The sequence below is a fragment of the Erythrobacter colymbi genome, from assembly GCF_002155685.1.
In the GTDB taxonomy this organism is placed as follows: Bacteria; Pseudomonadota; Alphaproteobacteria; order Sphingomonadales; family Sphingomonadaceae; genus Erythrobacter; species Erythrobacter colymbi.
In genome coordinates this window covers 498,545-585,000 of the sequence record NZ_MUYK01000003.1, presented here as the reverse complement: position 1 = coordinate 585,000, position 86,456 = coordinate 498,545, and the positions used below count along the sequence as shown (strand labels likewise).

Annotated in this window: 52 protein-coding genes and 1 tRNA gene (2 of these 53 running past the window's edge); 25 read left to right on the top strand and 28 right to left on the bottom strand. The window is 67.6% G+C overall.

Features of this window, described 5'->3' with window-relative positions:
- From BZF57_RS09400 to BZF57_RS09380, 5 genes are all read left to right on the top strand, one after another.
- A tRNA-Met gene (locus tag BZF57_RS09400) sits at positions 1-15 on the top strand; it begins 62 nt to the left of the window's first position.
- A 93-nt stretch (positions 16-108) separates the two neighbouring features.
- Positions 109-693, top strand: coding sequence for an HD domain-containing protein (locus BZF57_RS09395; RefSeq protein WP_086737006.1), 585 nt, complete (start codon positions 109-111; stop codon positions 691-693).
- Positions 694-740: 47 nt separating this feature from the next.
- Positions 741-1,364 carry a hypothetical protein gene (locus BZF57_RS09390; protein ID WP_086737004.1) on the top strand — a complete coding sequence of 208 codons (624 nt, stop codon included), beginning with the start codon at positions 741-743 and terminating at the stop codon, positions 1,362-1,364.
- Between the two features lie 302 nt (positions 1,365-1,666).
- Entirely contained in the window at positions 1,667-3,865 is a 2,199-nt protein-coding gene (locus BZF57_RS09385) for a type I secretion system permease/ATPase (protein WP_086737002.1), read from the top strand.
- Complete coding sequence (locus tag BZF57_RS09380; RefSeq protein WP_086737000.1) at positions 3,862-5,358, top strand: HlyD family type I secretion periplasmic adaptor subunit; 1,497 nt, start codon at positions 3,862-3,864, stop codon at positions 5,356-5,358. Before BZF57_RS09385 ends, BZF57_RS09380 begins: the two co-directional genes overlap by 4 nt.
- A gap of 3 nt (positions 5,359-5,361) precedes the next feature.
- Here BZF57_RS09380 and BZF57_RS09375 read toward each other — a convergent pair whose 3' ends face one another.
- From BZF57_RS09375 to BZF57_RS09365, 3 genes are all read right to left on the bottom strand, one after another.
- Positions 5,362-7,890 (bottom strand): Hsp70 family protein, encoded by a 2,529-nt coding sequence (locus tag BZF57_RS09375; protein ID WP_162290979.1) that lies wholly within the window; start codon positions 7,888-7,890, stop codon positions 5,362-5,364.
- 29 nt (positions 7,891-7,919) lie between these two features.
- The gene (locus BZF57_RS09370; RefSeq protein WP_086736997.1) at positions 7,920-9,377 is read right to left on the bottom strand and encodes a hypothetical protein; all 1,458 of its coding nucleotides are present in this window, start codon (positions 9,375-9,377) and stop codon (positions 7,920-7,922) included.
- A 72-nt stretch (positions 9,378-9,449) separates the two neighbouring features.
- Positions 9,450-10,043, bottom strand: a complete 594-nt coding sequence (locus BZF57_RS09365; protein WP_086737162.1) for a toxin-activating lysine-acyltransferase — start codon at positions 10,041-10,043, stop codon at positions 9,450-9,452.
- A 436-nt stretch (positions 10,044-10,479) separates the two neighbouring features.
- Between BZF57_RS09365 and BZF57_RS09360 the strand changes: the two genes are divergently transcribed.
- Positions 10,480-10,722, top strand: a complete 243-nt coding sequence (locus BZF57_RS09360) for a hypothetical protein (RefSeq protein WP_086736995.1) — start codon at positions 10,480-10,482, stop codon at positions 10,720-10,722.
- Between the two features lie 61 nt (positions 10,723-10,783).
- Positions 10,784-11,473, top strand: coding sequence for a hypothetical protein (locus tag BZF57_RS20785; RefSeq protein WP_143738438.1), 690 nt, complete (start codon positions 10,784-10,786; stop codon positions 11,471-11,473).
- Between the two features lie 1,322 nt (positions 11,474-12,795).
- Here the strand turns inward: BZF57_RS20785 and BZF57_RS21230 are convergent.
- On the bottom strand, positions 12,796-13,086 hold the full coding sequence (locus BZF57_RS21230; protein WP_162290978.1) for a hypothetical protein: 291 nt from the start codon (positions 13,084-13,086) through the stop codon (positions 12,796-12,798).
- A 192-nt stretch (positions 13,087-13,278) separates the two neighbouring features.
- Between BZF57_RS21230 and BZF57_RS21520 the strand changes: the two genes are divergently transcribed.
- Complete coding sequence (locus BZF57_RS21520; protein WP_162290977.1) at positions 13,279-43,692, top strand: tandem-95 repeat protein; 30,414 nt, start codon at positions 13,279-13,281, stop codon at positions 43,690-43,692.
- Positions 43,693-43,769: 77 nt separating this feature from the next.
- Here BZF57_RS21520 and BZF57_RS09265 read toward each other — a convergent pair whose 3' ends face one another.
- The 9 genes from BZF57_RS09265 to BZF57_RS09225 all read right to left on the bottom strand — a co-directional run bounded on the left by BZF57_RS09265 (position 43,770) and on the right by BZF57_RS09225 (position 56,165).
- Positions 43,770-45,623 carry a methyl-accepting chemotaxis protein gene (locus BZF57_RS09265; protein WP_240505921.1) on the bottom strand — a complete coding sequence of 618 codons (1,854 nt, stop codon included), beginning with the start codon at positions 45,621-45,623 and terminating at the stop codon, positions 43,770-43,772.
- A gap of 123 nt (positions 45,624-45,746) precedes the next feature.
- Positions 45,747-47,564 carry a methyl-accepting chemotaxis protein gene (locus BZF57_RS09260; RefSeq protein ID WP_240505920.1) on the bottom strand — a complete coding sequence of 606 codons (1,818 nt, stop codon included), beginning with the start codon at positions 47,562-47,564 and terminating at the stop codon, positions 45,747-45,749.
- Entirely contained in the window at positions 47,561-49,102 is a 1,542-nt protein-coding gene (locus BZF57_RS09255) for a putative bifunctional diguanylate cyclase/phosphodiesterase (protein WP_240505919.1), read from the bottom strand. The genes BZF57_RS09260 and BZF57_RS09255 overlap by 4 nt, the downstream gene beginning before the upstream one ends.
- 124 nt (positions 49,103-49,226) lie before the next feature.
- Entirely contained in the window at positions 49,227-50,081 is an 855-nt protein-coding gene (locus BZF57_RS09250) for a CheR family methyltransferase (protein WP_086736991.1), read from the bottom strand.
- Positions 50,082-50,089: 8 nt separating this feature from the next.
- Complete coding sequence (gene cheB / locus BZF57_RS09245) at positions 50,090-51,187, bottom strand: chemotaxis-specific protein-glutamate methyltransferase CheB (protein ID WP_086736988.1); 1,098 nt, start codon at positions 51,185-51,187, stop codon at positions 50,090-50,092.
- A gap of 89 nt (positions 51,188-51,276) precedes the next feature.
- The gene (locus BZF57_RS09240) at positions 51,277-51,642 is read right to left on the bottom strand and encodes a response regulator (RefSeq protein WP_086736986.1); all 366 of its coding nucleotides are present in this window, start codon (positions 51,640-51,642) and stop codon (positions 51,277-51,279) included.
- Positions 51,643-51,787: 145 nt separating this feature from the next.
- The gene (locus tag BZF57_RS09235; protein WP_086736984.1) at positions 51,788-52,255 is read right to left on the bottom strand and encodes a chemotaxis protein CheW; all 468 of its coding nucleotides are present in this window, start codon (positions 52,253-52,255) and stop codon (positions 51,788-51,790) included.
- On the bottom strand, positions 52,252-54,729 hold the full coding sequence (locus tag BZF57_RS09230; protein ID WP_086736982.1) for a chemotaxis protein CheA: 2,478 nt from the start codon (positions 54,727-54,729) through the stop codon (positions 52,252-52,254). The genes BZF57_RS09235 and BZF57_RS09230 overlap by 4 nt, the downstream gene beginning before the upstream one ends.
- 62 nt (positions 54,730-54,791) lie before the next feature.
- Positions 54,792-56,165, bottom strand: a complete 1,374-nt coding sequence (locus tag BZF57_RS09225) for an MATE family efflux transporter (RefSeq protein ID WP_086736979.1) — start codon at positions 56,163-56,165, stop codon at positions 54,792-54,794.
- Between the two features lie 95 nt (positions 56,166-56,260).
- On the opposite strand from BZF57_RS09225, the gene BZF57_RS09220 reads away from it, so the two are divergent.
- From BZF57_RS09220 to BZF57_RS09210, 3 genes are read left to right on the top strand one after another with little or no spacing between them, the layout of a single operon-like run.
- Complete coding sequence (locus BZF57_RS09220; RefSeq protein WP_086736977.1) at positions 56,261-57,025, top strand: class II aldolase/adducin family protein; 765 nt, start codon at positions 56,261-56,263, stop codon at positions 57,023-57,025.
- A 19-nt stretch (positions 57,026-57,044) separates the two neighbouring features.
- Positions 57,045-57,602, top strand: coding sequence for a (2Fe-2S)-binding protein (locus tag BZF57_RS09215; protein WP_086736975.1), 558 nt, complete (start codon positions 57,045-57,047; stop codon positions 57,600-57,602).
- 11 nt (positions 57,603-57,613) lie between these two features.
- Complete coding sequence (locus tag BZF57_RS09210; RefSeq protein ID WP_086737152.1) at positions 57,614-57,958, top strand: arsenate reductase family protein; 345 nt, start codon at positions 57,614-57,616, stop codon at positions 57,956-57,958.
- A gap of 72 nt (positions 57,959-58,030) precedes the next feature.
- Here BZF57_RS09210 and BZF57_RS09205 read toward each other — a convergent pair whose 3' ends face one another.
- On the bottom strand, positions 58,031-59,395 hold the full coding sequence (locus BZF57_RS09205; protein ID WP_240505918.1) for an MFS transporter: 1,365 nt from the start codon (positions 59,393-59,395) through the stop codon (positions 58,031-58,033).
- Between the two features lie 8 nt (positions 59,396-59,403).
- On the bottom strand, positions 59,404-60,252 hold the full coding sequence (locus tag BZF57_RS09200) for a glycerophosphoryl diester phosphodiesterase membrane domain-containing protein (protein WP_162290976.1): 849 nt from the start codon (positions 60,250-60,252) through the stop codon (positions 59,404-59,406).
- Positions 60,253-60,357: 105 nt separating this feature from the next.
- Between BZF57_RS09200 and lipB the strand changes: the two genes are divergently transcribed.
- Together lipB and BZF57_RS09190 are read left to right on the top strand one after the other, a co-directional pair.
- Complete coding sequence (gene lipB, locus BZF57_RS09195; RefSeq protein ID WP_206073231.1) at positions 60,358-61,047, top strand: lipoyl(octanoyl) transferase LipB; 690 nt, start codon at positions 60,358-60,360, stop codon at positions 61,045-61,047.
- A complete protein-coding gene (locus BZF57_RS09190) occupies positions 61,044-61,349 on the top strand; it encodes a hypothetical protein (protein ID WP_086736971.1) in 306 nt (101 codons plus the stop codon). The genes lipB and BZF57_RS09190 overlap by 4 nt, the downstream gene beginning before the upstream one ends.
- Positions 61,350-62,588: 1,239 nt before the next feature.
- Here the strand turns inward: BZF57_RS09190 and BZF57_RS09185 are convergent.
- Complete coding sequence (locus BZF57_RS09185; protein WP_086736968.1) at positions 62,589-63,701, bottom strand: alkene reductase; 1,113 nt, start codon at positions 63,699-63,701, stop codon at positions 62,589-62,591.
- 68 nt (positions 63,702-63,769) lie between these two features.
- Between BZF57_RS09185 and BZF57_RS09180 the strand changes: the two genes are divergently transcribed.
- Entirely contained in the window at positions 63,770-64,681 is a 912-nt protein-coding gene (locus BZF57_RS09180) for a DMT family transporter (RefSeq protein WP_086736966.1), read from the top strand.
- Here BZF57_RS09180 and BZF57_RS09175 read toward each other — a convergent pair.
- The 5 genes from BZF57_RS09175 to BZF57_RS09155 form a co-directional block, all read right to left on the bottom strand.
- Positions 64,678-66,270 (bottom strand): hypothetical protein, encoded by a 1,593-nt coding sequence (locus BZF57_RS09175; RefSeq protein WP_086736964.1) that lies wholly within the window; start codon positions 66,268-66,270, stop codon positions 64,678-64,680. The genes BZF57_RS09180 and BZF57_RS09175 overlap by 4 nt on opposite strands.
- A gap of 79 nt (positions 66,271-66,349) precedes the next feature.
- Positions 66,350-66,721 (bottom strand): hypothetical protein, encoded by a 372-nt coding sequence (locus BZF57_RS09170; RefSeq protein WP_086736962.1) that lies wholly within the window; start codon positions 66,719-66,721, stop codon positions 66,350-66,352.
- 4 nt (positions 66,722-66,725) lie between these two features.
- Positions 66,726-67,727, bottom strand: a complete 1,002-nt coding sequence (gene nadA, locus BZF57_RS09165; protein ID WP_086736960.1) for a quinolinate synthase NadA — start codon at positions 67,725-67,727, stop codon at positions 66,726-66,728.
- A 68-nt stretch (positions 67,728-67,795) separates the two neighbouring features.
- Complete coding sequence (locus BZF57_RS09160) at positions 67,796-68,578, bottom strand: hypothetical protein (protein WP_240505917.1); 783 nt, start codon at positions 68,576-68,578, stop codon at positions 67,796-67,798.
- Between the two features lie 125 nt (positions 68,579-68,703).
- Positions 68,704-69,582 (bottom strand): MBL fold metallo-hydrolase, encoded by an 879-nt coding sequence (locus tag BZF57_RS09155; protein WP_086736958.1) that lies wholly within the window; start codon positions 69,580-69,582, stop codon positions 68,704-68,706.
- A gap of 202 nt (positions 69,583-69,784) precedes the next feature.
- Here BZF57_RS09155 and BZF57_RS21220 point away from each other — a divergent pair, with 202 nt between their 5' ends.
- Both BZF57_RS21220 and glpK read left to right on the top strand, forming a co-directional pair.
- Positions 69,785-70,243: an immunity 22 family protein gene (locus tag BZF57_RS21220; protein WP_162290975.1), complete on the top strand. Its 459-nt coding sequence runs from the start codon at positions 69,785-69,787 to the stop codon at positions 70,241-70,243.
- Positions 70,240-71,712 carry a glycerol kinase GlpK gene (gene glpK, locus BZF57_RS09145; protein ID WP_086736954.1) on the top strand — a complete coding sequence of 491 codons (1,473 nt, stop codon included), beginning with the start codon at positions 70,240-70,242 and terminating at the stop codon, positions 71,710-71,712. The genes BZF57_RS21220 and glpK overlap by 4 nt, the downstream gene beginning before the upstream one ends.
- Before the next feature lie 140 nt (positions 71,713-71,852).
- On the opposite strand, the gene BZF57_RS09140 is transcribed toward glpK, so the two are convergent.
- Together BZF57_RS09140 and BZF57_RS09135 are read right to left on the bottom strand one after the other, a co-directional pair.
- Complete coding sequence (locus BZF57_RS09140) at positions 71,853-72,314, bottom strand: DUF1465 family protein (RefSeq protein WP_086736952.1); 462 nt, start codon at positions 72,312-72,314, stop codon at positions 71,853-71,855.
- Between the two features lie 136 nt (positions 72,315-72,450).
- Positions 72,451-72,660, bottom strand: coding sequence for a YdcH family protein (locus tag BZF57_RS09135; protein WP_086736950.1), 210 nt, complete (start codon positions 72,658-72,660; stop codon positions 72,451-72,453).
- Positions 72,661-72,944: 284 nt separating this feature from the next.
- Between BZF57_RS09135 and BZF57_RS09130 the strand changes: the two genes are divergently transcribed.
- The 5 genes from BZF57_RS09130 (at position 72,945) to tilS (ending at position 78,790) form a co-directional block, all read left to right on the top strand.
- A complete protein-coding gene (locus BZF57_RS09130) occupies positions 72,945-73,112 on the top strand; it encodes a YdcH family protein (protein ID WP_086736948.1) in 168 nt (55 codons plus the stop codon).
- Positions 73,113-73,229: 117 nt separating this feature from the next.
- A complete protein-coding gene (gene ptsP / locus BZF57_RS09125; protein ID WP_086736946.1) occupies positions 73,230-75,500 on the top strand; it encodes a phosphoenolpyruvate--protein phosphotransferase in 2,271 nt (756 codons plus the stop codon).
- Between the two features lie 151 nt (positions 75,501-75,651).
- Positions 75,652-76,629 carry a helix-turn-helix domain-containing protein gene (locus tag BZF57_RS09120; protein WP_086736944.1) on the top strand — a complete coding sequence of 326 codons (978 nt, stop codon included), beginning with the start codon at positions 75,652-75,654 and terminating at the stop codon, positions 76,627-76,629.
- 128 nt (positions 76,630-76,757) lie between these two features.
- The gene (locus BZF57_RS09115) at positions 76,758-77,795 is read left to right on the top strand and encodes a tetratricopeptide repeat protein (RefSeq protein ID WP_086736942.1); all 1,038 of its coding nucleotides are present in this window, start codon (positions 76,758-76,760) and stop codon (positions 77,793-77,795) included.
- Positions 77,786-78,790, top strand: a complete 1,005-nt coding sequence (gene tilS / locus BZF57_RS09110) for a tRNA lysidine(34) synthetase TilS (RefSeq protein WP_086736940.1) — start codon at positions 77,786-77,788, stop codon at positions 78,788-78,790. The genes BZF57_RS09115 and tilS overlap by 10 nt, the downstream gene beginning before the upstream one ends.
- 139 nt (positions 78,791-78,929) lie before the next feature.
- On the opposite strand, the gene BZF57_RS09105 is transcribed toward tilS, so the two are convergent.
- Entirely contained in the window at positions 78,930-79,787 is an 858-nt protein-coding gene (locus tag BZF57_RS09105) for a L,D-transpeptidase family protein (protein WP_086736938.1), read from the bottom strand.
- A gap of 84 nt (positions 79,788-79,871) precedes the next feature.
- Positions 79,872-81,257 carry a 30S ribosomal protein S12 methylthiotransferase RimO gene (gene rimO / locus BZF57_RS09100; protein WP_086736936.1) on the bottom strand — a complete coding sequence of 462 codons (1,386 nt, stop codon included), beginning with the start codon at positions 81,255-81,257 and terminating at the stop codon, positions 79,872-79,874.
- A gap of 78 nt (positions 81,258-81,335) precedes the next feature.
- Here rimO and BZF57_RS09095 point away from each other — a divergent pair, with 78 nt between their 5' ends.
- Genes BZF57_RS09095 through BZF57_RS09080 form a run of 4 tightly spaced genes read left to right on the top strand, consistent with a single transcriptional unit; the run spans position 81,336 to position 84,460 of the window.
- On the top strand, positions 81,336-81,575 hold the full coding sequence (locus tag BZF57_RS09095) for a DUF6356 family protein (protein ID WP_086736934.1): 240 nt from the start codon (positions 81,336-81,338) through the stop codon (positions 81,573-81,575).
- Positions 81,576-81,630: 55 nt separating this feature from the next.
- A complete protein-coding gene (locus BZF57_RS09090) occupies positions 81,631-82,152 on the top strand; it encodes a hypothetical protein (RefSeq protein ID WP_086736932.1) in 522 nt (173 codons plus the stop codon).
- Positions 82,149-82,550, top strand: a complete 402-nt coding sequence (locus tag BZF57_RS09085; protein WP_086736930.1) for a DUF1761 domain-containing protein — start codon at positions 82,149-82,151, stop codon at positions 82,548-82,550. Before BZF57_RS09090 ends, BZF57_RS09085 begins: the two co-directional genes overlap by 4 nt.
- A gap of 53 nt (positions 82,551-82,603) precedes the next feature.
- On the top strand, positions 82,604-84,460 hold the full coding sequence (locus tag BZF57_RS09080) for an ABC-F family ATP-binding cassette domain-containing protein (RefSeq protein WP_086736928.1): 1,857 nt from the start codon (positions 82,604-82,606) through the stop codon (positions 84,458-84,460).
- Here the strand turns inward: BZF57_RS09080 and BZF57_RS09075 are convergent, their stop codons facing one another.
- The 3 genes from BZF57_RS09075 to serS form a co-directional block, all read right to left on the bottom strand.
- Positions 84,461-85,528, bottom strand: a complete 1,068-nt coding sequence (locus tag BZF57_RS09075; protein WP_086736926.1) for a potassium channel family protein — start codon at positions 85,526-85,528, stop codon at positions 84,461-84,463. It abuts the gene before it with no gap.
- A 14-nt stretch (positions 85,529-85,542) separates the two neighbouring features.
- Positions 85,543-86,304, bottom strand: coding sequence for a 5'/3'-nucleotidase SurE (gene surE, locus BZF57_RS09070; protein WP_086736924.1), 762 nt, complete (start codon positions 86,302-86,304; stop codon positions 85,543-85,545).
- 114 nt (positions 86,305-86,418) lie between these two features.
- Positions 86,419-86,456, bottom strand: the end of a protein-coding gene (gene serS / locus BZF57_RS09065) for a serine--tRNA ligase (RefSeq protein ID WP_086736922.1). 1,372 nt of this gene lie beyond the right edge of the window; only the last 38 of its 1,410 coding nucleotides appear in the window; the start codon falls outside the window, past its right edge — the gene reads right to left on this strand; the stop codon is at positions 86,419-86,421.

Sequence of the window (86,456 nt, the reverse complement as noted above, 5' to 3'; positions counted from 1 at the left end):
CAACTCCCGCAACCACCATCAAAAACCCACCACAGATCGAACATCCGACGCCCGCAGCCTCGCTGCCGGGCGCTCTTGGCGTTTGATCGGAAGACAGGAGGACACGCGATGACCGATACCCCCTTCCTCACCGACCGCTTCGACGACGCGCTGGCCTATGTCAGCCGCCTCCACCGCGCGCAGACCCGCAAAGGCTCGGGCATTCCCTATGTCTCGCACCTCCTCGCCGTCGCCGCGATCGCGCTTGAAAACGGGGCGGACGAGGATCAGGCGATCGCCGCGCTGCTGCATGATGCAGTCGAGGATCAGGGCGGGCTCGCCCAACTCGAAGCCATCCGCGCGCGCTACGGCGCCGGCGTCGCGCAGATAGTCGCCGACTGCACCGACGCCCACGAGGATCCGAAGCCCGCCTGGCACCCGCGCAAGGAGGCCTATATCGCCAGCCTCGCCCACAAGCCCGCGCGCTCCCTCGCGGTCAGCTTCGCCGACAAAACCCACAACGCCGCCGCGATCAACGCGGACCTGCGCGCGCACGGCGCCGTTGTCTGGAGCCGCTTCACCGGCGGGAAGGGCGGCACGCTGTGGTACTACCGCGCCCTCGCCACCGCCTACCGCGCCCACGCGCCGGGGGTCGCAGCCGAACGCTTCGCCCGCGAGGTGGACGAGATGAAGGAGCTGGCGGTGCGGGTGTGAGCCGTTTTCTGATTGATTTACGATGGTCAATCGGAGAGCCTCTACGCATGCTAATTCCGCTTCGATCAGCTCTGGCGGCCTTCGCGTTGATAGCCTGCTCGACTGTAGCCGATGGCTGCGAAATGCCTGCGCCCTTCGCTCTCGAAGATGTCCGCCGTGCCGATGCGGTCTTTACCGGTCACCTCGCAAACTACGCCCGTATCGAAACCGGCCCGCCCGCAGTGCCCGTAAGCTATGGCCTTCTTACCGTGAATGTAGAGGAGGTGATTAAGGGCCAAGTACCGGGCCGCGTCGAAATCGCATGGTTTAACTCGACTTTCGATATCCCCGATGAGCGGCCGACCGATGTCCCGTTGCTGATTGCGGCTTTCCGGGTCGAAGACGATATGCCGGGTCCCGTCTGGTGCGTGCTGCAAAGCCCATGTGCACCCGCTTTCGTGCTGGACGACACCCCGGAGAGCCGCGCCGATGTTCGGAATGCTCTAAGCGGCAAGCACGTTCCGCCCCGTGACTACTTCACCCTTCAACGGGCCGAGATCCTTCGCCGGCAAGCCGCAGCGGAGAACGCCCCGATAAATACGGGAACGGACTGGCCGACACTAGGCTGGCTTTCCGCAATTCTCGCAGGGCTGGTGCTGGCCGCTTGGCTGATGGTGCGGCGCAAGGGCTGACGTCTTCGCCTTACCCCGCCCGCACAGTCCGCAGGAACCCGCGCACCTGTTCGCCCAGAGGGGCGGCCTGTGCTTCCAGCTCGTTGGCGCTCAGCAGCACTCGCCAGACGCCAGGGCTCTTCGAGAGCGCCAGCGGGTGCCCGTCCTCGATGGCCCCGTCTCTGCGCTCCGCAAAGCCGTTGCTCCGTGCGAGCGGCCCGGACCGGCCATCCGGCTATTCATCGCAACGCCTTGGCCCCTCGGGATAACGATTGCCAATCGATCATTGTCGCCTAAAGATCGCGGCGGGACGCAACCTCGGCATGACAGATTCGAACGATAACCCCGCGGCGGGACCCGCCGATGCGGCGCTGGCGAGCTTCGTCTTGCTGGCGCAGTTTCTTGGTGTGCCGGCCGATGCCCAGCAGATCCACCACGATCGCGGGCAGGGCGACCTGCCTTACAGTTTCGATGACCTGATCCGCATTGCCAAGAAGCTCGGGCTGATGGCGCGCCGCAAGGAAGCGGCGGTCGCGGAACTGCCGAAGCTGCCGCTCCCCGCCCTGGTGAAGCTGTCGGGCGATGGCACGGCGATCCTGCTCAAGATCGACGATAACGGCGATACCGGCACGCGTTACATGGTGCTGCGCAGCGATAGCCAGCGCCCCGAGGTGTGGAGCGAGGCAGACGTCGCCGACCGCTTCGCGATGGAGGGCGACAAGGTCGAACTCCTTCTCATGACCAGCCGCGAGCATATCGCAGGGCAAAAGCGCGCTTTCGACATTTCGTGGTTCATCCCCGCGCTGGTCAAGTACCGCGCACCTTTGCGCGATGTGCTGATCGGCAGCTTCTTCCTTCAGCTCGTCGGCCTTGCCTCGCCGATCTTCTTCCAGCTGGTGATCGACAAGGTTCTGGTGCATCAGTCGATGACCACGCTGGAGGTGCTGGCGGTGGGCCTCACGGCGATCCTGGTCTTCGAGACGCTGCTTTCGGCGCTGCGTAACTGGCTGTTCGCGCATACCTCCAACCGGGTCGATGCTGAGCTCTCGGCGGCGCTGTTCCGCCACCTTGTCGCATTGCCGCTATCCTACTTCGAAGCCCGCCGCGTGGGCGACAGCGTGGCGCGGGTGCGCGAGCTCGAGAGCATCCGCAACTTCCTCACCTCCAACGCTGTGACGGTGGTGATCGACCTGTTCTTCACCATTGTCTTCTTCGCGGTGATGTATGTGTATTCGCCGCTGTTGACACTGATCGTGGCGCTGACGATCCCGATCTATGTCGCGATCTCGGTGCTTGTGACACCGCCTTTGCGCGCGCGGCTCGACGAGAAGTTCAAGCGCGGGGCAGAGAACCAGTCGTTCCTCGTCGAAACCGTCACCGGCATCGGCACATTGAAGGCGATGGCGGTGGAGCCGCGGATGCGCGACCGGTGGGAGAAGCAGTTCGCCGGCTACATCCAGACCGGATGGGACGTCACCGTCCTTGCCAACTGGGGCAGCCACCTGATCCAGCTGGTGTCCAAGCTGACGACCGTCGCGATCCTGTTCTTCGGCGCGAAGGCGGTGATTGCGGGCGATCTGACCGTCGGCAGCCTCGTGGCCTTTAACATGCTATCGGGCCGTGTCGCGCAGCCGATCCTGCGGCTGTCGCAGCTGTGGCAGGATTTCCAGCAGGTGCGCATCTCGGTCGACCGGTTGGGCGACATCCTCAATTCCCCCGCCGAGCCCGAGCATAACCCCAACCGCGCCACACTGCCGCCGATCAAGGGGCGGGTGGAGTTCGACAAGGTGCGCTTCCGCTACCGCCCCGATGCACCCGAGGCGCTGCGCGGCATCAGCCTCGACATCGCGCCGGGGGAGATGATCGGGATCGTCGGCCCCTCGGGATCGGGTAAGTCGACGCTGACCAAGCTGGTGCAGCGGCTCTACGTGCCCGAACAGGGGCGGGTGCTGGTCGACGGGACGGACCTTGCGCTGGTCGATCCGGCGTGGCTGCGACGTCAGGTGGGGGTGGTGCTGCAGGAGAACATCCTGTTCAACCGCACCGTTCGCGAGAATATCGCGCTCGCCAATCCGACGCTGCCGATGGATCGGGTGATCGCCGCCGCCGAATTGGCCGGGGCGCACGAATTCATCCTCGGCCTCGCGCAGGGATATGACACGATCATCGAGGAGCGCGGGTCGAACCTCTCCGGCGGCCAACGCCAGCGGCTCGCCATTGCCCGCGCGCTGATCACCGATCCGCGCATCCTCATTCTCGACGAAGCGACCAGCGCGCTGGATGCCGAGAGTGAGGAAATCATCCAGAACAACCTCGCCCGGATCGCGCAGGGGCGCACGGTGCTGATCATCGCCCACCGTCTATCGGCTGTGCGCCCGTGCCACCGGATCATCACGGTCGAGGCGGGCGAGATCACCGAGATCGGCTCGCATGACGAGCTGCTGCGCGCGGGCGGGCGCTATGCCCAGCTTCACGCCAAGCAGACCGGCTATCGCCCCGATGCCGAGGTGGTGCCGGCATGAGCCTGCTCGCCGAACGCTTCCCGACGCTCGCGCGGCATTGGCATGTGCTGCGCGAAAGCTGGCGCTGGCAGAACGAGGCAGACAAGGCCTTCAAGCCCAAGGCCGAGCACGAATTCCTGCCCGCCGCGCTCGAAATCATGGAAAAGCCGCCGAGCCCGGGCCTCAGGTGGCTGATGCTGATGACCTGCGGGCTGATGGTGCTGGCGCTGATCTGGGCGATCATCGGCCGGGTCGATGTGGTCGCGACCGCGGCGGGCAAGACGGTGCCGGGCGAGAACGTCAAGATCGTGCAGCCGATCGAGATCGGCGCGGTGCGCGCGATCCACGTCAAGAACGGGCAGTTCGTGAAGAAGGGCCAGCTTCTGATCGAGCTCGATCCCACGCTCGCCACCGCCGACGAGGCGCAGAGCACCCAGTCGCTGCGCTCCGCCCAGGTCATCAAGGCGCGCAACGATGCGCTGCTGGCGCACCTGCGCGGCAAGCCCGCCCGCTTCGTCCCGCCCCCGGGTACCTCCCCCGATATTGCTGCGACCGAGGAGGCCTTCATCCGCAATGCCGTCGCCCAGTTCGAGGCGCAGAAGGCTGCCATCGTCCAGCAGCGTGCCGAAAGTGAAGCCGAGCTGGCCGGTGCCAGCGCCGAAATCGCCAAGCTCGAAGAGGTGCTCCCCTATATCGACCGGCAGACAAGCGCGCGCGCCGAGCTTGCGGAGAAGGGCTTCTATTCGAAGCTCAAGCTCCTTGAGTACGAGCAGCTGCGCACCGAGCATCTGCGCAATATCGAAGTGCAGCGGGCCAACCGCGCGCGTGCTCTGGCGTCGATCAAGCGGCTCGATGCCGAGCTGGCCGCGCTCAGTGCCGGGTTCGGGCGCACCGCCGTTACCGACTTTGCCGAGGCCGAGAGCGAGGCGGGGCTCGCCAGCGAGCAGCTGCGCAAGGCGGCGCGGATGCGGCAATATCAGGAACTGCGCGCGCCGGTCGATGGCGTGGTGCAGCAGCTCGCCGTGACGACCGTGGGCGGCATCGTCCAGCCCGCGCAGCCGCTGATGGTGATCGTCCCCTGTTCGGGCACGGCCGCCAGCGCCGCCACCTGCAACGGCGGCATCACGGTCGAGGCGTTCGTCCAGAACAAGGACATCGGCTTCGTGCAGGTCGGCCAGCGGGTCGCCGTGAAGCTCGAGGCGTTCAACTTCACCGATTACGGCCTGATTGAGGGCAAGGTCGTCACCATCAGCCGCGATGCGATCGACCAGAGCCAGGCTCCGGCCGGGAGCGTGCGCGACGAGAATGGCCGCCCGATCCAGCCGGGGCTGGTCTACGCCGCGAAGATCGAGCTTGCCTGCGGGCGGCAGGACCCGGCACGCCACCCCCTGTGCGAACGGGTGCAGCCCGGCATGGCGGTGCAGGCCGAGATCAAGACCGGGCGCCGGCGGATCATCCAATACCTGCTCTCGCCCATCAGCCAGGCGTTGAACGAGGCAGGGCGCGAGAAGTAGCCTCTAGCGCCGCAGACCCGCCTGCGCGGTCGCATTGGCGGTCTGGCCGCCGGCGTCGATCAGGATGGCGTGGATCTGCGAGAGAACCTGCCGCAAGCGGCCCTCGTCGCCCGCCGCTACGGCGGTATCGCCGACCGCGACCAGCTGGTCGAACTTCGCCTTGTCCACCGCCGCATGGCGCTGCGTGCGGGCGTGCATGAACGCCATGGTGACAAAGCCCGGGGTCTCGACCACGGCGCGGGCGATCACCCGTTCGCCGGCCTCCAGCGCCCGCTCGCACACGCCGAACTGCTGCTGGGCGAGGGCATTGCGCGCGGTGGCGAGGTGACCGCCGACCTCGGCCAGCCCGGCCTCGCTCAGGTTGGCGAGATTGCGGCGCGCCCGCTGTTCCAGCTCGTCGATCTGGCTCTGCAACTCGAACCCGCGCGCCTTGGGCTTGTGGCGCAGGCGCGAGATTTCCTGGCGCAGCAGCCGCAGCTCCTCGGTGATCGAGCGGAAGGTATCGGCCTCCCACGCCTGCTCGATGCGGGTCTCCTGCTCGTCGATGCGGGACTGCAAGAGGCCGATCTCGCGCGCGAGCACCGCCATCGCGGTCGAGCGCAGGGCATGCAGGTCGAGCTGGACGGCCAGCAGCGCCTCGGTCGCGAACTGGCGGCCGTCTGCGCCGAAATTGATATGGGCCAGGTCATCGGCGTAGAAGCTGTGATCGGACAGGTGAAGCCCGCAGCCGGGCAGCTCGACCGATGCGCGGATCAGCTGGTTGTCGTCGACCGACCAGTGCAGCACCACCTCGTCGCCCGGCATCAGCGGGCGGGCGTGCATCGGCAGGTCGCGGCCGGTCAGGCGGAAGGCGCCGATCAGCAGGTTCGCCTCGGGCTCGGGCACGCCCTCTGCGGCCTCGTAGAGCTCGACATCGATGCAATCGTCCGAACCGGGGATGACCTTGCGCGCCGCGCGGAAGGTGCGCTGGCCCGACTTGGGCAGCACTTCGCCCTTGTCGATCAGCGGTTCGAGCACGTTGATTGCGCGTTCGCCGTCCGCTTCCTCGACCTTGACCGCGATCGTCGCGGTGCAGGGCGCGCCCGAGGCGATGGCGGTGATGCGGGTGAGCACGAGATCGCGGCTCGCACCTTCGACCGGATCGCCGGCGGCATCGGTCACGCTCATGCGCACCACGGTCTCGCCCGGGGCCAGCGCGATCGCGAAAACCGGCTTTTCGGCGACCGCGCGGGTGCCGTAATCCTCGCCGCCCGGGCCGTTCGCGCGGACCTGCCAGCCCTCGGCCTCGCCTGCCGCGACCACCCGAATGCGGGCGCGATCGCTGGTCGTGCGGGCTTCGTAGTCATAGGTGACTTCGGCCGAGGCCTCGCGGCGGCGCGCCTGCTTGCTGCCGCTCGCGGCAACCGCACCCGGCTTGGCCGCAACGGGTGCCCATTCGCGCCCCTCGGCATAGATCGCCGCGCCGCGCGCCACCGCGGTCATCGGGTCGACATCGTGATCGAAGGCAATGCCAAGCTCGCCCGGCACGCGCTCGCGCACCACCGGCATGCGCGAAGGCCCGCCGATCAGCACCACCTTGTCGACGTCGGAGGGCTGGTACCCGTGATCGGCCAGGATCTTGCGGCACAGCGCGATCGAGCGGTCGATGCGCTCGGCCACGATCCGCTCCACATCCTCGCGCCGCAGGGTCACCTCGCACCAGATCGGCTTGCCATCCAGATCGCGCGCGCCGGTTTCCTGCTCGCTGATCGCGATCATGGTTTCCGAGACGCTCGAAAGCTCCACCTTGGCGCGCTCGATATGCGCCTTGACCAGCGCCAGCAGCCGCTGCGCCTGGGGCGAGGCAGCGATGTTGGTGGGCAGGGTGAAGTTGGCCCGCAGCCACGGCTCGACGATGGTCTCGAGGATCATCCGGTCGAAATCGGTGCCGCCGAGCATGTTGATGCCCTCGTGCGCCTCGACCGTGACATTCCCGCCCAGCGCGCGCACCAGCGCGGCATCGAAGGTGCCGCCGCCAAGGTCGTAGACGAGGAACAGCCCGTCGCGCGAGGAGGGGTCTTCCATGCACGCCATCGCCGCCGCGACCGGCTCCTGCAACAGCCCGACCTGCTCCAGTCCGGCGGCGCGGGCCGCAGCGATGGTCGCCTCGTTCTGCATCTGGTTGAAGGCCGCCGGCACGGTCACGATCGCGCCCTGCACGGGCTCGTCCCCGATCCGCGCGACCGCCTGCCGCAGCAGCTCGCCGATCACCGCCGCGCTTGCCTCGACCGGGGTGATCGTGCCGCCTTCGGGACCGAACGGCAGGACCGTGCTGGTGCCGAGCAGCCGCTTGAACCGCGCCGCGATCCCGTCTGGGGCCATGCGCATCTGCTCGTAGGCGCGCCGCCCGACGCTGAGATTGCCGCTGCGGTCGCGCATCACCACGGAGGGCAACACGTCCTCGCCGGTGATGGTCTTGAACAGTTCGAGCCGCCCGGCGCGGTTGCCGACGATCACCGAGTTGGAGGTGCCGAGATCGATACCGAGATACATTGTGTGCGGGTTCCTGCTCTTGGGGGCGACTAGCGGCGCTGGTTGATGTTGCGCTGGAGCTGGCACATGTCCTGCACCAGCCGCGAATTGACGGGTTCGGGCACACGGTGATCGAGCAGCCATTCGATGATCACCAGCGCCAGCGAGGGCGCGGCGCACTTGTTATTGAGCTCGATCGCGGTGTGGCGCAGCAGGATGAAGGGTGCCTCTTCCTCGGGCGCGGCCTCGTGGAACTGCTCGAAGCAGTCGATCAGCCGCCCTGTGCGCTGCCCCCCGCCGAAGCCATGGTCGCGCACTTCAGCGGCGAAGGGATGGATGTTGCGGACCGTGTCCTCGACCAGCTTTTCAAGCTGCGCCATGCACACATTGCCGATGATCACCGGCAGATCCTTCTGGATCATCGGCTGGACGCCGGGAACGTGGACGAAGGCCTGCTTGAGCGCACGCATCAACCGCAGCGTCTCGGTCTGCAAGCCGTGCTGGTTGGCCAGATCGATGCCGATGTCGCGCAGGGTGCGGAACAGGCTCGCCGAGGCCGGATCATCAAGCCCGCGCGCCGCTTCAAGCTTCTGCAAGGGCAGGCGCAGCTGCGACCACAGGTCGAGCGTCGTGACGATCCCGGTCAGCACCGCCGGCTGCGACGCATTGGCCTTGAGGCTCGCGACGGCGTCGGTCATGCGTTGCTGGAGACCCTGCACCTGCGGATCGATGATGCGCGCATAGGCGGAAACCACGGCCTCGAGCGCGAGGCCCGATGCGCCGCCCGCCTCGATCGTCCGGGTGAGCGCCTGGCGTCCCTCGCGGGTGGCGGCAGCAGCCTCGGCGATAGCTGTGGCGATGGCGCTTTGGCGTTCGTGCAGCGCGATCTCGATATGCTCGGGATCGGCGGCGCGGACCCCGGCGGCGCTCCGGCTGGCGGCAATCGCGGCTGTGGTGGTGGCGGTGTCCCAGCGACCCATGTCGGTGAGCAGGCCCACCAGCACCGCAGGATCGCGCGGTCGCGCGGCGAGCAGGGCGCAGGCGAGGTTCAGCCGGGCGACACCGCTCGCGGCAAAGCGCAGCGCGTCGACCGCGTCGCAATCCCCCTGCCGGATCGCCGCGCAGGCGCGCGCCTGCGCGGCAGGGTCGCACCCCGGGAGCCACGCCAGCTCATGCGTCAGCCGGTCGCGCGGCGAGAGCAGCGCCGCCTGCGCGCGCGACAGCGCTTCGCTGTCGGCGTCCTCGTCGAAGGAGAGATCGTCGAAGGCGCGGCGGATGTCGGCGGCGGTCGCCTCAAGCGGAACGGCGAGGACGAGGAACGCGCAATCGGCAAAGGTCGCGGCCAGCGCGGCGGCATCGGGCGTCTGCGCCGCCGCCAGCTGCTCGCTCTCATCCCGCTGGCGCGACACCAGCCGCCCGAGGCGCTGCGAGGCCTGCGCCGCGCGCTGCTCTTCGGCTTCATCGATTGCAGGCTCGACCGGCTTTTTCGCGACCCGGTTCCAGAACATGATTTCACCCTTGTTGCCAGACGCTTAGGTCATGGCAGACAGAGGTAAATGCGTGCCTAACGCGGGATTGACCTAGTTGACGGTCTCGCCCTCGGGCACCGACTGGGGAGCCGCCGCCGCACTCCGTGTCGCGCCCATCTTCTGGAGCGTTTCGGCATCGACGAGGTTGGTGATCAGCGGGTGCAGCTTCAGCGCACCTTCCTTCACCACCTGCCGAAAATTGGCGATCACGCTGGCGACCGAGCGCTGGTCGGCGGCGATCACGTCGAGCAGCCAGTTGATGCTCCCCGAGTTCCACTCTTCGCTCTTGAGCCGCACCGGCCAAGTGCCAGCGGCGATCTGCTCGCGGATCTTGGCGTCGACCTCGTCCGAGACGCTCGCCCAGATTGCCACCCCTGCGATGTCCTGCGCCACCAGCCCCTCGCCCGCGCGCTGGGCGATGGCGATGCGGTCGCGGATCAGCGGATCGAGCACGAGATGCTGGAGATCGGCGAGGGTCTGGTGGCGATAGCGCGGCAGCATCATCATGCTCATCGCGACCTTGCCGAAACTCTCGCGCACATGCTGCCGAAGCCCCGCGATCTTGGCGAGCACCTCGTCATCGAGCTGCGGCGCTGCGGTGGTATCGGTGGTGGTATCCGGCTTGCGACCCTTGCTCTCCGCCACGTGTGTGATCCTCTTGTGATTGGTGTTGAAGGCCAGAGGGATAATGGCGCGCGGGAGGCTGTCAATCGGCTTTGCAACGCGGGTGCGCGAGCCGGCCGCAGGTGCCGCGAGGGCGCATCCGGCGGACTGACGGAATTTTGCCGGAAATATCGAATCGATCAAATTTTGCCCGTTGCATTTGGCAGCGAGGCAGGTGAGGAATAGGGCTTCAGGGTTGATTCATTGGGGTGAATCGTGGGGTCGCAGCCACTACAAAATGGAATGCACCGTTACCGTGTGCCCTTTTCTGCTCAGTCCTTGGGGCCTGGAGCGGACGCTATCGTGCATCTGTTGGCTCTGCAGAGTGCACGACCGCGAGCCTCCAGACCATACGCCAAGGCTTTTAAGGAAGGGCGATGGCCGGATCTCGATTTCGGCGAGGTTGCGGTGAAGTTTCATGCGCTCTGATATTGCGGCTGCCGTGCTGTCACTGGCGTGCTTCGGCTTTCTGGCTCTGATGGCGTGGACTGGGAAGCTGGCGGGGATCGACAGCACCAAAGTGCGACTGTTCGCGTGGATCGTCGAAGATGTCGGCGTCGGCCAATTTGGTCGCGCCGGAGCGACGGCGCTGTTCGTCGGCCTCGGGCTGGCATCGGTGCCGGCGGTGCTGTGGGTACGGCGCCGGTTCTATTTCGGGTGAGAGGGATGGCGCGGTGATCTTTGGGAAGCGGCAAAGCGGACCGACGGAGGAGAAGGCCGGAATGGCGGGGGAAAGCATGAGCGGCGGCGCGTGGATGAGCGATGTGTTCAGTCCAGCCGGCCTTGGGTACAAGCAGGGCTCGCGGACAAAGTTTTTTGGCATGGGCTGGAATCCGGCCGAATTCGATCTCCCTACACCGCCGCCTCAAGTTCTGGAAGCCCTCCGTCGCTATAAGCAAGGCTATTGCCTTGAGCGCACTGATTTTCCGGAAGCTGAAGCGGTTTGGGATGATAAGCGCTTTTCCCTGCGAAGGGATTTGTTTTTCGTTGGTCCGTTTTTCGCTGTTCAAGGAAGGCTCGCAGAAGTCCTCGCGCGTTTCGATCTTGGCGAGGGCGGACTGATCCCGTTTCCGGTCTATCAGGCCGATCTGGCGACGGCCTATCCGGGCGAATTCTTCCTGCTCAACTTCGGCTGCATCAAGAACAGCATTCTGATCGACCGGTGCGAGGATGCGCGCAAGTTCGTCGTCGACAAGGCCAGCGGGTTGCAGATCTGGCACATCAACAGGTCGAAATCCGCGGGCGAGGTCATGCTTTCGCCCCGCGCGCTTGAGGGCCCCGACCTGTGGTTCGAGGAGGTGGTGCACAACAAGCTCTTCCTGAGCGACGCACTGGGGCAGGCGCTGCTCGACATCGGCATGGGCGAGGTATTCCGGCTGACGCGATGCCGGGTTGTGGGGGCGGCGGCATGAGCGATGCAACGCGCGACCAATTGTTGCAGTGGGAAATCCAGCACATCTTTCCGTCTGAACTGAAAAACAATCCAGATGCGGCTGAAGGGCTCGCTCTGTTGAGTTCGATCGGCTTCAATCTTGAATCGCGCGGCAACAAGTTGGCATTGTTCTCCAGTGAGGAGACGCGCGATGCGATGCGAAATACCCCCCCTGCGGTTCAAGAAGCGCTAAAAAGAGCGGGGTTTGGCTGGAACACCCAAAACAGCTTTCGCAATCCAAATGCGCATCCAGAATACAATGCCTTTGTCATCGAAGCACTTAATGATCTAGCGACAGAGGCAGATCGAGCTGACTGGGATCAGCAAGCCAAGGAGCGGGCAGTTTTCGACCTGCATCGTTTCATGACTAAAATGAACTTTGATGGGGTGCCTCCCGTTCAAGGCACGCCGCAGGACGTTTTTCGAGATGCTTGGGACGCATTCCGAGATGGCCGCGATTACGCAAACCTTTCTGCCATCGAGCGTGCACAGATCGACGCTTTTCGGACCCAGTTTGATGCCACGCCGATCGACGACGGGGTCAAGGGCAATCGTCAGCTTCGCCTAGAGGTTGCGAAAAAGCTACACGCAGAAACAGAAGGCATCCTGACCGAAAAGCAGCGCGCCCATGCCTTCGACAAGCATCTTTCGAAGGCTGGCGCGGAGCTCAATAACACCGGCCAAGCAGGCGCCGCCGTCAAATCCCTGATTGCCGATCTGAACCGGCTGTCGTCGCGCCCGACCTCTGTGTCCAAGGCAACCAACGAGGTTCTAGCCGAACAGTATCTTCTCGAGCAGGACCCGACCGCGAACTCCGACGAAGATCCGCTCTTCGAAGAGGTGCTTAACAAGATCGATCAACTTGTTGAGACGATCCGCCAAGACCTCGCAAGAATCAGCGACGGTCTGTCTCGCGCGGGTGAAACCGCTGCGAGGCTTGGTGGACGCACCATTTCTGCTCTCAGCGACCCGAACGTACCTGGCCGCCGACTCGGCGAAAAGCTGGCTGATGGCGGCAAGATCGGCACAGCGGGCGATGTGGTCGGGATCGCCAATGCGCTCTATGATCCCTTCATCAAGGCCATCACCACTGGCGACACCGACGACCTCATCGAAACCGGTGTCATTGTTGGTGCAGTAACCCTCCTCTCGGGCGTTGCGGCTAGAGCGGCTGTCGGAATAGCCGCCGTTTACTTTGGCCCAGTGGCTGCGGCAGTCGTTGGCGCAGGAATTTTCGCTTACGGACTTTACGGACTTTTCAACGATAGCGACGAACTGCTCGCCAAGCTGTCCGACACTGCGTCAGATATTTCTGAGGCGCTGCGCGAGGCGATCATTGGCGACGGGTTCTTCCCGAATTCCGAAGACTCGCTTGGTATCTACAGCATCGAGCTTATTCAGAACCTCATCAAGAGTGCGGAAGTTGGGACTCTTGGCAGTGCTGTATTGCCGGGCCGGTTGGCAACCTACAAAATTACCGATCAAAACCTCGGAAAGCCGGATGCGGTAACCGGTAGCGACGCGGACGAACTCTTCACAGCGAGCGATGGCGGCCGTGTCTTTGGTGGCGCAGGCAACGACGAAATTTACCATTTCGGCTATGGTTCAGCCGATGGCGGCGAGGGGAACGACCTTGTCGTAGGCGTAACCGGGAAAGTTCTCGAGAAGGGACGCGAAACGCGTCCCGGGCTGCCAGGGTCGGAGCCCGCTGAAGAAGACATTCGACTCGTTCTCGATGGCGGCACAGGGAATGATGCTGTCCTCGCGATCCTTCGCGGCGATGGCGTGACCACCATCGGGGGCGCTGGACGTGACTGGATTTTCAATACCTCTGCCAAAGGCCTGCTCTACGGCGACACGATCGACGGTCTGACGGAAGGTCCTCTGTTTGACGAGCAGGGGGTGCCGATCCTCGATGAGGACGGCAACCAGAAGATTGGTCCGACGAAAGTCGAAGACACCCCCGAAAATTCCGACAATTTCTGGTATTGGCCGGACACCAAGATCCTCGATGCGCAGCGCAGCGATGTGCTGTCGTTCTATGGCCTGCCGCTCACGGGCGGGAATGCGTCTGGCGGGGCTATCTTTGCCGGTCTGACGTTGGGCATGAGCGTCGGGGCATTCGGTCAAGCGGCGTTCCAGAACGCGATCGATCCGGATACCGGACGATATGATCCTCGGCGCGGCATGTGGTTCGACAACCTTTTGCCGGGTATTGTCTACATAACGCTGAAGAACGCGGACGGCGGTCACGACATGTTCGTCACCGACATGTTCGTCAACGCGTTTCAGACCCTCTTCGGCGGCTTCGACGCCGGCGAGGTCTATGAGCCGATCACCGGCGGGGATGATGTCCCGGGGTGGATGCACATCCCGAACGTCAAGATCGCGGGGAGCTTCTTTGGCTCCCAGCAACTCGATCTGCGCGGCCAAGGCACCTTCGGGATGGTGTTCAAGCAGGCCAACCCGATCTTCACCATCCTGGCAATGTTGCCGCCAACCTTCATCACGCTGGCCGCCACCGGGGGCGGGCCGCTGGTCGACGAAGCGCTAACGCTCGCTGCGGCGGCCGTGCGGTTCGCCAAGCAGATCCGCTGGGCGACTGTAGCGGATCCGCTCATCATCGACCTTGACGGCGATGGCATCGAGACGCTCCCCGTCAGGGAGAACAACGTCTACTTCGACATCGACGGCGATCTCTTCGCCGAGCGGACCGGCTGGCTCAAGGGTGATGACGGCTTCCTCGTCCTCGACGCCAACGGCAATGGCCGGATCGACGATATTTCCGAGATGTTCGGCGGGGTCGGGCAGTCGGGCTTTGCGGAACTCGCCACGCTCGACAGCGATGGGGATGGCAAGATCACCATCGCCGATGTCGCCTGGAGCGAGCTCAAGGTCTGGCAGGATCGCGACCGCGACGGGGTGACCGATGCGGGCGAGTTGCGCTCGCTGGATGCGCTGGGGATCGTCAGCCTCGATGCGGTTGCGCGGCCGCTCGATGCGACGACGCCGCAGGGGGCGCGGCTCACCGGGTTTGGCGATGTGGTCTTCGCCAACGGTATCCGCCGCACGATGTTCGATGCGATCCTCGCCTCGAACGACACCGACACGCGCTATGGCGGGGAGAGCGGGAAGGCCGACTGGCAGGCGGGGCAGAGCCTCGATGCCAAGGGCTTCGGGCGCATCACCGATCTCAGCGTGGCGATGGCGAATGACATCGCGCTGCAGGAGCTGGCGACGACAACCGCGGCGGCCATGACGACGCCGAACCTGCGCACGCTGGTGGCGCAGGCGGGCGAAGTGCTGGGCAAGTGGGGCGCGGGGCTCGAGCTGACGCGCGAGCTGACGCCGGTGCTGGTCGGCACCGATGCCGACGGCAAGACTGTGCTGCTCGACCGCGGGGTCTATGTCGAGGATGCGAGCGGCGGTTACTGGACGCTCGCCAGCGGCGCGCCGGTGCGTGATGCCGGTGGCAATGCGATTGCGCGGCCAAGCCTTCAGGATGTGCTGGCGCAGGCGAGCGGGTGGCGGCTCGAACAGCAATGGTCGCCCTCCGACCGTGCGGAGCCGCTCCAGCACCGCGAGGCGGCGCCCTATCTGACGCGGATCGTGAACGGCCGTGCGGTCATCCTCGATTACGGGATCGAGCAGGCCGACGGCACGTGGAAGCTCGCCTCCGATCCGGCGACGACCTATGCCACGCGCGCCGATATCCTCGCGCTCGCCAAGCCGCAGGGGGCCGAGTGGCGGACCGAGGCGCTCGGCTTCAATCCGCTGGCCGACCTCCCGGTCGACCGGATCGGCGTGCGCTTCACTGACGGGCAGGCGGTCGACTACACCGTGCAGGTCACCGACCGCGACGGGACGTTCTATGTCTGGGCGCGCAATCTCGACCGCGCGCTCGAGCTCGAATGGAAGACAGGCGACTCCCGCGAATTCAACCTGCGCAACTATGCGATCGATTTCGACAGCCTCGACGAGGTCAATTCGACAGACGATTCCACCTTCCGCGTCGAGATCCTGACCCCTGCGCAGTTCCATTTTGCGACCTCGCTCGGCGGCATCGATTTCCGCCCCGAGATGCTCACCGCCACGCTCGACGAGGCGACCGGGCGCATCACCTATGCCGTCGGGCCGACCGGGAGGGCGAACCTGTCGGACGATCCGGCGCGCTATGTCTCGGGGATCGAGGTGATCATCGATCTGCTCGAACCGGTGATGGCGCAGTACATCAACGCCAGCCGGCGCTTTGCTGTAAGGCTTGCGCTGCAGGGCGGCTTGTCCGAGTATGGCGCCGGCATCCGCTACGATGTGGCGCAGGATGCCTATGTCCCGACCACCAACCGCCAGCTTGCGCCGCTGTTCGAGGCGATCTTCGCCGATGCGCCGCCGAGCAACGCCGATGATGCGGTCTATGACTACCTGACCCGCTGGAACGAGATCCTCTGGCAGATCTACCCCGACTATCGCCCCAGCGGCGCGGGCAATCTTGCGGGCGGCACGGTTTCGATCGACCAGGCCTTCATCTTCCAGATGCTGCTGCCCGCATTCGAGAATGCCGGGCTTGATCTCGACATCCGCGGCGTCGCGAACGCGCTCTCGATCAGCGAAGAGCGGATCATCACCCATGCCGCTTCGGCGACGGCGGTCGCAGGCACCGATGACACCGATTTCTTCTACCTGACGAGCGGCGACCAGCGCATCACCGGCGGTGAGGGCGCGGACTTCTACTTCGTCGGCAAGGATGCCGGCAACGACGTCATCTACGATCAGGATGATGGCGATGCGGACGAGCTGCGTTTTACCGATGTTCTCTCGACCCAGGTCAAGGCAATCCGCGACGGGCAGGATCTGATCCTCCAGATTGCCGGGCGCAGCAATGTCATCCGGCTCACCGACCAGTTTCTGGGCGAACTCAACCCCTTCCTGCTTAACGGCAAGCAGCTCGAATCCGGCGTCACCTCGATCGTCTTCGCCGATGGCGTGGTATGGGACCGGTTCCGCATGGCGATGGAAGTCGTCGACAAGGACCGCGCGGCGGGCAATTTCAACGACAGCCTGATCGGCTCCGGCTCGACCGACGTCCTGTGGGGCGGCAAGGGCAATGATTACATGTCCGGCGGCGCGGGGGGCGATTTCTATGTCTTCCAGGCGGGCGACGGTCAGGACGTCATCGACGATCTCGGCACCTTCTCGTTCGGTCCGGTCAAGGCGGGGATCGATTTCCTGCGGTTCCGCGGCGGGATCAGCGCCGACAATCTCAAGCTGATCCGCGACGGGGCGAGTCAGAATCTCAAGATCGTCGTGCTGGACGATGCCGGCAATCCGACGGGCGATACGCTGGAGATCGTCGGGCAGTTCGGCGGTGTGCGGGTCAACCTCGGGCTGTTCGGCGAGGCTTTGGGCAGCAGCGACGGGCTTGAATATGTCGCGCCCAATCTGATCGAGCGGTTCATTTTCGAAGACGGCACGAGCCTCGAATTCACCCAGATCGTCGAACGGGTTCTCGCCAATGCGCGCACCGCCAATGACGACGCGATCTATGGCCTGCTCAATAACAATACTCTGGATGGCGGGGCGGGGAACGATTACCTGACCGGTCGCGAGGGCGACGATACCTACGTCATCGGTCGCGGTTACGGCCGCGACGTGGTGGAAGACGCCGATTTCAGCTTCACCTTCTTCGCGCCCCCGCAGCAGGACCGGCTGCGCTTCCGCGACGACATCCGCTGGACCGATATCGAGTTCCTGCGCGAAGGCCCGTCGGATACGTTGACGCTCAAGGTGAAGGGCGAGGATACCCAGGTCACGCTGACCGAGTTCCTCAAGCAGGTGCCGATCATCGGCTTCGTCAACCTGATCGAGAACATCACCTTCGCCGATGGCACCAACTGGTCGGCGTTCAAGCTGCTCCAGCACTATGTCGACATCGCGAAGACCAGCGGCAACGACACGATCTACGGCTTCGATCCGATCTCCGACAGCATCGACGGCGGGCTGGGCGATGACCGGCTGGTCGGGTTCGGTGGCAACGATACCTATTGGGTCGGCTCCGGTCTCGGAAACGACACGATCCTTGATTCCTCGGGCGATGACCGGGTGGTGCTGCAGGGGCTGCGCAGCACCGACGTGCGGATCGAGCGGACCGCGCTCGACCTGGTCTTCGTGGTCCGGGCCACGGGCGAGCGGATCACGATCGAGAACCAGTTCGTGCGCGAGGACACGCAGGCCTTCGCGGTCGAGTTCTTCGAGTTCACCGACCGCACGGTCGCCTTCACCGAGCTGATGCCGGCCAGCATCGACATCGTCGGCACGGCTGGCGATGACGCGCTCGAGGGATCGAACTTCGGCGAGACTTTCGATGGGCGCGCCGGCAACGATGTGATGACCGGCGGGGACGGCGGGGACTTCTACAAGTTCGATGTCGGATACGGTCAGGACGTGATCGTCGACCGCCGGGTCCGCGCGCGGTGGTTCGACCGGCGCGGGGTCAATGTCGCGGTCGACGACACGGTCCAGTTCGGCGGCGGGATCACCCGCGACAGTGTCAACTTCACGAAGGACGGCAACGACCTTCTCATCACCATCACCGGCCGGACCGACACGCTTCGCATCCGCAACCAGTTCCGCTCGCCCGAGGATGAGGTCGAGCTGTTCCGCTTCTTCGACGGCACGGTGCTCAAGATCTCCGATGTCGAGGAACTGCTCCAGATCGCTGGCGGCAACCGCGGCGACAATATCATCGAAGGCGTGATCGATGCCCCCAACACGCTCGACGGGCGTCAGGGCGACGACACCCTGATCGGCGGCACCCGCGCCGACACCTATGCCTTCACCGCCGGATACGGCTTCGACCGGATCGTCGAGCGTGCCGATTCCGCCAGCGTGATCGACCGCGTGGTGTTCGGCACCTCCGTGCTGCCCGAGGATATCGGCGTTACCCGCCAGGGCAATGATCTGGTGATCGACCTCGGCAACGGGCTTGATGTGCTGACGATTGTCGGCGGGCTCGCCAACTCCCGGGTCGAGCAGTTCGAGTTTGCTGACGGCACCATTCTCGGCATCGAGCAGATCATCGACCGGATGCTGACTGGCACCGAGGCGGACGAGGCGCTGACGGGTCTCGACAATCGCGCCGATACGCTGAGCGGCGGCAAGGGCTCCGACGCGCTGGCGGGCGGGGGTGGCAACGATACCTACCGCTTCGGCATCGGCGACGGCCGAGACAGCGTGTTCGACACCAGCGGCATCGACCGCGTCGAGTTCGGTGCCGAGATCACGCCCGACCGCGTCACCTTCGCCAACATCGACGGCGATCTCGTCATCACGCTCGGCAACAATGTCGACCGGCTGGCGATCCTTGGCGGATACAAGCAGAACCCGGTCGAAAGCTTCGTCTTCGCCGACGGCAGCACGCTGACTCTGGCCGAAGTGCGCGCTGTCATCTTCGACAACCGCCCCGCCAATGCGCAGGACATCATCGATCTGCGCGACCTGCCCTCCGGGCGCGAATACCGCCCGGGCGGCGGCAACGACCTCATCACGCTGGCGCAGGATTCGCGTCTGGTGATCGCGGCGGGTGACGGGATCGATACCGTCGTCGTGCCGTCCGGCGTCACCGGCGCGGTGATCGTGTTCGAGGATCAGACCGCGAGCGCGCTCGAGGTGCGTCCGGCGGCGAACGGCTCCGCCGATCTGGTGCTGGCCTTCCCCGGCACCGGCGACCAGCTGATCCTGCGCGGCGCGCTCACGGCGAGCGTCTTGCCGGTGCTCGAATTCGGCGACGGGCAGCGCTGGGACGCGGCAACGCTGCTGCAGCGCTATGTGTCCGGTCAGTCCTCCGACGGCAACGACACGATCGAGGGCACGGGCCGCGCTGACCGGATCGTCGGTGGCCTCGGCGACGACCGCATGCGCGGCGGCGCGGGGAACGACACCTATGTCTTCACCCGCGGTGACGGGCGCGATGTCATTTCCGACAGCGCGGGCACCGATACGCTGACGATTGCGGGCTACCGGCCCGACGAGCTGCGCGTCAGCCAGCCGACGCCGGACCGCAACGAACTGGTGCTCCGCTTCGACGGCGGGGCGGACGAGATCGTGCTGTCCTACACCTCGGGCTGGGCCGGGGTGGACACGGTCACCTTCGGAGACGGCACCAGCTTCTCGCTGGCGCAGTTGCGCGCGCAGGCGGCGATCCTTGCGACCGACGGGGACGACCGCCTGACCGGCTCCGCCGCGGCCGAGCGTATTACCGGGCAGCGCGGCGACGATGTGATCGACGGCGGCGGCGGGGCGGATGTCATCGTCTTCAACCGCGGCGACGGGCATGACCGGATCGAGCGGGCCGGCACGCCCGACGGCCTTGCCACCTTGCGCTTTGGCGAGGGCATCACCCTGTCCGAGATCGCGGTATCCCGCAACGCGGCGGGCGAACTCGTTATCGATCTCCCCGCGAGCGGCGACCGCATCACTATCGCACGCCCGGTCGCCGGGGTCGCAGCGCTCGCCGGGATTGCTTTTGCCGATGGCACGACGCGCACCTATTCCGATCTCGTGCGGCTCGTGCCCGCAGGGGCTGGGGACGACGCGATCCTGCTGCCCGACACCGCAGGCCTCGAAGTCGCGGGGCTCGCCGGAAACGACACGATCGAGACCGGCGCGGGCAACGACATCCTGCGCGGCGGCACGGGCGAAGATCGCCTTGCCGGGAATGCGGGTGACGACACCTACCTGTTCAACCTCGGCGATGGCCAGGACGTGATCGCCGAGGCCGGCGTCGCAGGCCCGCAGGTGCGCGACGTCTTGCGCTTCGGCCCCGGCATCCTCCCGAGCCAGATCCGCTTCCTCCAGACCGGCCCGCGCGACATCGTGCTCGGCATTGCCGGGACGCAGGATCGCATCACGCTCCAGGACATGTTCACCGCGGCGAGCGGCGCGACCGATTACGGGATCGAGGGCGTCGAGTTTGCCGACGGCTCGTTCTGGGATCTGGCCGAACTGCTCAGCCGCGCGACCGCCGGCACGGCAGGCAACGACAATATCGACATCGGCGCGAGCCTTGCCCTGACGCTGTCGCTCGATGGCGGCGCGGGGGACGATCGCCTCGCGGGCGGGATCGGCAACACCACCTATTTCTTTGGCCGCGGATATGGCCGCGACACCATCGTCGAGGGTTCGTGGAACGGCTCGATCGACACCGTGCGGCTGCGCAGCGGCGTCGCGCCCGGCGATGTCGTGGTGGTGCACAGCGGCGACGACATCACGCTGCGCATTCTCGGGACCGGCGATCAGCTGGTGCTGGTCAATCAGGCGCTTTCGGAAACCCATGCGCGGATCGACAGCGTGGTCTTCGCCGACGGCACCAGCTGGACCAAGGCGCAGATGCTGGCGCTGGCGATCACGCCGGCGGCGGCCGAGGCGCTGTTCGCGCCTGCCGAAAGCGATCCCTTCGCCAACCCGGTCTTCGCGCTCCAGCCGCTTGGCAGCAGCACGGGCGGTGATGGTGCCCCCGTGGGCGGGACTGAGACTGGCGGCGGCGAAACGGGCGGCGGAGACACCGGCGGCGGTGAGACTGGCGGCGGCGAAACCGGTGGCGGCGGTGAAACCGGCGGTGGCGAGGAGCCCTTGCCCGGCGGCGGGATCAATTGGACGGGCACCGATGGCCCCGACGTCTATGTCGGCACTGATGGTGACGACAGTCTGGTCGGCGCGGGCGGCGACGATGATCTCTCGGGCGGCCTCGGGGATGACAGCCTCGAAGGCGGCGATGGCAACGACCGCCTCGATGGCGGCAGCGGCCGCGACTGGCTGTCGGGCGACGCGGGCGACGATACGCTGATCGGCGATGATGCCGAAGACATCCCGGAACCGCCGCTCGGACCGGTGTTCGATCCGGCCATCGCGGCCTATTTCGGCACGCTCGACAACAGCCTGGTCACCGGCCTTGGCGGCGACGCTGGCTTTGGCGAGGACGAGCTTTTCCCCGGGGCGCAGAGGAACTTCCAGTTCATCTCGCTCGCCGAGACCTTCGGCAGCCGCGAACTGACCCTTGCCGGAGAGCCGGTGAACGCGATCTACATCTCTCCCGATGGCAAGGTCCAGATCGGCGGGATGGAGATCGGGGTCTTCCCGCACAACCAGACCTTCGGCCAGCCCAACAGCGAAGAGCCGACGCCCGATTTCACGGGCCGGGTGTGGTACGATCTCGATGTCGAGACGCAGACCATCACCGTCACCTGGCAGGACGTGGGCGACACGGGTGACGAGCCGCCGCACAATTTCCAGCTCCAGATGAAGCTGCTTGGCTCGGATGAGCTGGATATCGTCATCCGCTACGCCAACACCAGCTTCTCGGGGCCCGGCTTCGTGTCGCCCCCCTACATTACCGGCAGCACCAGCAGCTATTCGCTCTATTCGCCGAACGGCGAACTCGACGAGGACCCGGGCAATCTGGGCCAGACCGGCGTCTGGGCGCTCCAGTATCGCGGAGACGCGCTGCTCGGTCTGCCGACCTATCCGGCCGATCCTGAGATAGACGTGCTCGAAGGCGGTGCCGGCAACGATACCCTCATCGGCGGCAAGGGCGCGGACGAGCTCTACGGCGGAGATGGTAACGACATCCTGCGCGGCGGCAGCGGGGATGACACTATCGAGGGCGGCGCAGGCAATGACACTGTCGAGGCCGGCTCTGGCAATGATTACGTCTATGTGGCCGAGGGCAGCGACACGGTTTCGGGCGGCGACGGCGACGATTACATTTATGTCAGCCGCGACGCCCTGCCGGGCGATGCGAACACCATCGATGCCGGGGCAGGCGACGATTATGTGAGCCTCGAAATCGGGCCCGCAGCCAATCTCGTCACGCTGGGTGCAGGGATCGACACGGTCGAGCTCAACCTCGGCTCGGCCTTCAATCCGGCGGTTCCGGGCAGCAATCGTGTGCTTGATTTCGTGGCCGGGGAAGGCGGCGATGTGATCCGGCTCAACCAGCCCTGGGCGAACGATCCGGTCACCGCGCCGCTTCCTTATCAGCTGTACCTCGCGCAGGACGGCGATGACACGGTCATCAACTTCGTCAGGATCGGCACCGAGGGGCCGGAGCATACCGAATATCTGCGCCTCGTTGGTGTGGCGCTGGAGAATCTGACCGCGGCGAATTTCGCCGGTTTCGACACCTGGGCCGATTTCGGGGCCACGCCGTTCGAAGGCTATGCCACCGAGGGCGACGACCAGCTGTTCGGCGGCGATGGCGATGATCTGATCTTCGGTGGCGGGGGCAATGATCTGCTCACCACTGGCAGAGCCGGCATCGACGCCCTGTTCGGCGGCGAGGGTGACGATGTGCTGCGCGTGGCCGAGCGGGGCTACCGCTTCGGAGACCAGATACGGCCGGGTGACCCGGCAAGTCTGACCGGCGGCGCCGGGGTTGACCGGTTCGAGATCGTCCCGGCCTATGCCCCGGTCGTCATCACCGATTTCGACGCGCTGTCGGGCGAGGTGCTCGCGATCCTTCCGCCGTGGTGGAGCACGGGCTGGGTCATGGTCGCCGAGCAGGATGGCAACGACACGGTCATTTCGGCGGCAAGCAACAATCAGGAACTGCGCGAACTCGCCCGGCTGATCGGCGTCGACGCCACGACTCTGACGGCCGCGAACTTCGAGAACGCCACCTTCGTCAACCCCGCCGAGCTGATGATCGACGGCACCGACGGCGATGATGAGCTGCAAGGCACCCCGTTCGGCGACACCATCCGGGGGAACTTCGGCTCCGACACGATCTATGGCGGGGCGGGCAATGACACGCTGATCGGCGACGAGGGCCAACCCTATGAGGGCTCGGCCGCGCTCAAGGCCTATTTCGCGGGCGTCACCAACGCGCTCGTCAACGGGCTTGGCGGGCCTGCGGGCTTCGGCGAGGCGGCCTTGCCGCCGGCGGACAATCAGGACCTCACGATTACCCTGCCGGCGGATTTCGCGGGCGGTGCGATCGAGCTCGACGGGACGGTCATCAACCAGATCACCATCGACGATGACGGGGTGGTGTCGATCGGCAGTCTGCGGCTCGGGATCTTCCCCGATCTGGTGGATACCGATACCGGCGCGATGACCCCCAGTGCGGGCGGCAACAGCACCGGCAGCAACCGCATCTGGTACGATTTCGATGCCGCCACCCAGACGATCACCGTCACCTGGGACGACGTCGGGTCGTTTAACAACGGCCGCGTGCCCAATGCCTTCCAGCTGCAGATCAGGGTCAACGGGGCCGACGATCTCGACATTATCTACCGCTATGAGTCGATCGAGTGGCTTTATTACGGCTTCCGCCCCTACCTCGAGTCCGGCAGCTTCTATTACTCCTTCGATGGCGAGCGCTCTTCGAGCCTGCTCGATACCGATCCCGGCAACCTGCGCACCACCGGGGTCTGGGCCTTCCAGCTGCGCGGCCGCGACCTGATCGGGTTCGATCCGCAGAACGACGATGTGATCTTCGGCGGCTCGGGCAATGACACGATCCGCGGCGGCATCGGGTTTGACCAGCTGTTCGGCGAGGACGGCAACGATCTCCTCGAAGGCGGAACGGATCAGGACTATCTGTCGGGCGGGGGCGGCAACGACACGCTACGCGGCGGGGACGGTCAGGACAGCCTCTACGGCGATGAGGGCGATGACCTGCTCGAGGGCGAGAGCGGTTTCGACGATCTCTACGGCGGCGACGGCAACGACACGCTGCGTGGCGGGGCGGACGGCGACTGGCTTGATGGCGGTCTCGGCAACGACCGTCTCGAAGGCGGTGACGGCAACGATTTCCTGTTCGACAATGCAGGTGCCAACCAGTTCGATGGCGGCGCGGGCAACGATGTCCTGAGCGGGTTCACCGCGAACGACGGCATCGATATCCTCACCGGCGGGGACGGAGCAGACATCTTCCTGATCGGGACGGGTTACCTGTCCCCCGGCGGCGGCACCCCGGAAGTGGGCTTTGCCCCGGGCGACGTGCAGAACGGGCCGACGTTCCCGGCGGGGACGCGTCCGGTCGACATCATCACCGACTTCGATCTTGAAGGCGGCGACCAGATTCAGTTCCCTTCGGGCGTTTCGGGCGCGCTCGCTCCGGACGGGGCGGATACCCTCGTTTATCTCGATTTCGGCGACGGCGCGGGCTTCGTCCCGGCGCTGCGCCTGACGGGGATCGCGGTGGGCGCTTTGCAGCCGCGCCATTTCGGCGGCCTCCAGCTGCCGCGCTTCGATGCGCAGATCATCACCGGAACCGCTGCGGACGAGGTCTTCATCGGCAGCATTTCGGGCGACGTCATCGACGGCGCGCAGGGCAATGACATCATCCGCGGCGATCGCGGTGACGATCACCTGATCGGCGACCGCGGCGATGTCGAGACCCTCAACGATCTGGCCACCTATTTCGGTCCGCTCGGCAAGGCGCTTGTCAACAACCTCGGCGGTGCGCGCGGCTTCGGCGAGGCGGCCACGCCCTTGCGCGACGAAGGCACGGACTTCGTGGCCCTTCCGGCCACCTTCAACAACGGGTCGATTGCCGTCGGCGGCAGTTCGGTCTCCGGCATCACCATCGACAACAACGGGCTCGTCCGGATCGGCTCGCTGCGGTTGGGTCTATTCGAACACGACGTGGACACGCGCGCCGGCGAGTTGACGCCTAGCGCCGGGGGCAACAGCACCGGATCGAACCGCGTCTGGTACGATTTCGACGAAGCCACCAAGACCATCACCGTCACCTGGGATGACGTCGGACGCTGGTCGCGGGGCCAGACCCCCAATGCCTTCCAGGTGCAGATCCGGATCCTCGGGCCGGACAGCTTCGATGTGATCTATCGGTACGAGGATATCCGCTGGTCGGCCCCGTTCCCGAGCCTCAGGCCCTATGTGACGATCGGCACGACCCGCTACGAATTCCCCGTCGCGGACGATGATGCCACTCTGCTCGATACGACGCCCGGCAACATCGGCGCGGATGGCGTGCTGGTGGCCACGGTGCGCAACGGCGTCATTTCGGCCGACTGGATGGTCAACGACACCATCGATGGCGGCGCGGGCAATGATCTCATCGAAGGCGGCTCGGGCAATGACCTGCTGAATGGCGGGGACGGCGACGACGAGCTGCGCGGCGGCACCGGTGCGGACCGCATGTTCGGCGACGCGGGCAATGATCGCCTGCTGGGCGAGGAGGGCGGCGACTTCCTCAGCGCCGGCGAAGGCGATGACACGCTGGTTGGCGGCGAGGGCGCGGACCGCCTGATCGCGGGGGCCGGTCGCGATACGCTCGACGGCGGCGCGGATGCCGACCTGCTCGAAGGGCTGGCCGACGATGCTGCGGTCGATATCTTCACCGGCGGCGCGGGCCGCGATACCTTCGGCACGCTCGATCTTGCCCTGCTTGCCAACTTCTCCGGTCCGGCGGACATCATTACCGATTTTCAGGGCGGCGCGAGCGGCGATGTGCTGCGCATCATGGGCGCGGACGGGCGGAATCCGTTCACCGATGGCGTGCTGGTGATCGGCGAGGACGGCTCCGACACCACCATCAGCTATCGCACCGCCGACGAAACCTTGCGCGAAGTGGTGCGCCTGCGCGGCACCAATCCGCGCACGCTCGTGCCCGAGAACATGAGCGGCTTTGCCTTCCCGCTGCTGGTCGCGGTCGAGATCAACGACGACGACAACGGCAATGTGATCGTCGGCGGGCAGACAGACGACCGCATCGCGGGCAATGGCGGTGACGACACGATCAGCGGCTTTGGCGGCGCGGACCGCCTGCGCGGCGGCACCGGCAACGACCGGATCGACGGCGGCGAAGGCGAAGACCGGCTGGCGGGCGAGGACGGCGACGACGTGCTCGTCGGCGGGCCCGGCAACGACTGGCTGTCGGGCGGGCGCGGCAATGACGTGCTCTACGGCGGCTCTCCCGAGAACCCCGGCGCGGACAGCGATGTCTTCACCGGCGGCGCGGGCGCGGACCGCATGTTTGGTGGCACGGGCGCGGACCTCTACTACTTCGCGCGCGGCGATGGCCGTGACGAGATCTCCGACCTCGGCGGTGCCGACGCGATCGTGTTCGGGGCCGGCATCACGCTTTCCCAGCTGACCGTCCGGCAGGTTGACGGACGCCATGTCGAGCTCGCGATCGCGGGCACCGAGGACGCCCTCGTCATCCGCGACGCAATCCTGTGGGGCAATACCGCGATCGAAACCCTTCGCTTCGCCGACGGCAGCGAGATCGCGTGGGCCGACATTGTCGCCCGCGCGACCGTGCCTACCGCAGGCGACGACACGATCTTCGCGATAGCGCCGGCAGTGGGCGCCAATCTCGTCGTCAACGGCAGTTTCGAAATCTTTTCGGGCGGAGCGCTGGCCTGGTGGGGCTTCGGTCAGGTTGTCGACGTTCCGGGCTGGGTTGACGAATTCGGCACACCCTTCGAACTGGTCATCAGCGGGGCTGAAGGTGTGGCAGCCAGCGATGGCCGCTACTGGCTCGACCTTGAAGAATCCTTCCGCAACATGCGCGTCTCGCAGACCATTTCGGGTCTTGCGGCGGGCGATCAACTGATCCTCACCTTCGATCACGCCAACCGCGTCGAGCCTGCGTCAGGCTCCTTCGAGGTGCGCTGGAACGGCCAGACCGTGGCGAGCTTCGCCGAAAGCGGCCTTGCGATGCGCACGTCCACGATCGCGCTCACGGCATTGGCGGGGAACAACCAGCTTACCTTCGTCTCCACCGGCTATGGTGACGGGCGGGGCGCGTCGCTCGACAATGTGCAACTGCGCAAGGTCGATCCGCTTGCCCCGGGCGTCATCGTCGAAGGCGCGGGCGGCAACGACCGCCTAGTCGGGTCAGTCGCGGGCGACACGCTTGTCGGCGGCATCGGCAACGACCGGCTCGAAGGTGGGCTGGGCGATGACCGCTACGTCTTCGCGCGCGGCGACGGGCAGGATGTCATCGACGACCGCGCGGGCATCAACCGCATTGCCTTTGAAGCAGGCATCGCGCCCGAGGATATCCGCTTCGTCGTTCTGGCCGACCGGATTTCGGTCCGGATCGCCGGAAGCGACGACCGCATCGATGTGCTCACTGGCGGCTCCTTCGAGGCGAGTCTGCCCGAAATCGCCTTCGCCGACGGCACGCTGTGGGATCGCGCGGGCCTGGCCCAGCGGCTGCGCAGCGCGAGCGACGGGGACGATCTGCTGCTCGGCTCGGCGGGAGCCGACAGCTTGCGCGGCGGCGCGGGCGATGACGTGCTGATCGGCTTCGACGGCAGCGACGATATCGACGGCGAGGCCGGGCACGACCGCCTCGAAGGCGGGCTCGGCAACGACACCTATCGCTTCGCACGCGGCGGCGGGCATGACCGGATCGTCGATACCGGCGGCCTTAACGACCGGCTGGTGTTCGCCGCCGACATTGTCCCTGCGGACATTGCCGTCACCCAGAGCGCCGACGGCGCAGCCTTCGTGCTTGCCTTGCGCGGGACCAATGATCGCATCCGGATCGAGAATGCGCTGGGCGGCGGCGCGATCGAGCGGATCGAGTTCGCCGATGGCACTGTCTGGTCGACGACCGACCTGATCGCCCGCAGCGGCACCTTCGGCGACGACACGATCACCGGCAACGCCGGCGACAACGTGCTGACCGGGGGCCTCGGCAATGATCGCCTCTCGGGCGGTCAGGGCGGTGACACCTATGTCTTCGCCCGCGGCGATGGCAGCGACGTCATCGATGATGGCCACATCCGGCCGTTCCCCGGTTCGACCGACGCCGCGCGCGACGTGCTGGCGATTTCGGGCTACACCGCGCAGGAGCTGCAATTCTCCGCGCGCAGCGCGGGGAGCGCCGATCTGGTGATCCGCTTTGCCGGAACCAATGACCAGATCGTGGTCATCGGTGGCCTCGGCACCAATGATGAAGGGGTGGAATCCGTCCGCCTCGACGATGGCACGATCATCGGTCTCGACGATATCCGCACCCGCGCACTGGCGGCCTCTGCCAGCGACCGGGACGACTTCATTGTCGGCACCGGCAACGACGACACGATCGGCGGCGGCCTTGGCGATGACCTGACTGCGGGCGTGGGCGGCAACGATACCTACGTCTACCGCCGCGGCGACGGGGACGACCGGGTCGACGCGCTGGGCGCGGGCACCGATGTGCTGAGCCTTGCCGACTATCTGCCCGGCGACGTGATCTCGGCCGTGCGGGCCAACCCGACCAGCACCGATCTCGTGCTGACCCTCGCGCAGAGCGGCGACCGGGTGACGCTGGTGGGCGCGCTTGCGGCAGGCAACGCGGGCAATGAAACCATCACGATCGAATTCGCCGACGGCTCCCGCTGGAGCCGCGACGCGATGCGCGCACGCTCGCTCGAGTTCATCGACGGTGCGGGCGATGATGCGGTCTACGGCTATGACGGCGCGGACCTGTTCCGCGCGCGGGCCGGCAACGACACGCTGATCGGCGATGCAGGGGACGACACCTACCAGTTCGCGCGCGGATCGGGGAACGACAGGATCGAGGAGTTCGGCAATTCGGCGGACGACACGGTCACCTTCCTCGATATCGCTTCGAGCCTCGTGTCGGTCGAACGCATCTTCCGCGGCAGCGAGACGGTGCTGTTCCGGATCGGGGGCAGCACGGCCGACAGTCTGACGGTGGTCGACGCGCTCGCCAGCGGAGCGCGCGGGGTCGAACGCTACACGTTTGCCGACGGCGTGGTGTGGGACAAGGCGGCGCTGCTCCAGAAGCTCGACAACCTCGCGCCCACGGCCAACGCCGACGGGTTCTTCTCGGTCACCGCCGGCCAGCAACTGGTGCTCGCGGCGAGCACGATCCTGCGCAACGACTTCGATGCCGACAACGACCCGCTGTCGATCATTGCGGTGAACGCGGGCACATTTGGCACGGCGAGCCTCGATGCCGACGGCAATATCCGCTTCACTGCCGCGGCTGGGTTCTTCGGCCCGGCGACGCTGACCTACACGATCAGCGACGGACGCAACGGATTCGCCACCTCGCAGATCGACCTGCGCGTGCGGCCGGTCGCGACCGCCTTCGACGACACCGGCTTTGCGGTCGCCGAGGATACCGCGCTGGTCATCCGCGCCGAGCGGCTGCTGTCCAACGACCGCGATGGCGACAGGATGATCATCGGGCAGGTGTTTGGCGCGATCGGCGGCACCGTGGCGCTGGCGAGCGACGGCAACATCACCTTCACCCCCGCCGCCAATTTCAACGGGCAGGCACAGTTCCGCTATATCGGCAACACCCCCGAAGGCGGGCGGGCCGAAGCGCGGGTGTTCATAACCGTCACCCCGGTCAACGACGCACCGATCGCGCGCGACGATACCGCGCCGACCGTCGTCGAGGGCACCAGCTTCACGGTCGACCCGCGCACGCTGCTGGCCAATGACAGCGATCCGGATGGCGATTCTGTCAGGCTGCTGTCGGTCAGCGACAACGCCAACGTCCGGGTTTCGATCGGCGAGGACGGGCTGATCACCGTCACGCCGCGCGAATACTACTGGGGCCCGGCCTATTTCGATTACACCATCACAGACGGCAAGGGCGGCACCGCGACGGCGCGGCTCGACTTCGTGCTCTCGCCGGTCAACGATGCGCCCGAAGCGCAGGACGACCGGATCACGCTGACGCAGGCCGGCGAGCCGATTCTCGAAGACAACCCTTATGTCATCGCCGCGGCCCAGCTGCTCGGCAACGATATCGAGCGTGATGGTGATACCGTCACGATCACCGCCGTGCGGCAGGGCCAGGGCGGGCGCGCCCGGCTGCTCGACAACGCGACGATCCTGTTCGAGCCCAATGCCAACTTCAACGGCGATGCCTGGTTCGAATACCAGATCGACGATGGTCAGGGCGGCGCCGACTGGGCGCGCGCGACGCTGGCCTATCAGGCGGTCAATGATCGCCCGGATGCCCGCAACGACAGCTACACCGACGACAGGCTGCCGATCCTGCGCGGTCTCGAGGATGTTGCGATCGAGATCCCGATTCTTGAGCTGCTCAAGAACGATTTCGACGTCGAAGGCTTTGCCGTGCGATTCGAAAGCGCGGGCAATGCCGTCAACGGCGACATCACGATCACCGATCGCGGCACGATCATCTTCACGCCCGACGCCGACTTCTGGGGCGAGGCGACCTTCAGCTACCTGATCAGCGACCCCGAAGGGCTGGTCGATGGCGGGATCGTCACGCTCTATTTCGAGAATGTCGGCGATGGCCCGCCGGTCGCCGGGCGCGACACCATCGTTGTGTTCGAGGATGTCCCGACCGTCATCCCCATCGCCGCGCTGTTGGCGAACGACACCGATATCGACCGCGATCCGCTGACCTTCCTCAACTGGTTCCGGTCGATCAGCGACGGGCCGCTCAACGGCACGCTCGAATTCAATGCCGATGGCGATCTGCTGTTCACCCCGTTCCGCGACGCGACCCGTTCGGGCGGCTTCCGTTATCGGGTGACCGACAACGCCGACGGCATCGGCGAGGGCAAGGTCGATATCGTCATCGTGCCGTCGAACGACGATCCGACCGTGGGCGAGGACCTCGGCTTCGTTACCCAGCGCGATGTGCCGCTGGTGATCCGGGTGACCGACCTGCTCGCCAACGACTTCGATATCGAAGCGCTCGACATTGACGGCGATGGTCGCCGCGACATCGATCTCGACAATCCCAATCGCCCCTTCCCGACCTTCGTCGGGGTCGATGCGATCTACGACGCCGCCCGCCTGCAACTGGGCGAGCGCGTGCCGGTCGGCAGCTTCGAGGTGGTGAACTGGGGCGGCGAGAGCTTCGTGGTCGCGCGCTTCCAGCCGGGCTTCACCGGCGATTTCGTGATCGAATACCGCATCGCCGACGATCAGGGCGCCGAGGATGTCGGCTTTGCCCACGCTACGGTGGCCGACATCTACACCGGCCTCATCAACGGCTCGCCGCGCGTCGATTACATCGAGGGCACGGCGGCAGCGGACGAGGTGCGCGGCGGCAATCGCGATGACCGCATTCTCACCTTCGCCGGCAACGACCTGATCCTTGCCGGCGGCGGCGACGATTTCGTCGAGGCGGGCGAGGGCGACGACCTCATCGACGGCGGCGACGGAGCCGACCGCATCGATGGCGGCGCGGGCTTCGATACCGTCACCTTCGCGGGCTCGACCGTCGGTCTGCGCGCCGATCTCGAATCGCGCGTCGGCCAGGGCGGCTTTGCGCAGGGCGATGTCTACATCGCGATCGAGGCGCTGATCGGTTCGGACTGGAACGACCAGCTGTTCGGCAATGCCTTCGCCAACCGGCTCGAAGGCGGGGCGGGCAACGACATTCTCGACGGGCGCGACGGCGACGACACGCTGACCGGCGGCGACGGGAACGACACCATCACCGGCGGCTCGGGCGGCGACATCATCGCGGGCGGCGCGGGTAATGACACCGCCAGTTACGCCCTCGAAGCCGTGGGCGTTGCGATCTCGCTTGCCGCGGGCACCGCGACCGGCGGCAATGCCACGGGCGACGTGCTGACCGGCATCGAGAACCTCACCGGCACCGATGCCGACGATACCCTCGAAGGCGATGCGGGCGCGAACATCCTGCGCGGCGGGCGCGGGAACGACCTGCTTCTGGGCGGCGCGGGCGACGACCGGCTGAGCGGCGGGCAGGGCGCGGACCACGTGGACGGCGGCGAAGGCATCGACGTTGCCGACTATGCGCAGTCGGCCAGCGGCGTCACCATCGACCTGGCGGACAGCACCGCCGGGGGCGGCGATGCGCTGGGCGACACCTTCGCCAATATCGAAATCGTCGAGGGCAGCTTCCACGACGACATCATCCGCGGCGATGATGGCGACAACCGCCTGCGCGGCGGGCGCGGAGCGGACCTGATCGACGGGCGCGGCGGGTTCGACACTGCCGATTACGCAAGCGCCGACGAAGGCGTGCATGTCGACCTCGCGCAAGGCCTCGGCCTGTCGGGCGAAGCGCTCGGCGATGTGCTCGCCGGGATCGAGAAGCTGATTGGCTCGAACTACGACGACCGCTTCGTCGGCAGCGCGGGCAATGACGTCTTCGACGGCGGCGCGGGCGCTGACCGTCTTGAGGGCGGCGCGGGCTCGGATACCTACCTGTTCGGCAAGGACAGCGGCGCGGACACCATCATCGAACTCGGCAATGCCGCCGATACCGACCGTCTGGTGCTGGCCGCCGGCATCGGTGCCAAGGACGTCTCGGTCCTGCGGCTCGGCGATGACCTGTTCCTCGAATTCGAGCGCGGCGACGGGTTCCTGATCGATACCGTGCGCGTGACCGGTCACTTCCTCGGCCGGGAAACCGGGATCGAGGAGGTGGTGTTCGCCAACGGCACGGTCTGGGACCGCGACATTCTCGAAGCGCTCCAGCGGATCGGCCGCTTCAATGCCGAGGACGATCTGGTGCACTTCGCCCGCGAGGACGAGGTCATCCTGATCGATCCCGCGCGCCTCATCGAAAACGACGCCGAGGATGTGACCGGCCTTGCCCTGGTGGGGATCGCCGGCGCCCAGAACGGCACCGCACGGGTGCGCGAAGACGGGATGATCGAATTCCTCGGCGCGCCCAATTTCAACGGCGATGCCTTTTTCAGCTACATCGTGCGCGACGCGTACGGGCGCGAGAGCACGGCGCGGGTCGAGGTCAATATCGCACCGGTCAATGATGCCCCCACGGCGGTGAACGACCCGCTGGTCTTCGCGGTCGAAGACAACATCCTGCGCATCCGGATCGACAGCCTGCTCGCCAATGATTTCGATATCGACGGCGATGCGCTGGCCGAGTTGCTGACCATTTCGGCGCTCGCTCCGCTGACCAATCAGGCGGGCGAGGGGATCGATCCGTTCAAGGACCGGGACTATTCCTTCTCCGGCTCGAACATGAGCGGCAGCATCAAGGGCGACTATCTCGAGTTCAAGCTGCGCCCCGATTTCTTCGGCGCGGCAGGCTTCACCTACACGCTGCGCGATGCCGACGGCGCGACCTCGACCGCGGCGGTCGAGGTGTTCGTCACGCCGGTCAATGATGCACCGCGGGCGAAGGACGACGTCCGCCGCCTCCGCCTGAGCCAGGGCGCGACGATCACCGTCGCCGATCTGCTCGCCAACAGCTACGACATCGAAGGCGACGCGGTCACCTTCGTCGGCCTGTTCGGCGGCGCGGACGCGAACCCGGCGAGCAGCGGCAGCATCCTGCGTGACGATGCCACGGGCAACTTCGTGTTCACCGCCGGGGGTCTCGGCGCGGCCTTCATCGAATACGAGGTGATCGACGCGCGCGGCGCTTCGAGCGTGCTGCGCTACAATCTGTTCGTGCGGCCCGACAACGATCCCCCGCGCGCCTTCAACGACTACGGGCTGCGCACGCTCGAAGACCGGGTGCTGGTGATCGATCCGGCGACCCTGCTCGCGAACGACCGCGACGAGAACGGCGATGTCCTCGTCATCGAAAGCCTGTCGCGCTTTGCCGAGAACGGCAAGGTCCGGTTCAACGCTGCCGGCATGATCGAGTTCGCTCCGCGCGCCGATTTCAACGGCTCGGCGGGCTTCAGCTACACCGTCAGCGACGGGCGCGGGGGCACCGCCACCGCCTATGTCTCGATCACCGTCCTGCCGCGCAACGAAGGCGCGATCCTGCGCAACGATCTGGTCGCGGGTCTGGAAGACGGCGCGCTGTTCGTCATCCCGGCCGAAGCCTTCGGCAACGATGTCGAGCCCGAAGGTGACGTGCTGTTCTTCAAGAGCGCAGGCATCGCCGGCGCGCTCGCCTATCGCTTCCTGTCGGCGGGCTTCACCGTCGATGCCGAGGTGCCCGAGGGGCTGACCTTCGATCCGGCCACGATGCGCTTCAGCGGCACGCTGCCCGATGGCGCGCAGAGCACCACCGTGCGGGTGTGGGTCAGCGATCCGGCCAACGGCAGCACCTTCCACCGCGACATCACCGTGCGCGGGACGGATCTCGCCGACCAGCGCAGCCTGCGCGACGTGATCCTCGATGGCTACCGCGTGCGCGAAGACCATGCGACCCGCTTCGAACTCGCGGGAAGCGATCTCGACGCGGCGACCACCGTCACCGCCCGGTTGGCCGACGGTTCGGCGCTCCCGGCATGGCTGGTGTTCGATCCCGCCGCCCTGACCTTTACCGGCACCCCGCCGGCGGGGACGAGCGACCCGATCGGCATCGCGCTGACCTTCACCCGCGCGGGTGCGGGCGGGCAGGCGCTCGGCTGGTCCGATACCGTGACGCTCGATCCCGCCGCGCTCGCGGCCGGACCGGTCGCCTATGACAGCGACCTTGCGCTGTTCGACCTTGCCGGGATGCGCGTGACCGCCCAGATCAATGGCGGGCGCGAGCTGCCCGACTGGCTGACTTTCGACGCGGCGACCCGCACGGTCGCGCTCTCGGGCTTCGCGCCCGACGCCGGAGCGCCGCCGGTGCGGCTCCAGATCGTGATCACCCCCGCGCCGCGCAGCACGCCTGCGGGCACCGTGGCGGCGAGCGACCGCGGCTTCACGCTCGAATTCGTCATCGATCCGACAGCCGGCATCGACCCGGCGATCAACGCACTGCTGGCGGGCGATCCCTTCTGGGCGGGTCTCGGCAAGTTCGCGCTCGACCTCGGCGGTGCGGGCGCGCTGACCGCGACCCGCGAGAGCGGTGCGCCGCTCTCTTCTTGGCTGACCTTCGATCCCGAGACCCTGACCTTCGCCGGCACCCCGCCGCCCGAGTGGGTCGGCGCGGTTCCGGTGCGGATCAACGTCGCGGGCAATGGTTCGACCATCCCGGCGATGTCGGTCATCACCGAAGTGACGGTCGACGATGTGGCCGAGCTGACCGGGTTCGGTGGATCGCTCACCGTGCGCGACCAGCGCCTGACGCTCAACGCGCCCACGGACTTCAACGGCACCGTGGTGCTCAACTACACCACCACCGACGAGAAGGGCGGCGTTTCGGCCCAGCCCGCGCTGATCTTCTTCAACGTGCGCCCGACGCGCGAGCGGCCCGATGCCGTGACCGACGTGCTCGCGCTGAACGAGGACACGTCGCTGCGCTTCGCGGTCAGGGACCTGCTCGCCAACGACCTCGACCGGGATCGGGATGCGATACGCCTCACCGCCATCGCCGCGCCCGGCGCTGGCCGGGTGGTGATCGAGCTCGGCCGCGTGTCCATCGCGCCTCCGGCGTCGCTGGCGCAGGCCGAGGGCGCGGTGTGGTCCGCGACCCTGGCGAACGGGGCCGCGCTGCCGGCATGGCTCGCCATCGACGCCGCGACCGGCACGATCAGCGGCGAGGTGCCGCTCGACGTGCTCGCCGATCTGTCGATCACCGTCACCCGCACGCTCGGCGGCGAAACCGCGAGCGCGACCCTGACCCAGCGGTTCGACGGCAATGCGGGTGCCTTCGTCACCTACACGCCGGACGCGGGCTTCTCGGGCGAGGACAGCCTCGTCTACACGATTACCGACGACCGCGAGGGCGCTTCGACCGGCCGGCTCGTGTTCGACGTCCTGCCGCAGTTCGATCCCCCGACGCTGCGCACCGATCGTCTCGCCGCGGTCGAGGAGACCCCGCTCCTCGTCGATCCGGCGACCCTGCTCGCCAACGACTTCGATGTCGACGGCGATCCGATCCGCTTCCTCGGCGTTGCCAACGCGGTGGGCGGCACGGTGAGCTATGACGGCACCGTCATCACCTTCACCCCGGGCGCGAATTTCTCGGGCCGGGCGACGTTCGAATACTCGGTCACCGATGATCGCCACGGGGTGAGCACCGGCCTGGTCGAGCTCGACGTCGCTTCGACCAACCAGGCTCCGGTGGCCGCGACCGACCGTATTGCCACGGTCGAGGATACGCCCTTCATCTTCACCGCCGCCGATCTGCTCGCCAACGACAGCGACCCCGATGGCGACACCTTCCGCTTCCAGTCGATCAGCCGCACCGCAACCGGAGGCCGTATCCTCGAGCTGCCCGGCGGCCGCTGGCAGTTCGTGTCCGAGGAGAACCTCACCGGGCCGGTCAGCTTCTCCTATGTCATCAGCGACGGGCGCCGTTCCACCACCGGCGCGATCATCTTCGAGATCGCGCCTGTCAACGACGCGCCGATCGCCAATGACGACAGCGGCTTCACCACCGATGCCGACACCCCGCTGGTGATCGATTTCGCCGCGCTGATCGCAAACGACCGCGATGTCGAGGGCGATGCCTTCCAGATCGTCGAAGTGTTCGACGGCGATCAGGGCAGCGTGGTGCGCAGCGGCAACACCGCCGTCTTCACCCCCGATGCGGGCTATTTCGGCGACGCGGGCTTCCACTACCGCGTCACCGATGCGAACGGCGCGAGCAGCGTCGGCTATGTCAACATCACCGTCTTCCCCGACTTCCCGCTCCCCATCGCCTCGTCCGACACCGGGCTCGAGATGCTCGAGGATACGTCGCTCGTCATCGATCCGGCGCTGCTGATGGCCAACGACACCGCCCCCGAAGGATCGACGCTCGAATTCGTCGACCTGTTCGGCGCGGTGCGGCAGGATGACGGCACTTACCGCTTCACTCCCGCTCCTGACTTCTTCGGCAGCGTGGTGCTGCGCTATGCGATCAGGAACGAGCAGAACTTCCCGGTCTATTCGACCGTGACGATCAACGTCCTTCCGGTGGAAGACGCGCCGGTCGCCAATGATGACAGCCTGACGATGGTCGAGGATGTCACGCTGACGATCTTCAAGAGCGCGCTGACGATCAATGATGTGGATGTCGACCGGCAGGCAATCGTGATCCAGTCGATCGGCGAGACTTCGGGTGTCACGGTGCGCGATCTGGGCAATGGCCAGCTCGAGATCGTGCCTGCCGCGAACCTCAACGGGCCGGCGTGGTTCGATTACACGCTGACCGACAGCACCGGGCGCACCGATACCGCACGGGTCAACCTCACCCTTGTGCCTGCCAATGACGCGCCGGTGCTGGCCGCGATCCCCGTGCTGCGCGGGCGCGAGGATACGCGCTTCGAAGCGGCCTTCCCCTCGGGCCTCGCCACGGACGCCGATGGAGACATCCTGCTGCTCACCCTGCGCGGCAAGGGCGGGGCGGAGGTTCCGGCGTGGCTGGTCTTCGACGCGGCCACCCGCACGCTTTCGGGCGATCCGCCGGCGAACTTCAAAGGCACCATCGCGCTCGAACTCGCCGCCTCGGACGGGATCGTCGAGGCGATCCGCGACGTGATCGTCTCGATCGAGCCGGTCAATGATGCGCCGACGGTGCTGGGCGGGATCGACGATTTCGCGACCTCCGAGGACACGCCTGCCAGCTTCGCGCTGCGCAGCGATGCCTTCGCCGATGTCGATGGCGATGCGCTCACGCTGTCGCTGCGGCTCGCCGACGGCAGCCCTGCGCCGGCCTGGATCCGGCTGACGGGCGGGGTCATCTCGGTCAACCCGCCGCGCGACTACAACGGCGTCATCGCCTTGCAGGTCATCGCGAGCGACGGCGCGCTGAGCGTCGCCGAGCCCTTCACCCTCACCATCGCGCCGGTCAATGACGCGCCGGTCGTGGCGGCACCGCTCGCCGATGTGGTGGTGGACGAGGACAGCGCGATCGATCTCCTGCTGCCCGCAGGCACCTTCGCCGATGTCGATGGCGACAGCCTCGTGCTGTCCGCGACCCTCGCCGATGGCACAGCGCTGCCCGCATGGCTGGCGTTCGACGGTGCGCGCTTCACCGGCACGCCGCCCGCCGACTTCAACGGCGAGGTGCTGCTGGCAGTTGCCGCCACCGATGGCACCGCCACGGCAAGCAGCAGCTTCGCGCTGCGCATCCGCGCGGTGAACGATGCGCCCGCGGTGCTGGTGCCGCTCGCGGACATCGCCGCCACCGAGGACACCGCGATCTCGGTCGCTCTGCCGCTCGACGGGATCGCCGATGTCGATGGCGACGCGCTCGCCTTCAGCCTCGTGCAGGCCGATGGCAGCGCCCTGCCGGCGTGGCTGCGGTTCGAAGCCGGTCGCCTCGAAGGCACGCCGCCGGCCGACTTCAACGGCATCATCAACCTGCGCCTCGTGGCGAGCGACGGTTCAGCGAGCGTGTCGGACGCCTTCGACCTGGTGATCGCCGCCGTCAACGATGCGCCCGTGGTCGGCATCGCACAGCCCAACCGCCGCGCGATCGAGGACCGTGCCTTCGCCTTCGGGATCGATCCGGCAAGCTTCGCCGATGTCGACGGCGACGGGCTGACGCTCACCGCGACGCTCGCCGATGGCAGTCCGCTGCCGGGATGGATCGCTTTCGACGGCACGGCCCTCACCGGCACGCCGCCCGCCAACTTCAACGGCGCGCTGTCGCTGGCGATCACGGCGAGCGACGGAAGCCTTTCGGCGACCTCGTCCTTCGTGCTGGTGGTCGATCCGGTGAACGATGCCCCGGTGCTGCTCCAGCCGCTGGCCGACCGGGCGAGCCCCGAGGACACCGCCTTCGCCTTCACGTTGCCTGCCGGAACCTTCGGCGATGTCGACGGCGATGCGTTGACGCTCACCGCAACCCTCGCCAACGGCGACGCTCTGCCGACATGGCTGGCGTTCGACGGAGCGATCTTCAGCGGCACGCCGCCGCAGGACTTCAACGGGGCGCTCACGCTGCGGGTCACCGCCAGCGACGGGGCGATGAGCGTGGCGGATGATTTCGTCCTCGCCATCACCCCGGTGAACGACGCGCCGGTGTTCCGCACCGCGCTGGCGGGCCGCCGCTTCGCCGAGGACACGCAGGTCGAGGTCGCCATCGATCCGGCGAGCGCCTTCGATGCCGATGGCGATGCGCTGACCTACGCGGTCACGCTGGCGAACGGCGCGCCGCTGCCGGAATGGCTGTCGTTCGACGGCACCCGCCTGATCGGCCTGCCGCCCCGCAACTTCAACGGCGCGCTCGACCTGCTCGTCACCGCGAGCGACGGCAGCCTATCGGCAAGCGCGCCGTTCCGGCTGACGATCGATCCGGTCAATGATGCGCCCGCAGTGTTGGCGCCGCTGCCCGACGTGGTCAGCCCGGAAGATACGAGCTTCTCGGTCGCGATCCCGACAGGCACCTTCGGCGACGTCGACGGCGACAATCTGACGCTCAGCGCGAAGCTGGCGAGCGGGGCCGACCTGTTCGACTGGCTGCGGCTCGAAGGCGGCGCGATCACCGGCACCCCGCCGCGCGACTTCACCGGATCGGTCGACATCGTCATCACCGCGAGCGACGGGCTCCTCGCCGCGTCCGACACCTTCCGCCTTACCATTGCCCCGGTCAACGATGCGCCGGTGGTGCTGGTGCCGCTGCCCGATTACACCTTCGCCGAGGACCAGTCCTTCACCGTCGATGGCCTCAGCGCCGGTATCGCGGATGTCGACGGCGATGCGCTGACCTTCACCCTGACGGGTACCAATGGCGCGGCGCTGCCGACGTGGCTGAGCCTCGCCAACGGCCGTCTGGTCGGGGCCCCGCCGGCCAACCTCAACGGCGTGTTCGATCTCGAGCTGCGCGCGTCCGACGGCACCTTCAGCGTGGTCGATGCCTTCCGGCTCACCCTGACGCCGGTGAACGACGCCCCGGTGGTGGTCGCGCCGCTGCCCAACGTCTCGGCGAACGAGAACCAGGCCTTTGCCTTCGCGATCAACCGCACCGCCTTTGCCGATCCGGACGGCGATGCGCTAACGCTGACGGCGCGGCTGGTGGGCGGAGCGGCGCTGCCGAGCTGGCTCGCCTTCGACGGGACGACCCTCTCGGGCCGCTCGCCGGTCAATTACAGCGGCACGCTCAATATCGAGATCCGGGCGAGCGACGGCCAGGCGAGCGTGGGCAATGCCTTCGCGCTCGCGATCCTTGCCGTCAACGAGGCCCCCGTGGTCGCGCAGCCGCTGGTCGATCAGACCGCGACCGGCAACGGGCAGGTGGCGATCACCATCCCGGCGGGCGCCTTCACCGATCCCGACGGCGACACCCTCGCCTACACCGCGCGTCTCGCCGACGGCTCGGCGCTGCCGCAGTGGCTGGTGTTCAACGCGGCCAACCGGACCTTCACCGGCACCGCGCCCAATGCCAACGCCGCGCTCAACATCCGCGTCACCACGAGCGACGGGGCGCTCAGCGTCTCGGACGACTTCCTGCTGACGGTCACCGCGCAGCCGACCAGCGGCGGCGGCAGCAGCACCACGGGCTTCCGGCAGGTGAACGTCAACAGCTGGTACAATCCCTCGTGGGGCGGCGGCTACATCGCCACCTTCGAATACGAGGTGCAGCCCGAGGCGATCGTCGACGGGCGCCTGAAGGCATGGGATATCCTCGCGGCCTATTCGGGTCCCGGCACCATCACCGGCGGCTGGATCAGCGGCTTCCCGGGGACGACGACCTTCGCGGTCACGCCGCAGGGTGCGCTGTTCACCAACACCGGTCAGTCCTATCAGCCGAACCTTGCCGAAGGCACCCGCTTCCAGATCTCGGTGCAGATCGACGGTGCGGCCTATAATGCGAGCCATTTCGGCCTCACCATCTTCGACCGCGACCCGGCCTTCAACCTCGCCGACGCGCAGGACACCGAGCTGACCCTCGCCCCCACCAGCGTCTGGACGGGCGGCCTCAGCCAGAACCTGACGCTGCGCAACACCGGCAGCGCCGCGCTCGATGACTGGCAGGTGGTGCTCGACGTGCCGGACGGCGTGGCGATGACCATCACCAGCGTGTGGGGCGCGACCGCCACCACGCTCGCGAATGGCGACATCATGTTCCGGGCGGTAAGCTCGAACGAGAGCCTCGCGGCCGGCGCGCAGACCAGCTTCGGCTTCAACGCCAGCTACACCGGCGTTGCCACCCTGCCGCTCAACCGCAGCCAGTTCAGCTTCACCGATGGCGACACCCGCCAGTTCGATGCGGTGATCGCCACGATGACCGGCACCGGCCTGACGAGCAACTGGCGCTACGGGACGAGCGCGAGCGACACGCTCACGGTCACCACCACCGCCGCGACCCGCCTGTTCGGCGGGCTGGGCGCCGATACGCTCACCGGCAACAGCGGGGCCGACTGGATCGCGGGCGGATCGGGCGACGACGTGCTCACCGGCAATGGCGGCAACGACCTGTTCTGGGGCGGGGCCGGCAACGACCTGCTCTATGGCGGCACCGGCACCGATACGGCCTATCTGTTCGGCCTGCGCAGCAGCTATGCGCTGGTGACCCAGTCGGGCGCGCTCGGCCTGCGGGTGTCCGACCTTGCCGCCATCGCGCACGGCGACGACGGGATTGACCAGCTCTCCTCGATCGAGCGGCTGGTGTTCCGCGGGGGCGAGACGATCAGCATCGCCTCGCCGATCATCCTCGATCTCGATGGCGACGGCGTGAAGACCCTGACCGCCGCCCAGAGCGAGTCGCGCTTCGACCTCGACGGCGACGGGCTGGCCGACGATACCAGCTGGATCAGCGCGGGCGACGCCTTCCTCTACCTCGACCGCGACCGCAACGGCACGATGTCGGGTTACGAGGAAATCAGCTTCGTCGACGATGTGCCCAACGCCCGCACCGACCTCGCCGGCCTCGCTGCCTTCGACAGCAACAACGACCGCGTGCTCGACGCGCGCGACGCCCGCTTTGCCGAGTTCGGCGTGTGGCGCGATGCCGATGGCGACGGCGCGGTCGACGAGGGCGAGACCGCGAGCCTCGCGGCGGTCGGCATCCGTTCGATCAGCCTTGTCGGCACCGCGGTCAACCGCGTCACCGCGTTCGGCGAGGTGGCGATTGCCAACACGGGCACCTTCACGCTCACCAACGGCACCACCCGCAGCTTTGCCGACGCGGCGCTGACCTACTTCTCGGCGGCGACCAACCTGCCGTCGCTCGAGACCACCACCTACGACTTCGACCGCAAGGCGAAGAAGTTCCGCCTGAGCGCCGCCGGCGGCGCGCTCACCGTCACCCCGCGCCGCGCGCAGGAGGGCCGCGATCCGCTGGCCGGGCAGCTCGGCGCCAACACCGTGATGACCTTCGGCAGCACGACCTACGGGATGTTCGCGCCGGTCGTGCTCGATCTCGATGGTGACGGGGTCGAGCTGGTCAGCCGCAAGAAATCGCGCGCGGCCTTCGACTATGCGGATGATGGCGGCGCGGACGACACCGGCTGGATCGGCGGCGACGACGGCTTCCTCGTGATCGACCGCAACAATGACGGCCTCATCACCGAAGCCTCCGAACTGTCGCTGGCGAGCGAGGGCGAGGAGGCCCGCAGCGGCCTTCAGGGCCTCGCGCGGCTCGACAGCAACGGCGACCGCGTGGTCGACAGCAAGGATGCGCGCTTCGGCGAGCTGCGCGTGTGGCAGGACCGCAATGGCAACGGCCAGACCGATGCGGGCGAGCTGCTGACGCTCGAGCAGGCCGGGATCGTCGCGATCCGTCTGACCGGGATCACCCCGAGCCAGGCTACCGTGAAGCTGGATCGCAACCTCGTGGTCGCCACCACCAGCTTCGTGCGCACCAACGGCACCACCAGCACCGCTGCGGATGTCTCGCTGGCCTACCGCCCGGTGTCGGGCGCGGCGGCGGCGACTCTGACGTCGGAGAGCATCAGCGCGCGGACGGCGCTGTCCGCGCCCGACCTGTTCCTGTCACGCTGGCCGGGCACCCCGGCCCGCGACACGGCCCTTCCGGCGCTCGGCGATCTGGCCGCGCTGCTCGGCAGCGCCGACGACATGGCCGTCACCGCGCTGTTCGACCGCGTCGCGGCGGCCGACCGGCAGGGCCTGACGGGCGCGGGCGACGATGCCGTGTTCCCCGACATCGCGGACGAACAGCTGCGGTTGCCGCAGCGCGTGTTCGATCCGGCGTCGCTCTACTTCACCATGTTCGACCGGCACCGCCTGCAGGCCGTCCCGCAATGGGAGGCCGGCGCGCCCGGGATCGAGTCCGTGATCGACCGCCTGTCGCAAACCGATGCGGTGGACAGCATCGCAGAGGCGCTGGGCGAGATCTCCGGCAACGGCACCAACGCCGGGGCAGCCCAGCCCGACGCGGAGATCGCGCGCAAGCTGGCGATGATCCGGCAGGACATGGGAAGCTTCGGCGCGGTCGCGGGCCTCGAGAACGGCAGGATCCACCAGAGGGAGGCCGAGTACCTCCAGCTCCACGCCTGATCGCCGCCGCTGGCGGCCCCCGGGCGGGGCCTGCTGGCGGCGGGATCGCGCCGCAGGAGGAAGGTGTGGGGGGCTCTCTACCCCATCCGCACCGTACGAAGGAACCCGCGCACCTGATCGCCCAGATGGGCCGCCTGCGCCTCCAGCTCGTTGGCGCTCGAGAGCACCTGCGAAGCCGCCGCGCCCGTCGAGAGCGACAGCTGGCGCACGTCCTCGATGTGGCCGGAGACCTTCTCGGTCCCGCGTGCGGCGAGGTCGATGCTCTGGGCGAGATCGCGGCCTGCGACGGATTGCTGGTCGACCGCGGTGGCGATCGAGACGGCGGTGGATTCGAGGTCCTTCACCTGCCCCGCAATCGCCCGCAGCGCCTTGACGCTCGCGCCGGTGGTGGACTGCATTGCGCGGATCTGCTCGGCAACCTTTTCGGTCGCGCGGCTGGTCTGCATTGCGAGTTCCTTGACCTCGCTGGCGACCACAGCGAAGCCCCGGCCCGCTTCGCCCCCGCGCGCCGCCTCGATCGAGGCGTTCAATGCGAGCAGGTTGGTGCGCTGGGCGATGGTCTGGATCAGCTCGACGATCTGGCCGACTTCGTCCGCCGAAGCGGCGAGGGCCGAGATCGTCTCGTCGGCTTCGCCAGTGGCGACCGAAGCGAGGCGCGCGAGTTCGCTCGAAGACGCCGCCTGACGGCTGATTTCGCTGATCGAGAGCGCGAATTCGTCGCTCGCGGCAGCAGCCGCTGTGGCACCCGCGTTGGCTTCCTCCATCGAGGCGGCGACTTCGCCGGTCCGGCGGCTCGCTTCCTCGGCGCTCTGGGCCATGCGGGTGGCGGTGGTGTGGAGCTGGCTGGATGCAGCCGCGACACCGCTCACCACATCGCCCACGGTGCGTTCGAACTGGCGGGCGACATCATCGAGCAGCGCGGCACGCTTGGCCTCGGCCTCGATCCGCTCGCGCTCACGCTCCTGCTGGAGCTGCAATTCCTGCTCGGCCTTTTCCGAGCGTTCGCGCGCCCACATCTCGAGCCGCTTGCTGGCGCGCTTGAACAGCTCGAGCGCGCGGACCATCGCGCCGATCTCGTCCTGACGGTCGGCACCGGCGATGTCGAATTTGCGGTCGCCCTCGGCCAGACGGCTCATCGCGTCGGTGATTTCCTTGATCTTGCGCGAGAAATCCCGCGAGAGATAGGTGAGGCCGAGCAGCAGCACGCCCCCGCCTAGCACCGCGAGCACGCCGCAGATCAGGATCATGTTGAAGAAATAGGTGATGCCGCGCGCTTCCTGTGCATCGCCGCGCGCGCCGATATCGGCGGCGAGCTGCGCGGTGGCGGCCATCACGGCATCGCCCTGGCGCGAGACTTCGGCGGCGGCGGCATTGGCATCGCCCCCGCCGCGCACGCGCTCGGCAGCGGCATCGAAGGTGGTCTCGAACCGGGCGACTTCGGAGCGCACCGTGCCCGCACGCGGGCTCAGTTCGGGGGCTTCGCTCGCGAGGCGGGTCTCGATCGCGGTGACCTGCTTGATCAGATCGCCGGCATGGCTGCGCTGCGCCTCGCGCAGGGCGCTGCTGCGATCATAGAGCACGCGCACCGAATGGTAGCGCAGCTCGCCTGCGGTTGCCTGCATCTGCCCGGCCGCAACCAGCGTTTCCTGCACGCGGGCCGAGGCGTTGTAGCGGTTCCACAGCTCGGTGAGGCCGAAGCCCAGCACCAGCACCATCAGCACGCCGACCCCGAGGAAGGTGCCGAACACCGCGTTGATCTTGCGCGCCAGCGGCAGGTTGCGGAACCAGGTAATGCGTTCGAGCAGGGTGCCGTTTTCGGGCACCGCGGAGGCGACGTCGTAAGTCACGCCGTCACGCTCGTCCTCGGCGCGCATCTGCAGCACGAAATCGGGAACGGCCTGTTCCTCGCGGCGCTCCTGCAGGCTCATCATGTTCACGCGGCAATCCCCCGGGCTCTGGTTTCAAGCATTGATGAAGGAAAATGATTTCCAAATGCTTGATCGAGGGGGATTACGTAGCGTCGGGCGCGCGGCCTGTCGCGCCCCGCGATAACCTCAGCTGGCGCGCACCCGGGCGAGGAAGCTTTGCACCTGCGTGCGCAGCGTGGCGGCCTGGGTTTCGAGGCTGGTGGCGCTGGAGAGCACCTGCGAAGCGGCCGAGCCGGTCGAGAGCGAGAGCGCGCGCACGGTCTCGACATGGCCCGCAACCTTCTCGGTCCCGCGCGCGGCGAGATCGATGCTGCGCGCCAGATCATGGCCCGCGACCGATTGCTGGTCGACCGCAGTGGCGATCGAGACGGCGGTGGTCTCGAGGCTTTCGATCTGCGCGGCGATCGAGCGGAGCGCGCTGACGCTGGCGCCGGTGGTCGATTGCATCGCGCGGATCTGCTCGGCGACCTGTTCGGTCGCGCGGCTGGTCTGGTTGGCGAGTTCCTTGACCTCGCTCGCCACCACCGCAAAGCCGCGCCCCGCCTCGCCGCCGCGGGCGGCTTCGATGCTGGCATTGAGGGCGAGGAGGTTGGTGCGCTGGGCGATGGTCTGGATCAGCTCGACGATCTGGCCGACTTCCTGCGCCGAGGAAGCGAGCGCGCCGATGGTGCTGTCGGCCTCGCGGGCAGACAGGCTCGCTTCGCGCGCAAGCTGGGCGGAGGAGGCGGCCTGACGGCTGATCTCGCCGATCGACATGGCGAATTCGTCGCTTGCGGCAGCGGCGGCAGTGGCGCCGATATTGGCCTCGTGCATCGCGGCAGAGGCTTCGTTGGTGCGCAGGGAGGCGTCCTCGGCGGTGGCGGCCATCATGGTGGCGGTCGATTGCAGCTGGCTGGAGGCGGCGACCACCCCGGTGACGACTTCGCCCACGGTGCGTTCGAACTGGTCGGCGATGCCCACCAGCACGCGCTCGCGTTCGAGCCGCGCTTCCTCGGCCACGACCTGCTGGCGGGCCTGTTCGTCAAGCTCGGCCTTGGCGCGTTCGGCACGTTCGCGGCTGAGCTTTTCGAGCCGCAGCCCGGCGCGCAGGAAAACTTCCGAGGCGCGCGCCATCTCGCCGATCTCGTCATGGCGGTCCTTGCCGCTGATCGCGACATTGCGGTCGCCCGCGGCAATCGCTGTCATCTGTCCCGCCATCGCCTTGAGCGTCGCGCCCACGGTGCGGTTGAAATAGCGCTGGGCGAAGAGGGTGATGAGCGTGAGCACGGTCGCAAGCGCGATCCACATCATCAGCAGGCGCGAGATCAGCGCCGCGCCGCGATCGGCCATGGCATCGGCCTGCTGGCCGAGCGCGCCGGTGAGGCCCTGCGCGGCTTCGAGCACCGTGTCGCTGGTCGCGCCGATGGCGGCAGACTGGCGGCGGCGCGCGGCGGCATCGGTGGCGGTGTCGGCGTCGAAGCTGTCGACCTGCCGTTCGAGATCGCCGATCCCGTCGCGGATTTGCGCGATTCGCTTATCCCCGGCGAGTTCCGAGGCGGCAGCCTGATCGGCGAGGGCGGCGGCGCTGGCAGCCGCACGGCCCAGCGCCTCGCGCGCGGCGCGGGCGCGGGTGGCATCGCCGGTGGTGACCAGCATTTCGGCGTGGCGCTGGCCCTCGCTCAGCTGCACCAGCAGGCGCTCGGCCTGAAGCGCGGCCTCGTGGGTGGCGCGGATGCGATCGGCGCGCTGGCCGAGCTGGACATAGCCCGCCACCACGAACAGCCCCGCGAGCAGCGCGAAGCCCAAGTTGGCGGTGAAGAACAGCGTGATCTTGCCGCCGATGGGCAGGCGCGCGAACCATGCCTGCGCGCGGGCGATGCGGCCCGCGGGCGGGCCACCTGCGGGCGGAAGCTGCCCGGCGGTCTCGGCATCGAGATTGAGGGCAATATCCTGAAGCGCGCTCATGCCGCCTGTCCGTCCTTGGTGTGGTGCGGCCCTGCGACCTGGGCGAGGTTGGAATTCTGTTCGGCGATCAGCCGGTCGATGGCCTCTGCGGGCACGGCGCGGTGATAGAGCCAGCCCTGGATCTGGTCACAGCCGGCAAGGCGCACCAGTTCGGCCTGTTCCTCGGTCTCCACGCCCTCGGCCGTCACGCCCATGTCGAGCGCGCGGGCGAGCGCGATCGAGGAGAGCATCATCGCGCGGCTGCCGTCATCGACGCCCGCGAGTTCGACAAGGCTGCGGTCGAGCTTCAGCTTCTCGAAGCGGAAGCGCCGCAGGAAGCCGATCGAGGCGTAGCCGGTGCCGAAATCGTCGAGCACGATGCGCACGCCGAAGCTGCGGATCACGTCGAGCGTGCGCTCGGCCACCACGGGGTCGAGCACGAGGCAGGTCTCGGTGACTTCGAGTTCAAGGCGGTGCGGCGGGAAGCCGGTTTCCTCCAGCACCTCGCCCAGCTTGATCGGGAATTCGGCGTTGCGCAGCTGCGCGGCGGAGATGTTGACCGACAGGGTGATGTCGCCCCAGCGGCCCGCATCGCACACCGCCTGACGCAGCACCCACAGGCCAAGCGGGTTGATGAGGCCCGAATCCTCGGCCACCGGAATGAAGATGTTGGGGCCGAGCGGATCGCGCTCCGTGCCGCGGTTCCAGCGCAGCAGCGCCTCGACCGCGACGATGCGCTTGTCGTCGGCGCTGACGAGCGGCTGGTAGGCGAGGTGGAATTCCCCGCCCGCGATCCCGGTGCGGATCTCGTCCTCGATCTCTCGCACGCGCTCGCGGCGGCGGTTGAAGCTTTCGTTAAACCAGGTGCAGCGCATCTTCCCGCCGCGCTTGGACATGTCCATCGCCACGTCCGCGCGGCGCAGCATCTCCGAGGAGGGGACGCGCAGGTCCGCGGTCGAGCGGGCTAGGCCGATGCTCGCCCCCACCGCAATGTGGTGGTGGCCGAGGGTGAGCGGCGTGCCGAGCCTCTCGAGCAGGGTGCGGCAGATACCTTCGAGGATGGTGCCCGCGACCTTGCCCGACATGACCGCGGCGAACTCGTCCCCGCCGAGGCGGTAGCAGCGCGCTTCCTTGCCGCAGACCTCGCGGATCAGATCGGCGCACAGCTCGATCAGCTGGTCGCCGACGGCGTGGCCATAGTGGTCGTTGACCTGCTTGAAGCTGTCGAGATCGATCATCGCCAGCGCCACTTCCTCGTCCCCGCGCGAGAGGAACTGGACGTCCTCGTGCAGCGCGTGGCGATTGGGCAGGCCGGTCAGCGGATCGACATTGGCGCGCAGCTCCAGACCCTTGATCTTGGCGACCCCGCTGCGGCCGAGGAAGAACAGCGTGGCGGCATAGATCAGCACGGCGATGATCAGCAGCGCGCTGTTCACCTGCAGGCCGCCGCGCCCGTTGAGGCCGACCATGAAGGCCAGCGCACCGGTCAGCACGCTGGCCACCCCGATGGGGATCAGCGCCAGGCCAACCGAGGTCAGGTGCACAGGTTGCTTCACCATCGACACAAATCAGGGTTCCCGTGTGGCGTGCGCAGGCAGGGGCGCACGCTTGCCTGATCGTGCTAAAGAGAAGCGGCTAAGGAAGGGTAAAGCCGCGCCTTCGCCTCGCCGCAAAATCGCGCGATTATGCGATCTTCGCGAGGGTGCCGGTGGTTGCGGCGGTCGCCGGCTCGAAGAAGCTCGCGCGGCGCGAAATGGGCATGAAGCGGTCGGTCTGGCCGACAACGGTCTCGCCCGCGCCCAGCATGAGGAAGCCATCGGGCATGACCGCGCCCGACAGGCGGGCGAAGGCGTCGGTACGGGTGGGCCGGTCGAAATAGAGCAGGACGTTGCGGCACAGCACCAGATCGAAGGGGATGCGCCCGGGGTGCTGGCCGCTGAGCAGATTGTGCTGCTGGAAGCGCACCATGCGGCGCACCTCGTCGCGCACCTGCCAGCCGCCCGGGGTTTCCTCGAAATGGCGCAGCATCTGCGTGACGCCGAGCCCGCGCTGCACCTCGAACTGGCTGTAGATGCCGCCGCGTGCTGCCTGGATCGCACGGTGCGAGACATCGGTGCCGATGATGTCGATCGTCCAGCCCTGCCAGCGCTCGGCCTGTTCGGCGAAGAGCATGGCGAGCGAATAGACCTCCTGCCCGGTCGAGCAGCCCGCCGACCAGATCGACAGGCGGCGCGCGGTGTGGCGGCGTTCGGCTAGCTCGGGCAGGATCTCGCCCGGCAGCTGGTCGAAGGTCGGCTTGTCGCGGAAGAAATAGGTCTCGTTGTTGAGCAGCGCCTCGACCACCTCCTGCGCCAGATCCCCGGCCTGCGGGTCGGCGAGCAGACAGACGAGCTGGTCGACATTGCTGATGCCGTGCTGGCGGAAGATCCCTGCGAGCGCGGAGTTGACGCGCCAGCGACGGCTCTCGGTCAGGTGCTGACCGGTGCGCGCTTCGAGCAGATCGGCGATGATCTGGTGGGAGGCTTCACTCGCTTCCATAGGGGCGCTTACCGCTGCGCCGGAGTGGCGGATGCGGTGGCGGCAGGGGCGCTGGCCTGGGCGGCGATGGCCTCGCCCAGCCGTTCGGGCGGGGCGATCATGCTGGCGAGGCCTGCGCGGGCGACGGCGCCGGGCATGCCCCACACCGCGCTGGTATCGGCGTCCTGCGCGTAGATCGTGCCGCCGGCATCGACCAGCGCCTGCGCACCGATCACGCCGTCGCGGCCCATGCCTGACAGGATCACGCCCAGCGCGCGGCCCTCGCAGACCTCGGCGAGGCTGGCGAGCATCGGGTCGACCGAGGGCGTGCAGCCGCTGGCGGCGGGTTCGGTGCTGATGCGGGTGACGAGGCAGCCCGATGCGGCCCCGCGGCGCACCACGATATGGCCGTGGCCGGGGGCGATGACGATCCGTCCGGGGGTCAGCATCAGTCCATCGGCGGCGATATCGGCCGGGCGGCCGCAGGCGCTTTCGATCTGGCGCGCGAAGACCGGCATGAAGCTGGAAGGCAGGTGCTGGGTGATGAGCAGCGGCACATCGAAATCGTGGCCGAGTCGCCGCAGCATCAGGCCAAGCGCATGGATGCCGCCGGTCGATGCGCCGATCGCGATCACCTCGGGGCGGCGCATCCGGCGCGAGAGGCCCGGACGCGCGAAGCTCGGCGCATCGGGTGCGGGCGCGGCGGGCGCGGGGGCCGCCGCTTCGATCTCGAGCGCGGCTTCACCCGGGCGGGTGCCGAGCGCGCGGATCTTGCGCAGCAGCGCGGCGCGGTAATCCTCGGTAAAGCCGCCCGGCCGCGGCTTGAGCAGCGTATCGGCCGCACCCATTTCCAGCGCGGCCAGCGTGTGTTCGGCCCCGTCGACCGTCAGCGAGGAGACGACCAGCACCTGCGGCTGGGCAGGCGTGGCGAGAATCGCGGGGAGCGCATCGAGCCCGCCGATCCCGGGCATCTCCAGATCGAGCAGCACCACATCGGCCGGCGTCTGGCCGAGCTGCGCGATCGCACCCTCGGCGCTCGATGCGGTTCCCACGATCACCAGCGCCGGATCGCTTTCGACCATGCGCTTGAAGATCGTGCGGACCGTCAGCGAATCATCGACGATCATCACCCGGATCGCGGCTGCCGCGCCGGCGTGGGCAAAGGGGCGCGCCCCGTTATTGACTCGGAGCGGGCGGGAAAGGGGAAGGGGACGCGTCACGCAAACCCGACGAGCTGCAGCTTGATCTGCAACGTCTCGTGATCGAAGGGCTTCATCACATATTCGTCCGCTCCGGCCTGGATCGCCTGGCGGATATGGGCGACGTCGTTCTCGGTGGTGCAGAACACGACCTTGGGCTTGTCGCCGCCCGGACGCTGGCGCAGCGCGACGAGGAATTCGATTCCCGTCATCACCGGCATGTTCCAGTCGAGCAGCACGACATCGGGCATGGCCGCATCGCAGGCATCGAGCGCGAGCCTGCCGTTCTCGGCTTCCTCGACGGCGAATCCGAGCGTTTCGAGGATATGCCTCGAAACCTTCCGGATGACGCGGGAATCATCGACGATGAGACACGTTTTCATGGAGCTGTCCTGCGATTGCACCCGGCAACCTAGGGCGCATTTGGTAAGGAATGGATTAAGGCGCGCGGCAATCTGTCCCGTTTTCCGGCCCATATGCGACCGGCCGCTGCCGCTCCGCCGCAATGCGGCGCGGGGCGGGCGCGGATCAGGCCGCGGCCTCAATCTCGCGGGCGGCGCTCTCGGGCCCGGTGAGCAGCGCGGCGAGATCGACCAGCAGCGCCGGGCCGGCCATCGTCTCGATCATGCCGATCGCGATGCGCGACCATTCGGGGCCGAACCCGCCCGGCACCTGCCCGGCCTCGCCCGCGGCGGTGGTGATGTCCTCGATCCCGTCGACGCGCAGGGCATAGGCATGGCCGCCCTCGGCGACGACGATGGCGCGGTGGTCGGTCGGCCAGTCGGCACCGGTGGCGCTGGCGGCGAGCCCGATCGCGTGGCGGCAGTCGATCACGGTAAGCGCCTGGCTGCGCAGCGCGGTGATCCCGGCGATCCATGCGGGGGCGCGGGGAATCGGGGTCACGGTGCCGATCTCGATCACCGACTTCACGTCGAGCGCCGAGAGCGCGCAGCGGCGTCCGGCGATCTGGGCGACGACGAGCAGGTCTCCGGTCATGCGGCTTCTCCTGCGGCATAGGCGTTGCGGGGCGCGGCGGCTGCGGCTGCGGCTTCGGCGAGCGCGGCGAGCAGGCCCTCGCGGTCATAGCGGTAGATCGTCGGGCTGCCGGCGGGGGCTTCGGGCTGATCGCGCAGGCGGATGACGCGCGCGGGCAGCGGGCGGCCGAGTGCCTCGGCGACTTCGTAGACGTCCTCGAACAGGATGCCGATCGCGCCCGGTTCGGCGGCGGCGGGATCGCCTTCGGACAGGATGTCGTATCCTGCCGCGGTGACCAGCGGGGCGAGGATCGCGCGCGCCCATTCGCCGGCGGGCAGCACGCAGCGCGGGCGCGCGGCGGCGACCGGCGGCTCGCCGTAGCGGGCGAAGAGCTCGTGCGCGTCGATCAGCGTGGCGGGCTTGCCGCCGATCAGCGTGATCGCCTCGACCAGCGGGTCTTCGGGCACGGGGGCGAGCGGGTGGGTCAGTTCGACCGCATCCTCGACCTCGCGCACGGCCTGGAGCACCTCGCAGGCCCCGTCCGACAGGCGCAGCAGGCGCACGCGGTGCTGGGTGAGCGGGGTATCGGGCAGGCCGATCAGCGGCAGGATCATCCCGTCGATCACCACGCGCGGGCGCGCGGCGGAGCGGTCGATCGCGGTGACGGGCGCGGTCTCGATCCGCTGCACCAGTTCGAGCCGCACGGCCGAGCGGCGTCCGGCGAAATCGGTGAACAGCATCGCGCGCTCGGCCGCCTCGGCGGCCTCGTCGGCGGTCTCCTCGATCGCGCCGATCACCCGCGCGCGGGCATCGGAGACGAGGTGGTGCTGCGCGGCGATATTGGCGACGTCGAGCAGCAGCACCGGGGTGCCGTCGTCGAGCAGGGTCGATCCGGCATAGAGTCCGGACTTCATCACCGCCGGCGCAAGCGGCTTGACCACCAGATCGCCGTGATTGTGGATGCCCTCGACCGCGAGCGCGAACAGATCGCCGCTGGCAAGGCGCAGCATCACCAGCGTCGGCTCGCGCCCCGTTCCGTCGGCAAGGCCGAGCACCTCGCCCAGCATCAGGCACGGCACGCGCACCCCGCGGAAGGTGACGAGCGCGGTTTCGCCCATACGGGTGAAGTCGAGTGCGCGGCTGGAGGCCTGGACGATTTCCTCGACATAGGATTGCGGGATGGCGAAGCGCTGGCCGCCCGCGTCCACCGTCAACCCGGCGATGATGCTGAGCGTGAGCGGGATCTGGAGCGTGAAGGTGGTGCCTTCGCCCGGCACGCTGCCGACCTTGATCGAGCCGCCGACCTTCTCGAGGTTCTGGCGCACCACATCGAGGCCGACGCCGCGGCCCGAGACATTGCTGACCGTCTCGGCGGTCGAGAAGCCGGGTTCGAAGATCAGGTTGAGGATCTTGTCGCGGGTCAGCCCCGCGCGCTCGGCTGCACCGACGAGGCCGGTGGCCACGCCCTTGGCGAGGATGCGTTCCTCGTCGAGCCCGCGCCCGTCGTCGGAGATGACGATGGAGATGGTGTTGCCCGATTGCCGCGCGGCGATGGCGAGCAGGCCGATCTCGCGCTTGCCCTGGGCAAGGCGGGCCGAGGGCGATTCGATCCCGTGGTCGATGGCGTTGCGGATGATGTGGGTGAGCGGATCGCGGATCGTCTCGATCATCTCGCGGTCGAGCTCGACATCGCCCCCGTCGAGATCGACCATCACCTGCTTGCCGAGTTCGGCGGAAAGGTCGCGCACGAGGCGGGGGAGGGCGCCGAACAGGGTCTCGATCCGCTGCATCCGCATCCGCGTGATCGCGTCGCGCACGTCGGAGAGGATGGTGGTGAGGCGCTCGAACGGGCCGTCGATGGTCGGCTGGGTGCCGGCCTGGCGCAGGCGGTGGGCGAGGTCGTTGCGGGCGAGCACCATGTCCGAGACGCCGCTCATCACGCGGTCGAGCAGTTCGACCGGCAGGCGGATGGTGCGCTGGGCGGCGGCGGGATCGGCGCGGCGGCCGTTCGGGACGATGGTGGCGGCAGGGTCGTCGCTGGCGGGGCCTAGCGCGGGTTCAGCGGCGCCTTGACCCCCGTCAGACCCCCTCTCGACCCCCTCCAGACCCTCGCCGGTGGGTGTTTCATGTGAAACATCGAGCGCCGCGATAAGGGCCTCGTCGCCGCCTTCGGGAAAGGGTTCGCCCGCTTCGATCGCGTCGATCATCTGGGCGATGCGGTCGATGATGGCGAGCACCCCGGTGACAAGGTGCCGGTCAGGATCGCGCCGCCCCGCGCGGCAATCAGCGAGTGCATCCTCGGCGGCGTGGGAGAGATTGGCGAGGCGCGGGAAATCGAAGAAGCCGCAATTGCCCTTCACCGTGTGGACGAAGCGGAAGATCGCATCGAGGCGCGCGCGGTCGGCCGGATCCGCCTCCCAGGCGACGAGTTCGCCACCGGAAGCTTCCAGCATCTCGCGGGTCTCGGCGATGAAATCCGCCAGCAGATCGTCCATGCGTGTGCGCGCCCTCTTTCGCTGTGCGGGAGGGCTATGCGGCAGGGTTGGTTAACAAGCGCCTAGCGCGCGGCTCCCAAAGCGGGAGTGCGGCGGGTGAGGATATAGCGCACCAGCACCACTGCGGACGCCGCGCCGAACAGGTTGGCGCACAGCTCGGCGGTGTAGATCGCCGACGAGCCCATCGAGGGCTGAAGCACGAGTGCCACCGGCAGCATCACCAGAAACACCCGCGCGATCGACTGGCCGAGGGCAAAGCCCGCCTTGTCGACCGCATTCATGATCCCGTTGCCGACGATCAGCAGCCCGAAGCCGGCATAGCCCCAGGCGGCGATCTTGAGGTAGAGATCGAACTCGCGGACCACCGCCGCATCGTCGGTGAACACCCGTCCGAAGGTCGCGCCCGCGGCCATCATGGCGAAGGCGACGGCAAGGCCCCAGGCGATGCAGAAGCCGAAGGCATAGCGCACCGCCTCGCGCGCGCGGTCGATCCGGCCTGCACCCCAGTTCTGCCCGACGATCGCGCCGATTGCGCCCGACAGGCCGAGCAGCGGCACCAGCACGAGGCTCTGGAGCCGCCCTGCCGCGCCGAAGCCCGCCACCGCCGCCTCGCCCTCGAGCGCGATGCGCGAGGTCAGGACGGCAAGACCCAAGGGATTGATCGCATTGGAGAAAGCTGCGGGCAGCCCGACCCTGATGATCGCCTTGGCGTTGTCCAGCAGGTCGCAGTTCTTCAGCAAGCCGAGATTGAGCGGCAGCGGCGTGCCCCGCAGCAGCCACAGCGCGCAGGCGACCCCCATCGCCCAGCCGATCCCCGTCGCATAGGCCGAGCCCGCGATGCCGTAGCCCTCGAACCCGAAGGCGCCGGTGATCAGGATCGGGTTCAATACCCAGTTGGCGGCGGCAAAGGTGATCGAGACCGTGCTGGTGCGCTTGGCCTCCCCCTGACCGCGCAGCACCCCGTTGAAGCCCATGATTGCAAGGCTCAGCGGGAAGATCATCGCATAGGGCGCCATATAGGCGCGGATCAGCGGCATGAGGTGCGCGGGCGCGTTCATCAGCGCGAAGATCGGGTCGATCAGCAGCCAGAGGGACAGGCCCATCACCAGCCCGCACAGGCAGGCGAACACGATCCCGAAATTGGCGCGCCGCGCGGCCTTGGCGAAGTCGCCTTCGCCCAGCGCGCGGGCGACCACCGAATTGATCCCCACCATCACCCCGACCCCCAGCGAGGTGCACGCGACCGAGACGGGGAAGATGAAGCTGATCGCGGCGAGCGGCGCGCTGCCGAGCTGGCCGACGAAATAGGCGTCGATGATCCCTACCGACATGATCGCAGCCACCCCGATCACCGCCGGAAGCGTCTGGCTGACCAGATGGCCGGGGATGCTGCCTGTGACCAGCTTGGCGGTGGAGGAAGATACAGGCGACGTCATGCGTTCAAGCGGCCTAGCGGGGCCGGCTGCGGCTTGCAAAGCATTCCCTCGCCATGCGATAGCGGGGCCAAGCGAAGACGGAGAGGAACCGCGTCATGGCAACCCAGCTCAAACCGACCATCGAATGCAGCCCGGAAGAGTGGCAGGCGCGGCTCGATCTTGCCGCCTGCTATCGCATCTTCGATCACCTCGGTTGGTCGGAATCGATCTACAACCACATCTCGGTGAAGGTGCCGGGCGAGAAGGACACCTTCCTCATCAACCCCTTCGGGCTGCTCTATTCGGAAGTCACCGCCAGCAACCTCGTCAAGATCGATGTCGAGGGCAACAATGTCGGCGGATCGCCCTACATGGTGAACAAGGCGGGCTTCACCCAGCACGCCTATTTCCACAAGCACCTCGGCGGCCGCGCGGATGCGATCTGCCACGTCCACACCACCGCGACCATGGCCGTGGCGAGCCACAAGGACGGGCTGCTCCCGATCAATTTCTACGCCTGCAATTTCCAGGGCCAGATCGGCTATCACGACTTCGAGGGCGTCACCGTGCGCCCCGAGGAAGGCGAGCGGCTGGTCAAGAACCTCGGCAACCACACCATCCTGATGCTGCGCAACCACGGCCCTGTCGTGATGGACCGCACGATTCCCGGCATGTTCGTCAAGATGTGGGCCTTGCAGCGCGCCTGCGAGATCCAGGTCGCCGCGCTCAGCATGGGCGATCCGATCCTCGTGCCGCAGGAGGTGGTCGACGTCCACCAGCGCGACCTTTCGGTGATGCAGGGTCAGGGCGGAGCAGGGCTGTTCGATTTCGAGGCGTGGAAGCGCAAGATCGACAAGATCGACGACAGCTGGCGCCAGTAAGCATCTGCAAGAGCACGCCATGTCGCGCATGACCGTCAACGAGCGGCCGGTCGAGTTCGACCTCGATCCGCGCATGCCGCTGCTCTACGCGCTGCGCGAGGCGATGAACCTCACCGGCACCAAGGCCTGCGGCGGGGGCGGGGCGCAGTGCAACGGGGCGTGCATGGTGCTGGTCGACGGGGTGGCGCTGCGTTCCTGCGCGATCACGCTGGCCGAGGCCGAGGGGCGGCTGATCACCACGATCGAGGGGCTGAGCCGCGACCGCTCGCACCCCGTGCAGCAGGCGATGGTGGCGCAGGGCGCGATCCAGTGCGGATATTGCACGCCCGGCCTTGTCATCTCGCTCGCCGCGCTGATCCAGCGCAATGCCGCGCCGACGGCGGAGGACATCGAGGGGGCGGTGCCCAATATCTGCCGCTGCGGGGTCTATCCGCGGCTGGCGAAGGTGATCGAACAGGCGGTGCGCGTGGCGCAGCGGCAGGAGCGCGTCAGCGCCGCCCCCGCGCCTGGCATCAGCAGCGCGGATGCAGCCAAGGCGGTGCCCGCGCTGCGGGTTCCGGAGGCGGAGGGGCAATAGCGATGGCGAAAATGAAGGCGACGATCTGGCACAACCCGGCCTGCGGCACCTCGAGGAAGACGCTCGCGATCCTCGAGAGCCTTTCGGGTGTCGAATTGACGGTGGTCGAATATCTCAAGGAGCCCCCCACCGCGCGCAAGCTCGCGCAGCTCTACCGCGACGCCGGGATCACCCCGCAACAGGGCCTGCGCCTGCGCGGCACGGATGCAGCGGAGCGCGGGCTGCCCGATGCGGACGATGCGACAGTGCTCGCTGCGATGGCCGAACAGCCGATCCTGATCGAGCGACCCTTGGTGGAGACCGAGAAGGGCGTGAGGCTTTGCCGGCCGCAGGATATCGTTCTCGAAATTCTCTAACCTTCCGTTCGTGTCGAGCGTAGTCGAGACACCTTGCGAAGGCCTCTCGACTACGCTCGAGGCGAACGGGCGTTATGTTCGGTCCTTCGTAAGATCCCGGTCGGCCTGAAGCTTGAACCACCCGTGCGCGAGCACGATCACGCACAGCGCCACGATCAGCCCGAAGCCCAGCCAGTCCGAATGGCCATAGAGCCACACGCCCAGTGCCGGGGCGTAGATGTAGCTCGCCCCCGCGATGCTTGCGACGATGCCGCTTGCCTGCCCCTGCTCGGCGCGGGTCACGGCGAGCGAGGTGCCGGCGGTCGTCCCCGGGCGGAACAGGCCGAAGCCGAGCGAGGCGATGGCATAGCCCAGTGCGATCAGGTGCAGGTCGCCCGCTACGGCGAGGATCATCGTGCCCAGCGCTGCGGCGGCAATGCCCCACAGGCTCGCGGCGCGCGGGCCGAGGTCGAAGCGCGGGATCAGGCCCCACTGCGCGAGCAGGGTGGCGATCGCGCCCGCCATCAGCACGATGCCGACCGGCCCCGCACCCGCATCGGGCGTCTCGCGCAGGCCCAGCCGGTCGAGCACGAGGAAGCCCGAGATGCCCTGCACCATCGCCTGCGCATGGCCGCCGACGAGGCCCGCGAAGACCCACGGCCGCAGGCGCGGATCGCGCCACGAGAGGCGCGGGGTCTCTTCCTCCTCCGGCCCCTCCTGCGCGGGCTGCGGATCGACCGGCGCGCCCGAGGCGCTGGCATAGGGTGCCGCCTGGCCCCGCGCGGCGAATTGCGGCGTGTCGTTTGGCAGGCGCAGCCGCAGCAGCACCAGCGCGACGAGGCCGATCGCGGCAAAGCACAGGAACGGCCCCGTCAGCCCCAGTCCGAGGAACGGCACCACCATCAGCGGCGCGAGCGCGGGGCCGATCACCGTGCCGAGGCCGAAGCTCGATGCGATCAGCGAGAGCGCCTGCGTCCGCTCGGCGCGCGGTGTCCTCGAGGCGACATAGGCCTGCACCGCCGGCGGGGCGGCACTGCCGAAGCCGCCGTAGAGGCTCCGTGCCAGCGCGAAGGCGATCAGCGTCCAGAACGCCGTCAGCCAGCCCGAAAGCCCCGCCCACAGCGCCGCACCGCACAGCACGAAGCTGGTGATGAAGCCCGAAAGCCCCAGCGCCATCATCGCCTTGCGGCCCCGCTTGTCCGAGCGCCTTGCCCAGAACGGCGCGCACACCACCCACAGCAGCGCCGACCAGCTGTAAGCGAGGCTGATCCACACATCCTCGACCTTCAGCGCCGTGCCGATCGAGGGCATCACCGATTGCATCGCGGTGTTGCCCGCCGCGGTCACCAGCATCACCATGAACAGCAGCGCCATGCGCGCAGGCGGGATCGCGCCCGGCGACGGGGCGGGCGGCGCGGCGTGGTTTGCGCGGCTCAGATCGGGGTCGGTCTCCGCCACGGCCCGCCTTATTCGAAGGTCTCCGCCAGCGCCCCGGTCGAGGGGCCGGCGAGCTGACGGTGGATCGCGGCGGTCACCACGAGGAAGATCACGGTCACCACCGCGTTGACGATCCCCGCCACGATGTCGATGCCGATGCTCGCCACCGGCTCCCCGAAGGCGGTGAGGATCAGGCCGAGAATGCCCGAAACCAGCGCGGCAATGATCCCGATGGTGAACATCAGCAGGAACAGGAACAGCAGGATCCGCACGCTGTTACCCTTGGTCAGCCGCCACGAGCGCGCCAGAGCGGCGAAGGGATTGAGCACGCCCTCGATCGCGATCACCGGCGCGGTCAGGCTCAGGCGGATGAACAGCCAGAGCGCCACCACGACCAGCGCCAGCCCCACCAGCGCCACGACCGCAGGCGGCGCGACCACCCCCAGCAGCCCGATCACGACGCCGAACACCACCGCGACCCCGATCCCGCTGACGAGCTGCGCGGCGACATAGGACGGGATGCTCTTCAGCCCCGTCGCCAGCGCCTCGCCCACGGTCGGATTGCCGCGGTCGGTCAGCAGCGCGAACAGCGCCATCGAGCCGATGAACTGGACCACCGAAAGGAGGATCATCAGCGGCCAGAACTCGGCATAGAGCGCGCTCACCCCGTCGATCAGCGCACGGAAGGCGACCTGCGGATCGGCGCCCGAGGAGCTCGCCGCAGCCGGGGGCGTGAGCTCGGGAATGAACACCCCGCCCGCGAAGGAGGGCAGGAAGAAGAACAGCCCCGCAATCGCTGTGATCGTCTCGCGGTTGGTGCCGATAAGGCCGGTCGCCTGCGTCCAGGCCTTGCCCATGTCGAGTTTGCGGTTGGTCATGTGGTGCGGTTCCGATCCCTGGAGTGCGCCGGGCGCCGCACCGGGAGGCTTCCCGCTGCGCATTCGCCTCTTGATCTCGGCGTTCAATGCCCCCACCGGTGCGCCATGGCAAGCACTGCACCAGCCGCTGGCGGCGCATTTCCCATCGAATGGCGGTGCGAGACCGCGCAGGTGCCCTATGCCGCCGCTCTGGCGGAGATGGAGGCGCGGAACACCGCCGTGTTCGAAGGGCGCGCGGCCGAGCTCGTCTGGCTGCTCGAACATCCCCCCGTCTACACCGCCGGCACCAGCGCCGACCCCGCCGAACTGGTCGATCCGCGCTTCGAGGTGGTCGAAGCCGGGCGCGGCGGGCGCTACACCTATCACGGCCCCGGCCAGCGGATCGGCTATCTGGTGCTGAACCTCGCCGAGCGCGGCAAGGACGTGCGCTGCTTCGTCCACGCGATCGAAGGCTGGGTGATCGCGACGCTCAAGACGTTCGGCGTCGAGAGCTGGCGGGCCGAGGGCCGCGTCGGCATCTGGACGCGCGACATCGACGGCTCCGAGGCCAAGATCGGCGCGATCGGCGTGCGCGTGCGGCGCTGGGTGACGATGCACGGCTTCTCGGTCAACCTCGACCCTGACCTTTCGCACTTCGGCGGGATCGTCCCCTGCGGCATCGCCGAATACGGCGTCACCAGCCTCGCACGGCTTGGCCTCACGGTCTCTGCCGAGGAATGGGACGAGGCGCTGATCGCGGCCGCTCCGGATTTCCTTGACGCCTTGGACGCAGCGGCGAAAAGAGCCTGCCGATGAAACGCGCTCTTGCCCTTTTCCTGCCGCTTGCGCTCGCTGCCTGCGACCAGCAGGCCGCCGCGCCTGCCGAACAGGGCGGCGCGGCCTCGGGCGAGGTGCTGCCGGCAACGGTCAGCGACGCGATGATCCCCTTGGAGCAGCTCGACTCGCAAGCCCCCCTCGCGCCCCGACAGGTGCAGGCCGATGGCGAGAACATCGACGCCGAACAGCCCGAGGTGACCCCGGTGGAAGGCATCGATGCCGCGCCTGCGCCGGGCGAGGCACCAGCCGCGCCTGCACCCGCCGCGCCGCCCGCACAGTAAGAACACCCGCCGGGGCTGGCCCCGCGCATGGCCTCACGCGATGACAGCTTTCGGGCGTCAGGCCGGGCGGCTTCGATGGCGGGAAGTGGGTGGGAAGTTGCCGTTTGCTCAGTGTTCCGAGGGTCGCAGAGCTCAGAAAATGAAAACGGGTGCCCGATCACCGACCGGACACCCGCCTCAGCATTCTCGAACCTTTATGGGCAGCAGCTCATAGCTGCATCACAGCAAGCGAGGACAAGGTCGCAGCAAGACATAGCCAGACTGGCAACCTGATCAGGCGCTGCGGCAAACGCTGCAGAGCTGGAACCAAGCAGCACGGCTGCAACAATGATGTATTTTTTCATGATAACAACTCCGTTGAAATGAGAATGAATCCATCATTGGGCTATTCGAGGAGGCGGGGGATCGGGACCTCCCGACGAAATTTTCAGACATGCCGGCTCATGAGGATGACGATCGGCGGAAGCTTTCCCGCGCGCTTCGACTTCTTGGATGGGAGATGCGGGGAAAGACTGGCACAAAGCTATGCAACAGGCTCGACATTGCTGGTGCTCGCCAGCGATGCAGTCGCCACAGTCTCCCTTGTGGTCATCCATCGCCGCCAATGGAGCACAGCCGTCCACGGCATACGCGGTTTCCAGCGGAAGTAGCGCCGCCAGTACAAGCGCAAGATATACGACGAGATGGCGGGGCATTGGCATAGCGATACACTGATATTCGCCAGCCTCAAGTTAATGGTTACAAGCTCATGACGACAACGGGGTCGATAGCTGAACGTCAGGTTATGGCCGGAGCAAGGCCTAAGCCGCCATCCTCCCCTCTCGTCGCCCCGTGCTTGACACGGGGTGAGGCTTTTCTTCCTTGCTCTCCGAAGGAGATGCAGCCAAGCCCCGTGTCCCCGACGTTCAACCTTCGGTTGTGCTTCGCAACCGCCGGGGCAGGCAAGCACAGCGCGACGAGGGGAGATTTTCCTACACGCCCGCCAGCCGCTACGATGCGACCGGCTCTTTCCCATCGTTCTGCCCGGCCTGCGAGGCCGTTTGCCGTCTGGGGCGCGTTTTCCGCCTGTGTCCCCGTGTCCGTCCGCTTGAGCTGAGCGGCTGTTACTTACTGTAAATTAAAGGAAAATAGCGCGGTCGCAAAGCGGACACCGTGTCCGCTTTGTCCGCTTTGTGCCGCTCTATGACACTGTCGCTTGAAGCCCGGCAGCGCCCGCTATCGAGCGCTGCCGGGGCACAATCACTCCGCCGCTTCGGCCTGTTCCTCGGCGAGGGTCGGGTAGTCGGTGTAGCCTTGGGGAATCGGGAAGTACCAGCTCTTGGGCACGTCCTTGTTGGGGTTCCAGTGCGCGCCCGCCGCGATCCGCTTTTCGAGATCGGGGTTCGAGATGTAGGGGCGGCCGAAGCTCACCGCGTCGCACTTGCCGCTTACCACATCGGCCTCGGCCTGTTCGGCGGTGTAGTCCGAGTTGAGGATCAGCTTGCCGGTGTAGATCTGGCGGATCAGCGGGCTCTGCTTGGGCACGTCGGTCTGGCCGAAAGTGCCGTCCGGCCCGGGCTCGCGCAGTTCGACGAAGGCGAGGCCGAGTTCCTCGCACACCTTGGCCGCGGCGCCGAAGGTCGCGGGCGGGTTGCTGTCATCGGTCCCTTGCGAATCGCCATTGGGCGAGAGGCGGATGCCGACGCGGTCCGCGCCCCACACGTCCACCAGCGCTTCGAGCACCTCGCGCATGAAGCGGGTGCGGTTCTCCGGCGAGCCGCCGTAGCTGTCGGTGCGCAGGTTGGTCTTGTCGCGCAGGAACTGGTCGACGAGGTAGCCATTCGCGCCGTGGAGCTGCACCCCGTCGAAGCCCGCCTTCTTGGCGTTCTCGGCGGCGCGGCGATAGTCGGCGATGGTGCGCTTGATGTCCTCGAGGGTCATCTCGCGGGCCTGAGCATAGGGCTGCTTGCCGGTCGGCGTATGGGCCTCGCCCGGCGCGGTGGTGGCGCTGGCGGAGAAGGGCGGCTCGCCACCCAGGAAATAGGGGTGGACGATGCGGCCCATGTGCCACAGCTGCATGACGATGAGGCCGCCCTCTTCGTGCACGGCCTTGGTGGTGGCCTTCCAGGCTTCGGTCTGCTCGTCGCTCCAGATGCCCGGCGCGCTCGGCCAGCCGAGGCCTTCGCGGCTGATGCCGGTCGCTTCGGTGAGGATCATGCCCGCGCCCGCACGCTGGCGGTAATAGAGCGCCATCAGCTCGTTGGGGACGAACATCGGCTCGGCCGCGCGGCCGCGGGTGAGCGGGGCCATGTGGATGCGGTTCTTGGCGTGGAGCGCGCCCATCTGGAGCGGCTGGAACAGGGCATCATGCATCGGGGAAAACCTCCTGTTGGTTATGCTTTGGGTTAGGCACTTGGGGCCCGCGAGGCTAGGGCGCAAGCATGGAAAATGAGGGTGTGACCCAAGAAGAAGTTGCTGGCACCCGCCCCGATGCCGGCGCGCATCCCGCCCGCTGGCTGCTGCTGGTGGCGCTGTTCGGGGGGAACGTGGCGCTGGCGATCGGCCCGTGGTTCGTACGGATCGCCGACACCGGCCCGGTCGCGGCGGGGTTCTGGCGGCTGTTTCTGGCGCTGCCCTTCATGGTGGTGCTCGCCCGCGCGAACGGCCAGCGGCTGACGGGGATCCCGGCGCGGACACTGGCGCTGGTGGCGCTGGGCGCGGTGACCTTCGCGCTCGATCTCGCCAGCTGGCACATCGGCATCGCCATGACCCGCATCGGCAATGCGACGCTGTTCGGCAATGCCGGGTCGATCGTGCTCCTGTTCTGGGGCTTTCTGGTGGCGCGCACCCTGCCCGGACGGCTTGAGGCGTTGGCGATCGTCTTCGCGCTCACCGGCGCGGCGATCCTGATGGGACGCAGTCTCGAGATCAGTCACGAGACGTTGGTGGGCGACCTGTTCTCGGTCGCGGCGGGGCTGCTTTATGCGGTCTACCTGCTGACGCTCCAGAACGCGCGCGGCGCTTTCGGGTCGTGGAGCCTGCTTGTCTGGGTGAGCATCTTCGGCGCGCCGGTGCTGCTGGGGATCGCGCTGCTGCTGGGCGAGCCGGTCTGGCCGCAGGCGTGGGGGCCGGTGATCGGACTGTTCGTCCTCAGCCAGCTGGTGGGGCAGGGGCTGATGGTCTTCGCGCTCAGGTATTTCCCGCCGCTGGTGGTGGGCCTTGCCCTGCTGACCCAGCCCGCGGTCGCCTCGATCTACGGCTGGCTGGCGTTCGGCGAGGTGCTCTCGCCGCTCGACATCGTCGGGATGCTGCTGGTGGGCGCGGCGCTGGCGGTGAGCCGGGCGAAAAGCTAGCCCTGTCCGCCGGGCCGCTCGGGCGCAGGGTCGGCATCACCGGCGTCCGCTTCCAGAGCCTCGTCCGCTGGCGTGTTGGCGGGGACGTCCTCCGTCTGAGCATCGGCCTCCGCCTCCGCCGCATTGGGATCGACCGGATCGGGATCGGCCTGCACCGCGGCCGCCGGAGGTGCTGCTTGCACCTGGCCGGTCTTACCCGCGTTCGAGAAGATGTTCCCCGCGATCGATTCCAGCCACATGTTGACCCGTTCGGAGAACATCCCCGAAAGGAAGCCGAAGGCGGCGAAGGAGGAATAGTTCGCCGAGCTGGCGCTGCCCGTGCCGCCCGCCTGAAACACGGCGAGCCCGCCGAACAGGATCAGGAACACCGACAGGCCCGCAAAGGAACCCGAGAACGCGGTCGGTACGAAAGCCGCCTGCCGCCCGCCGACCACCCGGCGGCGGGTCTCGGCGAGCCCGGGCGTATTGAACCGGCCGAGCGCATAGCGGCTGGTGCCGCCGACCGCTCCCGCGATCGAGGTCAGCAGGCCGAGCACCAGTTCGGGCTGGAGCTTGAGACCGCGCCCGAGCACGGTGAAGTTCAGGAAATCGCTGATCTCGGGAAACAGGTTGCGCAGTTGGAGCGGGCTGAGCCCGACTGGCCGCGCGGGTTCGGCGGCGTTTTCGGCGACATCCTCGCCCTGCGCCGCTTCCTGCGCCTCGGGGGAGGCGGTGCTCTCTTCGCTCACCCCGTCGATCTCGTCTTCGAGCTGCTTGATGTCGGATTGCAGCAGGTCGATCTTCGATTGCAGTTCGATGCCCTTCTTCCAGGCCACCGCGTTGCTTTCGGTGACCTTCTGCGCCTCGCTCTGCGCCTTGACCAGTTTCTCGACCAGCGCGTCGGAGATGGTCTGGCGGTCGCGTCCGCTCAGGCACAGCTGCACCACGTCCGATATTTCCGCCGCCGGGATGTTCTGGTTGTACTCGGCATACTGGTTGTAGAGCTTCGCCGCGCCCGGACACACCGAGGCACTGCCTGCGCTTGGCGTGGCGGTAGCGGCCGGTGTCGCCGCGGCGGCGGGAGAGCCGGCAGGGGCAGGCGCTGCGGAGGTGGCTGCGGCCTCGTCCACGTCGCCCCCGCCACCTTCGGCCCGCGGCGCGGCCGGCACATCATTGACCGACTTCAGGCTGACCGCCTCGCCGACCAGCGCCTTGTTGTAGGTGTTGGACGCGGCAAGATCGGTGCGGCCCGAATTGATCAGGAATTCGGTGAAGATCTCGCGGTAGACCTCGTTGAGGCGCAGATGCGCGGTCGAGATTTCCGGATCATCGATGATGTTCTTCGAATTCTCGATCTCGACCTGGCTGAGCTCCTGCTTCTTGGCCTTGATGGTCGCCAGCGCCGCGTCGACCTTCTCGACCGTGGCAATCAGCGAGAAGAGCGAGTGGCCGCTGAAGTCGGTATCCTCGAGACGCTTGATAGTCGTGTTCTGAAGCGCCGCGATCGAGAACGTGTACCAGAACACGACCAGCAAGCAGAGCACGACGACCACGCGCCAGATGATTGTCAGTTCGCCCTGCTCGGACGCCGAATCGCGCTTGGTGTTCATCGCTTTTACCCCCCCCGCATCGCAGTATAGGGCAAAAGCCATTGCTTAAAAGCGGCTTTTCCGCTGGCCAATCAAGGGGTCAGGCGCGCTTTGCCGACCGTGTCGGGCAGACCGGCAGGCCCGCGATCTGCTGTGCCACGGCCGCCTGCCGCTCCCGGGCAGAGAAGCCCGCATGAGCACCGACATAGGCGACCAGCCCGTGGGCGTGCCATGCGCTCGACCGGCCTCTCTCGCCGGCAATATGCGCCTGGATGCCGCGTACGAAGGCGCGGTCGGCGAGGGCTTCGCGGCGGGCAGCATGGGCGGGGGCGAGGCACGACCACACCGGCCGAGCAAGAGCGCCTTCGTCTACCGCCGCGCGCACCTTGAGGCTCGCCCACAGCGCGAAGAAGAGCGCGGCGAGCACCAGCCCGCCCGCGACCCATCCGGTCAGCCGCAACGCGCGCGCCACCGGCTCAATCCCCGCTGAACCGCACCTTGCCGAGGTCGCCCATGCCCACGGTGCCGCTCGCCATATCGAGCATGCGGTCGAGGCTGCGCTTCGCCTTGAGGCGGATGCCTTCCTCGATCTCGATCTGCGGCGAGAGATCGCGCAGCGCCACGTAGAGCTTCTCCATCGTGTTCAGCGCCATGTAGGGGCAGATGTTGCACGAGCAGTTCCCGTCCGCACCCGGCGCGCCGATGAAGGTCTTGTCGGGCAGGGCCTTCTGCATCTGGTGGATGATGTGCGGCTCGGTCGCCACGATCAGCGTGTCGCCGGGGAAGGTCTTGGCGAAGGAGAGGATGCCGCTGGTCGAGCCCACGTAATCCGCGTGGTCGATGATCGTCGGCGGGCATTCGGGGTGCGCGGCAATCGGCGCGCCGGGGTATTGCTCCTTGAGCTTCAACAGCTCGGTCTCGGAGAAGGCCTCGTGGACGATGCACACCCCGGGCCACAGCAGCATCTCGCGATTGAACTTGCGCGCGAGATAGCCGCCGAGGTGCCGGTCGGGGCCGAAGATGATCTTCTGCTCGGGCGGGATCTGGGCGAGGATCGTCTCGGCGCTGGAGCTGGTGACGATCACGTCCGAGAGCGCTTTCACTTCCGTGGAGCAGTTGATGTAGGTCAGCGCGATGTGATCGGGGTGCGCCTCGCGGAAGGCGCGGAATTTCTCGGGCGGGCAGCTATCCTCCAACGAGCACCCGGCGTCCATGTCGGGCAGGATCACGGTCTTCTGGGGCGAGAGGATCTTGGCGGTGTCGGCCATGAACTTGACCCCGCAGAAGGCGATCACGTCCGCGTCCGTCGCCGCCGCCTTGCGCGAGAGCTCGAGCGAATCCCCCACGAAGTCGGCGATGTCCTGGATGTCGGGCGTCTGGTAGTAATGCGCGAGGATCACCGCGTTGCGCTCCTTGCGCAAGCGGTCGATCTCGGCGAGCAGGTCGGCGCCGGTGGGGTTGCGGGTCAGCAGGCTCATCGGTCAGTCCCCATGCAATCAGGAACGGCCGATATAGGCGCTGGCGAGCGATTATCGAGCGAAAACCGTCACCCGCCGAAGCCCGGCGGCAGGAACGGCGCCATCGGCCGCCCGGCCCCCGGGGTGCCTGCGATCAGCCATTCGGTGAAGGCATAGCCAACGGGCGAATAGGCGATCAGCATCGAGACCGCGAACACGCCGACATTGATCCCCATGCCCCACCAGTACGCCGGATGCACCCGGCCATGCCGCCGCCAGTCGGTCCACATCCCGATCAGCGGCCAGATCCAGGTGATCACGATCGAGACCGGCCAGGCATAGGGGATCAGCAGCGGCGCGGGGATGATCCGCCCGAGGCCGGGGCCGGTGAGGATGCTCATCGCCACCAGCATCAGCCGCCGGTGCCAGCCCTGATGCCGCCGCACCCGCAAGGCCCACAAGGCCAGCCCCCCGAAGCAGTAGAGCCCCATCGCATTGCTGATCACGAATTCGTTGACCGCGAAGAAGAACGGCCCCCCGCGCGCCTGCGCCGAGTGCACCATCACAGCCGTGCCCGCCACCATCATCACCGGAATGACGACATAGGCCGCGCGCCCCAGCTGGCGGTGCAGCGCGACATTGCCGCTCGCGATGCTGATCGCCTGCGCCGCATAGAGCCCGAGCCACGCCATGAAGATGATGCCGTGCGCGTGGACCGTCGCCGGCTCGGCAAAGCTCGACCGGCCCAGCGCGAGATTGAGCACGAAGCCCGAAACGGTCGCGGCGCACATGACCAGCGCCATGATGGTGAAGAAGCGCGTGTCGGATCGCCCGGCAGCCGGACGCGGCGTGTCAGTGGAAAGTGTGGCCATGGTTCCCCCCATCGGCATGCGGACGCGACCCCGCGTGTATTATTGGCCTAATACGCGGAGTGCCGGAGAATGGGAAGCGCGATTGATCCGGCCCGCATCGACGCTTCGTCGATGGCCGCGGCGGATCACACCACGCGCCAGACCTCGCCGTCGCGCCCCGCCATCCCCCGCTTCTCCAGATCGAGCAGATGCGCCGTCACGCTCATCTCGGCGGCCCCGATCAGGCGCGGGTCGAGACCCTTGTACATTTCGGGGATGAAGCCGCTGACGGGGCGCGATTGCTCGGCCAGCAGGCGCAGGATCTGCGCCTCGCGCTGGCGGCGGTGGCCGATCATGCCGCGCACCAGTTGCTTCGGCTTCTCGATCGCCGCGCCGTGGGCGGAGTGGTAACGCACATCCTCGCGCGCCATCAGCTTCTCGAGGCTCGCCATGTAATCGCCCATATCGCCGTCGGGCGGGATGACGACGCTGGTCGACCAGCCCATCACGTGATCGCCGGTGAACAGCGCACCGCTCTCCTCCAGCGCGAAGCACAGGTGGTTCGAGGTGTGCCCCGGCGTGGCGACGGCGGTGAGGGTCCAGCCGGTGCCGCGCATCCCCTCGCCGTCCACAAGCACGCGGTCGGGGGCATAGGTCGGGTCGAAAGCCTCGTCCGAGCGCGGCCCGTCGACCGCCAGCACCAGCGGCGCGCAGCCGACGATGGGCGCGCCGGTCTGCGCGGCGAGCGGCGCGGCGGCGGGCGAGTGGTCGCGGTGCGTGTGGGTGCACATGATCGCGAGGATTGTGCGGCTGCCCACAGCGGCGAGGATCGCGGCGATGTGATCGGCCTCGTCCGGCCCCGGATCGATCACCGCGCAGTCCGGCCCGTCCGCCATCCCCACCACATAGGTCTGGGTGCCGGTGAAGGTATAGGGCGAGGGGTTGGGGGCGAGCACACGCTTGACCAGCGGCTCGATGTCCTCGGCAAGGCCGGTGGGCCAGGGCTTTTCGGGGATGGTGACCATGCGCCCCATTTGGGCCTGTGCCGCCTTATCGGCAACCCCCGCTCCGGACTTGATCCGGGGCCCCGCTGCCTTTCCGGATGGGGAAAGCTGGAAGATAGCTGGGTCCCGGGTCAGGCCCGGGACGGGGAAGGGCTGCAAATGGTGTCTCGACTTCGCTCGATCCAAACGGATATGGCAATCGCGAGAGAGGAAGTCGGCGCCTATGGCCTCGCAAGCGGCACAACCAACGAGATCTTGGCTTAGTCAATTCTGGGCTGGCCATTTCCAGAGCGACGCCGCTTTTGAGGCATTCGTGAAGGAGGATCACGAAACCTTCTATTCCGACGCGAATGACGAAGGCGACGGTCCGTTGCCACTGTCGCAATTTGCCGGGTCGCAAGGTGAACGCCGGTACGATCACGACTTCATGGAAGTCGGCAAAGTCGACACGAGCACTGTGCCGACCGAGGCGATTTGCGCCTCCTATAGCGAGCAATGGGCTGAGGAATTTGTTCGCCGCGCCACCGCTGCCGCTATGATCCTGACCCACTTCATCATGGTTGTTGTTGACCGCTCGGCTGACGGGCAGGAGCGACGACAATTTCCACACCCGACCTCCTTCTCTGGCCCGGATTTTGCGCTGATTTATCTCGGCGAAATTGAATACAAGGACCACCAATGAGCGACTACATCCTCGTGCTCGACGAAGGCACGACCTCCACCCGCGCGATGCTGTTCGCCTCGGACGGCGTGCTGGTCGCCTCCGCGCAGGAGCAGCTGACGCAGCACTATCCGCAGGCGGGCTGGGTCGAGCATGATCCGCGCGAAATCTGGGACAAGACGCTCGCCTGTGCGCAGGCCATCATGCCCAAGGCGGGCGGGGCGGCGATGATTGCCTGCATCGGCATCACCAACCAGCGCGAGACCGTGGTGGCGTGGGACCGCCAGACCGGTGAGCCGCTGACCAACGCCATCGTCTGGCAGGATCGCCGCACCGAGCCCTTCTGCGCCGAGCTGCGCGCGGGCGGCCACGAAGCGGGGGTGCAGGAGCGCACCGGACTGCTGCTCGACCCCTATTTCTCGGGCACCAAGATGCGCTGGATGCTCGACAACGTCGCCGAGGTGCGCGCGGCGGCGGAGAAGGGCACGCTCGCTTTCGGGACGATCGAGAGCTGGCTGGTGTTCAAGCTCACCGGCGGGGCGGCACACATCACGGACGCGAGCAACGCCAGCCGCACACTGTTGATGGGGCTGGAGGACGGCCAGTTCGACGAGGGGCTGTGCGACCTGTTCGGCGTGCCGCGCGCGGCATTGCCGGGGGTGGTCGATACCTGCGGCCCGCTCGCCATGACCGCGACCGACCTGTTCGGACGCAGCATCCCGATCACCGGCCTCGCGGGCGACCAGCAGGCCGCGACCGTGGGGCAGGGCTGCCTCGCGCCCGGCCAGACCAAGGCGACCTATGGCACGGGGGCCTTCGTGCTCACCTGTCAGGGCGGGCGCATTCCGCGCTCGAAGAACCGCCTGCTCGGCACGGTGCTGACCCAGCTCGATGGGCAGCGCACCTATGCCATCGAAGGCTCGGTCTTCGTCGCCGGGAGCCTGGTGCAGTGGCTCAGGGATTCGCTCGGCATCGTCGAAGTGGCCTCCGAGACCGAGGCGCTCGCGCGCTCGATCCCCGACAGCGGCGGCGTGGTGATCGTGCCCGCGCTGGCGGGGCTCGGCGCACCGCACTGGCGGGCCGAGGCGCGCGGCGTGATCGCGGGGCTCTCCTTCGCGAGCGGCAAGGCGCAGCTCGCGCGCGCGGCGCTGGAGGCGATGGCGCACCAGACCCACGACCTCGCCACAGCCTTCGCTGCCGATGGCGCGCCTTGGGCCAGCTTGCGGATCGATGGCGGGATGTCGGCCAACGACTGGATGGCGCAGGATCTGGCCGACGTGCTCGGCATCACGGTCGAGCGGCCCGGTTTCGTCGAGACCACGGCGCTTGGCGCGGCGATGCTGGCGGCGGCGGGGGCGGGGCTCTATCCCGATCTCGCGAGCGCCTGCCAGACGATGCGCGGGCGGCTCTCGACCTTCGAACCGACGATGGCGGATGAGGTCAGGGACGCGCGGCTGGCGGCATGGCGCAAGGCGCTGGCGGCGGCGTGAGCCAGAGGGTGCTCATCGCGGCTTCGCGCGGACCCAGCGCGGGCTAGCACCCCTCCAGACCCCTTCCAGACCCCCTCTAGCCTCGTCCAGACCCCCGCTTTTCGCGATGTTTCGCGTGAAACATTGCCGGGGTGGGGGTGCTAGCCGAGCCGGCCGAGTTCGCGTCCGATCCGGTCCTGAAAGACCCGCACCGGCGAGGTCATCTCGAAATGCTGGCGCCACGCCTCGTCCAGCCGGGCGATGCGCTGGTGGAGCTTCTCGGTATCGGCGATCAGCGCCCGGGTCTCGGGCTCGAGCAGGGCCAGCTGGCCAGCGTCCGACCCGCGATCGGGCGGCAGCGCGCCGTGAAGCCGAACCTGGTTCTCGGACAATTCGCCTGAAAAAAGAGCGCGTTGGTTAAGAAGCCACGCGAGCACGTGCATCATGCGGGTGGTGGTCTTGAGACCCTCGGTCGAGAGCGCGAGGCGCACGAAGGCGTCCTCCCCCGCGATCGGCTCGCGCACCCCGGCGGCAAACACCGCGCGCACTTCGTCTGCCAGAACAAGCGCTTCGGTGTAGAGCGCCTCGATGATCGGGCGCGAAAGATTGGTGGTGCGAGCCATGGGCGGGGAGAATACGCCTGCCGGAGGCGGCTCGCCACTATGGTATGGTTACTTTCCAAGCAATTTTCACATCCGTCCCTTCCGGGAACAGATTTAGGATTCTGGTAAGGATGAAGGGCGCGGGCGGGGCGGTTCCCTACGCGATGATGTCCGGCAGCAGTGTGTCCTCGATGATCGCGATCTGGTCCTTCAGGCGCAGCTTGCGTTTCTTGAGGCGGGCGATCTGGAGCATGTCGGCGGTCGCAGAACCACGCGCCGCCTCGGTCAGGGCGGTGATCGCGGCGTCGAGGTCGCGATGCTCGGTCTTGAGCAATTCGAGCTTTTTCCTGAGCTCCTGCTCGGTCATGCCAGCCCCTGATTCCTTACTCCGGCCTCTGTCAGCCGTCCCAATGCCGCGTGTCGCTACGCGTTCCCGCAAGGATTGGGTAGAGCCTCGACGCGTTTTTGCGCCGCTGCGGAGCGAATGCCGGCCCACCGCTCGTCGCACGCCGCTGCGGATGCGCCGCTTAAGGAATGATCAGGGCTTTGCAACCTAGCCTTGCTGTGGTTCTTTCGAACCTGCGGCCCGGCCGCATGTCGGCCGAGTCGCCTGCCCGGGGGCATCCCCCCGCTTAGACAGGAGAACGCCCTATGGCATCGACCGCAGTGTCCTCGCATCTCAACGCCCTCCAGACCAAGCACGCCGGCCTCGAAGCCCGCATCCGCGAAGAACTGGCCCGGCCCGTGCCCGACACCGCGACGATCCAGTCTCTCAAGAAGCAGAAACTGCGACTGAAGGAAGAAATCGCCGGCGTCTGACCGGCGCGGATCGCTGCGACCCGGCCCTGAAGGGGGCCGGGCGGGCGGCGCGATGTTGCCCTTTGGGCGATCAGGGGTTTTGCATTTGCCGCGCGGAATGAATACACCCGCGGGGACATGACCGCTGCCGCCGCCGCCCGCCAGATCCTGACCCGCCTGACCGAGGTGATGGCCTCGCGCCTCCACGCGCAGGGCAAGCTCGACCAGGTGGTCGAGATTATCGGCGAATGCCTGTCGAGCGAGGTCTGCTCGATCTATCTGCTGCGCGAAGGGATGCTCGAACTCTTCGCCACCCGCGGCCTCAACCAGAGCGCGGTGCACGTCACCCGCATGGCGATCGGCGAGGGGCTGACGGGCGCGATCGCCAAGAAGGTCGAGACGCTCAACCTCGCCGAGGCCAAGGCGCACCCCGACTTCCAGTACCGCCCCGAAACGGGCGAGGAAAAGTTCCACTCCTTTGCGGGCGTTCCCATCGTCTACCGCGAGCGCGCGGTGGGCGTGCTGTGCGTCCAGCACGTCGAGCCGCGCCGTTACGAAGAGGTCGAGATCGAGGCGCTTCAGACCACCGCCATGGTGCTGTCCGAACTGATCGCCAATGCCGAGCTGATCGACGAGGAACAGGCGCTCGGCCTCACCGCCGAGATGACCGGGCCGCAGACGCTTTCGGGCCTGACGCTGGTAAAGGGTCTCGGCGCGGGCCACGCGGTCTACCACCAGCCGCGCGTCGAGATCACGCAGGTCATGGCCGAGGACATCGAGGCCGAACGCCAGCGCGTCTACCGCGCCTTCGACAAGATGCGCGAGCAGATCGATACCCTCGCCAGCCAGGCGGAGTTCGGCATCGGGGGCGAGCACGAGGAGGTGCTCGAGACCTACAAGATGTTCGCCTATGACGAGGGCTGGTCGCGGCGCATCAACGAGGCAATCGACAGCGGTCTCACCGCCGAGGCCGCGATCGAGCGCGTGCAGCAACACACCCGGATGCGGATGCGCGAGATCGACGATCCGCTGCTCGCCGACCGGATGCACGACCTCGAAGACCTCGCGAACCGCCTGCTGCGGATCGTGGCGGGGCAGGTCGGGACCGCGGCCAGCCAAGGCCTGCGCCGCGACACGATCCTGATCGCGCGCAACCTCGGCCCCGCCGAGCTGCTCGAATACGACAAGCGGCGGCTGAAGGGGGTGATCCTCGAGGAAGGCTCGCTCACCGCCCACGTGGTGATTGTCGCGCGCGCGATGAACGTCCCCGTGATCGGCCGGGCCAAGGGCGTGCGCACCACGATCCGCGAGGGCGACGAGATCCTGCTCGATGCGAGCGCGGGCAGCGCCATCGTCCGCCCGCTGCCGCAGGTCGCCGATGCCTTCCAGACGCGCTTCGCCAAGAGCCGCGAGAAGCAGGCGCAATATGCGGCATTGAAGGACGTCGAGCCCTTCACCCGCTGCGGCACCCGCATTCAGGTGATGATGAATGCCGGCCTGCGCGACGACATGACCGCGCTGGCGCTGACCGGCGCGGACGGCGTCGGCCTGTTCCGCACCGAATTCCAGTTCCTCGTTTCGGCCACCCTGCCGCAGCGCGAGCGCCAGACGCGGCTCTACCGCGACGTGCTAGATGCGGCGGGCGACAAGCCGGTGATCTTCCGCACGGTCGATATCGGCGGGGACAAGTCGGTGCCTTACCTCGCCTCCGAGATCGCCGCGCAGGACGAGAACCCGGCGATGGGCTGGCGCGCGCTGCGGCTTGCGCTCGAACGCGAGGGTCTGATGAAGATCCAGGCGCGCTCCCTGCTGGAAGCCGCCGCCGGACGCTCGCTCTATGTCATGTTCCCGATGGTCTCCGAGCCGTGGGAGTTCGACGCCGCCAAGCAGGTGTTCGACGAACAGCTGGCCTTCCTGCGCGCGCAGAAGAAGCTGCTGCCCGAACGCATCCATTTCGGCGCGATGCTGGAAGTGCCCGCGCTCGCCGAAGTGCTCGACATGCTGCTGCCGCGCCTCAGCTTCCTGTCGATCGGGACCAACGACCTCACCCAGTTCCTGTTCGCCGCCGATCGCGCCAACCCCAAACTGGCCGAGCGCTACGACTGGCTCAGCCCCTCGATCCTGCGCTTCCTGCGCCGTGTGATCCAGAACAGCATCGGCAGCGGCGTGGACATCGGCGTGTGCGGCGAGATGGGCGGTCGCAGGCTCGAGGCGCTGGCGCTGTTGGGGATCGGCTACCGCCGCCTCTCGATCACGCCTGCCGCCGTCGGCCCGATCAAGGAACTGGTGCGCAAGGTTGACCTTGCCGAGCTCACCGCCGCGATGAACGGCTGGCTCGCCAATCCGGGGCCGAACCTGCGCGAACAGCTATCGGCCTGGGCCGACGCGCGCGACATCGAATATGATTAAGGCCGCCTTGCGGAGAAGCGTGCGGCGGGCGCGACAGCATGCTAAGCCAACGCTTGACAGGAAGCGGCCCAAGGGTGACTTCCGCATTCAAGCGTAATTCACGCAGCCACTCTCACTGACCGCCTCGAAAGAAGGCGCGGGGACCCGGGTCATGGACAGCGACGATACCAACAGCGCAGATGCTGCGCCCCTCTCCGATGTTGCCGGCCCCGGCGCAACCTTGCGCAAGGCGCGCGAGGCGCGGCGCCTGGAGCTGTCGCATATCGCGGCCGAAACGCGCATTCCGCTGCGCCATCTCGAAGCGATCGAGGCAGGCGATTTCGAGAGCCTGCCGTCCCGCGCCTATGCGATCGGCTTCTCGCGCACCTATGCCAAGGCAGTGGGGCTCGACGATGTCGCGATTACCGAGGCCGTCCGCGCAGAGCTGGCCGACGGATCGATGCGGCGCACCGTGCCGTCATCGGCGATGGAGCCGGGCGATCCGGCGCGGTTGCCCTCGTCCGGCCTCGCCTGGGCGGCGGCGGGCGCGGTGCTGATCCTCGCGATCGGAATCTTCGCCTTCTACAACACCTATTTCGGCGCCGGAACCGAGCCGGGCTCGCTGCTGACGCCCGAGCCCGAGGCGACCGCCACGGCTCCCGCGCCTGCCCCCGCCGCTACGACCACGCCCGCGCTCGCCGGCCCGGTGGTGTTCACCGCGCTGGAGGACGGCATCTGGGTGCGGCTCTACGAGGAAGGCGGCGAGCGCCTGACCGAGCGCACGCTCAAGAAGGGCGAGACGCTCGAAGTGCCGACGGCCGCGCGCGATCCGCGGATCAACACCGGACGGCCCGATGCGCTGGCGGTCACGGTCGGCGGGCAGAGCGTCGCCAAGCTGGCCGAAACGCCGCAGACGATCTCCGGCGTTGCGGTCTCGGCAGCCGCGCTGGCGGCGCGGGCGGCGACTCCCGTGCCCGCGACCGCGGCGACCCCGGCGGCTGGCGAGATCGTGCCGCTTTCGGCACCCCGTCCGCCGCGCCGCCGCACCTCGACACCCGCAGCGTCGGGCGAGGCTGTACCGGCAACCACGACCGCTCCGGCGAGCGAGCCTGCACCGGCTCCCGCAGCCCCCGCCGCCGCCACGCGTTAACTGTTTTCCGGTTGATTAGGGGGCTTGCCGCTCTCGACTTGCGCGCGCGTGCAAGGCAGGAATTCCGCAACCGTTCATGTCGCGCGCCGCACCACCCGCGCGTTGTATGCCAGGGAGCCTGACGAGCCATGACCACCCGCCTGAAGAACATCACCCTGCGCCTTGCCGGTGCATCGCTGATGGTCGCGACCGCGGCGACTGTCGCCACGGCGCCCGTCCCGGCAATCGCGCAGGACAGCGCCGCCGAGGCGCGGCTCAAGAAGATCGAGGCCGAAGTGCGGGCGCTCCAGCGCAAGGTCTTCCCGGGCGGTGACGGCAAGTTCTTCGAGCCGCAGATCGCGCCCGGCACGCAGGGCACCGCCACGGCGACCCCGACCATCAACAGCGGCGTGCCCGCGACCACCGCGGTGACTGACATCCTCGTGCGGCTCGATGCGCTCGAAGCGCAGCTGCAATCACTGACCGCGCGCTCGGAAGAGCAGGCCAATGCGCTGGCGCAGATGGAAGCGCGCCTCGCCGCGCTGGAGACAGCCGCCAACGCCCCGCTCGCTGCGGTTCCGGCGACGACCGCGCCTGCGCTGCCGACGCCGCAGCCCGCCGCAACCGTGGCCGCCGCGACCACGCCTGCCCCCAAGCCGGCGGTGACGACCCCCGCATCCGCGCCTACGCTCACCCCCGCGCCCAAGCCCGCGCCGGCGACTACTCCGCCGCCCGCGGCCACGCCGAGCGCCGCGCGCCTTGCCGCGGTACAGGCGATCGCCAAGCCGCAGACCGCCGATGCGGGCGACGACGAGTATTCCTACGGCTTCCGCCTGTGGAGCGCAGGCTTCTTCCCCGAAGCGCGCCAGCAGCTCACCAAGTTCGTCGAGCAGTACCCCAACCACACGCGCATCAGCTTCGGCCGCAACCTGCTCGGCCGCGCGTTCCTCGACGACAAGATGCCCAAGGAGGCCGCGCAGTGGTTCCTCAAGAACTACCAGGCCAACAAGGCCGGCGATCGCGCGCCTGACAGCCTGCTTTATCTCGGCGCATCGATGATCGCGATGAACGACACCAAGCGTGCCTGCATCGCGCTGGCCGAGTTTGCCGACACCTATCCGCTGATCGCTTCCGGGCGGCTCGCGAACGAGTTTCAGGCGACCCGTGCGAAGGTGAAGTGCAGCTAGAGCCTGCCGCCGCGCGCTTTGCGGCGGATCTGGTGGCGCTGTGGCCTGAGGACGAGCGAGAGGGGCGTCCGCTTGGGCTCGCCGTATCGGGTGGGCCGGACAGCCTCGCGCTGCTGCTGCTTGCACATGAGGCGCTGCCCGGGCGCATCGCGGTCGCCAGCGTCGATCATGGCCTCAGGCCCGAAGCGGCGGGCGAGGTCGCGCTGGTCGCGCGCCTTGCCGCCGCGCGCGGCATTCCCTTCACGCCCCTCGCGGTGACGCTCGCCCCCGGCAATGTCCCGGCACAGGCACGCGCGGCGCGCTATGCGGCGCTGGCGCGCTGGGCGCAGGACGCGGGCCTCGGCGCCGTCGCCACCGCGCACCATGCCGATGATCAGGCCGAGACCCTGCTGATGCGTTTGAACCGCGGGAGCGGCCTCGCGGGCCTCGCCGGGGTGCGTCCGCGCGGGCGGATCGAGGAGAGCGATGTCCTGCTGCTGCGTCCGCTGCTGGGGTGGCGCAAGGCCGAGCTGGCGGCGGTGGTGGCGGCGTCGGGGATCACGCCCGCGCAAGACCCGACAAACACCGATCCCGCCTTCGACCGCGCCCGCCTGCGCGCGGCGCTCGCGAGCGCCGACTGGCTCGACCCCGTGCAGATCGCCGTCAGCGCCGTGCATATCGCGGAAGGATGGCAGGCGCTCGAATGGTATGCCGAGCTCGACTGGCACGAGATGGTGATGCGCGAGGACAGCGACACCGGCACGCCCGGCTTCAGCTATTGCGCCAACGTGCCGCGTATCATTGCGATCGAGACGATCCTCAGGATCATCCGCGAGCTGGGGGGGCACGCCACCCGCAGCGAGGCGGCGCGGGCGTGGGAGCGGCTATGGGCGGGCGAGAACGCTTCGCTCGGTGGGGTGCTGGCGGTGCCGGGGGTGGAGAAGGTCGAGAAGGTCGGCGTTGCCATGCGCGTCTGGCGCTTCCGGCCGGAACCTGCGCGGGGGCGTGTGAATTGATATTTGTTTGCGGTTTCGCTGGCGCGAAACGCAGACCTCCCGCCCCGCCTTTCCACCCGGCCACCATAGCCTATGGTATCATTGGTGGCCGGGTGGAAAGGCGGGGCGGGAGGTCTGCGCCACCAAAGGTGGCCGAAAATCAGAGAATCTTGTCGCCCACGCCGACCATCTTGCCACGGGTGATGATCACCTTGTCCCCGCGCTTGGCGGCCGCGAAGAGCTTGGCGGCGAAATCGTCGGGCACGCCGATGCAGCCGTGGCTGGCATAGCCGTTCATCACCGGCGAGCCGTGGATCGCCACCCCGTCACGCGTTAGCCGCAGGGTCCAGGGCATCGGCGCGTTGTTGTACTTCTCGGAGACGTTGTCGCGCTCCTTGGTGAGGATCGGGAACACGCCGAGCGGGGTCGGGTGCTCCTGCGTGCCGACCAGAACGACGGCGGTGCCGATTTCGTGCCCGTCGCGGAAGGCGCTGATGACGCGCGCGTCGAGATCGACGGTGATGACCAGCTGGCCTGTGGCCGGCGCGGCGCTTTCGTCCCAGAACCAGTCGCCGTAGCGGATCGTGCCCTCGATCGGGAGGATCGACCTGATCACGAAGCCGCCATTGCCGGCAGGCGCGGCCGCAGCGGGCGCGGGTGCGAGCTTGGGTGCGGCGGGCTCGGGAGCGGGTGCAACGGGTAGGGTCTGCACCACCGGCGCCGCAATCATCCGCACTGCCGGACCGCGCGGGGCATCGGCATCGGGATCGGCGGGCGCAGACGCGGCAGGAGCGGCCGCGCTGCCGAGCGGCGGCAGCCCGGCATAAACTGCTGCGGCCTCTTCGGCCGGGGCCATCACGCTATCCGGATCGATTTCCTCGAACGTGCCGCGCGCCTTAGCTGCGACCACCTCCGCCGCATCGGCGGAGCGCCCGGCGTCGGGAGTGCTGGCGACTTGCGCGAAGGCCGCGAATTGCAGCGCGGCAACGGCGATCAGGAAGGCGAGAACGCGGATCATGGGCGTGAATATGCCGCGTTAGCCGCAAGGTTGCCAGAGGTTAACCGTGGTGCGTCCCTGCGGGGGACGGGCGGCGGCGACCGGTTAACGCGCGATCACGCCGAACAGGTCGTGCGCGTCGGCATCCTCGATGGTCGCCTCGACGATGTCGCCGGGCTTGAGACTCGCGGGCACGTTGCGCAGGTAGACCGCACCGTCGATCTCGGGCGCGTCGGCCTGCGAGCGTCCGGTGGCGCCGATATCGCCGTCCTCGTCAGCCTCGCCGACCTCGTCGATGATGACGGGGAGCGTGCGGCCGACCTTGGCGGCGAGCTTGGCGGCACTGATGCGCTCGGTCAGTTCCATGATCCGGGCGTAGCGTTCTTCTTTGATCTCCTCGGGCACCTGATCGGGCAGGGCGTTGGCCGCCGCACCTTCGACCGGTTCGAAGCGGAAGGCGCCGACGCGGTCGAGCTGGGCTTCCTCGAGCCAGTCGAGCAGGTAGCGGAAGTCGTCCTCGGTCTCCCCCGGAAAGCCGACCACGAAGGAGGAGCGGATCGCGATGTCAGGGCAGATCGCGCGCCACGACTTCAGCCGCTCGAGCACCTTGGCCTCGTTCGCCGGGCGCTTCATCAGCTTCAGCACCTTGGGCGCCGCGTGCTGGAAGGGGATGTCGAGATAGGGGGTGAGCAGCCCCTCGGCCATCAGCGGGATGACCTGATCGACGTGGGGGTAGGGGTAAACGTAGTGGAGGCGCACCCACGGCGCGGCGCCTTCGGGGGTGCGCAAGCTGCCCAGTTCGCGCGCCATGTCGGTCATGTGCGCGCGCACCTCGCGGCCGTGCCACATGCGCGGTTCGTGGCGGGTATCGACCCCGTAGGCACTGGTGTCCTGCGAGATGATCAGGAACTCCTTCGTCCCCGCCGCGACCAGCTTCTCGGCCTCGCGCAGCACCGCGTCGATCCGGCGGCTGGCGAGCTTCCCGCGCAGGCTGGGGATGATGCAGAAGGCGCAGGAGTGATTGCAGCCCTCGGAAATCTTGAGGTAGCTGTAGTGCCGCGGCGTCAGCTTGATGTCGGTGTCGGACGGCTGCGGGATCAGGTCGACGAAGGGCCCCTGCGAGGGCGGGGCGTGGGTGTGCACCGCCTCGACCACCTGCTCGTATTGATGCGCGCCCGTCACCGCGAGCACCTGCGGATGAACCGCCCGGATCGCGTCGGCCTCCTCGCCCATGCAACCCGTCACGATCACCCGGCCGTTCTCGGCAATCGCCTCGCCGATGGCGGCAAGGCTCTCTTCCTTGGCGGAATCGAGGAAGCCGCAGGTGTTCACCAGCACCACGTCCGCGCCCGCATAGTCCTCGGCGAAGGCATAGCCATCGGCCCGCAGGCGGGTGAGGATGCGCTCGGAATCGACCAGCGCCTTGGGGCAGCCGAGGCTGACCATGCCGATCTTCTTCTGGTCCGGGAGAGTGGTGGGGGCGGAGGTCATAGCGGCGCGGCCCCTACACTGTGTAGGCCCCGAGCGCTAGGCTTGACCGGAGGTGCTCCCGGCGGGCATCTGGGGCGCATGATCGCCAAGCTCTTCACCGACCATCCGCGCGCCATCGGGGAGACCTATGGCCAGCACGCCCGCACCGCCTTCAGCTTCGGCTGGCGCATGACGATCGGGGGACTGGCCTGCATGGTCCACGCTCTGGTGCCCGGCGTCTTCGTCAAGACCGCGAGCCGCACCGTGGTCCAGCTCGACGCGGAGATGCGCGGGCGCAAGGCAACCCCGGCCGAGGAAGAGTTCGCATATGTCATCTGAGGGCGTCATCTGAGGCGGCTACCCGCCCGCCCCGGCTTGCGCTACACCCGCGCCCATGCGCATCGCGATCACCAAGGGCAGCCGTCAGGACCACGTCGCCGTGACGCGTGCAGACGGCTCGCGCGCCGACTTCGGCTTCCCCAAGAAGGGCCCCTATCCGCACGACGCCTACCACTTCTTCGTCGAGCGCGCGCTGGGCATGCAGCGCGGGTTCTGGGGGCTGGTCGCGGGCGGGATGGCGCCCGAGGACGTGCAGGCCCTGGCGCTGGCGGGCGGCCATGCCAGCGCCAAGCGGGCAGGCGAGCCTGACGCGGGGATCGTCGAGCTGATCCAGGCCGAGCGCCTCGTCGAATGCTTCGAGGCCGCAAGCTGGGGCGGCGGGGCGGATGACGCCAGCATCCTCGCGATGGCCGAGCCCGCGTGGGCCGCGAGCCACGTGCCGCCGCCTGAAGGTGTGGCGGCCAAGCTGGGCGCGATCCGCGACGGCCTCGACCCCTTCCTCGCCGCATGGAGTGCCCTGCCCGAGGGCGGTGCGCTCACCCTCGAATGGCCCGAACGGGCAGGAGCACACACATGAGCGATTTCGCCCTCTGGCCGGTGCTGGCCGGAACCGCCGCCTTCTTCATCGTCGGCGCGCTGTGGTACGGGGTGATCTTCGCGGCGCCGTGGCAGCGCGCGGCGGGCCTTTCCAACACCCAGCTGCGCGAGGGGAACATGGGCGTGATCTTCGCGCTCGCCTTCCTGTTCGAGATGCTGATCGCGATGGTGCTGTGGCACCTCCTCGCCCGCACCGATCCGAAGCCCTTCGTGGTGATGATGATGGCGGTGGGCTTTGCGGGCGGCGTCATGATCCCGGCGATCGGGATCAACTACCTCTTTCTCAGGAAGCCGCTCGGCCTGTTCCTGATCGACGCCGGGCACTTCCTCGTGGGCATGGCGGCGATGGGCGGGGTCTTCGTGTGGTTCCGCAGCTGACCGGCACGGGAATTCCTTTGGGCTGCTCCCGATAGCCTGTTAAGGGCGCCCCCATGCTTACCATCGACAGCGTCACTGTCCGGCTCGGCGGCCGGGCCATTCTCGAGCGCGCCAGCGCGACCGTGCCGGTTGGCGCGCGCGTCGGCCTGATCGGTCGCAATGGCGCGGGCAAGTCGACGCTGATGAAGGCTCTGATCGGCGAGATCGAACCCGACGACGGCGAAATCTCCAAGCCCGCGCGCGCGCGGATCGGTTACATTGCGCAGGAAGCGCCAAGTGGTTCAATGACCCCCGAGGAGGTCGTGCTGGCTTCCGCCACCGAGCGCGCGGCGCTGCTGGCCGAGCTGGAAACCTGCACCGATATGGACCGCATGGGCGATGTCCACGAACGCTTGCTCGCGATCGACGCCTATTCCGCCCCGGCGCGCGCGGCCAAGATCCTGAACGGCCTCGGCTTCGACGAGGAGATGCAGCAGCGCCCGGTCGACAGCTTCTCGGGCGGCTGGAAGATGCGCATCGCGCTGGGCGCGCTCCTGTTTTCCGAACCCGACATCCTGCTTCTCGACGAGCCGTCGAACCACCTCGACTTGGAAGCGACGCTATGGCTTGAGAACTTCCTCAAGTCCTATCCGGCGACGCTGGTGGTGATCAGTCATGAACGCGACCTTCTCAACAAGGTTGTCGATCACATCCTGCATTTGCAGGGCGGGCAGCTGACGCTCTATCCGGGCGGCTATGACGCCTTCGAGAAGCAGCGGGCAGAGCGCGCCGCGCAGCTCGCAGCGGCCAAGGCCTCGCAAGAGGCGCAGGCCGCTCGCCTGCGCGATTACGTCGCGCGCAATTCCGCCCGTGCCTCGACCGCAAAGCAGGCGCAATCGCGTGCCAAGATGCTCGCCAAGATGCAGCCGATCGCTGCGCTGATGGAAGATCCGACGCTGAGCTTCGATTTCCCCGATCCGGCCGAGATGAAATCGCCGATGATCACGCTGGAACAGGCCGCCGTCGGCTATGGAGAAGCGCCGCCGATCCTCAAGCGGCTGAACTTCCGGATCGAGGCCGATGATCGCATCGCGCTGCTGGGCCGCAATGGCAACGGCAAGACCACGCTCGCGCGTCTGCTCGCGGCGCAATTGACCCCCGCCGAAGGGGCGGTGAACGCGCCCGGCAAGCTCAAGGTCGGATACTTCACCCAGTATCAGGTCGAGGAACTGGCGGGCGAGGACACCCCTCTCGATCTGATGAACCGCGCGATGGAGGGGCAATCGCAAGCCGCGGTGCGCGCGCAGCTGGGGCGTTTCGGCTTTTCCGGCCCGCGCGCGAACCAGCGGGTCGACAAGCTGTCGGGCGGAGAACGCGCTCGCCTCGCGCTGGCACTGATCACGCGTGATGCCCCGCATCTGCTGATCCTCGACGAGCCGACCAACCACCTCGATGTCGACGCGCGCGAGGCGCTGGTGCAGGCCCTGAACGACTATTCGGGCGCGGTCATCCTTATCAGCCACGATCGCCACATGGTCGAGCTGACAGCGGATCGGCTGTTCCTCGTCGATGGCGGGACGGCGCGCGAATATGACGGCAGCATGGATGACTACATCGACTTCATCCTCGGTCGCGGCCAGCCCAAGGGCGACCGGCGCGGCAAGCCGTCCGGCGACCGCGCCGCCACGGCGAGTGCAGGGGACCGGCGCTCGGCCAAGTCGCAGTTCGACAAGGCGGAGGCGAACATTGCCCGCCTGACGGCAGAGCTGGAGCAGCTCGACGGCAGGATCCTCGAACTGAGCAGCGATGCGGGCGGTCAGGTCGGGGCCAAGATGCAGGGTCTGCTGACCAAGCGGTCGGCTGTCGCCGATGCCCTTGCCGAAGCGGAAGAGGCGTGGCTTGCGGCAGGCGCCGTGCTGGAGACGATGTAGCTAGCGCTCGCTCGGCGCAGTCGGGACGATCTCGACCACCACGTCGCCGGGTTGGAGCATCTGGCACTCGTCCTCCCAGAAGCCGATAGCGCGGCCATTGCGGTATACGCGGAGGCCCGTGCCGCCGCTCTGGAGGTCGGTGATCGGCTTGCCGCACTCCTCCGCGCTCACCACCCGCTCGACCAGCTGCACCCGGCCGCCGACGCTGGCGAGGTCGGCGAGGTAGTCGGCGATGTGTGCGCCCTTGACGCTGCCGGCCAGCAGCAGCCCGGTGAAGCGCACCGGGTTGATGACGTTGTTGGCCCCCGCCTGCCGCGCCAGCAGCTCGTTGTCCTCGGCGCGCACCACCACGCTGATCGGCACCTTGGGCGCGAGGTGGCGCACCGTCAGCACGATCAGGATCGAGGTGTCGTCCCGCCCCGCGCTCACCAGCACGCTCTGCGCCTCGGCGATGCGGACCGCCTTGAGGTTCTCGTCACGCGTCGCATCGGCGGCCATGACATTGACACCGAGCTTCTCGGCCTCGGCCAAGCGCTCTTCCGAAGGGTCGATCACCACGATGCAGCGTGGATCGATGCCGCGTTCGATCAGCTCTCCGACGCTCTGGCTGTTGGAGGTGCCGTAGCCCAGCACCACCACGTGGCCGGTGAGCTGTTCCTGGATGCGGGCCATGCGAAACTTCTCCCAGCTGCGCTTGATGACGAAATCGTAGGCCGCGCCCACGAAGATGAACAGGACGGCGATGCGGACGGGGGTGACGATCACCGCCTCGATCAGGCGCGCGCGGTCCGAGATCGGGGCAATGTCGCCGAACCCGGTCGTGGTGATCGAGATCATCGTGAAATAGACGACATCGAGGAAGCTGATGACGCCGTCATGCCCGTCTTTCAGCCCCTCGCGGTCCCACCAGTGGATCGCGACCACCAGCGCGATCAGCAGGAAGGCGAGGCCGAGCCGCAGGCCGAGGTCGCCCCAGACGGGGAGCTTCACCTGCCGCCTGAGCGGGCGGAACTGGTCGGCGAGCAGCGTTTTGCGCTTGAACGGGTTGCGGCTGGGCGTTTCGGCCATCCGCGCCGCGCCCCTCAGGCGAACCGTTCGGCGAGGATGCCGATGGTCGAATAGTGGGTGAGATCGAGCTGGAGCGGGGTCACCGCGACATAGCCTTCCTCGATCGCCTCGAGGTCGGTGCCGTGGTCGAGGGTGTGCTCGATCTGGTCGAGCCCGAACCAGAAATAGCGGTAGCCGCGCGGATCGCGGCCCTCGACGATGGTGCCGCGCGCGTAATCGTGAAAGCCCTGGCGGACCACGCGGATGCCCTTCACGTCATCAGCGAGGATGGCGGGGAAGTTGACGTTGATGAGCGTGCGATCGGCCATCGGCGCGTCGATCAGCTTTTCGAGCACCTTGGCTCCCCACGCGCTTGCCGCGCCAAAGGGCACCTCGTCGCCCATGCCCTCGCGGGCGTAGACCTGGCTGAAGGCGATGGAGCGCACGCCCGCCAGCGCGCCCTCGATCGCGGCGGAGACGGTGCCCGAATAGGTGATGTCGTCGGCAAGATTGGCGCCGCGGTTGACCCCTGAGAGGATGATGTCGGGCGCTTCAGGCATGACCTCGCGCAGGGCCATCATCACGCTGTCGGTCGGCGTGCCGCTGACGGCAAAGCGCCGAGGCCCATGCTTGTGGAGGCGCACAGGCCGGGTGAGCGTCAGCGAGTGGCCTGCGCCCGATTGCTCCTCGGACGGCGCGCAGACCCAGATGTCGTCGGAGAACTGGCGCGCGATTTCCTCCAGCACCTTGAGGCCGGGGGCGTTAATGCCGTCGTCATTGGTGAGGAGGATGCGCATTCTTGTCCTAACTTCGTCATGCTGAACTTGTTTCAGCATCCACTTGTTGTTTGGTCGCCGCACATCGTTTGAGGCACGATGGATCCTGAAACAAGTTCAGGATGACGGGGTGGATTATTGGGGCGCGATGACCTCGAGCCCGCCCATGTAGG

Coding starts and splice junctions, on each gene's coding strand:
- BZF57_RS09395 (WP_086737006.1), top strand. CDS start 109: ATGACCGATACCCCCTTCCTCACCGACCGCTTCGACGACGCGCTGGCC.
- BZF57_RS09390 (WP_086737004.1), top strand. CDS start 741: ATGCTAATTCCGCTTCGATCAGCTCTGGCGGCCTTCGCGTTGATAGCC.
- BZF57_RS09385 (WP_086737002.1), top strand. CDS start 1,667: ATGACAGATTCGAACGATAACCCCGCGGCGGGACCCGCCGATGCGGCG.
- BZF57_RS09380 (WP_086737000.1), top strand. CDS start 3,862: ATGAGCCTGCTCGCCGAACGCTTCCCGACGCTCGCGCGGCATTGGCAT.
- BZF57_RS09375 (WP_162290979.1), bottom strand. CDS start 7,890: ATGTATCTCGGTATCGATCTCGGCACCTCCAACTCGGTGATCGTCGGC.
- BZF57_RS09370 (WP_086736997.1), bottom strand. CDS start 9,377: ATGTTCTGGAACCGGGTCGCGAAAAAGCCGGTCGAGCCTGCAATCGAT.
- BZF57_RS09360 (WP_086736995.1), top strand. CDS start 10,480: ATGCGCTCTGATATTGCGGCTGCCGTGCTGTCACTGGCGTGCTTCGGC.
- BZF57_RS20785 (WP_143738438.1), top strand. CDS start 10,784: ATGGCGGGGGAAAGCATGAGCGGCGGCGCGTGGATGAGCGATGTGTTC.
- BZF57_RS21230 (WP_162290978.1), bottom strand. CDS start 13,086: ATGGTAAATTTCGTCGTTGCCTGCGCCACCAAAGACACGGCCGCCATC.
- BZF57_RS09265 (WP_240505921.1), bottom strand. CDS start 45,623: ATGATGAGCCTGCAGGAGCGCCGCGAGGAACAGGCCGTTCCCGATTTC.
- BZF57_RS09260 (WP_240505920.1), bottom strand. CDS start 47,564: ATGAGCGCGCTTCAGGATATTGCCCTCAATCTCGATGCCGAGACCGCC.
- BZF57_RS09255 (WP_240505919.1), bottom strand. CDS start 49,102: ATGGTGAAGCAACCTGTGCACCTGACCTCGGTTGGCCTGGCGCTGATC.
- BZF57_RS09250 (WP_086736991.1), bottom strand. CDS start 50,081: ATGGAAGCGAGTGAAGCCTCCCACCAGATCATCGCCGATCTGCTCGAA.
- cheB (WP_086736988.1), bottom strand. CDS start 51,187: ATGATCGTCGATGATTCGCTGACGGTCCGCACGATCTTCAAGCGCATG.
- BZF57_RS09240 (WP_086736986.1), bottom strand. CDS start 51,642: ATGAAAACGTGTCTCATCGTCGATGATTCCCGCGTCATCCGGAAGGTT.
- BZF57_RS09235 (WP_086736984.1), bottom strand. CDS start 52,255: ATGACCGGAGACCTGCTCGTCGTCGCCCAGATCGCCGGACGCCGCTGC.
- BZF57_RS09230 (WP_086736982.1), bottom strand. CDS start 54,729: ATGGACGATCTGCTGGCGGATTTCATCGCCGAGACCCGCGAGATGCTG.
- BZF57_RS09225 (WP_086736979.1), bottom strand. CDS start 56,165: ATGACGTCGCCTGTATCTTCCTCCACCGCCAAGCTGGTCACAGGCAGC.
- BZF57_RS09220 (WP_086736977.1), top strand. CDS start 56,261: ATGGCAACCCAGCTCAAACCGACCATCGAATGCAGCCCGGAAGAGTGG.
- BZF57_RS09215 (WP_086736975.1), top strand. CDS start 57,045: ATGTCGCGCATGACCGTCAACGAGCGGCCGGTCGAGTTCGACCTCGAT.
- BZF57_RS09210 (WP_086737152.1), top strand. CDS start 57,614: ATGAAGGCGACGATCTGGCACAACCCGGCCTGCGGCACCTCGAGGAAG.
- BZF57_RS09200 (WP_162290976.1), bottom strand. CDS start 60,252: ATGACCAACCGCAAACTCGACATGGGCAAGGCCTGGACGCAGGCGACC.
- lipB (WP_206073231.1), top strand. CDS start 60,358: ATGGCAAGCACTGCACCAGCCGCTGGCGGCGCATTTCCCATCGAATGG.
- BZF57_RS09190 (WP_086736971.1), top strand. CDS start 61,044: ATGAAACGCGCTCTTGCCCTTTTCCTGCCGCTTGCGCTCGCTGCCTGC.
- BZF57_RS09185 (WP_086736968.1), bottom strand. CDS start 63,701: ATGCATGATGCCCTGTTCCAGCCGCTCCAGATGGGCGCGCTCCACGCC.
- BZF57_RS09180 (WP_086736966.1), top strand. CDS start 63,770: ATGGAAAATGAGGGTGTGACCCAAGAAGAAGTTGCTGGCACCCGCCCC.
- BZF57_RS09175 (WP_086736964.1), bottom strand. CDS start 66,270: ATGAACACCAAGCGCGATTCGGCGTCCGAGCAGGGCGAACTGACAATC.
- nadA (WP_086736960.1), bottom strand. CDS start 67,727: ATGAGCCTGCTGACCCGCAACCCCACCGGCGCCGACCTGCTCGCCGAG.
- BZF57_RS09160 (WP_240505917.1), bottom strand. CDS start 68,578: ATGGCCACACTTTCCACTGACACGCCGCGTCCGGCTGCCGGGCGATCC.
- BZF57_RS09155 (WP_086736958.1), bottom strand. CDS start 69,582: ATGGTCACCATCCCCGAAAAGCCCTGGCCCACCGGCCTTGCCGAGGAC.
- BZF57_RS21220 (WP_162290975.1), top strand. CDS start 69,785: ATGGCCTCGCAAGCGGCACAACCAACGAGATCTTGGCTTAGTCAATTC.
- glpK (WP_086736954.1), top strand. CDS start 70,240: ATGAGCGACTACATCCTCGTGCTCGACGAAGGCACGACCTCCACCCGC.
- BZF57_RS09140 (WP_086736952.1), bottom strand. CDS start 72,314: ATGGCTCGCACCACCAATCTTTCGCGCCCGATCATCGAGGCGCTCTAC.
- BZF57_RS09135 (WP_086736950.1), bottom strand. CDS start 72,660: ATGACCGAGCAGGAGCTCAGGAAAAAGCTCGAATTGCTCAAGACCGAG.
- BZF57_RS09130 (WP_086736948.1), top strand. CDS start 72,945: ATGGCATCGACCGCAGTGTCCTCGCATCTCAACGCCCTCCAGACCAAG.
- ptsP (WP_086736946.1), top strand. CDS start 73,230: ATGACCGCTGCCGCCGCCGCCCGCCAGATCCTGACCCGCCTGACCGAG.
- BZF57_RS09120 (WP_086736944.1), top strand. CDS start 75,652: ATGGACAGCGACGATACCAACAGCGCAGATGCTGCGCCCCTCTCCGAT.
- BZF57_RS09115 (WP_086736942.1), top strand. CDS start 76,758: ATGACCACCCGCCTGAAGAACATCACCCTGCGCCTTGCCGGTGCATCG.
- BZF57_RS09105 (WP_086736938.1), bottom strand. CDS start 79,787: ATGATCCGCGTTCTCGCCTTCCTGATCGCCGTTGCCGCGCTGCAATTC.
- rimO (WP_086736936.1), bottom strand. CDS start 81,257: ATGACCTCCGCCCCCACCACTCTCCCGGACCAGAAGAAGATCGGCATG.
- BZF57_RS09095 (WP_086736934.1), top strand. CDS start 81,336: ATGATCGCCAAGCTCTTCACCGACCATCCGCGCGCCATCGGGGAGACC.
- BZF57_RS09090 (WP_086736932.1), top strand. CDS start 81,631: ATGCGCATCGCGATCACCAAGGGCAGCCGTCAGGACCACGTCGCCGTG.
- BZF57_RS09085 (WP_086736930.1), top strand. CDS start 82,149: ATGAGCGATTTCGCCCTCTGGCCGGTGCTGGCCGGAACCGCCGCCTTC.
- BZF57_RS09080 (WP_086736928.1), top strand. CDS start 82,604: ATGCTTACCATCGACAGCGTCACTGTCCGGCTCGGCGGCCGGGCCATT.
- BZF57_RS09075 (WP_086736926.1), bottom strand. CDS start 85,528: ATGGCCGAAACGCCCAGCCGCAACCCGTTCAAGCGCAAAACGCTGCTC.
- surE (WP_086736924.1), bottom strand. CDS start 86,304: ATGCGCATCCTCCTCACCAATGACGACGGCATTAACGCCCCCGGCCTC.